This window comes from Stackebrandtia albiflava, from assembly GCF_007994225.1.
GTDB lineage: Bacteria > Actinomycetota > Actinomycetes > Mycobacteriales > Micromonosporaceae > Stackebrandtia > Stackebrandtia albiflava.
Window position 1 is genome coordinate 1,388,565 of sequence record NZ_VLLL01000005.1, and the last position, 115,343, is coordinate 1,503,907.

Annotated in this window: 113 protein-coding genes, 2 pseudogenes and 2 riboswitches (2 of these 117 cut by a window edge); of the genes and pseudogenes, 86 read left to right on the forward strand and 29 right to left on the reverse strand. The window is 70.2% G+C overall.

Annotated features, from left to right (window positions below):
- The 3 genes in view from efp to LX16_RS07215 are tightly spaced (at most 2 nt apart) and all read left to right on the forward strand, a layout consistent with a single transcriptional unit that may run on beyond the window.
- Positions 1-144, forward strand: the final stretch of a protein-coding gene (gene efp / locus LX16_RS07205) for an elongation factor P (protein ID WP_147134935.1). The gene continues 414 nt to the left of window position 1, outside the view; 144 of the gene's 558 nt are visible here — the last part of the coding sequence; its start codon lies beyond the left edge, outside the window; the stop codon is at positions 142-144.
- Between the two features lie 2 nt (positions 145-146).
- Positions 147-602: a transcription antitermination factor NusB gene (nusB, locus tag LX16_RS07210; RefSeq protein WP_147134939.1), complete on the forward strand. Its 456-nt coding sequence runs from the start codon at positions 147-149 to the stop codon at positions 600-602.
- Entirely contained in the window at positions 599-991 is a 393-nt protein-coding gene (locus LX16_RS07215) for a VOC family protein (RefSeq protein WP_147134942.1), read from the forward strand. Before nusB ends, LX16_RS07215 begins: the two co-directional genes overlap by 4 nt.
- Positions 992-1,177: 186 nt before the next feature.
- On the opposite strand, the gene LX16_RS07220 is transcribed toward LX16_RS07215, so the two are convergent.
- Positions 1,178-1,690 carry a transcriptional regulator gene (locus tag LX16_RS07220; RefSeq protein WP_147134945.1) on the reverse strand — a complete coding sequence of 171 codons (513 nt, stop codon included), beginning with the start codon at positions 1,688-1,690 and terminating at the stop codon, positions 1,178-1,180.
- Between the two features lie 267 nt (positions 1,691-1,957).
- Between LX16_RS07220 and pyrR the strand changes: the two genes are divergently transcribed.
- The 19 genes from pyrR (at position 1,958) to LX16_RS07315 (ending at position 20,091) form a co-directional block, all read left to right on the forward strand.
- Positions 1,958-2,533 (forward strand): bifunctional pyr operon transcriptional regulator/uracil phosphoribosyltransferase PyrR, encoded by a 576-nt coding sequence (pyrR, locus tag LX16_RS07225; RefSeq protein ID WP_147134948.1) that lies wholly within the window; start codon positions 1,958-1,960, stop codon positions 2,531-2,533.
- Complete coding sequence (locus LX16_RS07230) at positions 2,530-3,459, forward strand: aspartate carbamoyltransferase catalytic subunit (protein WP_147134951.1); 930 nt, start codon at positions 2,530-2,532, stop codon at positions 3,457-3,459. The genes pyrR and LX16_RS07230 overlap by 4 nt, the downstream gene beginning before the upstream one ends.
- Complete coding sequence (locus tag LX16_RS07235; RefSeq protein ID WP_147134954.1) at positions 3,456-4,754, forward strand: dihydroorotase; 1,299 nt, start codon at positions 3,456-3,458, stop codon at positions 4,752-4,754. The genes LX16_RS07230 and LX16_RS07235 overlap by 4 nt, the downstream gene beginning before the upstream one ends.
- Before the next feature lie 43 nt (positions 4,755-4,797).
- Positions 4,798-6,096: a glutamine-hydrolyzing carbamoyl-phosphate synthase small subunit gene (gene carA, locus LX16_RS07240; RefSeq protein WP_147134958.1), complete on the forward strand. Its 1,299-nt coding sequence runs from the start codon at positions 4,798-4,800 to the stop codon at positions 6,094-6,096.
- 74 nt (positions 6,097-6,170) lie between these two features.
- The gene (gene carB / locus LX16_RS07245; RefSeq protein ID WP_147134963.1) at positions 6,171-9,488 is read left to right on the forward strand and encodes a carbamoyl-phosphate synthase large subunit; all 3,318 of its coding nucleotides are present in this window, start codon (positions 6,171-6,173) and stop codon (positions 9,486-9,488) included.
- 2 nt (positions 9,489-9,490) lie between these two features.
- Entirely contained in the window at positions 9,491-10,588 is a 1,098-nt protein-coding gene (locus LX16_RS07250; protein ID WP_147134966.1) for a quinone-dependent dihydroorotate dehydrogenase, read from the forward strand.
- Complete coding sequence (gene pyrF / locus LX16_RS07255; RefSeq protein WP_147134969.1) at positions 10,581-11,495, forward strand: orotidine-5'-phosphate decarboxylase; 915 nt, start codon at positions 10,581-10,583, stop codon at positions 11,493-11,495. The genes LX16_RS07250 and pyrF overlap by 8 nt, the downstream gene beginning before the upstream one ends.
- 168 nt (positions 11,496-11,663) lie before the next feature.
- Positions 11,664-11,987 carry an integration host factor, actinobacterial type gene (mihF, locus tag LX16_RS07260; protein ID WP_147134972.1) on the forward strand — a complete coding sequence of 108 codons (324 nt, stop codon included), beginning with the start codon at positions 11,664-11,666 and terminating at the stop codon, positions 11,985-11,987.
- A 20-nt stretch (positions 11,988-12,007) separates the two neighbouring features.
- Positions 12,008-12,646 (forward strand): guanylate kinase, encoded by a 639-nt coding sequence (gene gmk, locus LX16_RS07265; protein WP_147134975.1) that lies wholly within the window; start codon positions 12,008-12,010, stop codon positions 12,644-12,646.
- Positions 12,647-12,652: 6 nt separating this feature from the next.
- Positions 12,653-12,928: a DNA-directed RNA polymerase subunit omega gene (gene rpoZ, locus LX16_RS07270; protein WP_147134979.1), complete on the forward strand. Its 276-nt coding sequence runs from the start codon at positions 12,653-12,655 to the stop codon at positions 12,926-12,928.
- A gap of 25 nt (positions 12,929-12,953) precedes the next feature.
- The gene (gene coaBC / locus LX16_RS07275) at positions 12,954-14,165 is read left to right on the forward strand and encodes a bifunctional phosphopantothenoylcysteine decarboxylase/phosphopantothenate--cysteine ligase CoaBC (RefSeq protein WP_147134982.1); all 1,212 of its coding nucleotides are present in this window, start codon (positions 12,954-12,956) and stop codon (positions 14,163-14,165) included.
- Positions 14,166-14,280: 115 nt separating this feature from the next.
- On the forward strand, positions 14,281-15,474 hold the full coding sequence (metK, locus tag LX16_RS07280; RefSeq protein WP_147134985.1) for a methionine adenosyltransferase: 1,194 nt from the start codon (positions 14,281-14,283) through the stop codon (positions 15,472-15,474).
- Between the two features lie 93 nt (positions 15,475-15,567).
- Positions 15,568-15,795: a hypothetical protein gene (locus LX16_RS07285; protein ID WP_147134988.1), complete on the forward strand. Its 228-nt coding sequence runs from the start codon at positions 15,568-15,570 to the stop codon at positions 15,793-15,795.
- Positions 15,796-15,862: 67 nt separating this feature from the next.
- Complete coding sequence (locus LX16_RS07290; RefSeq protein WP_147134991.1) at positions 15,863-16,675, forward strand: MerR family transcriptional regulator; 813 nt, start codon at positions 15,863-15,865, stop codon at positions 16,673-16,675.
- Positions 16,676-16,678: 3 nt separating this feature from the next.
- Positions 16,679-17,605, forward strand: coding sequence for a hypothetical protein (locus tag LX16_RS07295; RefSeq protein ID WP_147134994.1), 927 nt, complete (start codon positions 16,679-16,681; stop codon positions 17,603-17,605).
- Positions 17,606-17,746: 141 nt separating this feature from the next.
- Positions 17,747-18,130 (forward strand): YccF domain-containing protein, encoded by a 384-nt coding sequence (locus tag LX16_RS07300; RefSeq protein WP_147134998.1) that lies wholly within the window; start codon positions 17,747-17,749, stop codon positions 18,128-18,130.
- Between the two features lie 25 nt (positions 18,131-18,155).
- Positions 18,156-18,794 (forward strand): nucleoside/nucleotide kinase family protein, encoded by a 639-nt coding sequence (locus tag LX16_RS07305; RefSeq protein WP_147135001.1) that lies wholly within the window; start codon positions 18,156-18,158, stop codon positions 18,792-18,794.
- Between the two features lie 138 nt (positions 18,795-18,932).
- Entirely contained in the window at positions 18,933-19,418 is a 486-nt protein-coding gene (locus LX16_RS07310; protein WP_147135004.1) for a hypothetical protein, read from the forward strand.
- Positions 19,402-20,091, forward strand: coding sequence for a class F sortase (locus LX16_RS07315; RefSeq protein ID WP_244615705.1), 690 nt, complete (start codon positions 19,402-19,404; stop codon positions 20,089-20,091). The genes LX16_RS07310 and LX16_RS07315 overlap by 17 nt, the downstream gene beginning before the upstream one ends.
- Here LX16_RS07315 and LX16_RS07320 read toward each other — a convergent pair.
- Both LX16_RS07320 and LX16_RS07325 read right to left on the reverse strand, forming a co-directional pair.
- Entirely contained in the window at positions 20,083-20,628 is a 546-nt protein-coding gene (locus LX16_RS07320) for a P-loop nucleotide/nucleoside kinase family protein (RefSeq protein ID WP_158645513.1), read from the reverse strand. The two genes, LX16_RS07315 and LX16_RS07320, sit on opposite strands and share 9 nt — an antisense overlap.
- Positions 20,625-21,356, reverse strand: a complete 732-nt coding sequence (locus tag LX16_RS07325) for an HAD family hydrolase (RefSeq protein ID WP_147135010.1) — start codon at positions 21,354-21,356, stop codon at positions 20,625-20,627. Before LX16_RS07325 ends, LX16_RS07320 begins: the two co-directional genes overlap by 4 nt.
- Before the next feature lie 95 nt (positions 21,357-21,451).
- Between LX16_RS07325 and LX16_RS07330 the strand changes: the two genes are divergently transcribed.
- The 5 genes from LX16_RS07330 (at position 21,452) to LX16_RS07350 (ending at position 26,661) form a co-directional block, all read left to right on the forward strand.
- The gene (locus LX16_RS07330; protein WP_147135013.1) at positions 21,452-24,163 is read left to right on the forward strand and encodes a DEAD/DEAH box helicase; all 2,712 of its coding nucleotides are present in this window, start codon (positions 21,452-21,454) and stop codon (positions 24,161-24,163) included.
- Positions 24,164-24,195: 32 nt separating this feature from the next.
- Entirely contained in the window at positions 24,196-24,825 is a 630-nt protein-coding gene (locus LX16_RS07335) for an MBL fold metallo-hydrolase (protein WP_147135016.1), read from the forward strand.
- Positions 24,826-25,038: 213 nt separating this feature from the next.
- Complete coding sequence (locus LX16_RS07340) at positions 25,039-25,662, forward strand: hypothetical protein (protein WP_147135019.1); 624 nt, start codon at positions 25,039-25,041, stop codon at positions 25,660-25,662.
- 23 nt (positions 25,663-25,685) lie between these two features.
- Positions 25,686-26,012 (forward strand): hypothetical protein, encoded by a 327-nt coding sequence (locus LX16_RS07345; RefSeq protein ID WP_147135022.1) that lies wholly within the window; start codon positions 25,686-25,688, stop codon positions 26,010-26,012.
- A 4-nt stretch (positions 26,013-26,016) separates the two neighbouring features.
- Positions 26,017-26,661, forward strand: a complete 645-nt coding sequence (locus tag LX16_RS07350) for a hypothetical protein (RefSeq protein WP_147135026.1) — start codon at positions 26,017-26,019, stop codon at positions 26,659-26,661.
- A gap of 54 nt (positions 26,662-26,715) precedes the next feature.
- Here the strand turns inward: LX16_RS07350 and LX16_RS07355 are convergent, their stop codons facing one another.
- Entirely contained in the window at positions 26,716-28,143 is a 1,428-nt protein-coding gene (locus tag LX16_RS07355; RefSeq protein ID WP_147135029.1) for a KamA family radical SAM protein, read from the reverse strand.
- A 130-nt stretch (positions 28,144-28,273) separates the two neighbouring features.
- On the opposite strand from LX16_RS07355, the gene kdd reads away from it, so the two are divergent.
- From kdd to LX16_RS07400, 9 genes are all read left to right on the forward strand, one after another.
- A complete protein-coding gene (kdd, locus tag LX16_RS07360) occupies positions 28,274-29,332 on the forward strand; it encodes an L-erythro-3,5-diaminohexanoate dehydrogenase (protein ID WP_147135033.1) in 1,059 nt (352 codons plus the stop codon).
- 5 nt (positions 29,333-29,337) lie between these two features.
- Complete coding sequence (locus LX16_RS07365) at positions 29,338-30,882, forward strand: amidohydrolase (RefSeq protein ID WP_147135036.1); 1,545 nt, start codon at positions 29,338-29,340, stop codon at positions 30,880-30,882.
- Positions 30,879-32,456: a lysine 5,6-aminomutase subunit alpha gene (gene kamD, locus LX16_RS07370; RefSeq protein ID WP_147135039.1), complete on the forward strand. Its 1,578-nt coding sequence runs from the start codon at positions 30,879-30,881 to the stop codon at positions 32,454-32,456. The genes LX16_RS07365 and kamD overlap by 4 nt, the downstream gene beginning before the upstream one ends.
- 50 nt (positions 32,457-32,506) lie before the next feature.
- Complete coding sequence (gene kamE / locus LX16_RS07375; protein ID WP_147135042.1) at positions 32,507-33,253, forward strand: lysine 5,6-aminomutase subunit beta; 747 nt, start codon at positions 32,507-32,509, stop codon at positions 33,251-33,253.
- Positions 33,250-33,642 (forward strand): 3-aminobutyryl-CoA ammonia lyase, encoded by a 393-nt coding sequence (gene kal, locus LX16_RS07380; protein ID WP_147135045.1) that lies wholly within the window; start codon positions 33,250-33,252, stop codon positions 33,640-33,642. The genes kamE and kal overlap by 4 nt, the downstream gene beginning before the upstream one ends.
- Complete coding sequence (locus tag LX16_RS07385; protein ID WP_244615706.1) at positions 33,639-35,027, forward strand: glutamate mutase L; 1,389 nt, start codon at positions 33,639-33,641, stop codon at positions 35,025-35,027. The genes kal and LX16_RS07385 overlap by 4 nt, the downstream gene beginning before the upstream one ends.
- Positions 35,028-35,561: 534 nt before the next feature.
- A complete protein-coding gene (gene lnt / locus LX16_RS07390) occupies positions 35,562-37,499 on the forward strand; it encodes an apolipoprotein N-acyltransferase (protein ID WP_425304409.1) in 1,938 nt (645 codons plus the stop codon).
- Entirely contained in the window at positions 37,496-38,317 is an 822-nt protein-coding gene (locus LX16_RS07395) for a polyprenol monophosphomannose synthase (protein ID WP_244615707.1), read from the forward strand. The genes lnt and LX16_RS07395 overlap by 4 nt, the downstream gene beginning before the upstream one ends.
- Positions 38,314-38,865, forward strand: a complete 552-nt coding sequence (locus LX16_RS07400; protein ID WP_158645514.1) for an FxsA family protein — start codon at positions 38,314-38,316, stop codon at positions 38,863-38,865. The genes LX16_RS07395 and LX16_RS07400 overlap by 4 nt, the downstream gene beginning before the upstream one ends.
- A 69-nt stretch (positions 38,866-38,934) precedes the next feature.
- On the opposite strand, the gene LX16_RS07405 is transcribed toward LX16_RS07400, so the two are convergent.
- From LX16_RS07405 to LX16_RS07415, 3 genes are all read right to left on the reverse strand, one after another.
- On the reverse strand, positions 38,935-39,273 hold the full coding sequence (locus LX16_RS07405; protein WP_147135054.1) for an RNA polymerase-binding protein RbpA: 339 nt from the start codon (positions 39,271-39,273) through the stop codon (positions 38,935-38,937).
- 355 nt (positions 39,274-39,628) lie between these two features.
- Positions 39,629-39,892: a hypothetical protein gene (locus LX16_RS07410; protein ID WP_147135057.1), complete on the reverse strand. Its 264-nt coding sequence runs from the start codon at positions 39,890-39,892 to the stop codon at positions 39,629-39,631.
- Entirely contained in the window at positions 39,889-40,437 is a 549-nt protein-coding gene (locus tag LX16_RS07415; protein WP_147137183.1) for a thymidine kinase, read from the reverse strand. Before LX16_RS07415 ends, LX16_RS07410 begins: the two co-directional genes overlap by 4 nt.
- Before the next feature lie 229 nt (positions 40,438-40,666).
- Here LX16_RS07415 and LX16_RS07420 point away from each other — a divergent pair, with 229 nt between their 5' ends.
- Positions 40,667-42,220: a hypothetical protein gene (locus LX16_RS07420; RefSeq protein ID WP_147135060.1), complete on the forward strand. Its 1,554-nt coding sequence runs from the start codon at positions 40,667-40,669 to the stop codon at positions 42,218-42,220.
- A 40-nt stretch (positions 42,221-42,260) separates the two neighbouring features.
- Here the strand turns inward: LX16_RS07420 and LX16_RS07425 are convergent, their stop codons facing one another.
- Positions 42,261-43,544, reverse strand: coding sequence for an MFS transporter (locus LX16_RS07425; RefSeq protein ID WP_147137185.1), 1,284 nt, complete (start codon positions 43,542-43,544; stop codon positions 42,261-42,263).
- A gap of 83 nt (positions 43,545-43,627) precedes the next feature.
- On the reverse strand, positions 43,628-44,434 hold the full coding sequence (locus LX16_RS07430) for a glycerophosphodiester phosphodiesterase family protein (RefSeq protein WP_147137188.1): 807 nt from the start codon (positions 44,432-44,434) through the stop codon (positions 43,628-43,630).
- A 271-nt stretch (positions 44,435-44,705) separates the two neighbouring features.
- Here LX16_RS07430 and LX16_RS07435 point away from each other — a divergent pair, with 271 nt between their 5' ends.
- The 11 genes from LX16_RS07435 (at position 44,706) to LX16_RS07485 (ending at position 57,302) form a co-directional block, all read left to right on the forward strand.
- Positions 44,706-46,013, forward strand: coding sequence for an Hsp70 family protein (locus LX16_RS07435; RefSeq protein ID WP_158645515.1), 1,308 nt, complete (start codon positions 44,706-44,708; stop codon positions 46,011-46,013).
- Between the two features lie 127 nt (positions 46,014-46,140).
- Positions 46,141-48,024, forward strand: coding sequence for an excinuclease ABC subunit UvrC (uvrC, locus tag LX16_RS07440; RefSeq protein WP_211354326.1), 1,884 nt, complete (start codon positions 46,141-46,143; stop codon positions 48,022-48,024).
- A gap of 52 nt (positions 48,025-48,076) precedes the next feature.
- Positions 48,077-48,979, forward strand: coding sequence for an RNase adapter RapZ (gene rapZ, locus LX16_RS07445; RefSeq protein WP_147135066.1), 903 nt, complete (start codon positions 48,077-48,079; stop codon positions 48,977-48,979).
- Entirely contained in the window at positions 48,976-49,899 is a 924-nt protein-coding gene (locus LX16_RS07450) for a gluconeogenesis factor YvcK family protein (RefSeq protein ID WP_147135069.1), read from the forward strand. Before rapZ ends, LX16_RS07450 begins: the two co-directional genes overlap by 4 nt.
- 4 nt (positions 49,900-49,903) lie before the next feature.
- Entirely contained in the window at positions 49,904-50,884 is a 981-nt protein-coding gene (gene whiA, locus LX16_RS07455; RefSeq protein WP_147135072.1) for a DNA-binding protein WhiA, read from the forward strand.
- 227 nt (positions 50,885-51,111) lie between these two features.
- Complete coding sequence (gene gap / locus LX16_RS07460; RefSeq protein WP_147135076.1) at positions 51,112-52,113, forward strand: type I glyceraldehyde-3-phosphate dehydrogenase; 1,002 nt, start codon at positions 51,112-51,114, stop codon at positions 52,111-52,113.
- Positions 52,113-53,309, forward strand: coding sequence for a phosphoglycerate kinase (locus LX16_RS07465; RefSeq protein WP_147135082.1), 1,197 nt, complete (start codon positions 52,113-52,115; stop codon positions 53,307-53,309). The genes gap and LX16_RS07465 overlap by 1 nt, the downstream gene beginning before the upstream one ends.
- A 69-nt stretch (positions 53,310-53,378) precedes the next feature.
- Positions 53,379-54,170 (forward strand): triose-phosphate isomerase, encoded by a 792-nt coding sequence (gene tpiA / locus LX16_RS07470; RefSeq protein WP_147135086.1) that lies wholly within the window; start codon positions 53,379-53,381, stop codon positions 54,168-54,170.
- A gap of 412 nt (positions 54,171-54,582) precedes the next feature.
- Complete coding sequence (locus LX16_RS07475; RefSeq protein ID WP_147135089.1) at positions 54,583-56,319, forward strand: ABC transporter substrate-binding protein; 1,737 nt, start codon at positions 54,583-54,585, stop codon at positions 56,317-56,319.
- Positions 56,320-56,428: 109 nt separating this feature from the next.
- Positions 56,429-56,683 carry a preprotein translocase subunit SecG gene (gene secG / locus LX16_RS07480; RefSeq protein WP_147135092.1) on the forward strand — a complete coding sequence of 85 codons (255 nt, stop codon included), beginning with the start codon at positions 56,429-56,431 and terminating at the stop codon, positions 56,681-56,683.
- Positions 56,684-56,954: 271 nt separating this feature from the next.
- Complete coding sequence (locus tag LX16_RS07485; RefSeq protein ID WP_147135095.1) at positions 56,955-57,302, forward strand: RNA polymerase-binding protein RbpA; 348 nt, start codon at positions 56,955-56,957, stop codon at positions 57,300-57,302.
- A 52-nt stretch (positions 57,303-57,354) separates the two neighbouring features.
- On the opposite strand, the gene pgl is transcribed toward LX16_RS07485, so the two are convergent.
- From pgl to tkt, 6 genes are read right to left on the reverse strand one after another with little or no spacing between them, the layout of a single operon-like run.
- Positions 57,355-58,125 carry a 6-phosphogluconolactonase gene (gene pgl / locus LX16_RS07490; protein ID WP_147135098.1) on the reverse strand — a complete coding sequence of 257 codons (771 nt, stop codon included), beginning with the start codon at positions 58,123-58,125 and terminating at the stop codon, positions 57,355-57,357.
- Positions 58,122-59,084, reverse strand: coding sequence for a glucose-6-phosphate dehydrogenase assembly protein OpcA (locus LX16_RS07495; protein ID WP_147135101.1), 963 nt, complete (start codon positions 59,082-59,084; stop codon positions 58,122-58,124). The genes pgl and LX16_RS07495 overlap by 4 nt, the downstream gene beginning before the upstream one ends.
- Before the next feature lie 16 nt (positions 59,085-59,100).
- On the reverse strand, positions 59,101-60,624 hold the full coding sequence (gene zwf, locus LX16_RS07500; protein ID WP_147137194.1) for a glucose-6-phosphate dehydrogenase: 1,524 nt from the start codon (positions 60,622-60,624) through the stop codon (positions 59,101-59,103).
- An 8-nt stretch (positions 60,625-60,632) separates the two neighbouring features.
- Positions 60,633-62,249, reverse strand: coding sequence for a glucose-6-phosphate isomerase (locus LX16_RS07505; RefSeq protein ID WP_147135105.1), 1,617 nt, complete (start codon positions 62,247-62,249; stop codon positions 60,633-60,635).
- 1 nt (position 62,250) lies between these two features.
- On the reverse strand, positions 62,251-63,366 hold the full coding sequence (tal, locus tag LX16_RS07510; protein ID WP_147135108.1) for a transaldolase: 1,116 nt from the start codon (positions 63,364-63,366) through the stop codon (positions 62,251-62,253).
- Between the two features lie 30 nt (positions 63,367-63,396).
- Positions 63,397-65,481 carry a transketolase gene (gene tkt / locus LX16_RS07515; protein ID WP_147135111.1) on the reverse strand — a complete coding sequence of 695 codons (2,085 nt, stop codon included), beginning with the start codon at positions 65,479-65,481 and terminating at the stop codon, positions 63,397-63,399.
- A gap of 364 nt (positions 65,482-65,845) precedes the next feature.
- On the opposite strand from tkt, the gene LX16_RS07520 reads away from it, so the two are divergent.
- Entirely contained in the window at positions 65,846-66,850 is a 1,005-nt protein-coding gene (locus LX16_RS07520; protein WP_147135114.1) for a heme o synthase, read from the forward strand.
- An 84-nt stretch (positions 66,851-66,934) separates the two neighbouring features.
- Positions 66,935-67,801, forward strand: coding sequence for an ATP-grasp domain-containing protein (locus tag LX16_RS07525; protein WP_147135117.1), 867 nt, complete (start codon positions 66,935-66,937; stop codon positions 67,799-67,801).
- Here LX16_RS07525 and LX16_RS27890 read toward each other — a convergent pair whose 3' ends face one another.
- Both LX16_RS27890 and LX16_RS07535 read right to left on the reverse strand, forming a co-directional pair.
- Complete coding sequence (locus LX16_RS27890) at positions 67,802-68,512, reverse strand: CPBP family intramembrane glutamic endopeptidase (RefSeq protein WP_280176795.1); 711 nt, start codon at positions 68,510-68,512, stop codon at positions 67,802-67,804.
- A gap of 145 nt (positions 68,513-68,657) precedes the next feature.
- Positions 68,658-69,587 (reverse strand): COX15/CtaA family protein, encoded by a 930-nt coding sequence (locus LX16_RS07535; RefSeq protein WP_147137200.1) that lies wholly within the window; start codon positions 69,585-69,587, stop codon positions 68,658-68,660.
- A gap of 86 nt (positions 69,588-69,673) precedes the next feature.
- On the opposite strand from LX16_RS07535, the gene LX16_RS07540 reads away from it, so the two are divergent.
- The 9 genes from LX16_RS07540 (at position 69,674) to LX16_RS07580 (ending at position 77,166) form a co-directional block, all read left to right on the forward strand.
- On the forward strand, positions 69,674-70,408 hold the full coding sequence (locus LX16_RS07540; protein WP_147135120.1) for a helix-turn-helix transcriptional regulator: 735 nt from the start codon (positions 69,674-69,676) through the stop codon (positions 70,406-70,408).
- A complete protein-coding gene (gene sufB, locus LX16_RS07545; RefSeq protein WP_147135123.1) occupies positions 70,405-71,838 on the forward strand; it encodes a Fe-S cluster assembly protein SufB in 1,434 nt (477 codons plus the stop codon). Before LX16_RS07540 ends, sufB begins: the two co-directional genes overlap by 4 nt.
- Positions 71,839-71,910: 72 nt before the next feature.
- Positions 71,911-73,089 carry a Fe-S cluster assembly protein SufD gene (gene sufD, locus LX16_RS07550; protein WP_211354328.1) on the forward strand — a complete coding sequence of 393 codons (1,179 nt, stop codon included), beginning with the start codon at positions 71,911-71,913 and terminating at the stop codon, positions 73,087-73,089.
- Between the two features lie 2 nt (positions 73,090-73,091).
- Positions 73,092-73,424 carry a Rieske 2Fe-2S domain-containing protein gene (locus tag LX16_RS07555; protein WP_147137203.1) on the forward strand — a complete coding sequence of 111 codons (333 nt, stop codon included), beginning with the start codon at positions 73,092-73,094 and terminating at the stop codon, positions 73,422-73,424.
- A gap of 25 nt (positions 73,425-73,449) precedes the next feature.
- On the forward strand, positions 73,450-74,229 hold the full coding sequence (sufC, locus tag LX16_RS07560) for a Fe-S cluster assembly ATPase SufC (protein WP_147135126.1): 780 nt from the start codon (positions 73,450-73,452) through the stop codon (positions 74,227-74,229).
- 1 nt (position 74,230) lies between these two features.
- A complete protein-coding gene (locus tag LX16_RS07565) occupies positions 74,231-75,526 on the forward strand; it encodes a cysteine desulfurase (RefSeq protein ID WP_147135129.1) in 1,296 nt (431 codons plus the stop codon).
- Positions 75,526-75,981: a Fe-S cluster assembly sulfur transfer protein SufU gene (sufU, locus tag LX16_RS07570; protein WP_244615711.1), complete on the forward strand. Its 456-nt coding sequence runs from the start codon at positions 75,526-75,528 to the stop codon at positions 75,979-75,981. The genes LX16_RS07565 and sufU overlap by 1 nt, the downstream gene beginning before the upstream one ends.
- Entirely contained in the window at positions 75,978-76,355 is a 378-nt protein-coding gene (locus LX16_RS07575; RefSeq protein ID WP_147135132.1) for a metal-sulfur cluster assembly factor, read from the forward strand. The genes sufU and LX16_RS07575 overlap by 4 nt, the downstream gene beginning before the upstream one ends.
- Before the next feature lie 112 nt (positions 76,356-76,467).
- The gene (locus LX16_RS07580; RefSeq protein ID WP_147135135.1) at positions 76,468-77,166 is read left to right on the forward strand and encodes an acVLRF1 family peptidyl-tRNA hydrolase; all 699 of its coding nucleotides are present in this window, start codon (positions 76,468-76,470) and stop codon (positions 77,164-77,166) included.
- Positions 77,167-77,362: 196 nt separating this feature from the next.
- Here LX16_RS07580 and LX16_RS07585 read toward each other — a convergent pair whose 3' ends face one another.
- A complete protein-coding gene (locus LX16_RS07585; RefSeq protein WP_147135138.1) occupies positions 77,363-78,085 on the reverse strand; it encodes a M23 family metallopeptidase in 723 nt (240 codons plus the stop codon).
- A 360-nt stretch (positions 78,086-78,445) separates the two neighbouring features.
- Here LX16_RS07585 and LX16_RS07590 point away from each other — a divergent pair, with 360 nt between their 5' ends.
- Entirely contained in the window at positions 78,446-80,071 is a 1,626-nt protein-coding gene (locus LX16_RS07590) for an ABC-F family ATP-binding cassette domain-containing protein (RefSeq protein WP_147135141.1), read from the forward strand.
- Positions 80,072-80,077: 6 nt separating this feature from the next.
- On the opposite strand, the gene LX16_RS07595 is transcribed toward LX16_RS07590, so the two are convergent.
- On the reverse strand, positions 80,078-80,824 hold the full coding sequence (locus tag LX16_RS07595; RefSeq protein ID WP_147135144.1) for an endonuclease/exonuclease/phosphatase family protein: 747 nt from the start codon (positions 80,822-80,824) through the stop codon (positions 80,078-80,080).
- A gap of 128 nt (positions 80,825-80,952) precedes the next feature.
- A complete protein-coding gene (locus LX16_RS07600; protein ID WP_211354329.1) occupies positions 80,953-82,263 on the reverse strand; it encodes a hypothetical protein in 1,311 nt (436 codons plus the stop codon).
- A 171-nt stretch (positions 82,264-82,434) separates the two neighbouring features.
- Here LX16_RS07600 and LX16_RS07605 point away from each other — a divergent pair, with 171 nt between their 5' ends.
- From LX16_RS07605 to LX16_RS07615, 3 genes are all read left to right on the forward strand, one after another.
- Positions 82,435-82,662 (forward strand): helix-turn-helix domain-containing protein, encoded by a 228-nt coding sequence (locus tag LX16_RS07605; RefSeq protein ID WP_147135147.1) that lies wholly within the window; start codon positions 82,435-82,437, stop codon positions 82,660-82,662.
- Between the two features lie 184 nt (positions 82,663-82,846).
- Entirely contained in the window at positions 82,847-83,626 is a 780-nt protein-coding gene (locus tag LX16_RS07610; protein WP_147135150.1) for an enoyl-CoA hydratase/isomerase family protein, read from the forward strand.
- Positions 83,627-83,729: 103 nt separating this feature from the next.
- The gene (locus LX16_RS07615) at positions 83,730-85,577 is read left to right on the forward strand and encodes an ABC transporter ATP-binding protein (RefSeq protein ID WP_244615713.1); all 1,848 of its coding nucleotides are present in this window, start codon (positions 83,730-83,732) and stop codon (positions 85,575-85,577) included.
- 166 nt (positions 85,578-85,743) lie between these two features.
- Here LX16_RS07615 and LX16_RS07620 read toward each other — a convergent pair whose 3' ends face one another.
- The 7 genes and pseudogenes from LX16_RS07620 to LX16_RS07655 all read right to left on the reverse strand — a co-directional run bounded on the left by LX16_RS07620 (position 85,744) and on the right by LX16_RS07655 (position 94,177).
- A complete protein-coding gene (locus tag LX16_RS07620) occupies positions 85,744-86,745 on the reverse strand; it encodes an NADP-dependent oxidoreductase (protein ID WP_147135153.1) in 1,002 nt (333 codons plus the stop codon).
- A gap of 144 nt (positions 86,746-86,889) precedes the next feature.
- On the reverse strand, positions 86,890-87,750 hold the full coding sequence (locus tag LX16_RS07625) for a polysaccharide deacetylase family protein (RefSeq protein WP_147135156.1): 861 nt from the start codon (positions 87,748-87,750) through the stop codon (positions 86,890-86,892).
- Between the two features lie 307 nt (positions 87,751-88,057).
- Entirely contained in the window at positions 88,058-89,065 is a 1,008-nt protein-coding gene (locus LX16_RS07630; RefSeq protein WP_158645516.1) for an AraC family transcriptional regulator, read from the reverse strand.
- 218 nt (positions 89,066-89,283) lie between these two features.
- Positions 89,284-89,739: a DUF1801 domain-containing protein gene (locus LX16_RS07640; protein ID WP_147135161.1), complete on the reverse strand. Its 456-nt coding sequence runs from the start codon at positions 89,737-89,739 to the stop codon at positions 89,284-89,286.
- Between the two features lie 190 nt (positions 89,740-89,929).
- A complete protein-coding gene (locus tag LX16_RS28190; protein ID WP_345740637.1) occupies positions 89,930-92,251 on the reverse strand; it encodes an esterase-like activity of phytase family protein in 2,322 nt (773 codons plus the stop codon).
- 286 nt (positions 92,252-92,537) lie between these two features.
- A pseudogene (locus tag LX16_RS28195) lies at positions 92,538-93,485 on the reverse strand (S-adenosylmethionine:tRNA ribosyltransferase-isomerase); the annotation flags it as partial.
- On the reverse strand, positions 93,482-94,177 hold the full coding sequence (locus LX16_RS07655; protein ID WP_147135168.1) for an SDR family NAD(P)-dependent oxidoreductase: 696 nt from the start codon (positions 94,175-94,177) through the stop codon (positions 93,482-93,484). The pseudogene LX16_RS28195 and the gene LX16_RS07655, both read right to left, overlap by 4 nt.
- Positions 94,178-94,294: 117 nt before the next feature.
- Here LX16_RS07655 and LX16_RS27435 point away from each other — a divergent pair, with 117 nt between their 5' ends.
- On the forward strand, positions 94,295-94,663 hold the full coding sequence (locus LX16_RS27435; RefSeq protein WP_147135171.1) for an Imm51 family immunity protein: 369 nt from the start codon (positions 94,295-94,297) through the stop codon (positions 94,661-94,663).
- Between the two features lie 77 nt (positions 94,664-94,740).
- Here LX16_RS27435 and LX16_RS28100 read toward each other — a convergent pair.
- A pseudogene (locus tag LX16_RS28100) lies at positions 94,741-95,403 on the reverse strand (phosphatase PAP2 family protein); the annotation flags it as partial.
- 207 nt (positions 95,404-95,610) lie between these two features.
- Between LX16_RS28100 and LX16_RS07670 the strand changes: the two are divergent.
- Positions 95,611-96,510, forward strand: coding sequence for a PAC2 family protein (locus LX16_RS07670; protein ID WP_244615714.1), 900 nt, complete (start codon positions 95,611-95,613; stop codon positions 96,508-96,510).
- A gap of 161 nt (positions 96,511-96,671) precedes the next feature.
- Here the strand turns inward: LX16_RS07670 and LX16_RS07675 are convergent, their stop codons facing one another.
- Positions 96,672-97,589, reverse strand: a complete 918-nt coding sequence (locus LX16_RS07675) for a LysR family transcriptional regulator (RefSeq protein ID WP_147135177.1) — start codon at positions 97,587-97,589, stop codon at positions 96,672-96,674.
- Positions 97,590-97,672: 83 nt separating this feature from the next.
- Here LX16_RS07675 and LX16_RS07680 point away from each other — a divergent pair, with 83 nt between their 5' ends.
- The 21 genes from LX16_RS07680 to gcvP form a co-directional block, all read left to right on the forward strand.
- Positions 97,673-98,389, forward strand: coding sequence for a succinate dehydrogenase cytochrome b subunit (locus tag LX16_RS07680; protein WP_147135180.1), 717 nt, complete (start codon positions 97,673-97,675; stop codon positions 98,387-98,389).
- A 2-nt stretch (positions 98,390-98,391) separates the two neighbouring features.
- A complete protein-coding gene (locus tag LX16_RS07685; protein ID WP_147135182.1) occupies positions 98,392-100,332 on the forward strand; it encodes a fumarate reductase/succinate dehydrogenase flavoprotein subunit in 1,941 nt (646 codons plus the stop codon).
- Complete coding sequence (locus tag LX16_RS07690) at positions 100,329-101,075, forward strand: succinate dehydrogenase/fumarate reductase iron-sulfur subunit (RefSeq protein ID WP_147135186.1); 747 nt, start codon at positions 100,329-100,331, stop codon at positions 101,073-101,075. Before LX16_RS07685 ends, LX16_RS07690 begins: the two co-directional genes overlap by 4 nt.
- Positions 101,076-101,176: 101 nt before the next feature.
- Positions 101,177-102,301: a GAF domain-containing sensor histidine kinase gene (locus tag LX16_RS07695; RefSeq protein WP_147135190.1), complete on the forward strand. Its 1,125-nt coding sequence runs from the start codon at positions 101,177-101,179 to the stop codon at positions 102,299-102,301.
- The gene (locus LX16_RS07700; RefSeq protein ID WP_211354332.1) at positions 102,298-102,924 is read left to right on the forward strand and encodes a response regulator; all 627 of its coding nucleotides are present in this window, start codon (positions 102,298-102,300) and stop codon (positions 102,922-102,924) included. Before LX16_RS07695 ends, LX16_RS07700 begins: the two co-directional genes overlap by 4 nt.
- A 102-nt stretch (positions 102,925-103,026) precedes the next feature.
- Positions 103,027-103,500, forward strand: coding sequence for a hypothetical protein (locus tag LX16_RS07705; protein ID WP_211354333.1), 474 nt, complete (start codon positions 103,027-103,029; stop codon positions 103,498-103,500).
- A gap of 76 nt (positions 103,501-103,576) precedes the next feature.
- A complete protein-coding gene (locus LX16_RS07710; RefSeq protein WP_211354334.1) occupies positions 103,577-104,719 on the forward strand; it encodes an NAD(P)/FAD-dependent oxidoreductase in 1,143 nt (380 codons plus the stop codon).
- Complete coding sequence (locus tag LX16_RS07715; protein ID WP_244615715.1) at positions 104,716-104,979, forward strand: (2Fe-2S)-binding protein; 264 nt, start codon at positions 104,716-104,718, stop codon at positions 104,977-104,979. The genes LX16_RS07710 and LX16_RS07715 overlap by 4 nt, the downstream gene beginning before the upstream one ends.
- Entirely contained in the window at positions 104,972-106,288 is a 1,317-nt protein-coding gene (locus LX16_RS07720; RefSeq protein ID WP_147135193.1) for an FAD/NAD(P)-dependent oxidoreductase, read from the forward strand. The genes LX16_RS07715 and LX16_RS07720 overlap by 8 nt, the downstream gene beginning before the upstream one ends.
- Positions 106,288-107,175 (forward strand): dihydrodipicolinate synthase family protein, encoded by an 888-nt coding sequence (locus tag LX16_RS07725; RefSeq protein WP_211354335.1) that lies wholly within the window; start codon positions 106,288-106,290, stop codon positions 107,173-107,175. The genes LX16_RS07720 and LX16_RS07725 overlap by 1 nt, the downstream gene beginning before the upstream one ends.
- On the forward strand, positions 107,175-108,176 hold the full coding sequence (locus LX16_RS07730; protein WP_147135198.1) for a proline racemase family protein: 1,002 nt from the start codon (positions 107,175-107,177) through the stop codon (positions 108,174-108,176). The genes LX16_RS07725 and LX16_RS07730 overlap by 1 nt, the downstream gene beginning before the upstream one ends.
- Positions 108,177-108,206: 30 nt before the next feature.
- Positions 108,207-108,902: a GntR family transcriptional regulator gene (locus tag LX16_RS07735; RefSeq protein WP_244615716.1), complete on the forward strand. Its 696-nt coding sequence runs from the start codon at positions 108,207-108,209 to the stop codon at positions 108,900-108,902.
- 91 nt (positions 108,903-108,993) lie between these two features.
- A complete protein-coding gene (locus tag LX16_RS07740; protein ID WP_211354336.1) occupies positions 108,994-109,599 on the forward strand; it encodes a CDP-alcohol phosphatidyltransferase family protein in 606 nt (201 codons plus the stop codon).
- Complete coding sequence (locus LX16_RS07745; protein WP_147135201.1) at positions 109,596-110,402, forward strand: DUF881 domain-containing protein; 807 nt, start codon at positions 109,596-109,598, stop codon at positions 110,400-110,402. Before LX16_RS07740 ends, LX16_RS07745 begins: the two co-directional genes overlap by 4 nt.
- A complete protein-coding gene (locus tag LX16_RS07750; RefSeq protein ID WP_147137237.1) occupies positions 110,402-110,734 on the forward strand; it encodes a DUF1290 domain-containing protein in 333 nt (110 codons plus the stop codon). Before LX16_RS07745 ends, LX16_RS07750 begins: the two co-directional genes overlap by 1 nt.
- Positions 110,735-110,743: 9 nt before the next feature.
- On the forward strand, positions 110,744-111,574 hold the full coding sequence (locus LX16_RS07755; protein ID WP_147135204.1) for a DUF881 domain-containing protein: 831 nt from the start codon (positions 110,744-110,746) through the stop codon (positions 111,572-111,574).
- Positions 111,575-111,593: 19 nt separating this feature from the next.
- On the forward strand, positions 111,594-111,971 hold the full coding sequence (gene gcvH / locus LX16_RS07760) for a glycine cleavage system protein GcvH (protein WP_147135207.1): 378 nt from the start codon (positions 111,594-111,596) through the stop codon (positions 111,969-111,971).
- A gap of 55 nt (positions 111,972-112,026) precedes the next feature.
- On the forward strand, positions 112,027-112,464 hold the full coding sequence (gene odhI, locus LX16_RS07765; protein WP_147135210.1) for an oxoglutarate dehydrogenase inhibitor Odhl: 438 nt from the start codon (positions 112,027-112,029) through the stop codon (positions 112,462-112,464).
- Between the two features lie 97 nt (positions 112,465-112,561).
- Positions 112,562-113,026, forward strand: coding sequence for a bifunctional nuclease family protein (locus LX16_RS07770; protein WP_147135213.1), 465 nt, complete (start codon positions 112,562-112,564; stop codon positions 113,024-113,026).
- A 73-nt stretch (positions 113,027-113,099) separates the two neighbouring features.
- On the forward strand, positions 113,100-113,609 hold the full coding sequence (locus tag LX16_RS07775; RefSeq protein WP_147135216.1) for a MerR family transcriptional regulator: 510 nt from the start codon (positions 113,100-113,102) through the stop codon (positions 113,607-113,609).
- A gap of 59 nt (positions 113,610-113,668) precedes the next feature.
- A riboswitch (glycine riboswitch) is annotated at positions 113,669-113,760 on the forward strand.
- A riboswitch (glycine riboswitch) is annotated at positions 113,761-113,855 on the forward strand.
- 56 nt (positions 113,856-113,911) lie between these two features.
- Positions 113,912-115,343, forward strand: partial view of an aminomethyl-transferring glycine dehydrogenase gene (gene gcvP / locus LX16_RS07780; RefSeq protein WP_147135219.1) — the 5' portion only. It continues 1,400 nt past the right edge of the window; 1,432 of the gene's 2,832 nt are visible here — the first part of the coding sequence; the start codon lies at positions 113,912-113,914; its stop codon lies beyond the right edge, outside the window.

Genomic DNA, 115,343 nt, shown 5'->3' on the forward strand with positions numbered 1-115,343 from the left:
GGCCTCCAGGGCGACCGCTCCAGCGGCGGCACGAAGCCGGCCACCGTGGAGACCGGAGCCAACGTGCAGGTGCCCCTGTTCATCACCAACGGTGAGAAGATCAAGGTGGACACCCGCGACGGCAAGTACATGAGCCGCGCGTAACCGTGTCGGAGAAATCCCTGGCGGCGTTCCCCGCCCGCCGCAAGGCACGCAAGCGCGCGGTGGACGTCCTCTACGAGGCGGAGCAGCGTGACAGGCCGATCCGCGAGATCCTGGAGGCCAGGCGGCTGCTCGCCATGCGTGACCCGCAGATGCCCGGCATCCCCGAGTACACGATGACCCTGGTCGAGGGCGTCGCGGCCGACCTCGACGCGATCGACGACGCCGTGAGCGCCTGCCTGGAGGGCTGGGAACTCGACCGCATCGCCGCCGTAGACCGAAACATCCTGCGGGTCGCGACGTACGAACTCCGCCACGGCGACGAGGCGGTGGACGACGCGGTCGTGATCAGCGAGGCGGTGAAGATCGCCGACGTGCTGTGCGGCGACGACTCGCCCGGCTTCATCAACGCGGTCCTGCAGAGCGTGGCCCGGCTCGACGGACGCCGGCGGGCGTCGTGACCGCGGACGGTCTCGGGTTCCATCACGTGACGCTCACCGTCTCCGACCTCGACCGTTCGATCGACTGGTACGGGCGCGTGCTGGGCCTGGCACCGGTGCGACGCGGGAGGCAGGACGGCATGGAGAAGGCGGTGTTGCGCGGCGACGGCGAGCTCCTGCTCGTCCTGGTGACCCACGGTGACCGCGCCGAGGCCGGACCGTTCAGCGAGTTCCGCAGCGGACTCGACCACCTGTCGTTCGCCGTCTCCGACGGGGAGGCGTTGCGGCGCTGGGCGGGACGCCTCGACGACGCCGGCGTGGCGAGGTCGGAGGTCGTGGCCGGTTCCACCGGTGAGCTGATCGCCTTCCGGGATCCCGACGGGATCGCCCTGGAGTTCTACACGCGCTGAACACACGAACCGCCCCGCCGGGTATGCGCCCGGCGGGGCGGTGTCACGTCACGGGGGTGTGCTGGGCCGAGGGGCCGTCGCGTACGCCGCGTCACGGGGTGTGTCGGCGGCTACCCGGCTCCGGGCGGGGACGGAGGTCCGACCGGTGGGGTGACGGGTAGCCGGATCGATCCGCGCGAGCGCGCGTTACTCCGCGTTCTCCTTCAACTCGGCGAAGAACTTCGCCGGGTCGGAGATCAGGACGCCGAGTTCGCTGAGCTTCTCAAGCAGCTGGGACGGGGTGGTGTCGTAGATGATCGCCAGAGCGGCCAGGTCGTCCGCCCGGATCGAGAGGATCCGGCCGTTGTAGTCGCCCCGGCGCTGCTGGATACCACGCGCGTACCGTGCGACGTGGGTCAGCTCGGGAGAGCTGTGGTCGTACAGGGCGGCGAGATCAAGGGTGAGCTTGCTGCCCGGCTCCACCGGAAGCGGCGCGCCGTCGGGGAGCAGTTCCGCGACCGGGACGCGGTAGAACACCGCGAGCTCGGCCAGTCGAGCCACCGTGATGGCACGGTCGCCACGCTCGTAAGAACCGATGACGACGGCCTTCCACTTGCCGCCCGACTTGTCCTCCACACCCTGCAGGGAGAGACCCTGCTGGATACGGATGTCCCGCAGACGGTTACCGAGGAATTTCGCGTACTCGGGTGACGAAGCCATTCGATGTACTCCAGGTGATGGGGGATAGGACGTAACCGTTTTCTGGCTACGCAGCGTGACTCTAGGCGATGCCAAAACCCGGTGCAAGTGGGGGTGGGCACAATTCTCACTATGCGTGACGGGATTTCACCCCCAAAAAGGGCGATAGCGTGCGAAAACCCCCTTACTCTGGGTTGATCTGGCTCATTGGCGCCAACCGGTCCGGGGTAGCATTCTGCGCGACCATTCTTTAACGGACCGTCCAGTGAGGCGGAGAAGGAGGTCAAGGTGGCAGAGCCTGCCCATGACCAGGCCGGAGACACCCGGCCGGCCCGACAGATACTGTCCGATTCGGACATCTCCCGGGTGATCGACCGTATCGCCCACCAGATCCTCGAGAAGACGCGCGGCGCGGCCGAGACGGTGCTGCTGGGAATCCCCACGCGCGGCGTCCCCCTGGCGAGCCGGCTCGCCGAACGGATCGCCGCCTTCGAGGGCGCGACGATCCCACACGGCGCGCTCGACGTCACCCTCTACCGCGACGACCTGCGGATCCGGGGCGCGCGGGCACTCGGCCCCACCGACGTCCCCGCCGACGGCGTCGACGGACGCCGGGTCATCCTGGTCGACGACGTCCTCTACTCCGGCCGCACCGTCCGGGCTGCGTTGAACGCCCTCTACGACCTCGGCCGTCCCTCCCAGGTCCAACTGGCCGTCCTGGTCGACCGGGGGCACCGGCAGTTGCCGATCCGCGCCGACTACGTGGGCAAGAACATACCCACCGCCGCCAGCGAGAACGTCTCCGTTCACCTCAAGGAGCACGACGGGACCGACGAGGTGCTGTTGTCGGGAGGTGCGGCGTGAACCGTCACCTGCTGTCGGCGGCCGACCTCGACCGCGACACCGCCACACTGATCCTCGACACCGCCCGGGGAATGGCCGCAGCGATGACCGGCCGCGAGGTGCGCAAGCTGCCCACCCTGCGCGGCCGGACCGTCGTCAACCTCTTCTACGAGGACTCCACCCGTACCCGCGTCTCCTTCGAGGCCGCCGCCAAGCGGTTGTCCGCCGACGTGGTCACGTTCTCCGCCAAGGGTTCCAGTGTCAGCAAGGGCGAGAGCCTGAAGGACACCGCGCTCACCCTCCAGGCGATGGGGGCCGACGCCGTCGTGGTGCGCCACTCCGCCTCCGGCGCTCCGCACCGGTTGACCGAGTGGCTCGACGGAAGCGTCGTCAACGCCGGAGACGGCACGCACGAGCACCCCACCCAGGCACTCCTGGACGCCTACACCATCCGGGAACGCATGGGACGGCTGGAGGGACTGCGGGTGGCGATCGTCGGCGACGTCCTGCACAGCCGGGTCGCCCGCTCCAACGTCCACCTGCTCACGACCTTCGGCGCCGACGTCACCCTGGTGGCGCCGCCGACGCTGCTGCCGGTCGGAGTCACCGACTGGCCCGTCGACGTCTCCTACGACCTCGACGGCGTACTGCCCAAGGTGGACGTCGTCATGATGCTGCGGGTGCAGCGGGAGCGCATGAACGACTCCTTCTTCCCGTCGGCACGTGAGTACAGCCGCCGGTACGGTCTCGACACCGCGAGGATGGCGCGACTGCCCGGCGAGGCGATCGTGATGCACCCCGGTCCGATGATCCGGGGGATGGAGATCGCCGCCGAGGTCGCCGACTCCGCCCGTTCGGTGATCGTCGACCAGGTGGCCAACGGAGTGCTGGTGCGGATGGCCGTGCTCTATCTGCTGTTGTCGGGTGAGAAGGGAAGCATGGCATGACCGGTTGGCTGATCAAGGGTGCGTCGATCCTCGGACGGGAACGGGCCGACGTGCTCGTGGAGTCCGGACGCATCACCGGGATGGGTGCCGATCTGGCGGCCGGCGACGCCACCGTGGTGGACGCCGACGGACAGATCCTGTTGCCCGGCCTCGTGGACCTCCACACCCACCTGCGCGAACCCGGCAGGGAGGACGCCGAGACCGTCGCCTCCGGCAGCCGGGCCGCCGCGTTGGGCGGTTTCACCGCCGTGTGCGCCATGGCCAACACCGATCCGGTGGCCGACACCGCCGGAGTCGTGGAGCAGGTGTGGAGCCTCGGCCGGGACGCCGGCCTCGTGGACGTGCAGCCGATCGGCGCCGTGACCGTCGGCCTGGCGGGAAGTCAACTGGCGGAACTGGGCGCCATGGCGGCCTCGGCGGCGAAGGTCAGGATCTTCTCCGACGACGGTCACTGCGTGTCGGATCCCCGGCTGATGCGGCGCGCACTGGAATACGTCAAGGCGTTCGACGGGGTCATCGCCCAGCACGCCGAGGAGCCGAGCCTCACCGCGGGCGCCCAGATGCACGAGGGCGCGGTATCTGCGAGGCTGGGCCTGGCCGGGTGGCCTGCGGTGGCGGAGGAGGCGATCATCGCCCGTGACGCGCTGCTCGCCGGGCACGTCGGTTCCCGCCTGCACGTGTGTCACGTCTCCACCGCCGGAAGCGTGGAGATCCTGCGCTGGGCCAAGTCGAAGGGCTGGCGCGTCACCGCGGAGGTGTGCCCCCACCACCTGCTGCTCACCGACGAGCTCGCCGGATCCTACGACCCGGTGTACAAGGTGAATCCGCCGCTGCGCACCGCCGACGACGTCGCCGCGCTCCGGCAGGGCCTGGCCGAGGGCATCATCGACGTGGTCGCCACCGACCACGCCCCGCACACCCTGGAGGACAAGGAGTGCGAGTGGTCGGCGGCCAGGCCGGGCATGCTCGGCCTCCAGACCGCGCTGCCGATCGTCATCCACACCATGGTCGAACCGGGTGCCCTGGACTGGGACGGTGTCGCCGAGCGGATGAGCCGCACCCCGGCCCGGATCGCGGGGCTCACCGAGCACGGGCGTGATCCCGCCGTGGGCGGACCCGCGAACCTGACCCTGGTCGATCCGGCGGCGCGATGGACGGTCGTGCCCTCCGAGCTGGCCGGCCCGAGCCGCAACACCCCCTACTCCGGTATGACCCTGCCGGGCGTCGTCACCGCGACGTTCCTGCACGGCCGCCCCACGGTGCTGGGTGGCAAGTTGACGGAGTCCGCCTCATGACCCACGGACGTCCCCACTCCGCCGAAACCGACAAGGAGCCGACATGACAAGGCGAGCCGCCGCCATCCTCGTACTGGAGGACGGCCGGGTGTTCCACGGTGAGGCGTACGGCGCCGTGGGCGAGACCTTCGGTGAGGCCGTGTTCTCCACCGGCATGACCGGTTACCAGGAGACGCTGACCGACCCGTCGTACCACCGTCAGGTCGTCACCATGACCGCGCCGCACATCGGCAACACGGGTGTCAACGCCGAGGACGACGAGTCCGGCCGCATCTGGGTGGCGGGCTTCGTGATCCGCCAGGCGGCGAGGATCTCGTCGAACTGGCGGGCCACGGCGGACCTGGAGGACGAGTTGTCCACGCAGGGCGTCGTCGGCATCTGCGAGGTGGACACCCGCGCCCTGACCCGCCACCTGCGGGAGCGCGGTGCCATGCGGGTGGGCATCTCCAGTCGCGACACCGACCCCGACCGCCTGCTGGCCAAGGTCCTGGAGTCGCCCGGCATGACGGGCGCGGACCTGGTCGGCGAGGTGACCACGTCGCGGCCGTACACGGTGGCGGCGGAGGGCGAACGACGCTTCACCGTGGCGGCACTGGATCTGGGCATCAAACGCAACACCCCGCGCCGGATGGCGCGGCGGGGGGTCGAGACCCACGTCCTCCCGGCGCACTCGACGGTGGAGGAGATCCTGGCGTCCTCGCCTGACGCGGTGTTCCTGTCGAACGGACCCGGTGACCCCGCCACCGCCTCCCACCAGGTGGCGGTGACCCGCGAACTGCTGCGCCGCCGCGTCCCGGTGTTCGGCATCTGCTTCGGCAACCAGGTGCTCGGCCAGGCACTCGGCCTCGGCACGTACAAGCTCAAGTACGGGCACCGCGGCATCAACCAGCCGGTCGCAGACCTGTCCACCGGGAAGGTCGAGGTGACCGCGCACAATCACGGGTTCGCGCTCGGCTTGCCGAGTGCGAACGGAAAGCACGGTGCGTTGGGCCTGCCCGACGCGAACGGGAAGCGTGGTGCGCTCGGCTTGCCGGGCGCGAACGGAAAGCATGGCGCGTTGGGCCTGCCCGACGCGAACGCCGAGCAGGGCGCGGCCGCCGACGGGATGGAGCCGATGTCGCGGCCCGACCCCGTGTCCCTGGAGTTCGACACCGACTTCGGACGGGCGAGGGTCAGCCACATCTGCCTCAACGACAACGTGGTCGAGGGCGTGGAGTGCCTGGAGGTACCCGCGTTCTCCGTGCAGTACCACCCCGAGGCCGCGGCCGGTCCCCACGACGCGGACTACCTCTTCGACCGACTGGTGGACCTGATCGAGGGGAGCCGGCGTGTCTCGGTCTGACCGTTCCACAGTGACATCCCATCGGGTGGGGGCCGTCGGGGTCCCGTCGCATCAGAGCAGGAAAGCGGGAGCCAGTGCCTAAACGCGAAGACATCAAGCACGTCCTGGTGATCGGGTCCGGCCCGATCGTCATCGGCCAGGCGTGCGAGTTCGACTACTCCGGAACGCAGGCGTGCCGGGTGCTGAAGGCGGAGGGGCTCCGAGTCAGCCTCGTCAACTCCAATCCTGCGACCATCATGACCGACCCGGAGTACGCCGACGCGACCTATGTGGAGCCCATCACCCCCGAGTTCGTCGAGCAGGTGATCGCGGCCGAACGTCCCGACGCGATCCTTGCGACGCTGGGCGGCCAGACCGCACTGAACACGGCCATGGCGTTGCACGAGGCGGGAGTGCTGGAGAAGTACGGTGTCGAGCTGATCGGCGCCGACGTGGACGCCATCCAGCGCGGCGAGGACCGCCAGATGTTCAAGGAGGTCGTCAAGCGCGCCGGGGGTGACGTCCCCCGCAGCGCGGTGTGCCACTCGATGGCGGAGGTCCACGACACGGTCGCCGAACTCGGCCTGCCCGTGGTGGTGCGTCCGAGCTTCACGATGGGCGGCCTCGGATCCGGAATGGCCCACACCACCGAGGAACTGGAACGCATCGCCGGTAGCGGACTGGCGGAGAGCCCCACCACCGAGGTCCTCATCGAGGAGAGCGTCCTCGGGTGGAAGGAGTACGAGCTCGAACTGATGCGCGACCACCGTGACAACGTCGTGGTCGTGTGCACGATCGAGAACGTCGACCCGATGGGCGTGCACACCGGCGACTCGGTGACGGTCGCGCCCGCCATGACGTTGACCGACCGGGAGTTCCAACGGCTGCGGGACCTGGGCATCGCGGTGCTGCGGGAGGTCGGGGTCGACACCGGCGGCTGCAACATCCAGTTCGCCGTCGATCCGGAGACCGGCCGGATCGTCGTCATCGAGATGAACCCACGCGTGTCGCGGTCGAGTGCGCTGGCCTCCAAGGCCACCGGTTTCCCGATCGCCAAGATCGCGGCGCGGTTGGCCATCGGGTACACACTGGACGAGATCGCGAACGACATCACCCGGGCCACACCGGCGGCGTTCGAGCCGACCCTGGACTACGTGGTCGTCAAGATCCCACGGTTCGCGTTCGAGAAGTTCCCGGGTGCCGACGCGACCCTCACCACGACCATGAAGTCGGTCGGTGAGGCGATGGCGCTGGGACGCACCTTCGGTGAGGCGTTGCAGAAGGCGATGCGGTCCACCGAGACCGGTATGCCGGGCCTGTGGACCAAGCCCGATCCGGAGGGTGTCACGCTCGCCGCGACCCTGGAGTCGCTCGCGGAGGGGCACGACGGCCGGCTCTACACGGCCGAACGGGCGCTGCGGCTGGGCGCGACGGTGGCGGAGGTCGCCGAGGCGTCGAAGTTCGACCCCTGGTTCGTGGACCAGCTCGCCGCCCTGGTGCAGCTGCGTGACGAGGTGGAGTCGGCGGCGGTCCTGGACCTCCCGTTGCTGCGGCGCGCCAAGCGCGCCGGTTTCTCCGACCGGCAGCTCGCGGCGTTGCGTCCGGAGTTCGCCGGCGAGGACGGCGTCCGGCGGCTCCGGCACCGGTTGGGGCTGCGTCCGGTCTACAAGACCGTGGACACCTGCGCGGCCGAGTTCGAGGCGCACACGCCGTACCACTACTCCTCCTACGAGGAGGAGACGGAGGTGGCTCCCAGCGACCGGCCGAAGGTCATGATCCTCGGTTCGGGGCCCAACCGGATCGGCCAGGGCATCGAGTTCGACTACTCGTGCGTGCACGCGGTCAGCGCGCTCCGCGAGGCCGGATTCGAGACCATCATGGTCAACTGCAACCCCGAGACCGTCTCCACCGACTACGACACCGCCGACCGGTTGTACTTCGAGCCGTTGACGTTGGAAGACGTCCTGGAGGTGCACCACGCCGAGCACGACAGCGGGGTGGCCGCGGGCGGCCCGGGTGTGGTCGGCGTCGTGGTCCAGCTGGGCGGCCAGACCCCGCTGGGCCTGGCGCGCAAGCTGACCGAGGCCGGTCTGCCGGTCGTCGGGACTCCCGCGGACAGCATCCACCTGGCCGAGGACCGCGGCGCGTTCAGCAAGATCCTCGCCAAGGCGGGACTGCCGGCTCCCAAGCACGGCACGGCGAGCACCTACGCCGAGGCCAGGGCGATCGCCGCCGAGATCGGTTACCCGGTCCTGGTCCGGCCCTCGTACGTGCTGGGCGGCCGCGGGATGGAGATCGTCTACGACGACACCAACCTGCAGTCCTACATCACCCGGGCGACCGACATCAGCCCCGAGCATCCGGTCCTGGTCGACCGCTTCCTCGACGACGCCATCGAGATCGACGTCGACGCGCTGTGCGACGGCGGTGAGGTCTACATAGGCGGTGTGATGGAGCACATCGAGGAGGCAGGTATCCACAGTGGTGACTCCTCCTGCGCGCTGCCGCCGATCACGCTCGGTTCCGGCACCCTCGACCAGATCCGGCGGCACACCGAGGCGTTGGCGTTCGGCATCGGGGTGCGCGGCCTGTTGAACGTCCAGTACGCGCTCAAGGACGACGTGCTGTACGTGCTCGAGGCGAATCCGCGTGCCAGCCGTACCGTGCCGTTCGTGTCCAAGGCGACCGGTGTGTCGCTGGCGAAGGCCGCCACCCGCATCATGCTCGGGGCCACCATCGCCACCCTCCGTGAGGAGGGGCTGCTGCGCGCGACCGGTGACGGCGGTGTCATGCCCGCCGACGCGCCGGTGTCGGTCAAGGAGGCGGTCCTGCCGTTCAAGCGGTTCCGGACCGTGGAGGGCCGGGGCATCGACGCCCTCCTGGGGCCGGAGATGAAGTCGACGGGCGAGGTGATGGGCATCGACACCGCGTTCGGACACGCCTTCGCCAAGGCGCAGGCGGCGACGTACGGCGGGGTGCCGACCACCGGGAAGGTGTTCGTGTCGGTGGCCGACCGTGACAAGCGCGCCGTCGTGTTCCCGGTCAAGCGGCTCGTCGATCTGGGCTTCACCGTCTACGCCACCAGGGGCACCGGTGAGGTGCTGCGGCGGCACGGCATCGAGTTCACCGCGGTGCGTCGTCACACCGATCCCGACGGTGACTTGACATTGCGGGACACCGTGGAGCTGATCAGCTCGGGCGAGCTGGCGTTGGTGATCAACACCCCCGCCGGTTCGACCGGGGTCCGTACCGACGGATACGAGATCCGCAGCGCCGCCGTCGTGGTGGACACCCCGTGCATCACCACGATCCAGGGGGCCGCCGCCGCCGTCATGGGCATCGAGGCCATGATCCGAGGTGACTTGACGGTGCGCCCGCTACAGGCGCTGCACGCGGCTCTCAGCGAGGAATAGGAATGCTTTACAGACGGATGGTCCGCCCGGTCCTGTACCGGGTGGGACGAGGTGACCCCGAGGTGGCGCACGAGCGCACCCTGGGGTGGCTCGGTTCGATCAGCGGCAAACCGTGGCTGCTGGACGCGCTCAGCCGGTTGAACGTGGTCAGGGACCCGTGCCGGGTGTTCGGCATCGACTTTCCCAACGCCGTCGGCCTCGCCGCGGGTATGGACAAGAACGGTGTCGCGCTGCACGCGTGGCCGGCCCTGGGGTTCGGGTTCATGGAGATCGGCACCGTGACCTGGCGTGCCCAACCGGGTAATCCCCGGCCGCGCCTGTACCGGCTCCCCGACAGCAACGCCCTGATCAACCGGATGGGGTTCAACAACGACGGTGCCCAGGCGCTGGCCCGCCGGCTCGCCTCGGGGCCCCGTCCGAAGGTGCCCGTGGGCATCAGTCTGGGCAAGTCGAAGGCGACCCCGCTCGACCGCGCCGTCGACGACTACGTGGCGTCGTTCGTCGAGTTGTACCGGTTCGCCGACTACTTCGCGGTGAACGTCTCGTCGCCCAACACGCCGGGGCTGCGCAACCTCCAGGACGCCGACGAGCTGGCGACGATCCTGCGCGCCCTGTACGAGGAGGGCGTCCACCTGGCCGGTGGTGGCCGCCCCAAGCCGATCCTGGTCAAGATCGCCCCCGACCTGACCGAGACCGCGATCGGTCAGGCCCTGGAGGTCTGCCTGTCCCACGGGGTCTCGGGTGTCATCGCCGCCAACACGACCCTCGGGCGCGACGGTGTGGCGGCCTCCGACCTGGAACGCGCCGCCCAGCCGGGCGGCCTGTCCGGGGGGCCGCTGCGGGAGATCACCCGCTCCATCGTGTCCTTCGTGTACCGGGAGACGTCCGGTCGCCTTCCGGTGATCGGTGTCGGCGGCATCACCGCGCCCGACCACGCGGCCGCCCTCATCGACGCCGGGGCCAGTCTCGTCCAGCTCTACACCGGTCTGGTCTACTCTGGACCGAGGTTGGTGAAGGGGGCGGCCAGGGCCGCCCGACGCAGCTCCCACCAGACACGATCCCCCCGTCCCCGTCCGCAAGGAGGAGGCCACCATGGCTGACCTGACATTCGGCGCCCGCACCGCGCGGGCACTGGCCAAGCGTGGGCCGCTGTGCGTGGGCATCGACCCGCACGCGCAGCTCCTGCGCGCCTGGGGCCTGGACGACGACATCGCCGGCGCGGAACGCTTCTGTCTGACCATGGTGGAGGCGATCGCCGGCGAGGTCGCGTTCATCAAGCCGCAGTCGGCCTTCTTCGAGCGGTTCGGTTCGGCGGGGATCGCCCTGCTGGAACGGGTCGTGACCGAGTCGCGTCAGGCGGGCGCCCTGGTGCTGCTCGACGTCAAGCGCGGTGACATCGGTTCGACCATGCGCGCCTACGCGCAGGCGTATCTGGATCCGGCCTCGCCGCTGGCCGTCGACGCCGTCACCGCGAGCCCCTATCTGGGTGTCGGGTCGCTCGAACCGCTGTTCGACATGGCGCAGGCACACGACCGGGGCGTCTTCGTCCTGGCGTTGACGTCCAATGCGGAGGGTGCCCAGGTCCAGAAGGCCCGCCGCAAGGACGGCCGCACGGTGGGGCAGGCGGTGATCGACGAGATCGGTGGCTTGAACGCCGATGCGGAACCGATGGGTTCGCTCGGCGTCGTCATCGGCGCGACGATCACCGGCTGTCGTGAGGAGAGCGAGTTGGCGGGACGGCAGAAGACGTACGGAATCACCCATACCGCGCAGACCACCGGTGAGACCGCTCACGAGCTGTCCCGCCTCAACGGCCCCATCCTGGTGCCGGGCATGGGGGCGCAGGGTGGGCAGCCGAGCGATCTGCGGCGGGTGCTGGGCGCCGCGGCGGGAGCCGCGATCCCTTCGTACTCAAGGGAAATCGCTCGTCAAGGGCCTGCTTTGCCTGGTCTGAGGCAGGCTGCGGCGACCGCCATGGAGGCGTGCCGGAAGGCCATCGGGCGATAGCCTGGGAAGATACCTCACCACCAAGGTGGCGACCCCAAGTTGCGACGCCTTTGGACGTGTGGTTACGTTTCCCGCGCTGGGTTGTTAATCCAGCTTGTGGGAGGGACCGGTCCGGCCGGGCCCTCTACATAGTCCTTAATAGACAATCACCTCACCCTAGGAGACCCCGTGGCGCTCCCGCAACTCACGCCTGAGCAGCGCGCTGCCGCCTTGGAAAAGGCCGCCGCCGCCCGTAAGGCCCGCGCTGAGCTCAAAGAGAAGCTCAAGACCGGTGAGCTGTCGCTGGCCGACGTCCTCGCCTCCGCTTCGGAAGACGACATCTCCGGCAAGATGAAGGTCACCGCCGTGCTGAAGGCCCTCCCGGGCATCGGTGACAAGCGGACCGTGCAGATCATGGAGAAGCTGAAGATCGCCGAGACCCGCCGTCTGCGCGGACTGGGAGAGCACCAGCGGCAGGCTCTTCTTGCCGAGTTCGCCGACAACGACGCATAGTCGTCCGGTAGAACAAACACGTGAGCTTTGACGAACACCGCCCAACGGCGGCCCGCCTGACGGTTCTCTCCGGGCCGTCCGGTGTCGGCAAAGGCAGCGTGAAGGCGCTCATTCGGGAACGGTACCCGTGGGTATGGTTCTCGGTGAGCGCCACCACGCGTTCGCCACGGCCTGACGAGATCCCCGGTTTCCATTACTACTACTACGAGCGAGCCCACTTCGAGAAGCTCGCGGCCGACGGTCAGTTCCTGGAATGGGCGCAGTACGCCAACAACCTGTACGGCACCCCGCGAGGCCCCGTGGAGGAGCGGCTCGCGGCCGGTATGCCGGCGATCATGGAGGCCGATCTGCAAGGGGCCAGGCAGGTCCGCAAGGCCATGCCCGAGGCGCAACTGGTCTTCCTGGCGCCGCCGAGCTGGGACGAACTGGTCAGGCGGCTCAAGGGACGCGGCACCGAGGACGCCGAGACCATCAGGCGCCGTCTCGCGTTGGCGCGCGAGGAACTCGCCGCCGAGGCCGAGTTCGACCACACGATCGTCAACGTGTCCGTCGAGCAGGCCACCGAGGAGCTGGTAGGCTTGCTCGGTTCGCCGGCGGAGCCGTCCGCGGCCTGTCCGGCGTCGAACCGTTTAATCTCCGAATCTGTGTTAGAGGGCTGAAAGCGCGTGTCTGGAACCGTCGCCGACCCCATCGGCATCACGAAGCCGCCGATCGACGATCTGCTGGAGAAGTCCCAATCGAAGTACCAGCTCGTCATCTACGGCGCCAAGCGTGCCCGTCAGATCAACGCCTACTACAGCCAGCTCGGTGAGGGCCTGCTGGAGTACGTCGGGCCCCTGGTCGAGACGACCCCCCAGGAGAAGGCACTGTCGATCGCGCTGCGCGAGATCGACCAGGGTCTCCTGGTGACCGAGCCACTGGAGCCCGGTTCGGAAGACTGAACCGCGAACCGGCCGGAACCCGACGATGAACACCGTCACGTCTCGTCCCGAGATCGTCCTGGGCGTGTCCGGGGGTATCGCCGCCTACAAGGCGTGCGAACTGCTGCGGCTGTTCACCGAGTCGGGGCACGGCGTCACCGTGGTCCCCACCGCGGCGGCGCTCCGGTTCGTGGGCGAGGCCACCTGGGCGGCGTTGTCGGGCCGTCCGGTCGCGACCGAGGTCTTCGACGCCGTCCACGAGGTGCCCCACGTCCGGCTCGGGCGTCAGGCCGACCTCGTGGTCGTCGCCCCGGCGACGGCCGACCTGTTGGCCCGCGCGGCGACCGGCCGCGCCGACGACCTGCTCACCAACATCCTGCTGACCACGCGCGGGCCGGTGCTGTTCGCACCCGCGATGCACACCGAGATGTGGGAGAACCCGGCGACCGCCGACAACGTCGCCGTGCTGCGCCGCAGGGGCCACATCGTGCTCGAACCGGCGGTGGGCCGGCTCACCGGAGCCGACACCGGCAAGGGCAGGCTGCCCGACCCGGCCCGGATATTCGAGGTCGCCGTGCGCCTGCTGCGTCGCGGGCCGCGCGCGCCCGACCTCACCGGACGTCACGTCGTGGTGACCGCCGGAGGTACCCGTGAGCCGCTGGATCCGGTCCGTTTCATCGGAAACCGTTCCTCCGGTAAACAGGGGCACGCCCTGGCACGTGCGGCCTCGGCACGGGGCGCCCGGGTGACCCTGGTCTCCGCCAACGTCGCGTTGCCCCCACCGGCCGGCGTCGACCTGGTGACGGTCGGCACCACCGCGCAGCTCCACGAGGCCGTCCTCGCCGCGTCCGAGACCGCCGACGTGGTGGTCATGGCGGCGGCCCCGGCCGACTTCCGTCCCGCGAGCTACCGCACCGAGAAGATCAAGAAGACCACCGACACCACCGGTATGACCCTGGAACTGGTGCCGAACGCCGACATCGCCGCCGATCTGGGTTCCCGCAAGAAGCCGGGCCGACTGCTGGTGGCCTTCGCGGCCGAGACCGGGAACGGGCTCGCCAACGCGCGCCGCAAACTCACCGCCAAGAACGCCGACCTCGTCGTCCTGAACGAGGTGGGGGAGGACAAGGCGTTCGGCACCGACGACAACGCCGTCACCCTCGTCCGCGCCGACGGCACTACCGAGGCCGTCCCGTTGGCGGACAAGGACCAGATCGCCGACCGCATCCTCGACGAGGTGGTGTCGCTGCTCACCTGAGCAGTGTCTCGGTCGGTGCGCGGAACCCGACCGGCCCGGGCGCCACGACGAGCCCCCGCGCGGTGGTGGCTAGACTCGACTCGTTGTCCGTCGTATTCGTCAATCTAGGAGCACCGTGGCACGTCGCCTTTTCACCTCGGAGTCTGTGACTGAGGGACACCCAGACAAGATCGCCGACCAGATCAGTGACGGCGTGCTCGATGCGCTGCTCGACCAGGACCCGGCGAGCCGGGTCGCGGTGGAGACCTTGATCACCACCGGCCAGGTCCACGTCGCCGGTGAGGTGACGACCTCCGCCTACGCCGACATCCCCTCGATCGTGCGCGAGACGATCCTCGGCATCGGCTACGACTCCTCCAAGAAGGGGTTCGACGGCGCCTCCTGCGGTGTGAGCGTGTCGATCGGCGCCCAGTCGCCCGACATCGCCCAGGGCGTCGACAAGGCGTTGGAGATGCGCACCGACGCCGGCGACCGTGACGAACTGGACCTGCAGGGCGCCGGTGACCAGGGCATGATGTTCGGTTTCGCCTGCCGCGAGACCCCCGAACTCATGCCGCTTCCCATCGCGCTGGCCCACCGCATGGCGAGGCGGCTGTCGCAGGTCCGCAAGGACGGCACCGTCCCCTACCTGCGTCCGGACGGCAAGACCCAGGTGACCGTCGAGTACGACGGCCTCACACCGGTCAAGCTGCACACCGTCGTGGTCTCCAGCCAGCACGCCCCCGACATCTCGCTGGAGTCCCTGATGACCCCCGACGTCGCCGAGCACGTCGTGGCGGCCGAGCTCGCGGGCCTGGACATCGACACGAGTGACTACCGGCTCCTGGTCAACCCGACCGGCCGTTTCGAGATCGGCGGCCCCATGGGCGACGCCGGCCTCACCGGCCGCAAGATCATCGTCGACACCTACGGCGGGTACGCCCGTCACGGCGGCGGCGCCTTCTCCGGCAAGGACCCGTCCAAGGTGGACCGTTCCGCGGCCTACGCCATGCGTTGGGTGGCCAAGAACGTGGTCGCCGCCGGGCTGGCCGAGCGCTGCGAGACCCAGGTCGCCTACGCCATCGGCAAGGCGCACCCGGTGAGCGTCCGCGTGGAGACCTTCGGCACCGAGACCGTCGCCGTCGAGAAGATCGAGGAGGCGATCGGGAAGGTGTTCGACCTGCGCCCCGCCGCGATCATCCGCGATCTGCGGCTGCTGCGCCCGATCTACCGCCAGACCGCCGCCTACGGGCACTTCGGCCGGGAACTGCCGGACCTGACGTGGGAGCAGACCGACCGCGTCGACGCGCTCAAGTCCGTCGTCGTCTGAACCGATCCGTCCGCGAACGCCGCACCGTACGCCGGTGCGGCGTTCGCGCGTTTTCCGGTTGCGGCGGCCGAAGGGCTCGGGCACACTCACCAGATGCCAGCCCCCGACGGTTTCGAATACATGCATCGCAAGAACGGCACGGTGATCATCACCCACCACGGCCGGGTCGCCGGAACCCTGCGCGGCGGCCGGGCCGCCGAGTTCCTGGCCGAGGTCGAGGACTCCGATCCCCAGGAGGTCATGGCGCGGTGGACGGGGAACTACAAGCGGGGAAACGAACGGATGGCCCGCAACCACCCCCGGCACCGAGACCGCGGTTGACGACTGCGGACGGGATCACATCCGTGGGGCTTGACCTCGCCCCAGGGGCACGCCGCACCCTTGAGGGGTGACCGACGACGACCTCCTGCTTCCGGGCGAGTTCGGGCGGCTGACCTGGCTGTCTCCTAAGGCGCTGCGGCTGTACGCCGCACGCGGGCTGCTGCCTCCGCGCCGGATCGACCCGGCCACCGGCTACCGCCGTTACGGGCGGGACCAGATCCCACGTGCCCGGCGTATCGCGATGCTGCGCCGGATGGAGGTACCCCTGGACCGGCTGGAGCCGCTGCTCGACCTGCCCCCGGAGCGGCTGCCGGGCCGGCTGCGGGAACTGCTCCACGACCGGGCCGCCAGGCTCAGGAGACACGCCGAGGTGGTGGAGGACCTCGCCCGGGGCGTCGAGTCGCTGGAGGACCTGACCGCCCGGGTCGCCCTGCGCGACGTCCCCGGCCGAAAACTGCTCGCCCGTGAGATCCGGGTGCGGGTGTCCGCGCTCGACGAGGCCGTCACCACGACGGAACGGGCGCTCCGGCGACACCTCGAACAGGTCGGAGCCGGTGACGACGCACCGCTCCTGGTGTTCTTCCACGGCCTGGTCACCGAGGACGGTGACGGTCCGGTCGAGATCGCGATCCCCTTCACCGGCGTCCTCGAACCCGTGGACGACCTGCGGATCCGCTGGGCGGCACCGCATCGGGAGGCATTCATCGCCGTGACCGGCGAGGAGCGGGCCTACCCGCACGTCATGAGCGCCTACGACGCGGTCGCCTGCTGGGTCACCGGCCGGCCGGGCCTGGCGCTCACCGGAAGTCCATTGGAGACCTACACCGACGGGGGCGCGTCGATGGACGTCGCGTTCCCCGTCGTCGAAACCGAAGGGTGAAGAATGTCCACTCCGGCGTACATCGGATCGGGGCCGTACTGCTATGCGAACTCCGCCGCGATGATGCTCGACGATCCGGCCGTGCCGCCGGGACTGATCGAGGTGCTCACCGGCTCCCCGTTCGGTGCCCAGGCCATCGGCCCCGACCTGTTCTTCTTCGACCCGCCCGGTTGGGATCCCGGCATCGGCCTGGCGGCGGCGACCGCCTCACTGGGTTGGGAGTGCGACACGGCGGCGGCTCCCGACGCCGGGGCGGCCGAGGCGGTCCTGCGGCGGGCCACCCACGAAGACCCGCTGTTGGTCGGACCGGTGGAGATGGGCCTGCTCGGATACCACCCGGACATGACCGGTCCCATCGGGGCGGACCACTTCCTCGTCGCGTACGCAGTGGAGGGTGACACGGTGAGGTTGCACGACCCGCACGGCTTCCCCCACGCGGCAATCCCGCTGGAACGGTTGCTGGCGGCCTGGCGGGCCGAGCACGTCGGATACGGCGAGCCCTACACCTGGCGCGGCGGGTTCCGCAGGGTCGCCCGGGTCGATCCGGTCTCGGCGGTGCGCCGGTCGCTTCCGGCGGCCCGCGCCTGGTCGACCGGACAGAACGGAGCCGACGCACCGACGAGCCGCGCCGCCGTGGAACGGCTGGCGGAGCGCTGCGAGACGGGCCTTCCACCGGCCCTGACGGGAACGCTCGGACACTTCGCCGTCCGGGTCGGGGCGCGGCGACTCACCGACGCCGCATACTGGCTGGGCGAGATCGGTCTCGCCGAGGTCGCCGCCGTGCTGTCGGGTCAGGCGGCCCTGCTCGGTGCCTTCCAATGGGACGTGGTCGCCGGCGACCACGCCGCCGGCGCGGCCAGGCTCCGCCGCCTGGCACCCGGATACGATCGGCTCGCCGAACTGCTCTCCACGTTCTCCGACCCCACCTGATCGCGGCTTGGTGGGTCACACGACGGTCAAAATCGGACATTCGGGCTTATTCGAGGCATGTCGATGGTCGTCCGGCCGATCAAGCCGAAACGGGGGCATGGCGGATGGCGCGTTCGGGCGGCGACCGGGCAGTATCGACACATGCGGACCTTGCTGAACCTCATCTGGCTCGTCCTGTCCGGATTCTGGCTCGCGCTGGGTTACGTCGTGGCGGGGGTGATCTGCTGTGTCCTGATAGTCACCATCCCGTTCGGCATCGCCTCGTTCCGGATCGCCGGCTATGCACTGTGGCCGTTCGGGCGGACCGTCGTCCACGATCCCCGAAGCGGCGTGATGTCGGTGATCGGCAACGTGATCTGGCTGGTGGTGGCCGGTTGGTGGCTGGCTCTCGGTCACCTCGGCAGCGGGATCCTGCTGTGCCTCACGGTCATCGGGATCCCGCTGGGAGTCGCCAACTTCAAGATGATCCGGGTGTCGCTGGTCCCGTTGGGCGCGCGGATCGTCGAATCGGATCGGTCGATCTGACCGCGTCGCACGCTAACGTGGGCCGATGGACGAGGCCCTGTTGACCGACGCGATCGCGCTCACCCCGGCACACGGCCGGGCGATCCTGGCCGTCGCGGGCCCGCCCGGCGCGGGGAAGTCCACACTGGCGGTCCGGCTCGTCGACGCGGTGAACGCGCGCCTGGGCGACGCCGTCGCCGCCTACGTGCCGCTCGACGGCTTCCACCTGTCGAACCGCCAACTCGACCGCGCCGGGACCGCCGACCGCAAGGGCGCCCGGTTCACATTCGACGTGTGGGGTTACCTCGCGTTGCTGCGAAGACTGCTCTCCGACACGACCCACCCGGTCTACGTCCCCGACTACGACCGCCGCCTGCACGAACCGATCGCGGCCCGGCACGTCGTGGAGCCGCGGGTCCGGCTGGTGGTGACCGAGGGGAACTACCTGGCGAGCACCGAGCAGGGCTGGCGGGAGGTCGCGGACCTGGCGGCCGAACTGTGGTACGTGGAGACCCCGCGGCCACTGCGTGAGGCGCGGCTGCTGCGTCGACAGCGTGACGGCGGCCGGGACGCCGCCGCGGCCCGCGCCTGGGTCGACTCCAACGACCTCGTGAACGCCGAAGAGGTGGAGGCGCAGGCGAGTCGTTGTGATCGCGTGGTGACCATCGTGCCCGGCGACGCCTGACGGGTGGGGCGCCCGGTACGGCCGTGCCGGAAGGGGTCGTGGTGCGCGGGAAACGCCGCACTGAGCAGCGGTTTCATGGTAATTTGCCACTGCGAGGATCGGCGTGGGCTGACGGACACGGGGGTCTGCGACATGCGGGTGAAGCGGATTCTGGCCACGGCGGCGGTGACCGCCGCGATCGGGGCCACGGTGGCGGCGCCCTCCGCCGCGACACCGGCCACCGAGGTCTCGGTGTCGCCGCAGACGGTCGAAGCCGGGCACAACATCACGGTCTCGGGTGGTTGCGGCAACGGGGCGACCACGGCCGACATCTGGTACGGCACGCCCGGTGGCGGCCCCCTGGTGGTGCTGAACGACGTGGCGGGGACCGCCGAACGCATCACCGGCACCCTGCTGGTCACCGGCGACACGCCGCCCGGGGTGTACCTGGCGGCCGTCCAGTGCGCCGGCGGTGCCCCGGAGACCACACACTTCAACGTCGCCTCCGGCGGCACCAAGGCCGGTGACGGTTCACTGGCCGAGGGCAGCGACACGATCCTGTTCATCGGTGGCGGCATGTTGCTGGCCGCCGCGATCGCCGCCACGTTCTACTACCGGCGAAACGACAGTGCCGGGACGGCGTGACCCGGGAAGACGCGCCCGCCCGGCCGGTCCGGCGCGGGTGGTGGTGTACGCGCTGTTGACGGCGCTCGCCGCCGGTGGTGTCGGCCTGTTCCTGGGCGGCATCTCGCCGTGGACGTTGTCCGCGTCGCAACCGGCGCCGGCCGCCGCACCGGAGGAACCTCCACCGGTGCCGTCGCTGCCGCCCGGCGCCGAGCCGCCGCATGTCCTTCCCCGTGCCGAGCCGGTGCGGATCGAGATCGACTCGGCCGGGGTGTCCGCGCCGGTGGCGGAGGTGGGCCTGGCCGAGGACGGCACGATCGAGGTGCCGGCGCTGTCGGTGGCCGACACGGCGGGGTGGTTCTCGCTGGGGCCGAGCCCCGGGGAGGTGGGGCCGGCCGCGATCGTCGGTCACGTCGACAGCCGGTTCACCGGAGCGGCGGTGTTCTATCGCATCGGTGAACTGGTGGCCGGTGACGAGATCCGGGTGGAGCGGGCGGACGGCACCGTGGCCGTGTTCCAGGTCGACCTGGTGCGTTCCTATCCGAAGGCGGACTTCCCCTACGGCGCGGTGTTCACGGGCACCGGTTACCCGGCGTTGCGGTTGATCACCTGTGGTGGACGATTCGACGAGGCCGATCGTTCCTACACGCACAACGTGGTGGTGTACGCGACCCTGGTGTCGGTCTCAGGCTGAGGCGGCCGGGGCGTGTCCGGTGAACCGGACGATCTCGGCCCAGCCCGGCCGGTATCCGTGGCGGCAGTCGATCCGCAGGGACGGGATGCCGAGCGCGGGCGGTTCCCACCGGGCGTCGGTGACGTCGACGTGGCGGGCCGCGTCGTGGTGGACGGGATGCCGCCGTCCGTGCCGGGCCCGGTGGCGTCGACCGGCGGTCTCGGTGTCCACCTCGCAGTGCAGGGATACCGCGTGGACGCCGGTAGTCAGGGGGCGGAGGTCGTTCTCGGACACTCCGGCGTGGAATGCGCTTTCCAGAATGAGTGGTACCCCGGCGGCCGACAGCCGGGCCGCCATACCGTACAGCACGGTGACGGCGGCTCTGCCGAGTTCGCGGCTCCGCTCCAGGCCGTCGGCCGGCAGGACCGCCGCGAGGTCCTCCTTGACGTCGTCCTTCGACAGCAACGGCAGGCCGAGCTCACCGGCCAGTCGCCGCGCGAGTGTGGTCTTTCCCGCGCCGGGCGCTCCGGAGACCAGGATCAGCGACGCGGCCGTCACACCACGATCCGGCGTACCGCGTCCAGTCCGACGATCTCGCCCGGCCCGGTGTGCGGCAGCAGGTACGTCCGGCATCCGAGTTCCTTGGCCCCCGCGTCGGCCAGCGTGTCGCCGACCATCAGGCAGTCCTCGGGGTCGACCTTCAGCCGCACGCACGCCTCCCGGAAGATCGCGGGCTCGGGCTTGCACCATCCCACCTCATAGGACAGTACCCAGTGGTCCACCAGGTGGTCGAAGCCGAGGTGCTTGGCGACCGGGCGGATGTCGAAGCCGATGTTGCTGACCACCGCCACCGGAACACCGGCGTCGCGCAGCGACTCCAGCAAGGGCAGGGTGTCGGCGTAGACGACCCAGCCGTCGGGTGCGCACAACCGGTCGTACACGGCCTCCGCGAAACCCTCGAACGCCCCCGACGTCTGCGACGCCAGGCCGATGAACGCCTCACGGTGATCGATCTCGGTGAGGTCGCGATCGGCCCACGCGGTGGCGAAGAACGGCAACACCTTCGGCGGTAGCCCGGAACCGGGCCACCCCAACGCGCCGAGGGCGTCGGCGATGAGGGTGCCGTGGTATGGCGGGAGTTCGACCTCGCAACGGGCGGCGGCCAACTCCACCGACCGCGTGAGCGGCTCCAGCTGGGCGAGTGTGCCGTGGAAGTCGAGCATGACCGCCCGTATCGGCCGAACGGGTGAAGGACTGCTGGTGTCATCACTGTCGTCGGGTCGCACGGAAGGGACAATACGTCTGCGGAATGTGGGCCGGTACACCGGCCCCGCCGCGCGGCGCCTGCTTACCGGTGTGATGCGCCGATTAGGCTTTGAGGATGACCACTCCCGCCGACCGGTATGCCGCCGCCAAGCGGCGGGCCGCCTACCCCCGGATCGCCGAGTTCGTCGGCACCTACCCCTTCGGGCTCGACGACTTCCAACAGCGGGCGTGCGAGGCGCTGGAGGACGGTTCCGGAGTCCTCGTGTGCGCCCCGACCGGCGCGGGCAAGACCGTCGTCGGGGAGTTCGCGGTGCACCTGGCGCTCTCCGGCGGCCGCAAGTGCTTCTACACCACCCCGATCAAGGCGCTGTCGAACCAGAAGTACAACGACCTGCGCCGCATCCACGGCGACGAGAACGTCGGCCTGCTGACCGGCGACACGGTTGTCAACGGCGAGGCACCCGTGGTGGTCATGACCACCGAGGTGCTGCGCAACATGCTCTACGCCGGTTCGAGCACGTTGAAGGGCCTGGGCTACGTCGTCATGGACGAGGTCCACTACCTGGCCGACCGGTTCCGCGGAGCGGTGTGGGAGGAGGTCATCATCCACCTTCCCGCCTCGGTGAGCCTGGTGTCGTTGTCGGCGACGGTCTCCAACGCCGAGGAGTTCGCCGACTGGCTGGTGTCGCTGCGGGGGCACACCGAGGTCGTGGTGTCGGAACACCGCCCGGTGCCGCTGTGGCAGCACATGCTGGTGGGACGCCGCATGTTCGACCTGTTCGCCGACAGCCGCGCCGCGGCGGGCCACGAGGCCCACCCACAACTGCTGCGCTACATCCGTGAACAGGAGCGCCGCCTGGGCTACGACCGCCGCGGCCGCCCACGTCGTGCCCGGCCGACGCATCGCAGCGACGTGGTCGCCAAACTCGACGACGAGGGCCTGCTCCCGGCGATCGTGTTCATCTTCAGCCGCGCCGGTTGCGACGCGGCGGTCGGCCAGTGCCTCGCCGAGGGCATCCGGTTGACCGACCCCGGAGAGTCCGCCGAGATCACGGCGCTCGTGGAGGAGCGGATCGGGCACATCACCGCCGCGGACCTCAACGCGCTGGGCTACTACCCGTGGCTGGAGGGGCTGCAACGCGGCATCGCCGCACACCACGCCGGCCTGTTGCCGGTGTTCAAGGAGATCGTGGAGGAGCTGTTCCTGCGGGGGCTCGTCAAGGTCGTGTTCGCGACCGAGACGCTGGCGCTGGGTATCAACATGCCCGCCCGGTCGGTGGTCCTGGAACGGCTCGTCAAGTACAACGGCGAGGAACACGTCGATCTGACCCCGGGGGAGTACACACAACTCACAGGCCGGGCGGGCCGGCGGGGCATCGACGTCGAGGGACACGCCGTCACCGTCTGGACCCCGGACGTGGACCCGCGTCACGTCGCGGGCCTGGCGTCCACCCGCACGTATCCCCTCAACTCCAGCTTCACGCCGTCCTACAACATGGCCGTGAACCTGATCGGCAGCGTCGGCAGCAGCCGGTCCCGGGAGCTGCTGGCGTCCAGCTTCGCCCAGTTCCAGACCGACCGCAAGGTCGTCGGGCTCGCCGAACAGGCCCGGGCCGCCAAACGCGCCGTCGAGGAGTTCGACTCCGCCATCCGGTGCGAACGCGGCGACTTCGAGGAGTACTTCGCGCTGCGGATGGCGGTCACCGACCGCGAGAAGCGCGCCTCCCGGCAGCGCAAGGCCGAAGCCCGCACCGAGGCGCAGACCGCGTTGACGCGGCTGCGGGTCGGAGACGTCATCAGGATCCCGGCGGGTAGGCGGGCCGGCCTGGCGGTCGTCCTGGACCCGGGCGTCGATCGTGGTGGCCGGGCCGGTGAGGTGCGTCCGCTGGTGTTGACCGAGGCCAGGTGGGCGGGCCGCCTGTCGGGCTCGGCGTTCCCGACCGAGGTCGAGGCGTTGACCCGCATCAAGGTCCCCAAACACTTCAACCACCGCAATCCCGCCGCCCGGCGGGACCTGGCCGCCCAGTTGCGCGCCTCGACGATCATGCTCGACGGTGACGGAGGGCGCCGCCGCCGGTCGGCGGCCCGGGTCGATCCCGAACTGGAGCGCCTGCGGGAGCAGATGCGGGCGCACCCGTGCCACGACTGCCCGGACGCCTCGGAGCACGCGCGGGAGGCCGCGCGCAAGCACCGGCTCCTGGTCGACTACCGCCGCCTGCAGGAGAAGGTGAACAAGCGGTCGGGTTCGCTGGCACGCACCTTCGACCGGGTGTGCGACATGCTGTCGCACTACGGGTACATCGAGGGCGACAGGGTGTCCCCCTCGGGCGGAGTGCTGTCGCGCATCTGGTCGGAGGCCGATCTGCTGGTCGCCGAATGCGTGCGGTCCGGCGACTGGGACGAGCTCACCGCCGTCGAGCTCGCGGCGGTGGTCAGCACCGTCCTGTACGAGTCGCGCCGGGACGGCGACATGTCACCCACCCTCCCGCAGGGCGGCGTCACCACCGCCGTGGCGGCCACCTTGCGCCGGTACGACGCCATCGCCCGGGAGGAACGCACCCGGGGGCTGGCGTTGACGCGGGAGCCCGACCTGGGTTTCGTCTGGCCGGTGTTCCGTTGGGCCCGTGGCGAACCGCTCGCCAAGGTGCTGGCCGCCGGTGACGGACCGGACGGATTCATGCCCGCGGGCGACTTCGTGAGATGGACCCGGCAGACCATCGACCTGCTGGGACAGATCGCCGAGGCCGCGGGTGCCGAATCACCGCTGTCCGGTACCGCACGCGAGGCGGCGGACGCCCTCAAGCGGGGCGTGGTGGCGGCGAGCTGACCGGCGCCGGGCCCGCCGGTATGGTTCGGGTGATGAAGATTACGAAGTTCACCCACGCGTGCGTCCGCTTCGAGTGGCGGGACCGGGCGCTGGTGGTGGATCCGGGCATCTGGTCCGAACCCGCCGCCCTGGTCGGCGCAGATGCGGTCCTGGTCACCCACGAGCACGCCGATCACATCGACGTTATGCGACTGGCCGGGACCGGCGTCCCGGTGTTCGCCCCCGAGGGCGCCAGGATCGGCCCGCCGGAACTCCTCGAACGGTTGAACCTGGTCCGGGTGTCCAGCGGTGAGACCTTCGAGGCCGCCGGTTTCGAGGTCACCGCCACCGGAGGCAAGCACGCGCTCATCTACGGCGGGCTCCCCGAGTGCGCCAACCTCGGTTACATCGTCGACGGACGGGTCTACCACCCCGGCGACTCGGTGCACCGGCCGGAGACGCCGGTGGAGGTGCTGTGCGTCCCGATGCAGGGCTCGTGGCTCAAGACCGACGAGGCGATCGACTTCGTCAAGGCGGTGCGCCCGGCCCAGGCGTTCGGGATCCACGACGGCCAGTTGAACGCGTACGGGCTGGCGGCCGTCAACGGCTGGCTGGCCGAGGAGACCGACAGCGGTTACCGCTACCTGGGCCCACGCGAGTCGATGGTCGTCGACCACCTGTGACCCCGCCGGAGCGGCACGGCGGCGCCGCCGCCCGGACTTCGCTTGCTTCGATGTGGACGAAGCGCTAGATTCCTTTGCGGCGAATGGTTATCGCGCACGGTGGTGAGATCCGCGGTTCCTCCGGCGATGTATCCGCCTGCCGCCCACCCGATCGGGCGGCAGGCGCGTCAGTGACCGTCCACACCCTACTGGTCCCTTCATGCGATGATGGTGATGATCGAGATGCAACCGAAGTCGCACATGTGGTCGGCCTTGTCCGTTCTGACGGTGTTCGCGCTCGCCGGTTGTGGCGGTGTCGCGGAGAAACCCGTGTCCGCATCGGCGGAAGACCCTGCGGCGGTGCTCCGCGAATCCGGCTATACCGAGCAGGCCGAGATGCTGGCGGACGGCGAGGTGACGGTCGCGGAGATCGAGAAGGCCGGTGCACTGATGCAGCAGTGCTTTGTGGACGCCGGCCACGAGTTGACGCTCGAGGGCTGGAACCCCGTCGACGGGGTGACCTATCTGTACCTGGCCGAACCGGCCGGAGGCGAGGCCACCGACGACTTCCACGCCGCCTATGACGACTGCACCCGGCGGTACCTCCAGACGCTGGCCGACCACTACCGTGCCACCGTGGACGCCGTGATCGTGCCGGAGCTGATGGCCGAGGTCCGGCAGTGCCTGGAGTCCGAGGGCTTCACCTACACCGGTGAACCGGTGAACCAGTACGACCTGGTCGACTCGACCCTGGTGGAGGGCGGCGAGGCGCCGAGCCGGAAGCAGGTCGACGACTGCGTCATCTCGGAGGCGACCGCCATGTACCCCGACATCGTGACGATATCGATCTCATGGTGAACTCCCGAATCGGGTGGGCCGTGGTGCCGTTGCTCGCGCTGTCGGCCGGGTGCGGCACCACGGAACCCGTCGGCGCCGAAGAGCTGCGATCGGAGTGGAACGCCGCCTTCGACACCAACCTGGCGCTGCAGGACGACCTGATCAGGCTCTACCGGGACTGCATGGAAGGCAAGGGCTTCACCGAGCACCCCGATCTCGGCATGGGGACCTTCAACGAGACGGTGAACCCGTTCGAGGCGATGGACCGCCATCTCACCGTGAGTATGCCGAGCCGGGAGTACGCCGAGGAACACGGAGATGAGCGCGTCTCAAACCGAGTTTCGCGAACATTCCCATGCATTGAACGGTGAACCCGTGACCGTCGCCGAAGACGGATCGGTGGCGGGCCTCAGTCATAAGGAGTACGGCGAGTACCACGAAGCCCTTCACGGCTACAACCCTCACCTGGTCGTCGACGAGAGCGACATCCCGAACCAGCAGGCGGTGACCGTGGGCGACCGCACTGTCCTCTACTCCACGGCGGGCTGTCGGTTCGAAGTCCAAGACCGGGTGTTCGACGGCGAGGTGGAGTCCTACCACGAGCACACTTACCTGTCGGTGCGCGGTATCCAGCAGGGCGTGATGACCGCCCTGGAGGTCCAGTCGGAGGTCATCGCCGCCTATGACGACTGGGCGGTCTGCATGTCCGAGGCCAGTTATCCGGGATTGCTGGACGTGGGCCGGTTCCGGCAGGTGATCGTCGACGAGGTGTGGAACCCGATCGCCGACCGGGATCCGCAGCCGGGTACCCCGCTGTTCGAGGAGGCCAAGGCCGAGGAGGTCGCCATGGCGATGGTCCACATAGGCTGCGACGAGCAGGTCGGCCTGCGGCAGACCCACCTCGACACGGTCGACCGTTTGACGGCCGAATACCTGGTGTCGCACGAGACCGAGCTGTTCGCCTGGTACGAGATGCTGTCCACGGCGCGAGAGCGTGCCGGAGAACTGTTGGGCCGGTAGACCGGACCGGTGTGGAGCGAACGCCCACACCGGTCCGTGTCCGCATGACGCGGGTCAGGTGCTGGCGGCGCGGGAGAGTGCCGCCGCCGCGTTCGCCTCGGCGAGGACCTCCTCGGGGGAGTGCTGCTGGCGCCACCACGCCTTCCCGGCCTCGGGAAGCGTGTCGATCGGGTCGTAGTACGGGTATTCGCGGATCAGGGCGTCCGGGTCGTCCCGCTCGATCGAGGTGCGGTAGTTCTTCGTCCAGTAGGAGATGCCGCGTTCGGCGTCGTACCGGGCGAGCTGGTGGACCCAGCGCTTCCCCACGAACGGCACGTCGCAGATGATGCGCGGCGTGGCGTAGCCGGGCAGGTAACCCATGATCGCGGTCTGCAGCGCCTGGGCCTCGGCGACCGAGGTCCGCCAGTGTTCGGAGTTGGGGATCATGTCGCACATGTAGAAGTAGTACGGCAGGATCCCGGCCTCGCCCTGGAGACCGAAACACAGGTCCAGCAGGTCCTCCGGGGTGGCGTTGACGCCACGCATCAGCACGCCCTGGTTGCGGACGTCGCGCACCCCGGCGTCGAGCATCGCGCGGGCGGCGGCGGCCACGGCCGGCGTCAGCGACTGCACGTGGTTGACGTGGGTGTGGATGGCCAGGTTGACGCCGCGTTCCCGTGCCGTGGCGGCGATGCGGCCCATGCCCTCGACCACGTCGGTCTGCAGCCAGTGCTGTGGAAGGCCCATCAACGCCTTGGTGGCGAGCCGGATGTCGCGGATGCTCTCGATGTCGAGCAGCCGCGACAGGAAGTTCTCCAGGTTCTTCCACGGCACGTTGGCCACGTCGCCACCGGAGACCACCACGTCACGCACACCGGGGTGGCTCTGCAGGTAGTCGATCATGTTGTCGTAGCGGGCGGTGGGCTTCAGCTTGAGCTTCAGCTTGTCGATGGTGGGCGTGGAGTTGCCGACCAGGTCCATCCGGGTGCAGTGCCCGCAGTACTGCGGGCAGGTCGACAGCAGCTCGGCGAGCACCTTGGTGGGGTAGCGGTGGGTGAGGCCCTCGGCGACCCACATGTCGTGTTCGTGCAGCGAGTCGCGGGTGGCGAACGGGTGGGACGGCCAGTCGGTGCGACGGTCGGACAGCACCGGGAGCATGTAGCGGCGGATCGGGTCGGCGTAGTACGCGTCGGTCCAGGAGCCGGGCGCGGTGTCGGTGACCGTCGGGGCCATCGTGTTGATCATCTGCGGCGGCACCAGCATCGACATGGTGGCGCGCTGTTCGCCGTCGGCCTCCAGGTCGGCGTAGAACCGGTCGTCGAGCCGGTCGCCCATCACCTTGCGCAGCTGGCCGATGTTCTTCACGCAGTTCACCCGTTGCCACTGCGCGCTGGCCCAGTCGGCCTCGCTGACGTCGGCCCACCCGGGGAACCGGCGCCAGTCCGGTTCGACGAGCTCGGTACGCGAGTACTCGTACGGTTGCCCGGTCTGCGGAGAAGCCATCACGTCACCTTCGCTAGATTTCACTGCCTGAGCCGAACAATAGCGGAAGACTTCCATATGTCAAGCTACCTTGCAGGAAGATTTTCGGCTATTGTGACGCCAACCGTAGTCAACCCAACTGGAGGCGACCATGCCGCGTCCGACCCGTTCACCCATCGGCCTGCACCGGGTCCTGGCCCCGGAGGGGGCGTTGCCGCAGGCAGCCCACCGCCTGGACGCCACACCGTCGGTACAGGAGGGCGAGGTGCTGATCCGGGTCGAACGGCTCAACCTCGACGCAGCCTCCTACCGACAGCTACATACCGCCCATAACGGTGACGGAGACACGATCCGGACCGCGGTGGCGGAGATCATCGCCGAACGCGGCAAGATGCACAATCCGGTCACCGGATCCGGCGGCATGCTCATCGGCACCGTCGAGGCCGTCGACGCCGCCTCTCCACTGGGCCTGTCGGCCGGCGACCGGATCGCGACCCTGGTGTCACTCACCCTCACACCGCTTCGGATCGACGACGGGCTCGCCCGCTGGGACGGACTCTCCGAACAGATCCCGTGCGACGGCCACGCCGTCCTGTTCTCCCGCTCCATAGCCGCCAGACTGCCCGAGGATCTGCCCGACGAACTGGCTTTGGCGGTATTCGACGTGTGCGGCGCCCCGGCGCTGACCTCCCGGATCGTCAACCGCCACCGTGAACTCACCGGCACCGCGCCCACCGTCGCGGTCCTGGGGGCGGCGGGCAAGAGCGGCAGCCTGTCGCTGGCGGCGTCCCGCGACGGCGGCGCGCTCACCACGCTCGCCGTGGTACGCGACGCCGGAGAGGCCGCGCTGCTCGACAAGGCGGCGCTCGCCGACGAGATCACCGTCGCCGACGCCACCGACCCCGTCGCCGTGTCCGACGCGGTCCACCGGGCGCTCGGTACCGGAGCCGACATCACGGTCGTCTGCGTCGACGTCCCCGGATGCGAACACGGCGCCATCCTGGCCACCGCGCCCGGCGGCACCGTCGTGTTCTTCTCCATGGCGACCTCGTTCCCGGCCGCCGCCCTCGGCGCCGAGGGCCTGGCCGCCGACGTCGAGATGATCGTCGGCAACGGCTACACACCCGGCCACGCCGACTACGCGCTCAACCTGCTGCGCACCGACCCGGCGATCCGGACGATGTTCGAAGCCAGGTTGGCGGCAGACTGACAGTCATGACGACGAAGACCACCCTCTACCGCAACGGGCACGTCCTCAGCCCCGCATACCCGACCGCCACGGCGATCGCGATCGCCGGCGACACCGTCAGCTGGCTCGGCGACACCGCCGACGCCCCCGCCGCCGACGAGGTCGTGGACCTGGAAGGCAGCCTGGTTACCCCCGCGTTCGTCGACTCGCACGCGCACGTCACCAGCACCGGCAGCTCACTGTCCGGCCTCCACCTCGGGCGCGTACGGTCCGCCACCGAACTGCTCGACACCGTCGCCGCGGCCGCCGCCGGGCTCCCCGACACCGCGATCGTGCTCGGCCAGGGCTGGGACGAGACCGAATGGGAGGACCCGACCCTGCCGACCGCCGCGCAGCTCGACCGCGCCGTGGGAGGCCGCCGCGCCTACCTCAACCGCACCTGCGGCCACACCGGGATCGCCTCCCCGGCGATGCTGGCCGAACTGCCCGACCTGGCGGGCCTCGCCGGATACGACGCCGGCGGCGTACTGACCCTCCACGCGCACCGCACCGCCCGCACCGCCGCCTCCGCCGCGATCCCCGACGTGCAGCGGCGGCAGTGGCAACACGCCGCCCTGAAACACGCCGCCTCGCTGGGTCTCGCCGCGATCGTCGAATGCGGTATGCCCTCGCCCGGTTCCTCCGCCGGCGAGGCCGACTTCACGAGCCTGTTGGCGCTCGCGGCGTCGGAGGAACTGCCGCAGGTGTACGGCCTGTGGGGTGAACTCAGCGCCGCGGCCAAGGCCCGCGACCTCGGTGCCCACGGCTGCGCCGGCGACCTCTCCGTGGACGGCTCGATCGGTGCGCACACCGCCGCCCTCCGCGACCCCTACTCCGACGCCGACACCGGCGGCCACGCCTACCTGTCGGCCGAGGACGTCGAACAGCACATCATCAACTGCGCCGGGCACGGCATGCAGGGCGGCTTCCACGCCATCGGCGACCAGGCGATCCAGAACGTGATCACCGGCGTCGCCGCAGCGGCCCAGACCGTCGGCATCGACACCGTCCGGGCCGGCCGCCACCGCGTCGAGCACGCCGAGATGCTCGACAAGTCGCTCATCGCGGGATTCGTGGCGTTCGGGCTGTACGCCAGCGTGCAACCCTCCTTCGACGCACGATGGGGCGGTGCCGACGCCATGTACGCCACCCGGCTGGGTGCCGAACGCGCGTTGGCGTCGAATCCGTTCGGGTCGCTGGCCGGGGTCGGTGTGCCCCTGGCCCTGGGCTCCGACGCCCCCGTCACGCCGCTCGACCCGTGGGGCGGCGTCGCCGCCGCCGTCAACCACCACAACCCGGTCCAGCGGCTCTCACCGACCGCCGCGTTCGCGGCACACACCCGGGGAGGATGGCGCGCGCTCGGCATCGACGACACCGGCGTGCTCGCCCCCGGCTGCCCGGCCACCCTGGCCGTCTGGGACCGGCGTGAGCCCGGACTGCCCGACCTGACACCGCACGCCGAACTGCCACGCTGCCGCCGCACCCTGTCGGCGGGCGTCGTCATCTTCAACGAGGAGGAGGACCGGTCATGACCGCCCCGGCACTGTTGCCGCTCGACACCGACCTGATCGCCAAGGCCAGGCGGCTGGCCCGCCGGGCCGGACAGCCGGTGGTGGACATCGCCCGCAGCCACACGACGGTGGCCGTGGAGCGGGCCATGCTGCGACTGGCCGGCCTGTCGGGCGCCGACCCCGACGGCATCCCGTGGGTCAACCGGTTGCTGGACGCCGTGCGCGCCGACGTCGGCATCGGACACGGCGCCGCCCTGCCGGTGTTCCACGCGATGCTGTCGGAGGGCCATCCCGATCTGACGCTGCTGGCGCACAAGGCCGCCGCGGGTGCCGTGAAGTTCACCGTCCCCACCGGTGACGCGGCGGTCGCCGCGCGCCGGGCGGCCCGCGCCGCGGTCGCCGGGGGCGTCGAACTGATCGACCGCCGCCGCACCGAACGCGACGCACTGGTGGCCGAGATCGGCGACCCGCCGCAGCGGCCCTGGATCTACCTCATCGTGGCCACCGGCGACATCTACGAGGACATCCCGCAGGCGCAGGCGGCCGCCCGCGCCGGTGCCGACGTCATCGCGGTCATCCGCTCCACGGGACAGTCCCTACTGGACTACGTGCCCGAGGGCGCCACCCGGGAGGGCTTCGCCGGCACCTATGCCACCGGTGAGAACTTCCGGCTCATGCGGGCGGCACTGGACGAGACGTCCCGGGAGCTGGGCCGCTACATCCGGCTGACCAACTACGCGTCCGGGCTGTGCATGCCCGAGATCGCCGCGCTCGCCGGGATGCGCCGTCTCGACATGATGCTCAACGACAGCATGTACGGCATCCTGTTCCGCGACATCAACCCGATCCGCACCTTCGTCGACCAGCGGTTGTCCCGGCAGATCCACGCCCGCGCCGGAATCATCATCAACACCGGCGAGGACAACTACCTCACCACCGCGGACGCCGTCGAGGCCGCCCACACCGTGACGGTCTCGCAGCTCCTCAACGAGTTCTTCGCCCACGAGGCGGGACTCACCGACGACCTGCTGGGACTGGGGCACGCGTTCGAGATCAACCCCGACCTGAAGGACTCCTTCCGGATGGAGTTGGCCCACGCGCTGCTGGCCAGGCAGTTGTTCCCCGACGCGCCGCTGAAGTGGATGCCGCCGACCCGGCACATGACCGGTGACGTCTTCAAGGGCAACCTGCTGGACGGGTTCTTCAACCTGGCGGGCGCGATGACCGGCCAGGGCATCCTGCTCGTCGGGATGATGACCGAGGCGGTCGTGACGCCCTGGCTGTCCGACCGCGACATCGCGTTGCAGAACGTGCGCTACGTCCTCAACGCGTGCGGCGGCCTGGTCGAGGACTTCCACCCGCCGGCGGACGGCTTCATCGCCAACCGCGCCCGGCAGGTTCTCGGGGAGGCGGTCGACCTGCTGGAGAAGATCGTCGACGACGGACTGTTGAACGCCATCGCCGACGGCACCTTCGGCATCATGAAGCGGCCCGCCGACGCCGGCCGTGGCCTCGACGGGGTGGAACCGCACGCCGAGGACTACTACAACCCGGCGACCGACCTGCTGGAGTCCGGACCGGAGACCACCGGCTGACCCGGGCGGGCCGTTCCACGGTCCGCCCGACGTGACCAGAGAGAAGCGACATGAGCAACGTCATCCGACCGTACGGGGACACCACCGGCGACGGCATGGTCCAGTTGTCGTTCACGCTGCCGGTACCGCACGACAAGCGGGCCGAGGGCGCGGCGGCACAACTCGCCGGGAAGATGGGACTCGACCCGGCGATGGTGGTACACGCCGCCCAGATCGGCACCTCCCACACCTTCTTCGTGGTGTACGGGAAGGCCAACCACCTGGTCAACCTCGACGACGTCAACGTGGTGGAACGCGACTACCCGCTGCTGACCGCCAAGGAGGTCAACGGCATCGTCAAGGAACGGCTCGGCCGCAAACTCGTCGTCGTGGGCGCCTGCATCGGCACGGACGCCCACACCGTCGGCATCGACGCGATCCTCAACATCAAGGGGTTCGCGGGTGAGAAGGGCCTGGAGTACTACCGGGAGCTGCGGGTGCTCAACCTGGGCGCGCAGGTGGCCGTGCCCGACCTCGTCAACCGCGCCATCGCCGAACAGGCCGACGCGGTCCTGGTCAGCCAGGTCGTCACCCAGCGCGACGCCCACCTCCACAACACCAGGGAGATGTCGGCGGCGTTCCGGGAGGCGTTGCCGCCGCAGCGGCGGCCGCTGCTCATCATCGGCGGGCCACGCTTCGACGAGACCATGGCCGGCGAACTCGGCGTGGACCGGATCTTCAGCCGCGGCACGACCCCCGCCGACGTCGCCTCCTACATCACCCACGCATTGATCACGAGCAAGGAGATGGTGGCATGACCGCCGCACACGAGGGACTGACGGTCACGCACCGCCGGTACGTCTCCTACGACCACGCCCACTACGCGGGCAACCTGGTCGACGGCGCGTACTCGCTGGGCCTGTTCGGAGACGTCGCCACCGAACTGTGCATCGTGGCCGACGGCGACGAGGGCCTGTTCGCCTCCTACTCCGACGTCCAGTTCAGGGCGCCGGTGCGTGCCGGGGACGTCGTCGAGGCGACCGCGGTGATCACCCGGGTCGGCTCCCGCAGCCGCACCGTCGACTTCACGCTGTCGGTGGTGTGCCGTGGCCGCCCGGACAAGGGCGAGTCGGCCGCCGAGGCGCTGACCGAACCGATCGTGGCCACCACCGCCACCGGCACCGTCGTGGTACCGGCGGCGACGTGACGACCGCCCTGTTGTGCGCCGACGTCGGCTCGACGTACACCAAGGCCGCCGCCGTCGATCCGGCCGACGGCCGGCTGCTGGCGACGGCGACACACCGGACCACGATCGAGTCCGACGTGCTGGCCGGGTTGCACGCCGTGGTGGCGGCGGTGCGCGAGCGTCTGCCGCGTGGCGTGGCCGCCGGTGAGTTGCGGGTGTGCTCGTCGGCCGGCGGCGGCCTCCGGCTGGCCGTGATCGGCAACGAACCACTGGTCACCGCCACCGCCGCGCACCGCGCCGGACTGTCGGCGGGGGCGAAGGTGGTGCACGTGGCCGCCGGGCGGCTGGGGCCGGCCGAGTACACCCGGCTGGCCGACTCCCGTCCCGACATCCTGCTGCTGGCGGGCGGGACCGACGGTGGAGACGAGTCGGTACTGCGCGACCACACGGTCGGCCTGGCCGCCGCGGTGGCGCGTGACACCCGCCTGCGGGTCCCGGTGGTCTTCGCGGGTAACGCCGTGGTCGCCGAGGAGGTGACGGCGCTCCTGACCGGCGCCGGCGTCCCGGTCACCGTGGTGGACAACGTCCTGCCGGTCATCGGGACGCTCCGTCCCGCACCGGCACGCCTGGCGCTGCGGGAGGCGTTCCTGCGGCACGTCATCGCGGGCAAACGGTTGTCCGCCTCGGGCGACTTCCCCGCGATGGTCCGCGCCGCCACTCCCGACGCCGTGTTGGCGGGTGTGGAACTGCTCGCCGACGGCGCGGGGGACGGCCCCGGGATGGGTGACCTGGTCGTGGTGGACGTCGGCGGCGCCACCACCGACGTGTACTCGGTCCTGACCCCGGACGCCGAACTCACCGGACCGCGCCGCGAGGTGGCCGGTACCGCGTGGCGGTCCCGGACCGTCGAGGGCGACCTGGGGATGCGCCACACCGCCGAAGGCGTCGTGGAGGCCGCCACCGAGGAGGGCCTCCTGGAACTCGACGAGGCGGCGGGCCTGGCGGAGGCGGCGCGGCGGCGTGCCGCCGCGCCGGGCTGGCTGCCCGACGGCCCCGAGGAGGCCGCCCGCGACCTGCGGCTCACCGAACTGGCGATGATCGTCGCGTTGCGCCGTCATGCGCGTGGCGAACGTCTCGGCGGCCCCGACGCCCCGCTGCGGGGTGGTAAGGATCTCAGGGAGGTCCGTGTCGTCATCGGATCGGGAGGTGTGCTACGTCACCATCCCGACGCGATGCGCGCACTCCGGGCCGCGACGGCCTCCGACACCGCCGGAGGCTATCCACTTCCGACAAACCCAAAGACGGTCATCGATGTCCCTTATGTCCTGGCGGCGGCCGGTCTGCTGGCCGGTGACCACCCTCGAATCGGCCTGGAGCTGCTTCGCGGCAGCCTCCTGAACACCTGATCGGACCCCCGCCCAGAAATGGCACGGCCAATTTCGCGGACCCGGTTGACAACCATAGGGGGGCAGGGCTTACCGTTTCTACGTCCGAGACGACGGGTCTTTACCGGGTTCGTCGTCTTATGTCGGGGGCGACTCGACTCGCTTTGCTCCTTCGCTGACTGGACCAATCGATCATGACGCGGCCGCATCGTGATCGGCGGCCAGGTCCAGCGCGCGGGGGTCGGCGGAGCGGTGCGAGACGGTCGCCGTGTGGCATCGCCGCGAAGGACGCGCTCCACCAGTAGACAACAGCCTGTTGCCGGCATCCGGCCGGTACCGGGTTGGTCCGAAGGCGGAACGGGGATCTCATGGCGTTGCCGGCCGTACAGGGACTGGGAGAAACCGAGCGAGGGGCGTGGCGATTGCTACGCCCCTTTGCCGTGCCGGAACCCGGCCGCCACCTCGCGGAACCGCCACTCGCCGCCGTTGACGCCGGACCGGTCGCCGTCGCCCGTGACGCGGCAGGGAAGATGGTCGTGCCACCGGACATGCGTCATGATCGGTGAGAGCCCCCGCCGTCCCCGTGTGAGGGGCGACCAGGCACCCCGCAGACCCGGACCCCTGCCGAGGAGCAACGAAGTGGCCACCGCCGTCGACACGCCGCCCCAGCCGTCTCCTCCGGCGCGACCACGCCCCCGGCGGCTCCCCGCACCCTCGGACGGTCCACGCCTGCCGCTGCCGTTGGCGATCGTGGCCGCCGCACTGGCCGGGCCGGTGCTCCTGCTGGCGTTCCCGCCCTACGACCTGTGGTGGCTCGCCCCGATCGGTGTCGCCATGGCCGGAGTCGCCTGGCACCGCCGCCGCATCCGCGCCGGCCTCGGACTGGGCATGCTGACTGGGCTCACCTTCTTCTTCCCGCTGCTGAGCTGGACGTCCACCCAGGTCGGCGAGGTGCCGTGGATCGCGCTGTCGATCCTGGAGGCGCTCTACCTGGCACTGCTGGGCGGCGCCGCGGCCTTCACCAGCCGGCTGGCCGACCGGTACCGCCTCTGGTGGCCGGTGCTCGTGGGCCTGCTGTGGGTGGGTCAGGAGGCGCTACGGAGCCGCACCCCGTTCGGAGGCTTCCCCTGGGGCCGCCTGGCCTTCAGCCAGGCCGACTCGCCGCTGGCGCAGTTCGCGTGGCTGGGCGGGGCGCCGATGGTGACCTTCCTGACCGCCGTCGCCGGCGGCTGCCTCATGCTGCTGCTGTGGCACCGCCCCCGCCGGGGAGTGTCCGTTCGGGCGACGGCGATACTCGCGGCCGTCGTCGTCGCGGTGGCCGTGATCGTGGCCGGCCTGCTATGGGCGGCCGAGTTCGCCGAGTCGCGAGGCGTGGCCATCCCGTTCCCGGAGTGGCGCCTGGCACCGTTGCCGACCCTCATGGCGATCCTCGCCGCCGGCGGTCTCGCGGTGGCGCTCCGGCGGGCCGCCTCACGCCGGGCGGGTGCGGCGCTGGCCGCGGCCGGCGTCATCGTCGTGGCGGGCCTGGCGCTTCCGGTGGGCATGACCGCCCCCGCCGGCGACACGATCACCGTCGCCGTCGTGCAGGGCAGCGTCCCCCGCCTCGGGCTCGACTTCAACGCGCAGCGCAGGGCGGTGCTGGACCGGCACGTGCAGGCGACGGTCGATCTCGCCGCGGCCGTGGCCGACGGCCGGGAGAAGCAGCCCGACATCGTGGTGTGGCCGGAGAACTCCTCCGACATCGACCCCATGGCCAACGAGGACGCCGCCGCCCAGATCCAGCGGGCCGCCGACGCGATCGGGGTGCCGATCGTCCTGGGGACGCTGCAACGCGACGCCGACGGCAACCGCAACATCTCCGTCGTGTGGAGCCCCGAGACCGGCCCCGGATTCGTCTACGTCAAACAGCACCCCGTGCCGTTCGCCGAGTACATCCCGATGAAACCGGTGGTGCGCACCGTCGCGGGCTGGATCGACGAACGGATGGTCGACGGCATCGACCGCGTCAACGGATTCGAATCGGGCACCGAACCGGGTGTCATCCCGGTGGGGGACTGGACGTTGTCGGGCATCATCTGCTTCGAGGTCGCCTACGACGACCTGGTGCGGGAATCGGTGACCGAGGGCGCCCAGATCCTGGCGGTGCAGACGAACAACGCCACGTTCGACAACGCCGAGGCCAACCAGCAGATGGCGATGGTGCGGCTCCGTTCCATCGAACACGGCCGGGCGGGCCTGATGGCGTCCACCGTGGGCGTGTCCGGGTTCACCGACGCCCACGGCGGGGTGTACGACCTCACGACCTTCGACACTCAGGCCGTTATAGTGACGGACCTTAGACTGGGGGAGGGCACCACTCCGGCGACGACGCTGGGACCGCTGCCGGAACTGCTGGCCTGTGCCGCGGCCCTCGCGGCCGTCGTGGCCGCGGGAGTGGTGAGGCGTCGCGACCGTGTCGCCTCACGCGACGACTCCGCACCGACGACCGGTTGACCGCAGCGAAAGCGAGAGACGTGATCGACGACCCGACCACCGCGACCACCGACGGATACCCCGGGGTCGGCCGCGTACTGGTGATCATTCCCACCTACAACGAGGCCGACAACGTCGAGGCCATCGTCAAACGGGTCCGAGACTCGGTGCCGCAGGTACACGTGCTGATCGTCGACGACGCCAGCCCGGACGGCACCGGTGAACTCGCCGACCGCCTCGCCGCCGCCGACGACCGCGTCCACGTCCTCCACCGCGAGGGCAAGGGCGGTCTCGCCGGAGCCTACCTCGCCGGGTTCGGATGGGCACGCGACCACGGCTACGACGCCGCCTGCGAGATGGACGCGGACGGGTCCCACGCCCCCGAGCAACTGAGCCGGCTACTGGACGCCCTGGGTGATGCCGACATGGTCATCGGTTCCCGGTACGTCCCGGGCGGCCTCGTGGTCAACTGGCCCGTGCACCGGCTGTTCCTGTCCCGCGGCGCCAACCTGTACACCAGGCTCGCGCTGGGCATCCCCGTGAAGGACTCCACCGCCGGATACCGGGCCTACCGCATGGCGGTGCTCGACGAGATCACGCCGAACTGGCGTCCCCCGCAGGGGTACTGTTTCCAGATCGACCTCGCCTGGCGCGCGGTGGCCGCCGGACTGGACGTCCGGGAGGTCCCCATCACCTTCGCGCAGCGGGAGCGCGGCGAGTCGAAGATGAACGGCGCCATCGTTCAGGAGGCGCTGTTGAGGGTCACCGCCTGGGGGGTGCGCGACCGTCTCCGGCGGACCGCCTCCTGGCTGACCGGAAGGAGCGACCGGACATCGTGACCGTTCCACAGCCGCAGGTGGGTTACCGCACCCGGGTGACCCTCGCGGTATACCTGGCGGCCGAACTCGCCGCCTTCGTCGGCGTCGCCCTGTGGATCGGCTTCGGATGGTCGGTGTTCGCGATGATCGTGACGGGGCTGCTCGGCGGCGTGCTGCTGCGCTTCACCGGTGTGAAGGCGATGCGGGAGTACCGGCAGGCGATCCTCGACGGCGACCCGCCCGGACCGGCCGTGGTCTCCGGCGCCCTCAGCGTCGCCGGCTCCGTGATGCTCATGCTGCCCGGGTTCGTGTCCGACCTCGCCGGGCTGCTGTGCGTGCTGCCGGGGACCCGTTCGCTGCTGCGGCCGGTGGTGGCACGGTTCCTGGAACGCCGGATGGACTCCCCCTCCATGAACCGTTTCTTCGGGCCGAGGGTCGTCCGACCGCAGTGGGGCGGGGGAGACACCGTCGCCGACGACGGTGAGGTCATCGAGGGCGAGGTGGTGGACGCCCCGCCTCCCCGCCGCGACGACCCGGAGGACCCGGACCACCGGAGGATCCTCCCCTGACCCGGACACGCGAGAGCCCGCCCGGTGGAACCGGACGGGCTCTCGATCGTTCAGGCGGACGTCGAGGGATCACTCCCCTCGACGGGCACGCATCTCGGTCAACCGCTCGTTGAGGATCTCCTCCAGCTCGTCCATGCTGCGCCGCTCCAGCAGCATGTCCCAGTGGGTACGCGGCGGCTTGACCTTCTTGGTGGACGGCTCGCCGCCGTCGACCAGCTTCGCGACCGTGCCGTCCAGGCGGCACTCCCACGTCGACGGGACCTCGGCGTCCACCGCGAAGGGCACCTCGAAACGGTGTCCACGGGCACAGACGAAATCCCGAGTCTGACGTGGAGCCAGCTCGGTGTTGCGGTCGGATTCGTAGCTGATCGCGCCAAGTCGGCTGCCACGCAGCATCCGTTCGCTCATCTTCGGTGGCCTTCCCCTCTAAAACGCCTGGTCTTCGGTCTTGCGGTGGCTGCCGTCAGCCTTCCCGGTCGTGTGCGGACACCGGGTGACGCAACGGTCGGACAGTGTAACGACCCAGGCAGCCGAATTGTTTCCGGTACGGCGGTCTGTAAGCCACGTCCCGCCGCCGCTGCCGGGATCACCAGGCCGGGTACCCCGATGTGTCTCGCACCACAACGGCACCGGAGGTGCCGCCGGCCTCACCACGCACGGAGGCCGACACCCGCCACGTGACTCAATTGTCGAGCACTTCCGCGCTCGCTGCCAGTCGATTGCGAGAACGATTCAGCTTCAATCGGTGATCCGGACGTGTCGGTCACCACACCTGGCGGCTCAACCGGAGCCGCCTGCGCGGATACCGTCGCTGGACCCGCTTGAGGTGACCGGTCAACTCCCGCTCCGTCCAGTAGCGAAGCGGTGTCACCGTGGGGCCACGCCGGGCGGGTGCGGCCGGTGGAGCCGGTTCGGGGTCCGGGACCTTCGTGGGAAGGAGCCCACCGGCCGGTTCCGCCGACGCCGTCACGTCGCCCCCGGTGGGGCCGCCCGTCTCCCACGCCGGGTCTCGGGGAATGTCCGTCACGCCAGTTCTCCAGAGCGGTAGTGCTTGCGGCACAACACCTGATAATGCAGTTCCGCGTCGTCGGTGTCACCCACCAGGATGCGTTCACCCTCCCTGACGAGCTGTCCTCCCGCGACCCGGCCGTTGAGTACCCCCGCGGCCCCGCACCAGCACAGCACCTCCACCTGAAGCCGCAACACCTCGTCGGCCAGCTCGAAGAGCCGCGCGCTGGCGGGGAACATGCTCGACGTGAAGTCGGTGGCGAGACCGAACGCGTACACGTCGACGCCGTGCTCGTCGACCAGATCGGCCATCTGCTCGACGTGCGCCACGGTGAAGAACTGCGCCTCGTCGCAGATGACGTAGTCGATCCGGGTGCCGTCGTCCACCAGATCCACCAGGCCCTGGTGGTCGCCGACCTCCACCGCCTGCTTGGTGAGCCCGATGCGGGTCGTGACCGACGAACGCCCCGACCGGTCGTTGCGGGTCAGGAGCAGCCCGTTCCGGCCCTGGCGGGCGTGATTGTAGTGAATCTGCAGAGCCAAGGTGGATTTGCCGCAATCCATGGGACCGTAGTAGAACTTCAATCGGGCGCCGGAACGGACGGGAGTGGGGGTCACGACGTGCCAGCTTAGAACGCGCCCGGTGCGGTGCGACCGCCAGGGAGGCGATAGACGGGCACAGAACGTGAATCCGAACCGGACGACCGGGTCGATTCAGGTCGTTCCCTGATGCCACAACGACTTTGACGCCTTTCCGGTCCCCCGGCGACCTCGCGTCGGGCAGAATGAGCCGATGAGAGCGATCGCGTGGACACAGTGGGTGAGGATCGCCGGCGCGGTGTTCCTGGGGGCCGCCGTGCTACCCGGAGTCGCCCGGGACGCCGCGGCTCACGAGGATTCCGACCCGAAGGACTTCCTGGGCGGTGAGGACTTCGCGGTGCAGGCGGGTACCGCGTTCTACGCGTGGACCGGTGAGGGCGAGACACTCGACGCGACCTTCACCCCCGCCGACATGACCGAACGACCGAAGCAGGGCGCCGTCGTCGCCGTCACCGACCCCGCCGGGAAGGTACGGGGCGAGTGCGTCCTCAAGCCCGGACAGGACGACAAGGTCTGCCGTATCGCCAACCAGTCGGCGAAGAAACCCGGCGTGTGGCGCGTCGACTACCGGCCGCTGGGCGAGGGCACCGCCGTGGCCGCCAACTGGGACGTGCGGGTCACCGCCGGTGGGGACGTCCGCAAGGGCCGGGTGTGGACCGAGGCGTACCACGTGTACCAGCAGTCCGGGAAGGACGGCGACATATCGCTGTACTACCTGTCGCAGACCGGGTTCCAGTACAAGGCCACCTTCCGCGGCTACAACGGGCTGTGGTCGGGCTTCCAGGCCAGCGCCGCCGGCCTCACCGAGCTCGACAGTTGCGTGCCGATCGACCACAGCCCCGGCGGGATGAAGGGCGACTTCGACTCCGATCTGAGCCGGTGCGGACCCTACAAGGTGTTCTTCCAGCGGCCCGCCGACGAGCTGCCGGAGTCCGCCGCGGTCGCCGGCGGGGACGAGACCTGGTTGCTGACCCCGGTGCGAGAACCCTCGCTGGGCGAGGTGTCGTTCACCCCCGCCGGACCCCACGAGGTGCCCGGCGACTTCGTCGTGCGGGTCACCGACCACATCGGGACCGTGCGGCTGGACCTCGACCTCAACGCCGACGGCGACGTCGAGGACGAGGTGGACCGCCGCATTCTGTGGGGCATCACGTCGGTCGGTGAGAACGACGTAGCCATCCCCTGGGACGGACTCGACGGCAACGGCAAAGCCGTCCGAAACGGCCGGGACCTCCGGGTGACCGCCGTCATCGACCGCATCGCACCCATCTACTTCGTCAACTCCGACGTGGAGGGGCGCTCCGGCGGCATCGAGGTCTGGTACCTGAACGGTCCGGGCGAGGGCGGCCAGAGGGTCTACTGGAACGACTCGCCCGAACCCGGTGCCGAGAACCAGGCCGACCAGTCGGGCGACGTCGAGTCACTGGGCGGCGCCCGGAACTGGACGTTCGACTCCGACTGGGGCGACGGTCGCCCCATCCAGGACTGGTCCTACGTCGAGGCCGACGTCCGCACCGAGCCGGCGACGGTGGTGCTGCCGCCGCGACCGCCGACCCAGGCGGAACTGGACGCACGGGCCGCCGCCGCGATCTCCTTCTGGCAGACACCGTTCGGGACGGTCACCTGGATCGCGGTGGTGACCTCGGTGGTCGGCCTCGGACTGCTCCTGCTGATTTCCAGGCGGGACCGGCGACGCGACATCGACGGTGAGCAGCAGCCGGGCCGTAAACTCGCCGGACTGTCGTGACGTCGTGGGGCGGGCCGGGACGGCCCACCCCACGACCGCGTCACACCCGGGCCGGCGGCCGGTTCCCCACGGCGATGATGGCGCGTCGCATCGGCACCATGAGCAGCAGGACGAAACCGGCGGCGAAGAAGACGATCAGCGAGATGATCGCGATCCGGTAGCTCTCGGTCAGGTCGTAGGCGAGCCCGAACAGCAGCGGTCCCAGCCAGCTGGTGCCCTTGTCGGAGATCTCGTACAGGCCGAAGTACTCGCCCTCCTTGCCGCGGGGTATCAACTGGCTGAACAGCGACCGGCTGAGCGCCTGGGAGCCGCCCAGCACCAGACCGATACCGGCGCCCAGGGCCAGGAACAGCGGGAAGTTGTTGGCGGGCATGAGATAGGCGACCACCAGGATCGCCACCCACGCGACCAGGCTGCCCAGTACGGTGCGCTTGGCGCCGTACCGCTTGGCGAGCCACCCCAGCAGCAACGCGCCGCCGAACGCCAGGATCTGCACCATCAGGATCACCGGCATGAGTTCGGTCAGTTCGAAGCCCAGTTCCTCGGCCCCGTACAGGCCCGCCAGTGAGATGACGGTCTGGATGCCGTCGTTGTAGATCAGGAACGCCACCAGGAACAGCAGTGTCAACGGGAACGCCCGGAGACCCTTCAGGGTGCGCCAGAACTGCCGGAAGCCGTCGGTGAGCGCCGAGCCCTCCGCGACACCTTCCAGGGGGCTGCGGTTCTTCAACCACAACATCGTGAACGTGGTGAACGCCGCCCACCACACGCCGGCCGACACCAGTGACCAACGGGCGATCTCGGCCTGGTTCTCGGTACCGCCCATCAGCAGGGCGATCAGGTTGAACAGGAACAGGAGTCCGCCGCCGAGGTAACCCATCGCCCAACCCCGGCTCGACACCTTGTCGCGTTCCTTCTCGGTGGCGATCTGGGGGAGGAAGGAGTTGTACACCACGACGCTGGCGCCGAGACTGACGTTGGCGACCAGGAACAGCCAGGCCCCGAGTTCGTACCGGTCCCCGGTGACGAACATCAGGCCGCAGGTGGCCGCGGCACCGACGTATGCGAAACCGGCGAGCAGTTCCTTCTTGGACCGGGTGCGGTCGGCGATGGCGCCCGCGATGGGCAGGACGAGCACCTGGAGGATGACCGACAGGGCGGTCGCGTAGGGCCACAACGAGCCGGCCTTGACGAGGAGGAGACCTCCGAGCAGTGACACACGGCCGTCGGCGTCGGCGCCGGCCTCGGCTATCCCGGTGAGGTAGGGGCCGAGGAAGGCGGTGACCACGGTGGTGGAGAACGCCGAGTTGGCCCAGTCGTACATGTACCAGCCGGCGCGTTCGCGTTTGCTGCTGACCGGAGTCGGGGGTGGGGGCGTGGTGACCAAGTGATCGCAGCCTTCATGTCTCAGGCGGGCCAGATGCCGCGGGAGCGATAGACGTCAGCAAGTATGTCGATTCTGTCGGTCATGATGCCGTCGACTCCCAGATCCAACAACGCCCTCATCATGCCCGGGTCGTCCACCGTCCAGACGTGCACCTGCAGACCCAGCCGGTGGGCGTGATCGACGAGACGCCGGTCCACCACCGTCAAACCCCTGTACCGCAACGGCACCTGTACCGCCGCCGCCCGGTGCACGTACCCCGCCAGGCCGGTGCCCGGCAGCCGGGACGCCAGCCACAACCGCGCCACCTCCCGGCGTCCCATCCCGGTCGCCAGCCGGGGACTGGAGTCCGCGCGGACCCGTGCCAACCTCGCGTCGTCGAAGGACGACACCAGCACACGGTCCACGGCCGCCGCCCGCTCCACCACCCGCAACGTGGGCGCCACCGACGCGCCGGACTTGACGTCGAGGTTGAACCGCACCCCCGGCCACGCCGCCACCACCTCGTCCAGCCGGGGGATGAGCGGCTCCCCCCGGTGCCGGATCGCACCGAGCTCCCGCCAGGTCAGCGACTCCACCGTGCGGGGGTCGCCGGTCAGGCGGGACAGGTCGGCGTCGTGGAACAGGACCGCCACACCGTCGGCGCTGGCGTGCACGTCGGTCTCCAGATACCGGAACCCCGCCGCGACCGCCCGGCCGAACGCCGCCGCGGTGTTCTCGTCACCCTCGGCGGCGCCGCCCCGGTGCGCGAAACCTATCGGCCCGTCGTTGCGCAGGAACCGATATGGACTGCTCGGCCGATTGCACGACACCGTGCCGGAGGGGAACATGTCCACGAGTATCCATCGTGGCAGCCGTAGCACCGCGCCAGACCACGCGCCGGAACGGGACCGCAGGCACCGCAGTGGATCCCGACGCAGCCCGGAGAGCGCACCCGACGCGGTACCGGCGGGGTGGAACCCGGCCACTAAGGTGAGGACCCGGAGAAGGAGACTGGCATTCATGCGTGTGCTTGGCATTGACTTTGGAACCTCAAACACGGTGGCGATCCTGCGGATGGCCGATGGCCGGGTCAAGCCGTTGCTTTTCGACGGTTCCCCGATGCTGCCATCGGCCGTGTACCTGTCCGCCGACGGACGGATGCTGATCGGCCGCGACGCCGAACGCAACGCCCGGATGGACCCGGCGCGCTTCGAACCCAACCCCAAACGCCGGATCGACGACGGGACGATCTTCCTCGGCGACCAGGAGATCCCGGTCCCGCGGGTGTTCGCCTACGTCCTGGAGCAGGTGGTCGGTGAGGCGCGGCGACAGTTGGGCGGACCGCCGGAGGCGGTGCGGATGACCCACCCGGCGCGCTGGGGTGAACGCCGCCGGAACCTCCTCATCGAGGCGGCCCGGCTCGCCGGCCTGCCGAAGCCGCAGCTCATCCCGGAACCGGTCGGCGCGGCCTCCTACTTCACGAGCGTCCTGGGCACCGCCGTTCCCGTCGGCCGGGCCCTGGCGATCTACGACCTCGGCGGCGGCACCTTCGACGCCACCGTCGTCCGCCGCACCCAGGCGGGATTCGAGGTGCTCAGTGAGGAGGGCCTGCCCGACGTCGGTGGTCTCGACTTCGACCACGGCATCGTGGAGCACCTGGGCAAGACCTACGGCGTCTCGCACGCCGCCACCTGGTCCCGCCTGATGAACCCCACCGACGACAAGGACCGCCGCTACCGGCGGATGCTCTACGAGGACGTCCGCGGCGCCAAGGAGATGCTGTCGCGTACCGCTTCCGCGGACATCCACCTCCCGGCGCTGGACGTCGACGCCCACCTGACCCGCGAGGAGTTCGAGGAGGTCGCCCGCCCGCACCTCGAACGCACCATCGAGTGCATGGAACGGGCGATCCGAGGGGCACGCCAGTCGCCCAAGGACCTGGTTGGCATCTTCCTGGTCGGCGGTTCGAGCCGGATCCCGATGGCGGCGAACCTGATCCACAAGGGCCTGGGCGTCGCACCCCGCACCTTCGAACAGCCCGAGACGGTCGTCGTCGAGGGCGCCCTGTCGATCGGCGGGCCGCCGGGCTCCGCCCCCGGACGGCCGGTCTCCGGGATGCCGCAGCGTCCCCCGGTGCGGCCACCGATGGCACAACCCCACCGCCCGCCGGTCTCCGGAGGCCCCGCGCCGCGTCCGCCGGCGATGCAGCAACCCCAGATCAACCCCCGCCCACCGGTCGCCCCCCAGATGCAGCCGCCGCGCCCGCCCATCCAGGCGGCCCCCCGGCCGATGGTGTCGGCACCACGCCCGGCGCCGGTGGTCCAGCAGAAGAAGTGGACCCAGGAACCGGCCGTCGTGCTGACGATGGTCGTCGCCGGCGTCCTGGTCGTCGGCTTCATCATCCTGCTCATCGCGGCCCTGATGTGAGCGTCGGGGGCGGCCGGTGACCACCGGCCGCCCCCGACGACGCCGCGCGACCGGCGGCGTCCGGTTCGACCCGCGTCGTGCTCCCTTGTGCCTGTTCGATGACATACCGGCCGGTTAGGCTTCCGGTGTGGCATCTAAACCCGGCTCCCTGCCCTACCGTCCCGCCCCCGGAACCATCCCGGAGCAACCCGGCGTCTACCGGTTCCGTGACGCCGATCGCAGGGTCATCTACGTCGGCAAGGCCAAGAACCTGCGTGCCCGGCTCAACTCCTACTTCGCCGACCCGCAGGGCCTGCATCCCCGCACCCACAAGATGGTGCACACCGCCACGTCCGTGGACTGGGTCGTGGTGGACACCGAGGTCGCCGCGCTACAGCTGGAGTACTCCTGGATCAAGGAGTTCGACCCGCGCTTCAACGTCATGTACCGCGACGACAAGAGTTACCCGTACCTGGCGGTCACGGTCGGGGAGGAGTACCCCAGGCTCCAGGTCATGCGCGGCGACAAACGCAAGGGGGTCCGCTACTTCGGCCCGTTCTCGCACGCCTGGGCCATCCGCGAGACCCTCGACCTCCTGCTGCGGGTCTTCCCGGCCCGCACCTGCGGGAAGGCCGAGTTCAACCGCGCCGCCCGGATCGGGCGCCCGTGCCTGCTCGGCGACATCGGCAAGTGCACGGCGCCCTGCGTGGGCCGGGTCGACGCCGACGAACACCGCCGCATCGTCGACGAGTTCTGCGACTTCATGGCGGGCCGCACCGACCGGTTCGTGAAGCGGCTGGAGTCGGAGATGACGCAGGCCGCCGAGGTCCAGGACTTCGAACGCGCCGCGCGTCGGCGTGACGACCTGGCCGCACTGCGCCGGGCACTGGAGAAGCAGGTGGTGGTGCTGTCCGACGACACCGACGCCGACGTGGTGGCGTTCGCCGACGACGGCCTCCAGGCCGCCGTGGCGGTGTTCCACGTCCGGGGCGGCCGGATACGCGGTGAGCGCGGCTGGATCGTCGACCGTCCCGAGGGCGTCTCCGACGGCGACCTGATCCACGACCTGTGCACCCAGTTCTACGGCGGCCAGGCGGGACAGGACGTGCCCCGTGAGGTGTTGGTGCCCGCGCTGCCCGACGACGCCGAGGCGCTGTCGGACTGGCTCACCCAGCGCCGGGGCGGCACGGTCCGGTTGCGGATTCCCAAACGCGGCGACAAGCGCGCCCTCGCCGAGACCGTCCGGCGCAACGCCGAGCAGGCACTCGCCCGGCACAAGCTCCGCCGGGCCGGTGACCTGACCGCGCGGGGCAAGGCGCTGGAGGAGCTCGCCGACGCGCTGGAACTGCCGACGCCCCCGCTGCGCATCGAGTGCTTCGACGTGTCCCAGATGCAGGGCAGTGACGTGGTCGCCAGCATGGTCGTGTTCGAGGACGGCCTGCCGCGCAAGTCCGAGTACCGCCGGTTCGTGGTGAGGGGCGAACGCACCGACGACCTCTCGGCGATGCGGGAGGTCCTGACCCGCAGGCTCAGCCGGCTGAAGGACGACCCCGACCCCCTCGACGAGGAGGGGAAGGCGAAACGGTTCGCCTACCCGCCGCAGTTGATCGTCGTCGACGGCGGCGCCCCGCAGGTGGCGGTGGCCGACGCGGTACTGGCCGAGCAGGGCGTCGACACGGTCAACCTGTGCGGCCTGGCCAAGCGGCTGGAGGAGGTGTGGCTACCCGGTGAGGAGTATCCGGTGATCCTCCCCCGCACCTCGGAGGCGCTCTACCTGTTGCAGCGGGTGCGTGACGAGGCGCACCGGTTCGCGATATCCCTGCACCGCAGTCGCCGGGGGAAGAAGGTCACCGCGTCGGCGTTGGACGACATCCCCGGACTCGGCCCCACCCGGCGCAGGGCGCTGCTGAAGCACTTCGGGTCGGTCAAGCGCCTCCGCGAGGCCGACGTGGCCGAGATCACCGCCGTCCCCGGTATCGGAGCCCAACTGGCCGGGGTCATCGCGGCCAGTCTGGCCGAACGGTCCGGCTGACGCCCACCGGGTGCTGAGGCGGTCCGCCTTCCCGGCCGTGCATACTCGACGGATGCCTGAGCGTACCGTCCAATCCAGTCCGCCTCGAAGCCGTGCCGACCTGGACCTGGTCATCGTCACCGGGGCCTCCGGCGGGGGCCGCAGCACCGTGGCGAAGGCCCTGGAGAACGTCGGGTACTACGTGGTGGACAACCTGCCGGAGGCCCTCATGGTCACGATGGCGGAGTTGGTGTTCGAGTCCGGTGACGCCACCCGGCGGACCGCGATGGTGCTGGACGTGCGGTCCCACGCCTTCACCGTCGACCTGGTCGGCGCGGTCGACGACCTCAGGGAACGGGGTTTCAAACCACGTGTCGTGTTCGTCGACGCGGAGGACGACATCCTGGTCCGTCGTTTCGAGAAGGTGCGGCGCGCGCATCCCCTCCAGGGTTCGGGCAGGATCCTGGACGGCATCGCCGCCGAACGGGAGCTCCTGGCGGCCGCCCGGGAGACCGCCGACGCCCTGATCGACACCAGTCACCTCAACGAGAACCAGCTCCGGGCCCGCGTCGAGGAGCTGTTCTCGCCCGCCGACGCGCGCAGGCTGCGGATCACGACCCTGTCGTTCGGCTTCAAGTACGGCATCCCGCTCGACGCCGACTTCGTGGTAGACGTGCGGTTCCTGCCCAACCCGTACTGGATCCCAGAACTGCGCGACCACACCGGCACCGAGGGCGCCGTGAGTGACTACGTGCTGCGGCAGCCGGGAGCCGAGGACTTCATCGCCGGATACGCCGACCTGATCGCCGCCACCGCCGCGGGCTTCGAACGCGAGGGCAAGCGATACGTCACGGTCGCGGTCGGCTGCACCGGCGGCAAGCACCGCAGTGTCGCCATCGCGGAGGCCCTGTCGGTTGTGCTGCGCGAGAAGGGGCTGTCGGCGTACCCGCACCACCGCGACATGGGGCTTGAGTGACCAGGCGGGTCGTGGCGTTCGGTGGCGGCAAGGGCCTGGCCGCCTCCCTGCGCGCACTCCGGACCCTCGACGCGGAGGTCACCGCGGTCGTCACGGTCGCCGACGACGGCGGTTCGTCGGGGAGGCTGCGCGCGACACGCCCCCTCGTGCCGCCCGGTGACCTGCGCAAGGCGCTGATCGCCCTGTCCGACGGCGACCGGGAGCTGCGGGCGGTGTTCGGGCACCGCTTCGCCGGTGAGGACGAGATCGCCGGACACGCGGTCGGCAACCTCATGCTCGTGGCGCTCATGGAACGGTTCGCCGACCCGGTCGCCGCGCTCGACGCCGCCGCGGCGATGCTCGGCGCCCACGGACGGGTACTGCCGATGGCGACCGAACCGCTCGACATCGAGGCCGACGTGGAACTGGGCGGCGAGACCGTGGTGGTGCGGGGCCAGCACCACGTCGCGGTCAGCACCGGAACGGTGCGCCACGTGCGGTTGGCGCCGGCCGAGCCGAGGGCGTGCGCCGAGGCGGTGGAGGCGGTGTCACGCGCCGACTGGCTGGTGTTCGGACCCGGGTCCTGGTACACCAGTGTCATCCCGCACCTGCTGGTGCCGGAGTTGAGGCGCGCGATCGAGGCCAGCCCGGCCCGCCGCATCGTGGTGCTCAACCTCTCCAAGGAGAACGAGACCGCGGGACTGTCGCTGGCGGGTCACCTCGGGGCGCTCGCCGAGTACGCGCCCGGGCTCACGATCGACGTCGTATTGGCCGACACTCAGGCCACCGGTGAGCCGGATCCGGTGCTCCGTGCGGCACAATCATTGGGGGCACGGTTGCTGCTTGCGGGGGTGGCGGAACCGGATCTTCCGGACCGGCACGACCCTGCCGCACTGGCCGCCGCCCTGACAACGGTGATCGAGCAGGACGAGGTGGGGTAGACGTATGGCGATGACGGCCGCGGTCAAGGACGAGCTGAGCCGTATCGAGGTGACCAGACCCTGTTGCCGCCGCGCCGAGATGAGCGCGTTGTTCCGGTTCGCGGGTGGACTGCACCTGGTGGGCGGAGTCCTCGTCGTCGAGGCGGAACTCGACGCCGGCAGTGTCGCGCGCAGGCTCCGTACCGCCATCAACGAGGCGTACGGCTACGGCAGTGAGATGCAGGTGCTGACCGCAGGGGGGCTGCGGCGACACACGCACTACGTGCTGCGCGTGATCAGCGACGGTGAGGCATTGGCCCGCCAGACCGGGTTGCTCGACGCCCGGGGCCGGCCGGTGCGCGGTCTGCCCACCCACGTGGTGGCGGGGAACCTGTGCTGCGCCGAGGCGGCCTGGCGGGGCGCGTTCCTGGCGCACGGCTCGCTCACCGAACCCGGTAGGTCCAGTTCCCTGGAGATCACCTGCCCGGGGCCGGAGTCGGCGTTGGCGCTGGTGGGGGCGGCGCGGCGACTCGGCATCACCGCCAAGGCCCGCGACGCGCGCGGCGTGGACCGGGTCGTCATCCGCGACGGTGACGCAATCGGGGAGATGCTCACCAGGCTGGGCGCGCACGCCGGGGTGCTGGCCTGGGAGGAACGCCGGGTCCGCCGCGAGGTGCGGGCGACGGCCAACCGCCTGGCCAACTTCGACGACGCGAACCTGCGGCGTTCTGCCCGCGCGGCGGTGGCCGCGGCCGCGAAGGTGACCCGGGCCTTGGAGCTGTTGGGCGACGAGGTGCCCGGCCACCTGGCCGAGGCGGGCAGGTTGCGGCTCGCCAACCGCCAGGCGTCCCTGGAGGAGCTGGGCGCCATGGCGGATCCGCCGCTGACCAAGGACGCCATCGCCGGCCGGATCCGGCGGCTCATCAATCTCGCCAACAAGCAGGCGGCGGCCATGGGGGTGGCGCCGGTGGAGGCCGCCGTGACGGAGGACATGCTGGTCAGCTGACCGTCCACCGGGCGGTCGCGTCATCGCCGCAGGTCACCGCCATCGGTTCCGGCATTCCGGTCGGCGGGCGCTCAGGCACGGGGTATAGGGTCTGGGGTGCTCGGCGACGAAGCCGGCAGCGGCGTCTGGGCCGCTTCCGCGGATGTCGAGCATCGGGCATCCTCTCGGAACGCGCGGTCGCCGGGAAAACTGAGAAATCTTCATTCTCGAACAAGGAGATGGATCGCGTGACCATCCGAGTAGGAATCAACGGCTTCGGCCGGATCGGCCGGAACTTCTTCCGCGCCGTGCTGGCGTCGGGCGCCGATGTGGAACTGGTGGCTTTCAACGACCTGGGGGACACCGCCACCACCGCCCACCTGCTGAAGTACGACAGCATCCTGGGCCGGCTGCCTTACGAGGTCAAGGCGTCCGACGGTGAGATCACCGTCGGCGGCAAGTCCATCAAGGCGTTCGCCGAGCGTGACCCGGGCAAGCTCCCGTGGGGCGACGTCGGTGCCGACATCGTCGTGGAGTCCACCGGCTTCTTCACCGACGCCAATAAGGCCAAGGCGCACATCGACGGTGGCGCCAAGAAGGTCGTCATCTCGGCCCCGGCCAAGAACGAGGACGTGACGATCGTCATGGGTGTCAACCACGACGCCTACGACGCCTCCGCGCACACCGTCATCTCCAACGCGTCGTGCACCACCAACTGTCTGGCCCCGATGGCGAAGGTGCTTCACGAGTCGGTGGGCATCGAGCGTGGCCTCATGACGACGATCCACGCCTACACGCAGGACCAGAACCTCCAGGACGGACCGCACTCCGACCTGCGCCGGGCGCGTGCCGCCGCGGTCAACGTCGTCCCGACCTCGACCGGTGCGGCCAAGGCCATCGGCCTGGTGATGCCGGAACTCAAGGGCAAGCTCGACGGCTTCGCCATGCGGGTGCCGATCCCCACCGGCTCGGCCACCGACCTCACCTTCACCGCCTCCCGCGAGACCACCGTGGAGGAGGTCAACGCGGCCATCAAGGCGGCCGCCGAGGGCGCCCTCAGCGGCATCCTGACCTACACCGAGGACCCGATCGTGTCGGCGGACATCGTCACCGACCCCGCGTCGTGCATCTTCGACGCCGGTCTCACCAAGGTCATCGGCGACCAGGTCAAGGTGGTCGGCTGGTACGACAACGAGTGGGGTTACTCCAACCGCCTCATCGACGTCGTCAAGCTGGTGGGCAGCGAGTAGTGAAGACGCTTGACGCACTCCTGTCGGAGGGTGTCGCGGGTCGGCGCGTCCTGGTGCGCGCCGACCTCAACGTCCCGCTGGACGGCACCCGCATCACTGACGACGGCCGTATCCGCGCGGTGCTGCCTACGCTGACGGCGCTTCGCGGTGCGGGCGCCGCGCTGGTCGTGTGCGCGCACCTGGGGCGACCCGGCGGCCGACCCGCCGCCGAGTACTCCCTCGCGCCGGTCGCCGCCCGCCTGTCCGAACTGCTGGAACACCCGGTGAGGTTCGCCGGGGACACCGTGGGACCCGAGGCCGAGGCGGCGGTGGCAGCCCTGACCGACGGTGAGGTCCTCCTCCTGGAGAACCTGCGGTTCAACCCCGGTGAGACCAGCAAGGACGACGACGAGCGCGGCCGGTTCGCCGACTCGCTCGCCGCCTTCGCCGACGTGTACGTCGACGACGCGTTCGGTGCCGTGCACCGCAGGCACGCCAGCGTCTACGACGTGGCGGCCCGGTTGCCGCACTACGCGGGACTGCTGGTCGCCGCCGAGGTGGACGTGCTGCGGCGCCTCACCGAGGAACCGGAACGGCCCTACACCGTGGTGCTGGGCGGCGCGAAGGTCTCCGACAAGCTCGCGGTCATCGCCAACCTGCTCGACAAGGTGGACCGGCTGCTCATCGGCGGCGGCATGATGTTCACCTTCCTGGCGGCGCAGGGCCACCGGACCGGTACGTCGCTGTTGGAGGCCGACCAGGTCGAACAGTGCCGCCGGTTCCTCGCCGAGGCGGCCGAGCGGGGCGTGAAGCTCGTCCTGCCGGTCGACACCGTGGTCGCCGACCGCTTCGCGGCGGACGCCGAACCGCAGGTCGTCGACGTCTCCGCCATCCCGGACGACCGCATGGGCCTGGACATCGGGCCGAAGTCGGCGCAGGCGTTCGCCGACGAGCTCGCCGACGCGCGCACCGTCTTCTGGAACGGCCCGATGGGCGTGTTCGAGTTCCCGTCGTTCGCCGAGGGCACGAGGATCGTCGGGCGGGCACTCGTGGAGTCCTCCGCGTTCAGCGTCGTCGGAGGCGGCGACTCCGCGGCCGCCGTACGCGCGCTGCGCATACCCGAGGACGGCTTCAGCCACATCTCGACCGGTGGCGGCGCGAGCCTGGAGTACCTGGAGGGCAAGACCCTGCCCGGTCTGGCGGCGCTGGCCGACTGACCGCCGGGGCGCGGCATCCGAGGCGCGCCCCCGATCGACCACGTAGGACCATAGGAGAGTTGGCAAGTCATGAGCGCCCCCACGCGCCGCCCGCTGATCGCGGGCAACTGGAAGATGAACCTCAACCACCTGGAGGCCATCGCCCTGGTGCAGAAGTTGGCCTTCAGCCTCGACGAGAAGCAGTTGTCGGACGTGGAGGTGGTCGTACTACCGCCTTATGTGGACATCCGCAGTGTGCAGACGCTCATCACCGGCGACAACCTGCTGCTGGGTTACGGCGCGCAGGACCTGTCGACACACCCGTCCGGCGCCTACACCGGCGAGGTCTCCGGTGCCATGCTGGCGAAGCTCGGATGCGGGTACGTCGTCGTCGGCCACTCGGAGCGGCGGCAGTACCACGCCGAGGACGACGAGCTGGTCGCCGGAAAGGTCCGCGCGGCGCTGGCCAACGGCATCACGCCGATCCTGTGCGTCGGTGAGGGACTGGACGTGCGGGAGGCCGGCGGGCAGGTGGCCCACACCGTCGCCCAGATGCTCGCGGGCCTGGATCGCCTGGACGCCAAGCAGGTCGGCGAGGTCGTCATCGCCTACGAACCGGTGTGGGCGATCGGCACCGGAAGGACCGCCACGCCCGCCGACGCCCAGGAGGTAATCGGGGCGCTGCGCGCCGAACTGGCCTCCCGCTTCGGGGAGGTGGCCCAGACGGTGCGGCTGCTCTACGGCGGTTCGGTGAAGGCGTCCAACGTCGCCGCGATCATGGCCGAGGCCGACATCGACGGAGCCCTGGTCGGTGGCGCGAGCATCGACGCCGAGGAGTTCGCCCGGCTGTGCCGGTTCCCGGAGCACACCACCGGCGGCTGACCACGCGAGGCCGCCGGACGATCCGTACGGGTCGGCCCGGCGGCTTCGATCGGGGTCGCCCGTTCGGTTCCCGGAATCCGGACGCCCGGCCGGAATCGGCGGCGGATCCGACTCCGGAGAGTGTGTCGCGCCACACCGGCCGGACGCGGAGACCCGTGACCGTTCCGGTTCGCGGGATGCTCCGGGGCGTCACGGGACCGGCCGGGAGCGCCGGATACCTCCCCGGAACTGCGGTTTCACACCGTACCGGTGCCCGGAGCCGAATCGGATACGAATGGTGATGCCGTGTACGCCGTTCCGTTATCTTCACCGGGGTGCCGCCCCCGTGCCTTCAGAAGCACTTAGAGTGTGTCATCACCAGTGGTGGGCGCTTTGCTGACCGTCCTGATTGACCCCCTTCAGGAGTGTTTCGATGCGAGGTATCTCGACGCGCCGCCGTCGCGGCCGTACGACGCGGGCGGCGGCCGCCGCCCTGCTGGTGGTGACGCTCTCCACCGCCTGCACGTCCGAGGAACCCGCGCCGTCCGGCGTCGGGGACGAACCCGGTGTCGGCGGTACGGTGAAGATCCTGACCCAGGTGGGTGGGTTCGAGTCACTCGACCCGCAACGCATCTACGTCACCGACGTGATGAACGTGTCCAAACTGATCACCCGGACGTTGACGAGTTTCAAGGCGGCCCCCGGGGCGGAGGGCGCGGAACTCGTCGGTGATCTCGCCACCGACACCGGCCGCCCCAACCGGGACAACTCGGTGTGGGAGTTCACCCTGCGTGAGGGCGTGAAGTGGGAGACCGGAGAGACGGTCACCTGTCAGGACGTCCGTTACGGCGTACTGCGGAACTTCGACGTCCGCAACGAGGACGCCCAGATCACCGGTGGTCCACCGTGGCCGGTCGCCTGGCTCGACGCGCCGGAGGACTACGCGGGTCCCCGCACCGACGGTGACGTGGACATCCCCGGCGTCACCTGCGTCGACGAGCGCACCATCCGGTTCAAACTGAAGCAACCCACCGCCAACTTCCCCTCCGCGGTGGCGATGACGGCGTTCTCCCCGGTGCCCGCCTCGGCCGACACCTGGGGCGACTACCGGCCGGTGGCGACCGGGCCCTACAAGCTGACCGAGTACCGGGAGGCCGTCGAGGGCGAGCCGGGGATCGCGGTCTTCGAACGCAACGACCAGTGGGACGCCGAGACCGACCCGGTGCGCGAGGCGAAACCGGACCGGGTCGAGTTCGCGCTCGGTATCGACCGTGAGTACGCGGCGCAGCAGATAATCGCGGAGAACCCCGACTACGCCAACGCGGTCATGTACGAGAACGTCCCGGCCAACTACGTGCAACAGGTCGTCAACGACGCGCAACTCATGTCGCAGACGGTGAACGGGCAGACCAGCGCCATCAGCTATCTGGCGCTCAACACCGAGACGATCACGCAGCCGGAATGCCGCCAGGCGTTGGTGTACGGCTTCAACAAGCGCAAGTACCAGGACGTCCACGGCGGTGAGATCTTCGGCGACTACGCCTACACGATGATCCCGCCGGACGATCCCGGCCACAAGGACTTCGACGTGTACGGCTTGAAGAACTCGCCCGAGGGGGATCTGACCAAGGCGCAGGAGCTGCTGGACGGCGCCGACTGCCCCACCACGCTGACCCTGGACGCCGCCGACACCCCCACCGGCAACCGTACCGCCCAGACCATAGTGGACACGTACAGTCGCCTCGGGATCACCGTGCGGCTCAACATGATCTCGCCGAACAACTTCTTCGACGAGCTGAACTTCGCGGAGAACCAGCACGACATGGTGCTGGCCGGCTGGGTACCCGACTGGCCCGGCGGCTCCGGGACGCTGCCCGCCCTGTTCCACGGCGACCTCCTCATCGAGGGCGCCAACTCCAACTACGCGCGGCTGGACGACCCCGACATCAACGCCATGATCGACGCCGCCTCGGCGGAGGCCGACCTCACCGAGTCGTACCGGATGTGGGGCGAGGTCGACCAGGCGATCCAGGAACTCGCCGTCAACATCCCCATCGCCTACATCAAGGTCATCTCCCTGTGCGGCGCGAACGTCAGAGGCGGATTCCTGAACGCGCAGTGGGGTTCGGTCGACATCTCCTCCCTGGGAGTGGCGGCGGACACGGAGTGACCGGCCGTGGCGCGCGTTGCGGTATGCTCGCCACCGAATCGACAACCGTTAGCAGGCGAAACCGTGGCGACGTCAACGGTTAGCCATTGAGAGGACCTCGGAAACCGTTATGTTGCAGGTGATCACCTATGTACTGGTCGGGGCCCTGGTTCTGACCAGCGCCGCGCTGATTCTGTTGGTTCTGTTGCACCGCGGCAAGGGTGGCGGCCTGTCCAGCATGTTCGGCGGCGGCGTGACGTCGAACCTGTCGGGATCGTCGGTGGCCGAGAAGAACCTCGACCGGATCACCGTCGTCGTCGGCGTGATCTGGCTGGCCTCGATCATCGGCTTCGGCGTCGTGCTGCGGACCCTCACCGCCGTGTGACGGCACACTGCTTGACCGGAACCCCGGCACCGTCCCGACGGCGCCGGGGTTCCGGCCGTTCCACCCCCCCTGAAGCCTCCGGCCGTTCCCGGCCCCAACTGCGCCGACACCCACCCGGCCGAAATAAACCCGGCATCGGCACTGGCGGATGCGTGTTCCACGTCATAGACTCAACGTCGGTCGGACATCCGACGATCGGTCAATGGTGGATCCCCCGTCCATCGGATCGACAGCCCCACACAGCGCCCCCCTGTGAAGGAGCAACTCAGTAATGGTCAGTGGAAACGCCATACGAGGCACCCGGGTCGGCGGCAGGCCGGCGAGCATGCCGGAACGCGGCGAACCCGCCCCCCGCCAGTTCGTGGACTATTGGTGCGCCAACGGCCATCAGACCCGTCCCTCGTTCGCCATCCGCGCCGAGATCCCCACCACGTGGGAATGCCGGCGCTGTGGTCTGCCCGCCGGAACGGACCCGGAGTCCCCACCGGAACGTCCCACCTCGCGGCCCTACAAGACCCACCTGGCCTATGTGATGGAGCGCCGCTCGGCCGCCGAAGGCGAGGCCCTGCTCGCCGAGGCCCTGGCCAACCTGCGGGCCTCCCGAGAGGCCGCCGCCTGAACCGAACGGGGCGGGACACCATCCGGTGTCCCGCCCCGTCTCAATCCGTGGGTCACCGGCGCAGACTGCGGAACCGGCTCGGAAGCGCCGCCGCGGCCGCCCGGTCGAGCAGCCAACGGGTGTGGCCCGTACCGGCCACACCGGCCGCCGGCGCCTGCCTGGGGCCGGCACCGGACAACGCGAGCGCGACCGCGTCGGCCTTGGCGCCACCCGAGGCGACGAGCCACACCTCCTCGGCGTTGTTGATCGCGTCGAACGTGAGGGTGACCCGCACCGGCGGCGGTTTCGGGGCGCCGCGCACCGCCACCACGCTGCGCTCCTCGTACACGGCGGGTTGCCCGGGGAAGACCGACGCCACGTGCGCGTCCTCACCCACGCCGAGCATCACCACGTCGAACCGCGGGACCGGGTCACCGGAATGCCCGGCGGAGTCGGCCAGGGCCGCGGCGTAGCGCGCCGCACCGGCCTCGGGATCGTCACCGTCCTCACCGTCGGACGCGGGCATCGGATGCACGCGGGCCGGATCGACCGGAAGGTGGTCGAGCAACGCCTCCCGCGCCTGCGTCTCGTTGCGGTCCGGGTCACCCGAGGGCAGGAACCGCTCGTCCCCCCACCAGAACTCCACCGCCGACCAGTCGATGGCGTGCCGCATCGGGCTGTCCCGCAGCGCCCGGTGGATACGGGCCGCGACGCGGCCCCCGGTGAGGGCGACACACGCCAGTCCACGGGCCGCCTGGGCGTCGGCGATCCGGATCGCCAGGCGCGCCGCCACCGACTCCACCAGCACGTCGGGGTCCGGATGCACCACCACGCTGGAGGTCACGACGCGGCCTCCTTCTCCGACCCGCCGCACAGCGCGGGATCGGCCGTGCAGCTCGCCAACGCCGCCGCGTACGGCTGGTCCGGGTCCAGATGCCGCAGCTCCTCGGCCAGCAACTCACCGAGTGTGCGGCCGTTGAGGATCTGGGAACGATCCGGGAAGCCGGTCCGCCGCAACTGGGTGTGCCCCTCGTCGCTACGGCTGATGGCGATGTCGTCGCCGTTGGCGAGGGTGATCGCCACCGCCTTGATCGCGGGCAGGTGCTCGCTGTTGCGGTGGACCGGGGTGTCGTCGATGACCGGGGTGACCCCCAGCCGCACCGTCAACCAGCCCGCCAGCAGTACCGCGCTCGGGTCCGAGGCGTCGGCGGTGATCCGCACCGACGCGGCGGGGGCCGACGCGGTGTCGAACGCGCTGGCGATCAGGGACCGCCAGTACGTGATCCTGGTCCAGCACAGGTCGGTGTCGCCCGGGGAGTAGTCGTCCGCCCGCGAACGCAGCGCCTCCAGGGCGTCCTGCGAACGGGCGCTGTAACTGATGCGGCGCTCCGCGAACGCGCCGAGCGGGTCCTCGGCCGTGCGCTGCGGCGGCGGCACGAACCAGCAGGTCACCACGGGCACGTCCGGGGCCAACAGCGGCATGACCACCGACTCGGCGTGGTGCGCCAACGGCCCGTAGACCCGCATCACGACGGCCTCGCACGGACCCAGCCGGCCGCCCACCACGATCTCGGCGTCCAGTCGCGGCTGACCCTGATGGTCGTCACGCCGCACCACGATGAGCAGTCGGCACGGATGCTGTTGTGCCGCCAGGGTCAGGGCGGCCTCGGCCTCCCGTTCCCCCTTCTCGTCGACGATGACGACCAGGTTCAGGGCGAGGCCACTCGTCCCACCGGACGAATGGCGTTCCGACGCCAACGCCGACACGACCTCGGTGGCGGTGGTGTCCCACAGGGCGATCACAGTCGTCTCCTCGTCGTCATGCCCGCCGCCAGGCGCGGCCGTCGGCGGACAGCATCTCGTCGGCGGCCTGCGGACCCCAGGACCCGGCCGCGTACGGCTCCGGCTTGCGGTCCGCCCAGAAACGTTCGAGCGGGTCCACGACCGCCCAACTGGCCTCGACCTCCGCCGCGTCGGGGAACAGGGTCTTGTCGCCCAGCAGCACGTCACGGATCAGGCGTTCGTACGCCTCCGGCGAGGACTCGGTGAACGCCTCGCCGTAGTGGAAGTCCATCGAGATGTCACGCAGTTCCATGCCGGTGCCCGGGACCTTCGAACCGAACTTGACGGTCACGCCCTCGTCCGGCTGGACACGGATCACCAACTGGTTCTGCCCCAGGGTCTCGATGTCGTAGTCGTGGAACGGAAGATGCGGCGCCCGTTTGAACACCACCGCGATCTCCGTCACCCGCCGCGGCAGCCGTTTACCGGTGCGCAGGTAGAACGGGACACCCGCCCACCGGCGGTTCTGCACGCCCAGGCGCACCGCCACGTACGTCTCGGTGGTGGAGTCGGCGGGGATGTTCTCCTCCGCCAGATAGCCGCGCACCTCGCTGCCGGCCACCCACCCGGCGGTGTACTGGCCGCGCACCGCACCGGTCGTCAGGTCCTCCGGAAGCGTGATCGCCCGCAGCACCTTCAGTTTCTCGGTGCGGATCTCCTCGGCGCCGAAACTCACCGGCTCCTCCATCGCCGTCAACGCCAGCAGTTGCAGCAGGTGGTTCTGCAGGACGTCACGCGCGGCACCGGCGGTGTCGTAGAAACCGGCACGCGAGCCGATGCCCACGTCCTCGGCCATCGTTATCTGGACCGAGTCCACGTAGTGCGAGTTCCAGACCGGCTCGAACAGCGCGTTGGCGAAGCGCAGCGCGAGGATGTTCTGCACCGTCTCCTTGCCGAGGTAGTGGTCGATGCGGAACACGTCCTCGGCGGTGAACACGTCGTCGACGAGGTCGTCCAGCTCGCGGGCGGACTGGAGGTCGTTGCCGAACGGTTTCTCCACCACGACGCGCCGCCACCCGCCCGACACGCTGTTGTCGGCGGCGCCGGTACGGCCGAGCTGCCGCAGGACCACCGGGAAGGCCGCGGGCGGGATCGAGAAGTAGAACGCGGCGTTGCCGTTGATGGCGTGCGACGCCCGCAACTCGTCCAGGGTGTGGGTCAGGGTGTCGAAGGCCTCGTCGTCGTCGAAGGAGCCCGGCACGAACTTGAAACTGCCCGCGAGACGCTGCCAGACGTCCTCCCGCCACGGGGTACGACAGTGCGCCTTGGCGGCGTCGCGGGCGAGCTGCTCGAACTCACCGTGCTCCCAGTCCCGCCGGGCGAAGCCCAGGATGACGAAGGCCGCGGGAAGCATCCCCCGGTTCGCCAGGTCGTACACCGCCGGGACGAGCTTCTTACGCGCCAGGTCACCGGTCACACCGAATATGACCAGGGCACAGGGTTCCGGAATACGGGGCAGCCTGCGGTCCTGCGGGTCACGCAGCGGGTTGCCGCCCACCATCGAATCGGTCACGATCGGCTGATCTCCTCGGCGGCGGCCGCCAGTCGTCGGATTCCGTCGCCGCGGTCGCTCAACCGCAGCCACAGCAGTGGGCGCCCGCGATCCCGAAGCGCCTGCCGGTCTCCCGCGGCCTGCGCCTCCTGAAGCCGCGCGAAGTCGTAGGGACGCCCGGGAACCTCCAGCGGAGACCCCGGGTCGGCGGTGATCTGGAGGAAGACGCCCGTCGGGCGGCCCCCCTTGTGGAACTGACCGGTGGAGTGCAGGAACCTCGGTCCCCACCCGAACGTCACGGGGGCGTCGACGACCCGCGCGAGGAGCCGCCGCAGGCCGGCGGCCTCGGCGTCGCCCTCGCGGTCCAGGTACGCCATGACGGCCAGGTACCCCTCCGGGCCGACCTGCCCGGCCAGGTCCCGTAGCGCGGCCGTCAGGTCGCCGGCGTCGGTGCCGAAGCCCTCCACCGTGCCGTCACGGAACGCCGGTTCCTCCGCCGGGACACCCGATTCGAGGATGCGCTTGGTGTTGTCCTTGCTCTCGGCGACGTTGGGCTGGTCGAACGGGTCGATTCCCAACAGCCGCCCGGCGAACGCGGTGGCCGCCTCCCAGCACAGGAACTGCGCGCCCAGTGGCCCGTTGACCGCCACGTCCGGTGCCTCGGGGCGGGAACCACCGGGGAACCCCGGCGGCTTGGCACCGCCCACCAGCACCGAGAGCACGCCGTCGGCGCGCGCACCGGGCGCGTCGGGCGACTCGACGACCACCGGGAGGACTCCCGTGCCGCCCTTGCCGGTGGACTCGGCCAGCAGTTGCTCCACCCAGTCGCCCAGGCCGACGATGCCACTGCCGTCGTCGGCGATGCTGAACGTGGGACGCGACGCCAGCAGCGCCCCCAACAGCAGGGCCGGGTTCTCGGGCGGATCGGCGGCCAGAGTGGCGGCGAACGTCTCCGCGTCGTCGAGCAGTTCGGCGACGTCGACACCCGCCAACGCGGCCGGTACCAGTCCGAACGCGGTGAGGGCGGAATAGCGGCCACCCACGTCCGGGTCGGCCAGGAACACGTGTGCGCCCATCGCGGTGGCCAGCTGCTCCAGAGGCGAGGCGGGATCGGTCACCACGACGAAGTGCCCGCCCACGTCGGCGATACCCGCGTCGGTGAACGCCTGCACCCACACCCGGCGCAGCGACTCGGTCTCCACGGTGCCGCCCGACTTACTGGACACCACCACGACGGTACGTTCCAGCGGCGCGGCGGCCAGGGCGTCGCGGATCTGACCCGGATCGGTGGTGTCGAGGACCGTCAACGGCCGGTCGAGGGTCCGGCAGATCACCTCCGGCGCCAGCGACGATCCGCCCATGCCCGCCAGCACCACCCGGTCGACGCCCGAACCGGCCAGGGCGTCGCGCACCCGGGCGAGTTCGGGGAGCAGCCGGCGGCTGCGGGTGAACGTGTCCACCCATCCCAGCCGGATCGCCGCCTCGGCCTCCGCCTCCGGGCCCCACAGGGTGGCGTCGGCGGCGGCGAGCCGGCGCGGCACGTCGTCGCCGACGAGTCGCCGCACCGCGTCGTCCACATCGACGCCGGTGGTGACGGAGAGTCCGCCCGCGGCGTCCATTCGAGTCTCGGCCATGTCAGCTCCGTGCCTGCTCGGCCAGGGCCTCGCTGACGCCGTCGAGGAGCTCGTCCCAGCTCTTGGCGAACTTCTCGACCCCCTCGCGTTCCAGGGTCTCGATGACGTCCCGGTAGTCGACGCCCAGCGCCGCGAGCGAGTCCATCACGGCGGCGGCCTCGGTGTAGTTGCCCGAGACGGTGTCGCCGGAGACCTCACCGTGGTCGGCGAACGCGTCCAGTGTCGCCTGCGGCATCGTGTTCACCGATCCGGGGACGACCAGGTCCTCCACGTACATGGTGTCCTTGTAGTCCGGGTTCTTCGACGACGTCGAGGCCCACAGCGGACGCTGCGGCAGCGCCCCGGCGCCCGCCAGGGCGTGCCAGCGGGGCGAGTCGAACGCCTCGGTGTACGCCTTGTGCGCCAGCCGGGCGTTGGCCACCGCGGCCTTGCCCTTGGCGGCGGTGGCGGCCTCGCCACCGATGGCGTCGAGCCGCTTGTCGATCTCGGTGTCCACCCGGGACACGAAGAACGACGCCACCGACGCCATCGTCGACAGGTCGTGGCCCGCCTTGTGCGCGCGTTCCATGCCCTCGAAGAAGGCGTCCATCACCTGCTTGTAGCGGTCGAGCCCGAAGATGAGCGTGACGTTGACGCTGATGCCCTCCGCCAGGACCGCGCTGATGGCGGGAAGCCCTGCGGTGGTCGCCGGGATCTTGATGAACAGGTTCGGGCGGTCGACCGCCCACCACAGTGCCTTGGCCTCGGCGACGGTGCGTTCGGTGTCGTGCGCCAGACGGGGGTCCACCTCGATCGACACCCGGCCGTCGACGCCCCCGGAGGAGTCGTAGACGGTGCGCAGGACGTCGCAGGCCCACCGCACGTCGTACGTGGTGACGGCCCTGGCGGCCTCGTCCACCGACACGCCCCGCAGCCGCAGTTCCTGCAACTGGGTCTGGTAGTCGTCGCCCGCGAAGATCGCGTTGGCGAAGATTGTCGGGTTGCTCGTGACGCCCACGACGTGCCGGTCGTCCCGCAGTTCCGCGAGGTTCCCCGACGACAGTCGTTGACGGGAGATGTCGTCCAGCCACACGGCCACACCGGCGGCCGACAGGTCTCCCAGACGATCCTTCGACATTGAAAGCTCCTTAGTGTTGACGTCCCGGGCTCACGCCACGTTGGCCAGCGACTGCCGTGCCGCCGTCACCACGTGGTCGACGGTGAACCCGAACTCGGCGAACAGCCTCTCGTAGGGCGCGCTGGCCCCGAAGTGCTCCAGGCTCACCGCGACACCGGCGTCACCGATGAGGTCGCGCCACGGCATCGCGATGCCGGCCTCCACGCTGACCCGTGCCTTCACCGTCGGCAGCAGCACGCTGTCACGGTAGGCGGCGTCCTGCGCGTCGAACCACTCCCGACACGGCATCGACACGACCCGGGTGGCGACGCCCTCGGACTCCAGGCGTTCCCGCGCCTCCAGCGCCAGCGCGACCTCGCTGCCGGTGGCGATCAGGATGACCTGCGGTTCGGCGGCGTCGGCGTCGGCCAGGATGTAGCCGCCCTTGAGGACACCCTCGGCCGAACCCAGCTTCGAACGGTCCAGCGTGGGAACGTTCTGCCTGGTCAACGCCAGCCCGGTGGGACGGTCGTTGTGCTCCAGCGCCGCCCGCCACGCCCACACCGTCTCGTTGGCGTCGGCGGGACGCACCACGTCGAGGCCTGGGATGGCCCGCAGGGCCGCCAGGTGCTCCACCGGTTGGTGGGTGGGGCCGTCCTCGCCCAGACCGATCGAGTCGTGCGTCCACACGAACACCACGGGGGCGTGCATGAGCGCCGCCAGCCGGACGGCGGGCCGCATGTAGTCGCTGAACACCAGGAAGGTGCCGCCGTACGGGCGGGTGCCGCCGTGAAGGGCGATCCCGTTGCAGATCGCCGCCATGGCGTGTTCCCTGATTCCGAAGTGGAGAGTCCTGCCGTAGGGGTTGCCGGGGAACTTCTTGCTGGCGCGTTCGGTGGGGAGGAAGGACGGCTCGCCCTCCATGGTGGTGTTGTTGCTGCCGGCGAGGTCGGCGGAACCGCCCCACAGCTCCGGCAGCGTCCCGGCCAGGGCCGTCAACACCTTCCCCGACGCCGCGCGGGTCGCCACGCCCTTCTCGTCGGCCTCGAAGTGGGGCAGGGCGTCGGTCCACCCGGCCGGGAGTTCCCGGCGGGAGATCCGGTGGTGCAGTTCCCTGCGCTCCGGGTTCGCCTCGGCCCAGGCGTCGAACTCCGACTGCCACGCCTGCCGGGCGGCCTTGCCGCGTGCCCGCACCTCACGGGCGTGGGCCAGCACCTCGGCGGGCACGTCGAACGCGCCGTCGGCGTCGTAGCCGAGGATCTGCCGGGTCGCGGCGGCCTCGTCGGCGCCCAGCTTGGAACCGTGGATGCCGCCGGTGTTCTGCTTGGTGGGCGCGGGCCAGCCGATGATCGTCCGCAACGCGATGAACGACGGCTTGTCGGTGACCGCCTTGGCCGCCTCCAACGCCTCGAACAGTTCCGCGACGTTCTCGTGGTAGTCGCCGTCACCGCGCCAGTCCACCGTCTGGGTGTGCCACCCGTACGCGTCGTACCGGGCGGCGACGTCCTCGGCCAGCGCCACCCGGGTGTCGTCCTCGATCGAGATCTCGTTCTGGTCGTAGATCATCACGAGGTTGCCCAGCTCCTGGACACCGGCGAGCGCACTGGCCTCGTGGCTGATGCCCTCCTGGATGTCCCCGTCGGAGCAGATCACGTAGACGTGGTGGTCGAACGGCGACTTGCCCGGAGCGGCGTCCGGGTCGAACAGGCCGCGTTCCCGGCGGGCGGCCATGGCCATGCCGACGGCGTTGGCGATGCCCTGGCCCAGCGGACCCGTCGTGGTCTCCACGCCCACCGTGTGGCCGTGCTCGGGGTGGCCGGGGGTCTTGGACCCCCACTGGCGGAGGGACTTCAGATCGTCCAGCTCCAGGCCGTACCCCGACAGGTAGAGCTGAATGTACAACGTCAGGCTGGAGTGGCCGGCCGACAGTACGAACCGGTCGCGGCCCGCCCAGTCCGGATCGGACGGGTCGTGACGCATCACGCGCTGGAACAGCAGGTACGCGGCCGGCGCGAGACTCATGGCGGTCCCCGGGTGCCCGTTGCCCGCCTTCTCCACCGCGTCGATCGCGAGGACCCGCACGGCGTCCACCGCCCGCTGATCTAGTTCGGACCAATCAAATGCCGCAGTAGACACCGGTACGCCTCCTCAAGGCAACGACAACAGACACGCAAGACGATACCCACCGGGATCGCCCGACCGGCGCACCGTGACCGGAAGTTCGCGATCGGCGGACGCCCCACCACCGGACACACCCGTCCCGACCAGCCCCGTACGGCGCCGCCCGGTCGGACACGTGATGCAGCCCATGAGGACCTCCTACCCCGAAAGGGTGATGCGGTCACGGTGAGCCGGGCCACCCGCCCGGCCCCGGGCACCCGCCGCGCCGGCGCCCGGCCACCCCGGCCGCAGGCCAGGCGGTGTACCGGTGATGCGACGCGGCCGACGATCCCCAACCCCGCCAGCACACCTGAACCAGGTGCTAATACGCTCTTCCACGATGCGTAGAAATTTGATGTCCGCGAGCGACGTCGCCCCCCGGGCGGCCGACACCGCGCCGCGAACGCTGATCATCACCACCGGGTCGGGCGGACAGCCGCCGACGCCACCGGGGCGGCCCCCCGTGGGCGCGGTCGTCAAGGCGTACATCGCGTTGACCAAGCCCCGGATCGTGGAGCTGCTGCTCATCACCGCGGTCCCGGCGATGTTCCTGGCCGCCCGGCTGCACCGCGACGGACTGCCCGACCTGCTGACCGTCCTGATCGTGGTGGTCGGCGGTGCCATGGCGGCCGGTGCCGCGAACGCGCTCAACTGCTACATCGACCGCGACATCGACCAGCTCATGCGGCGGACGTCGCGACGCCCGATCCCGCAGCACGCGATCCCGCCGGTCAACGCGCTGGTGTTCGGGCTGATCCTGGGCGTCGTGTCGGTCGCCCTCATCTGGGCGACCACCAACATGTTGGCCGCGTTGCTGACGCTCGGCGCGATCGCCTACTACGACGTCGTCTACACGATGTGGCTCAAGCGCACCACCGCGGCCAACACCGTGTGGGGCGGGGTGTGCGGTGCCGCGCCGGTGCTGATCGGGTGGGCGGCCGTCACCGGCGGTCTGTCCTGGGAGGCGTGGCTGCTCTTCGCGGTCGTCTTCTTCTGGCAGCCGCCGCACTTCTACGCACTGGCGATCAAGTACAAGGACGACTACGCGGCGGCCGGGATCCCGATGCTGCCGGTGGTGGCGTCACTGCGGCGGGTCGGCCTGGAGTCGGTGGTGTACGCCTGGCTGACCCTCGCCACCTCGCTGGCGTTGTGGCCGTTGGCGACGACCCCGCTCTACGGCGCCGTCGCCCTGGTCACCGGCGGGATGTTCTGCGTGGAGGCCCACCGCATGCACGGCCGGGCCCGCCGGGGCGAACCCGTCAAGCCGATGCGGTTGTTCCACTGGTCGACCTCCTACCTCACCCTGCTGTTCGTCGCCGTCGCCGTGGACTCGTTCCTGCTGTGACGGTGGCCGACCGCCGTATCCCCCACGGCCGAGGTCTCGAAGACCACCCTTTGAAGGCCACCCCCTTGAAGGACGTGTGTGTGAATGCCGACCGTCGCGATCGTCACCTGTGACGCCCTGCCCGAGCTCGACCCCGACGAGGCGCGCCTGTTGCCGGCCCTGCGGGAGTCGGGAGTGGAGGCGGTTCCGGCGGTGTGGAGCGACCCGCGGGTGGACTGGTCGGAGTTCGACCTGTCGGTGATCCGTTGCCCCTGGGACTACCCCGAACGCCGCGACGAGTTCCTCGCCTGGTCGAGACGCGTACCCCGGCTCGCCAACCCGGCGCCGGTCCTGGAGTGGAACACCGACAAGCGGTACCTCGTCGACCTCGCGGCGGCGGGCGTGCCGGTGGTGCCGACGACCCGGCTGCCACCCGGGGGCGGGATCGCACTGCCGTCGGTCGGCGAGTGGGTACTCAAACCCGCCGTCGGTGCGGGCAGCCGTAACGCCGGCCGCTACGTGATGGACGACCCCGAGCAGAACCGCCAGGCACACGAACACGTCCACCGACTGCACCGCGGTGGCGCGACGGTGCTCGCGCAGCCGTACCAACCGGACGTCGACGTCAACGGCGAGAAGGCCCTGATGTTCCTGGGCGGGACCTACTCGCACGCCATCCGCAAGGGCGCGATGCTGGACGGCCCCTACCGTGGCATGGAGTCGCTGTACAAGTCGGAACGGATCACCGCCACCACGGCCACCGACGCCGAGCGGGACCTCGCCGCACGCGCGCTGGCCGCCGTCCCCACCGACGGCGTACCGCTGCTTTACGGCCGGGTCGACCTGGTGGAGTCGGCCGTGGGAACCGTCGTGCTGGAGGTCGAGGTGGCGGAGCCGTCGCTGTTCCTCGGCTGGGATCCGCCCGCCGCCCACCGCGTGGCGGCGGCGATCACGGCACGGCTGGCCGGCTGATCACACCACCCTGGCCGACCACAGCAGACTGGTCACCAGGACGCCCAGCCCGTTCGTGGCCCAGTGGAGGCCCGCCGCCGCGATCACGCTCCCGGAGCGGCGGCGCAGTTCACACAGCAGCCATCCGGCCAGCCCGGTGAAGGCGACCACTCCGGCGATCAACACGATCCGTGCCCCCGGCCCCGAACCCAGGACCACGGTCACCAGTCGGTTCGCGCCCAGTGCCGCGGCCGGGAGGATGTGCCACAGGCCGAACAGCACCGACGAGATCGACACGGCGAGCCAGCCGTTGCGGTGGCGACCGAGTAGTCCCAACAGGACACCCCGGAAGACGACCTCCTCCAACAGGATGGTGCCCAACGGTATGAACACCAGTGCCGTCAGCAGGGCCGCGCCCGCCGGAAGCTGGTAACGCCCGTCCAGGAACGCCTGGCGGGTCACCGGCACGGCCACCGCGACCAGGTAGACCACGGCCACGGCCGCCACCGCCACCAGGGCGTACTTCAGGCCGCGCCACCAGGTGCGGCGTGATAGGCCCAGATCGTGCCAGGTGAGACCGCTGCGCCGCGCCAGCAGGATCAGTCCGAGCGCGACCACCGGTTCGACGACCGTGCCGGTGTGACCCGGGCCGAGCCGGTTGGCGACGCTGACGGCGGCCAACGCGGCCACCACCACGGCCAGGACCGTCAGGACGCGACGGTTGTGGGTCACGCGCCGCCACACCGACACCGCCGAGCGCCATGAGAGCGACCACGGGCCGTGTGACGTGCGGGAACCGGTCGAAAAGGTGTCGGGGGAGAGCGCCACGCCGCCGAAGGGTACGCGATGAACCTGGCGATAACCTGCAGGGTCGTCGTCAGGGCGTGGCGGCGGCCTCGGGCTCGGCCTCGGTCGCCACCCGGCGCTCCTGCGCGGGCACCTCCGGGGCACCCGTCCGCTCCCGGCAGGTGAGGAGCACGTGCAGCGCGGCGAGCCACAGCAGTGCCGCCCCCAGCATGTGCGCGCCGACCAGGATCACCGGCAATCCGGTGAAGAACTGCACGAAACCGATGACGCTCTGACCGATCTCGACGGCGGTCAGCACCCACAGCGCGGTCCGGACCCGTCGAGGTGCCCGGAGCGCCGCGGCGGCCAGGACCGCGCCCACCGTCAGGCCGATCAGCAGGAACACCGAGTCGGCGTGCAACTGGGCGAGCAGCGCCGAGTCCAGGGGGATGCGGGGCGACGCGGGATCACCGGCGTGGGGGCCGCTGCCGGTCACCAGCACACCCACGACGATCGTCACCAGGGCGGCGGCGACCACGAACGCCGCCAGCAGCCGGAACGGGCCGGGGACCACCGGGCGGGCCTCGCCGTCGGGTTCACCGGCGCGCACATACCCGGTGTAGGCGGCCGCGAGCACGGCGATGGTCACGAGGAAGTGGCAGCTCACGACCCACGGATTCAGGCCGGTCTCCACGGTGATCATGCCGATGAGGGCCTGGGCGGGCACGCCGACGGCCACCAGCAGGGCGGGCCGGATCAGTGAGGCCCGGCGCGGTCGCCGCAGAATGGTCGCCAGCAAGGTCGCGGCGGCGACGACGCCGACCACGACCCCGAACAGCCGGTTGCCCCACTCGATGTAGCCGTGAATGCCCATCGCGGGCGTGACGTGGAAGGCCCCCGGCTGGCAGTTCGGCCAGCTCGGGCAACCCAGGCCCGAACCGGTGAGGCGGACGGCCCCTCCGGTTACCACGATCATGACGTTGACGACGACGTTGAGCAGACTCAGCCGCCGCACCCACATTGGTGACACGTGTTCACGATACGGGCGTGTCCTGGCTCACTGACCCCCGGTTGGCGGCCCGAAGCGAAATAAGCAACACTTGGGTTGTGGAAAACGAGGCGACCCGGCAGCCCTCCGGCTGCGGAACCCCTGACGGGCAGACCCGTCAGCGGGTCGCCGAACTGCTGCTCGAAAACGGCCGGGCCACCGCCCGGCAGCTCGCCGCCGCACTGGGGATCAGCCAGGTCGCGGTGCGCAGGCACCTCGACGCCATGGCCGCCGACGGACTCGTGGAACACCGCGAGCCGCAGGCCGCCGCGGGCAGGGGGAGGGGCCGCCCGGCCCGCACGTACCGGCTCACCGAGGCCGCCCGTGAGACCTTCGGGCACCACTACGACGACATGGCCACCCAGGCGCTGCGGTGGATACACCGCCACGGCGGACCCGCCGCGGTGAGCGCGTTCGCCGCCGAGCAGGTGGCGCCGCTCGAGGAGCGGTGCCGCACCGCGATGGACGGCGCCGACGACCACCCGGTCGCCCGCGCCTCCGCGCTCGCGCGCGCACTGTCGGCCGAAGGATACGTGGCCACCGCCAAGGCGCTCGCCAACGGCGGGCAGTTGTGCCAGCACCACTGCCCGGTGGCGCACGTCGCCGCCGAGTTCCCGCAGCTGTGCGAGGCCGAGACCCAGGTGATCGGCCGGCTGGTCGGTCACCACGTGCAACGACTGGCCACGATCGCCAACGGGGACGGCGTCTGCACCACCTACATCCCGGGTGCCTCCGCAGCCGGGCTACAGTCCACAACCGCACACATCGAATCGCCGCAGGTGAGGAACCCATGACTGACACCACCAACGACGCCCGCCTGAGCCAGGAGGAGACGCTGGCCTCGCTGGCGAAGTACGAGTACGGCTGGGCCGACACGGACGTGGCCGGCGCCTCGGCGCAGCGTGGCCTCTCCGAGGCGGTGGTACGGGACATCTCCGCCAAGAAGGACGAGCCGCAGTGGATGCTCGACCTGCGGCTGAAGGGGCTCAAGCTGTTCGGCCGCAAGCCCATGCCGACGTGGGGCGCGGACCTGTCGGGCATCGACTTCGACAACATCAAGTACTTCGTGCGTTCCACCGAGAAGCAGGCCGCCTCGTGGGAGGACCTCCCCGAGGACATCAAGAACACCTACGACAGGCTGGGCATCCCCGAGGCGGAGAAGCAGCGGCTGGTCGCGGGGGTGGCCGCGCAGTACGAGTCCGAGGTCGTCTACCACAAGATCCGGGAGGACCTGGAGGAGAAGGGCGTCCTGTTCCTCGACACCGACACCGCCCTCAAGGAGCACCCGGAGATCTTCAAGGAGTACTTCGGCACCGTCATCCCGGTGGGCGACAACAAGTTCGCCGCGCTCAACACCGCGGTGTGGAGCGGCGGGTCGTTCATCTACGTCCCCAAGGGCGTCCACGTGGACATCCCGCTGCAGGCGTACTTCCGGATCAACACCGAGAACATGGGCCAGTTCGAACGCACCCTCATCATCGTCGACGAGGGCGCCTACGTCCACTACGTGGAGGGCTGCACCGCCCCGATCTACTCCTCCGACAGCCTGCACTCGGCCGTGGTGGAGATCATCGTCAAGAAGGGCGGCCGGTGCCGTTACACGACGATCCAGAACTGGTCGAACAACGTCTACAACCTGGTCACCAAGCGGGCCGTCGCGGAGGCCGGCGCCACCATGGAGTGGGTCGACGGCAACCTGGGGTCCAAGGTCACCATGAAGTACCCGGCCGTCGTGATGACCGGGGAGCACGCCAAGGGCGAGGTGCTGAGCGTCGCCATGGCCGGTGAGGGCCAGCACCAGGACGCCGGCGCCAAGATGACCCACGCCGCGCCACACACCTCGTCGTCGATCATCTCCAAGTCGATCGCCCGGGGCGGCGGCCGCACCTCGTACCGGGGGCTCGTGCAGGTCAACGACGGCTCGCACCACTCCAAGAGCACCGTCAAGTGCGACGCGCTCCTGGTGGACAACATCTCCCGCTCCGACACCTACCCGTACGTGGACGTCCGCGAGGACGACGTGCAGATGGGCCACGAGGCCACCGTGTCGAAGGTCAGCGACGACCAGTTGTTCTACCTGATGAGCCGCGGCCTCACCGAGGACGAGGCCATGGCGATGATCGTGCGGGGCTTCATCGAGCCCATCGCCAAGGAGCTTCCGATGGAGTACGCACTGGAGCTCAACCGCCTGATCGAACTGCAGATGGAAGGGGCGGTCGGCTGACCCGGCGGGTCACCGCCACCCAGCAGACCGCGTTGTCCGACCGTTACGACGAAAGAGTGAAGTCAGTTGTCCGTGACCGAGCAAGTCGCACCTGAAGCGCAGCGCCCGAACGTGGCCGGTGCGGTGGAGACCACCGACGAGGTGGCCAGCCATCTGCACCCGGCCGGGTCGTTCGACGTAGACGACCATCCGATGCCGAACGGCCGGGAGGAGATCTGGCGGTTCACGCCACTGCGCCGACTGGCGGGTGCTCTGGACCGGCAGCCCACCGGCGCCGGCGCCGTCGACTACCGGGTGGAGGCGCCCGGCGAGGTCGCCGTCGCCTCGCTCGCGCCGGGACAGGCCCCCCGAGGCACCGTCCTGGTGCCCAGTGACCGCGCCGCGGCGATCGCCTCGGCCGAGACCGCCGACGCGCTGCACGTGAAGGTGCCCGCCGAGGTGGTCGTGGCCGACCCCGTGGCGGTGACGGTGCAGGCCGGGGGCGGTCGCTCCAACGGGCACGTGGTCCTGGACGTCGGTCCCTTCGCCAAGGTGACCCTCCTGCTGGACCACCGGGGGACCGGTGTCCACACCGCCAACCTCGAAGTCGTGGTCGGCGACGGCGCGGAGGTCACCGTGGTCAGCGTGCAGGACTGGGACCGCGACGCGGTGCACCTGGGCCAGCACGAGGCCCTGGTCGGGCGTGACGCGTCGTACCGGCACATCGTGGTGTCGCTGGGCGGCGACGTGGTCCGGTTGAACTCCAACGTCCGCTACGCGGGCACCGGCGGCGGCGCCGACCTGTACGGCCTGTACTTCGCCGACGCGGGGCAGCACCTCGAACACCGGTTGTTCGTCGACCACAACGCGCCGCACACCCGTTCACACGTGGACTACAAGGGGGCGCTGCAGGGCCGTGACGCCCGCACGGTCTGGGTCGGCGACGTGCTGATCCGCAAGATCGCCGAGCAGATCGAGACCTACGAGATCAACCGGAACCTGGTGCTCACCGACGGCGCGCAGGCGGACTCGGTCCCCAACCTGGAGATCGAGACCGGCGAGATCGTCAGCGCCGGACACGCCAGCGCCACCGGACGCTTCGACGACGAGCAGCTGTTCTACCTGCAGTCACGGGGCATCACGGAGGAGGACGCCCGCCGCCTGGTGGTGCGGGGCTTCTTCGCGGGTCTGCTGGAACGCATCGGCATCGAGACGGTGCGGGACCGGCTGACCGAGGCCATCGAGCGGCGGCTCGCCGAGGTCGGGGTGTGACCGTGGAGACCGCCAACGACACCTTCCACCGGATCTGCCCGGTCGCCGACCTCCCCGAGGAGGCCGCCGTCCGCGCCGAGGTCGACGGGATCCCCATCGCCCTCGTGCGTACCGGTGACGAGGTGTTCGCCGTCTACGACGAGTGCTCCCACGCGGCGGTGGCGCTGTCGGAGGGGGACGTCGAGGGCTGCACGCTGGAGTGCTGGCTGCACGGTTCCCGGTTCGACCTTCGCACCGGGCGGCCGACCGGCCTGCCGGCGACGGTCCCGGTGAAGGTGTACCCCGTCGAGATCCGCGACGGCGACGTCTATCTGAGCCTCACCCCCAAGAACTAACGAGATATCGGGAGAATTTTTCACAATGAGCACGCTTTCCATTCGCGACCTTCAGGTGTCGGTGAACGTCGGCGAGGGTGAGGACAAGCAGATCCTGCACGGGGTCGACCTGACCATCAACTCCGGCGAGACCCACGCCATCATGGGCCCCAACGGCTCCGGCAAGTCGACGCTGGCGTACTCGATCGCCGGTCACCCGAAGTACACCATCACCGGCGGCTCGGTCACCCTCGACGGTGAGGACGTCCTGGAGATGAGCGTCGACGAGCGCGCCCGGGCGGGCCTGTTCCTGGCGATGCAGTACCCGGTGGAGGTGCCGGGCGTGTCGGTGTCGAACTTCCTGCGCACCGCCAAGACCGCCATCGACGGCGAGGCGCCCAAGCTCCGCACCTGGATGAAGGACCTCAAGACCGCGATGTCCGACCTCCAGATGGACCCGGAGTTCGCGCAGCGCAACGTCAACGAGGGTTTCTCCGGTGGTGAGAAGAAGCGCCACGAGATCATGCAGCTCGAACTGCTCAAGCCCAAGATGGCGATCCTCGACGAGACCGACTCCGGTCTCGACATCGACGCGCTGCGCGTCGTCAGCGAGGGCGTCAACCGGGCGAAGACCGAGACCGGCGCCGGGGTCCTGCTCATCACCCACTACACCCGGATCCTGCGCTACATCAAGCCCGACTTCGTCCACGTCTTCGTCGCCGGCCGGATCGTCGAGGAGGGCGGACCGGAACTGTCCGAGCGGCTGGAGGTCGAGGGCTACGAGCGTTACGCCGCCGGAGCCGGTGCCGCCAAGATCGGAGACTGACATGACCGTGACCCCGGCGTCGGGCCGCCCGGCGGACGTGCCGGAGTTGGACTCCGCCGCGATCCGGGCGGACTTCCCGATCCTGTCGCGGCGGGTCAACGGTCGGCCGCTGGTGTACCTCGACTCGGGCAACACCTCGCAGAAGCCCCGTCAGGTCATCGACGCGATGGCGGAGTTCGCCGCCACCCACAACGCCAACATCGCCCGTGCCGTGCACACGCTCGGCACCGAGGCCACGGAGGCGTTCGAGGGCGCGCGCGGCAAGGTCGCGGCGTTCGTCAACGCCCCCTCGGTGGACGAGGTGGTGTTCACCAAGAACTCCACCGAGGCGATCAACCTGGTGTCGTACGCGATGCTGGCGGCGTCGCTGGGGCGCGGCGGTGACCCGAGGTTCGCGCTCGGTCCCGGTGACGAGGTCGTCATCACCGAGATGGAGCACCACTCCAACATCGTGCCGTGGCAACTGTTGTGCGAACGTACCGGCGCGACCCTGAAGTGGTTCGGCATCACCGACACCGGGCGGCTCGATCTGGACGCCACCGAGGAGTTGATCACCGAACGCACCAAGATCGTGTCGTTCGTGCACATGTCGAACATCCTCGGCACGATCAACCCGACCGCGCGGATAGTCCGGCGTGCCCGCGAGGTGGGCGCCCTGGTACTGCTCGACGCCTCCCAGTCGGTGCCGCACCTGCCGGTGGACGTGTCGGCCCTCGACGTCGACTTCATGGCGTTCACCGGACACAAGATGTGCGGACCCACCGGCATCGGGGTCCTGTGGGGGCGCGGCGAACTGCTTTCGGTCATGCCGCCGTTCCTCTCGGGCGGATCCATGATCGGGACCGTGACCATGGAGGGGTCCACCTACGCGGCGCCTCCGGCCCGGTTCGAGGCGGGGACCCCGCCGATCACCGAGGCCGTCGGACTCGGTGTGGCCGTGGACTACCTCTCCGCCCTGGACATGCGCGCCGTCCAGTGGCACGAGAAGGAACTGGCCGGGTACGCGCTCGCGGCACTCGAGACGGTCCCCGGCCTGACGATCCTGGGGCCCCGGGTCCCGATCGGGCGGGGCGGCACCATCTCCTTCGACATGGAGGGCATCCACCCGCACGACGTCGGGCAGGTCCTCGACTCGGAGGGCGTGCAGGTGCGGGTCGGGCACCACTGCGCCAAACCGGTGTGCGCCCGTTTCGGGGTCCCGGCGGCCACCCGCGCCTCCTTCTACGTCTACACCACCACCGACGAGATCGACGCGCTGGTCGCAGGGCTGGAGAAGACACGGAAGGTGTTCGGCTGATGCTCGACGAGTTGTATCAGGAAGTGATCCTCGACCACTACCGCGACCCGCACGGGCGGGGACTGCGTGAGCCCTTCGAGGCGGAGGCGCATCACGTCAACCCCACCTGCGGCGACGAGATCACGTTGCGGGTCCACATGGACGGCGACCGGGTCGCCGACGTGTCCTACGACAACGTGGGCTGTTCCATCTCGCAGGCGTCCGCCAGCGTGATGTACGACCTGGTCCACGACAAACCGCTGGCTGACGCGATGTCGACGCTGGAGAGCTTCTCCGAGTTGATGACCAGCCGCGGCGGAATCGAACCGGACGAGGACGTGTTGGAGGACGCGGTGGCATTCGCCGGCGTGTCCAAGTTCCCCGCCCGGGTGAAGTGCGCACTGCTGTCGTGGATGGCGTTCAAGGACGCCGCGGTCCGTGCCAGCGGATCCCAGCAGATCGGAGAGGGCAGATGACCGAAGGCGATACCGACACCGTGGCCGAGACCCCGGCCGAACCGGTGAAGAAGGCCGCCGTGGACGACGTCACCGAGGCGATGAAGGACGTCGTCGACCCGGAACTGGGTATCAACGTCGTCGATCTCGGCCTGGTGTACGGCGTCCACGTCGACGACGACAACGTCGCCACGCTCGACATGACGCTCACCTCGGCGGCGTGCCCGCTGACCGACGTCATCGAGGACCAGACCCGGTCGGCCCTGACGACCGGCCCCGGCGGCGGCCTGTGCAGCGACATCCGGATCAACTGGGTGTGGATCCCGCCGTGGGGACCCGACAAGATCACCGAGGAGGGCCGCGAACAACTGCGCGCCCTCGGCTTCAACGTATAGCGCTGGACCACTGACGGCCGGCACCGCGTATCGCGGTGCCGGCCGCGCCGTGTCCGGGGTGGGATATCGTCGGCGACCCGGACCACCACGGTGGCGGCCCCAGGAGGAGATCATGTCGGTGAACCGTCCGGCGGCCGGTGGCGGCCGCGAGATCCTGGTGGCGCCGGAACGGATCGGTAGGTGGATCGACGGTTTCGATCGCCGCCACGGTGTGACGTCCCTCGCCCCGACGGAACGGGGCGTGGTCGCCACCGCCGCCGACGGGGCGGTCGCCGACTGCGAGTTGCCGTTGGCCGCGCGGCTGCCGGTCAGGCCGCCGGAGCCCGGGCGGGACGGCTGGGGCGGCCTGTTGGAGTTCTTCGCGGATGCCGCCTGCCGGGACCGCCGGGTCGGCGGTGTCGTCGCGCGGCGTGGCGGTTTCGCGATCGGGGTGTTCGACGGGGCGCGTCTGGTGTCGTCGAAGGTCGATTCGACCTATGTGCAGGGCCGTACGGCGGCCGGCGGCTGGTCCCAGCAACGGTACGCCCGCCGCCGCGCCAACCAGGCGGACAAGGCGGTCTCGGCGGCGGCGGGTGTGGCCGCCCGCATCCTCACCCCGGTGTTGGACGAGTTGTACGCGGTCGTCACCGCCGGGGACCGTGAACTGGTGACCGCGATCCTGGCGGACCCACGCCTGTCGGGCGTGCGCGAGCGGGTGATCCCGCCGCACTTCGGAGACGTCGCCGAGCCCCGGCTGGCCACCCTGAAGGAGTTGCCGGGGTGGTTCCGGATGGTGCGGGTCCACCTGACGGAGCCGACGCCGCAGTCGTGACGGCCCCACACTCGTGGCACCGCCGGCGTGTCGGGCGCCTCCGGGGTGACCCGCGTCGCGCCCCGGGGCCGGTGGACACGTCACAGGCGGCCCCGCCGATTCTCATCTGCGGGGCCGCCTGATCCGGGGAGGGATGGAATTGTGGTTCGTGCCCGACGGCGGTGTCCCGTGTGGGGACCGCGGTGCCGGGGATCCGTCAGAGCTTGACGCCCTGGTCCTTCAGGAACTCGATGGGGTCCACCGCGTCGCCGTTGGCCATGTGCACCTCGAAGTGCAGGTGCGGCCCGGTGACGTCACCGGTGGAACCGGCCAGTCCGATGGGGTCGCCGGCCTTCACCTCGTCGCCGGCCGACACCAGCAGTTGCGAGTGGTGGCCGTAGACGGTGGTGATGCCGTCCTCGTGTTCGATGATCACGCTGATGCCGTATCCACCGTTGGATCCGGCTTGCACCACCACACCGTCGGCGGCGGCGAAGTTCTTCTCACCGGGTGCGGCGGCGAAGTCCGCTCCGTAGTGCATCTCGCCGGCCCGCCACGCGCGCGGTCCGAAGACGTCGCTGATCGGCGCCTTGGACGGGGTGACCCAGTCCGGTGCCGGTGCGGCCGGTTCGGCCTCCTTGGTGGCGGTGGTCTCTTCCTCGGTGGTCTCGGTGGTCGCGTCGTCGGACGCCTCGGCCTCCGTGCGGTCGTCGCTGCGGCCGGCCTGGGTCTGCTCCTCACGTGCTTCGGCCGTGGCGACGGCCACCGTGTCGGTGGCGTTGCCGCCGGTCGCGTCGGCCGCGGCCAGACCGGTGCCGATGAGGGTCGCCGCGGCGATGGCCGCGAAGACCGTCCGCGACACCGTCGACTGGCGGAGCCTGGCGAAGTGGCTTGTGGCGGTGGTCGATTGCTGCGGGGTCTTCTCGGAGGGTGTTCGCATAACGCAGCGAACCTACAAGGAGGTGAACCGGACATCAGGGCACTGACCAGCAGTAACACGCATTCCGCGGTCGTCTGGTAACGCGAATGTGTCTCCATTGACGAGCGTGGAATCCTCCCTGCGCCCGCCGCGATCCTCCGCAGGTATGAGGCCGTGTGACTGGTGTGACTGCCGATATCCGGTGGTCGGCTTCGGCGCGCGGGGGATAGACTGGGCGTATGCATCGCTGCGAAGACTGAGCGAATCGGCCGCTGACCTTCACCACGTGGCACCGGGATGACCGGTCATCACCCCACGTCCGGGTCGGCGGCTCGCTGCTGTCCGCGAGTCTTCATTCCCATCGAAAGCGAGCCATCTTCCATGATCTCCGTGACCGGCCTCGAACTGCGCGCCGGCGCTCGAATCCTGCTGTCGGACATCGACCTGCGGGTGCAGCCCGGTGACCGTATCGGCCTGGTGGGCCGTAACGGCGCGGGCAAGACGACCACGCTGAAGAGCATGGCGGGGGAGAACCTGCCGTATGCCGGAAAGATCGAGCGCCGCGGCCCGTTCGGGTACCTGCCGCAGGACCCGCGCACCGGCGACCTCGACACGACCGCCCGGGACCGGGTGCTGTCGGCGCGTGGCCTGGACACCCTGCTGGCCGACATGACCAAGTTGCAGACCCGGCTGGCCGAGACCGCCGACGACGCCGACCGCGACCGGCTCGTCGACAGGTACGGCCGCCTGGAGGACCGGTTCGCCGCCATGGGCGGCTACGCCGCCGAGTCGGAGGCCGCCCGCATCTGCGCCAACCTCGGCCTGGCCGACCGGATCCTCTCCCAGACGCTCGGCACCCTGTCGGGTGGGCAGCGCCGCCGGGTGGAGCTGGCGCGGATCCTGTTCTCCGACACCGCCGAGGGCAACAGCACCCTGCTGCTCGACGAGCCCACCAACCACCTCGACGCCGACTCGATCACCTGGCTGCGCAACTACCTGTCGGCGCACAAGGGCGGTCTCATCGTCATCAGCCACGACGCCGACCTGCTCGACGCCGTGGTCAACAAGGTGTGGTACCTCGACGCCAACCGCGGCACCGTCGACCAGTACAACCTCGGTTGGAGTGCCTACCTCAAGCAGCGGGAGGCCGACGAGCACCGTCGCCGCCGGGAACGGGCCAACGCCGAGCGCAAGGCCGCGCAGTTGTCCACGCAGGCGGAGAAGATGCGCGCCAAGGCCACCAAGGCCGTGGCGGCGCAGAACATGCTGCGGCGGGCCGAACGCCTGGTCGCCGACCTGGAGGACGTGCGGGCCGCCGACCGTGTCGCGAAGGTGCGGCTCCCGCAGCCGGCGCCCTGCGGGAAGACGCCGTTGACCGCCAAGGGCCTGTCGAAGTCGTACGGCTCGCTGGAGATCTTCGTCGACGTCGACGTCGCCGTGGACAAGGGCTCCCGGGTGGTGATCCTGGGTCTCAACGGCGCGGGCAAGACGACCCTGTTGCGTATGCTCGCCGGCCTCATCACCCCCGACACCGGCGACGTCGTCGCCGGGCACGGCCTGCGCATCGGGTATTACGCCCAGGAACACGAGACGCTGGACGTGGACCGGACGGTGCTGGAGCTGATGCGCACCGCCGCCTCGCAGGCCGGCGGAGACCACAACGACACCGAACTGCGCAAGATCCTCGGCGCGTTCCTGTTCAGCGGTGACGACGTCGACAAGCCCGCCGGGGTGCTGTCGGGTGGCGAGAAGACCCGCCTGGCGCTGGCCACCCTGGTGTGTTCGGGCGCGAACGTCCTCCTCCTGGACGAACCGACCAACAACCTGGATCCGGCGAGCCGGGAGCAGGTCCTCGACGCGATCTCGCGGTTCCCCGGGGCGATCGTGCTGGTGACGCACGACCCGGGCGCCGTGCAGGCGCTCCGCCCGGAGCGGGCGATCCTGCTGCCCGACGGCGACGAGGACATCTGGAGCGACGAACTGCTGGAACTGGTCGAGCTGGCCTGAGCCGGTTCAGTGCCGCCGCAGTTCCGCCAGGAGCGCGCGATGGTCCGAGCCTCGGCCCGGCAGCACCCGGGTCGAGGCCACCCGCAACGGACCTGAGACGTAGATCCGGTCGATGCGGCGCAGCGGCCACCTCGCCGGGAACGTCGCCCCGGACGGACGACCCCACAGCAGGCTCCACCGGGCGGGGGAGAACCGGCGCGACCGCCGCACGTCGTGCATGGCCTTCTCCAACACCGACAGTTCTCCCCGGCGGGAGCCGGTGTTGAAGTCACCGGTGACCACCGCCGGGCCGGACGTCTCCGCCACCAGGCCGGCGATCAGCTCCAGCTGTTGGCGGCGGACGTCCGCCAACGCCGGTTCCACCGTCAGATGGGTGGTGAAGACCGCCACCTCGCCCAGCGGGGTCGCGGCCACCGCCGACACCGCGCAGCGCGGCTCCACGCCCTCGGGAGTCGGCAGGGCGTGGACCCGGGTGTCGGTCAGCGCGCCGCGGGACAGGATCGCGTTGCCGTACCGTCCGCCGCGGCGCGTTATCGAGGCCCCGAAGTGCGCATGCATCGCCAACCCGTCGGCCAGCCACGCCACCTGGTCGCGATGCGCCGAGCGGGGCCCGAAGTTGCGGTCGACCTCCTGCAGGCACACCACGTCCGCGTCGCTGTCGGCGATGAGGCGCCCGATGCGGTCCAGGCTGGGACGCTCGGCGGCGTCGGCGCCGTGGTGGATGTTGTAGGTCAGGACACGCAGTCGGGCCATCGCCCGAGGCTAACGGGGTTCGGCCGGTCGTGTGGCGGGGTCGCGGCGCGCGGCCGGCCACCGGCGGCCGATGAGGCGCCACCCCGGGGCCGCGGCGCCGTACCGGAACCTGCCGCGAACGTCGCGCCTCACCACGGGGGCACCAGGACCGCCTGGATCACCAGGCCGGTCGCCGCGGTGGCCGCCGCGGGCATCCACGGGAACGGCAGCGGCGGCCCGCCGGGCCTGGCGGGTGCCGTGGCGGCGATCATCAGCCACGGGAACAGCGGCAGCCACGTCTGCTCGACACCGCCCCGCGCGGTCCCCATCACCACGGAGAACACCACTGCCGCCGCGCTGCCCACCAGGAACGGCCAGGCGGGCGTGTTGCGCATCTTGCGGGCACTGGAGACGATTGGCGGACCACAGACCAGGATCAGCACCAGCAGGCTCAACGGGATCCACCACAGCACCGACCGGTTGAACTCGATGCGTTCCAGGAAGCCGTGGTAGGCGACCGTGAGGCCGGTCGCCCAGTCGAATCCCGCGAGCTGCACGAGCCCGAGCGGGATGAGCGCCCCGAGCCCGGTGGCGAGGTTGTGCCAGGGACGGCGCCTGGCGAAGTACAGGCACACGATGGACAGGCCGAACCAGGCCGCCAGGTAGGCGAACATGGTCGCCGACGCCAGCAGCAGTCCACTCGCCACCGCCCAGATGGTGGCGCTCCAGCCGTGCCGCCTCCGGTGGCTGGCGTGCGCGGCGGCGGCCAGGGCCGCGGCGGCCAGGACGGCGGTGACGGCGTCGGGGCCGACGGTCAGCCAGATCGCCCACGGCGCCAGGATCAGCAACGGGGCCAGCCGCCGGGCGGCGACCGGGCCGCACGTACTGCGTGCCGCCAGGAGGGTCAGCGGTACGACCGTGGCGGCCATCGCCGCCCACAGTGCGCCCAGTGCCGCGTCCGGTAGCGGAAGCGACGTCACCGCCCACAGTGACAGCACCGAGCCCGGCGGCCTGCCGGTCATGCCCGTCGACAGCGGATTCGCCGGGTCGCTGACGGCGGCCAGTAGGTCGGCGGGTGAGCCGATTCCCGTCAACTGAGGACGGTAGCCGTCCTGGTCGGTGAGATACCTGGTCAGGCCCTCGGTGCCGGGCATGACGGCGAGGGCGAGTTGCCACGCCAGCGAGGCCAGGTAGGACAGCCACAGGACGCGACGCCACGACAGTCGGGCGGCGAAGCGCCGACGTGCCACCGCGAGCACCGCGACGGCCACGGCGGGCGCCGCCAGCGCGGTCGGGTTGGCCTCCACCAGGTGGTAGACACCGAGGAACGGCGCGGCGTCGGTGCCCAGGGCCGCGCCGCCGGCGACACCGGTCGCCGCCATCGCCAGGCCCACGGCCACGATGGCCAACCAGACGGCCAGGTCCCGTCGTTCCATGCCGCGCGGGTCCTGCGTGGTCACCGGAGTTCCGCTATCGTTTGCCGCCACGGGAAACCACGCTATCGGGTTTCCGACAGATCCTTGCCGTCGGCTTACCGAACGGCTAAGACTTGGGCCTGGCGCAAGATCATTCGTCACCCTATCGAACGATTCGGCACACCACCCATACGCCCTGAGTGTAGAGGGAAACAAATGGCATACAACGAGTTGAGCGACCCCGATGCGAAGGGTCGCCGGATCACCGGCGAAGAACGCCTGGCGTTGGTCACACAGCTGGTAACCGGGTACGGCGAGGGGCAGAGCATCCGGGCCCTCGCCGCGTCGGTGGACCGCTCCTACGGATTCGTGCACCGGGTGCTGTGCGAATCCGGCGTGAAGCTGCGGAAGCGAGGGGGTCGCCGCACCAGGGCAGCCGCCTGATCCGCGCCGCTCACACACCGCCGTGCCCCCGGCAGACGCCGAGGTCACACCGCGTCCGGCCGTGCCACACACCAGGGGCATGGCCGGCGGTGTCTTCACCGCCCGGCACGGCTTCGCGGCATGGTGGACTGCCGATACGATGCGCATCGATGACGGCGGGCCCGGACCCCGGGCGGACAGGACGATGGTGACGGACGTGACCGATTCCCGTGACGACTCCGGCGACGTGCGATTGGACGTGGAGGGTCCGGTCGCGAGGGTGACCTTGTGCCGCCCCGACCAGCGGAACGCCCAGACTCCCGCGATGTGGCGGCGACTGCGGGACATCGGGCGGGAACTCACCGGCGACATCCGCTGTGTGATCGTGGCGGGCGCCGGCGCGGCGTTCTCCGCCGGACTCGACCTGTCGGTGCTGTCGGGGGGACTGCCCGCCGAACTGGCGGCCATGACCGACGAGGACGCCGAGGCGCGGCTGTGGTCCTTCCAGGAGGCGTTCGACTGGCTGCGGCGACCCGACCTGGTGTCGATCGCGGCGGTACAGGGTTACGCGATCGGGGCGGGCCTGCAACTGGCGCTCGCCTGCGACCTGCGGGTACTGGCGACCGACGCCAGGCTGCGGGTCGGCGAACCCGGCCTGGGGCTGGTCCCCGACCTCGGCGGCACCAAGCGCCTGGTCGCGCAGATCGGGTACGCCCGCGCGATGGAACTGTGCCTGACCAGCCGGACCGTCACCGCGCAGGAGGCCGTCCCGATGGGCCTGGCGACCGTCGCCGTCGCCCCCGATGAACTCGATCACACCGTGGAGGATCTGGTCCTGGCGGTACTGTCGGTGCCCAGGGACGCGGCGGTGGAGACGAAGTCGCTACTCCTGCAGGCGAGCGTCAACGACGACTCCGAACAGCTCGCCGCCGAGCGGGCGGCGCAGCTGCGGCTGTTGCGGGCGAGAGCGGGCGCGGGGGAATAATCCGGCGACCGTGCCGCTTGACGGACTCTGCCATCGGGAGATCTCAGTGAGGTGATGCGGCGTGGTGCACATGGGCGGTCCCGGTTTCCGCGCGATGCGGTCCATGACACGTGACCGCACCCTGGCGCAGACCAAGCTCACCAAGGGGATGTTCCGGCGGATCGTGCGGTTCGCCGCGCCGTACCGCCGCGACATATCGGTCTTCCTGGTCACCGTGGTGCTGTCGGCGGCGATCGGGGTGGCCACGCCGGTACTGGCCGGCGACGTCGTCAACGAGATCACCGGCGACGGCGACCGTGGCGTCGTGGTCCGCATAGCCGTACTCATCGGCGGGCTCGCCGTCGTGGAGGCGTTGTTGTCACTGGCGAACCGGTGGTACTCCGCCAAGGTCGGCGAGGGCATGATCTACCGGTTGCGCCGCGAGGTGTTCGGGCACGTCCAGTCCATGCCGTTGGCGTTCTTCAGCCGCACCCAGACCGGGGCGCTGGTGTCCCGGTTGAACAACGACGTCCTGGGCGCGCAGCGGGCCTTCACCTCGACGTTGTCGGGGCTGGTGTCGAACGCGATCGCCGTGGTGCTGACCCTGGCGGTGATGCTCTCCCAGTCCTGGCAGATCACCCTGTTGTCGCTGGTCCTGGTGCCGGTGTTCCTGATTCCGGCCCGGATGGTCGGTCGCCGCCTCGCCACCCTCACCAACGAGAGCTTCGAGCTCAACGCCAGCATGAACGCCCAGATGACGGAACGCTTCGGCGTCGGCGGCGCCCTGCTGGTCAAGCTCTTCGGGCGGCCGCAACTGGAGGTCGACGAGTTCGCCCGCCGCGCCGACCGGGTACGGTCCATCGGCGTCACCACCGCCATGTACGCCAGGACCTTCATCGTCGCGTTGACGATGGTGGCGGGACTGGCGCAGGCGGTCACGTACGGGCTCGGCGGATGGTTCGCCCTGTCGGGGACGTTGACGGCGGGCACCGTCGTCACGCTCGCCCTGTTGTTGACGAGGCTCTACGGGCCGTTGACGGCGTTGTCGAACGTGCGCGTGGACGTGATGAGCGCCCTGGTCAGTTTCCAGCGGGTGTTCGAGGTGCTCGACCTGGAACCGCTCATCACCGACGCGCCGGACGCGCGTCCCGTCCCACCGGGGCCCGTCGAGGTCGAGTTCGACGACGTGGTGTTCCGTTACCCGACGGCCTCCCAGGTCTCGCTCGCCTCCCTGGAGGACGTGGCACGACTGGAGTCCGCGGAGGCGGGGACCGTCCTGGACGGCGTGTCGTTCACCGTGAGGCCGGGCACCGTGGTGGCCCTGGTCGGTCACTCCGGCGCCGGCAAGACCACCACGTCGATGCTGGTGCCGCGCGTCTACGACGTGGCCTCCGGTGCCGTCCGGATCAACGGACAGGACGTGCGCGACACCACCGCCCAGTCCCTCAAGGACACCGTGGGCGTGGTGACCCAGGACTCCCACATGTTCCACGACACGATCCGCGCGAACCTCGCGTACGGGCGGCTCGACGCCGACGACGAGGCGATGTGGGACGCCCTGGAACGCGCCCAGATCGCGCCGGTCATCAGGCGGCTCCCCGACGGCCTGGACACCGTCGTGGGGGAGCGCGGCTACCGGTTCTCCGGCGGCGAGAAGCAACGCCTCGCCATCGCGCGCCTGTTGCTGAAGTCGCCGGGAATGGTCATCCTGGACGAGGCGACCGCCCACCTGGACTCCGAATCGGAGGCGGCCCTGCAGGTGGCCCTGTCCGAGGCGCTCGCCGGGCGGACCGCACTGGTCATCGCCCACCGGTTGTCGACCGTGCGGGACGCCGACGAGATCGTGGTCCTACACGAGGGGCGCGTCGCCGAACGGGGAAGCCACGAGGAACTGGTGGCACGCGGCGGCATCTACTCGGAGCTGTACCGCACCCAGTTCACCCGCGACACCGCCACTCCCGGCGATCGGTGACGACGATGCGGCCGCCTCGTCACGTGGTCCCACGGTGACCGGTTCCGCGAGGTCGGCGGCCACCGGTTCGCGCGAACCGGTGGCCGCCGAACGAGAGCGAGCCGATGTGGCGCGAACCTCGACACCCGGCGCCTTCGACGACGTGCGGCGCAGGGGCCGGTGTGGATCAGAGCCGCACCAGCATCTTCCCGACGTTCTCACCGCGCATCATGCCGAGGAAGGCGGCCGGGGCGTTGTCCAGGCCCTCGACCACCGTGCGAGACGTGCGCAGTGTGCCCTCGGCGAGCATGGACGCGGCCTTCTCGATCCATTCGTCGAACAGGTGGAAGTACGAGGGCACCAGCATGCCCCGCAACGTGGCGTTCTTGGCCGCCAGGGAGAACAGGTTCGTCGGCCCCGGCACCGGCTCGGTGGCGTTGTATCCGCTGATCGCGCCCACCATCCCGATGCGTCCCCACGGGCGCAGTGCGTCGATGGCGGCCGTCAGGTGATCGCCGCCGACGTTGTCCACATAGACGTCTATTCCGTCGGGAGCCGCGGTCCTCAACTGTTCGGCGAGCGAACCGGCGCGGTAGTCGAGTGCCGCGTCGAAGCCGAAGTCCGCGGTGAGCGCCGCGGTCTTGACCGGGCCGCCGGCGGAGCCGATCACCTTCGAGGCACCCAGAACGCGGGCGAGCTGCCCCGCCACGCTGCCGACCGCTCCCGCCGCGGCGGAGACGAACACGACGTCGTCCTCCTTGACCGGGGCCACTTCGGTCAGCGTGGCGTACGCGGTGAGGCCGGTGGTGCCCAGGGCACCCAGATAGTCCTCCTGTGCCGCCAGGTCGGTGTCGATGACCGTGGCGGCCGACACGTCGAGCACCGCGTGTTCACGCCAGCCCAGACCGTGCGTCACCACCGTCCCCTCCGGCACGGATCCGGCTCGGGAGGCGACCACCTCGCCGACGGCGGCGCCGTCCAGGGCCGCGCCGAGTACGAACGCGGGCATGTAGTCGTCGCCCTCGTCCATGCGCCTGCGCATGTAGGGGTCTACGGACATCCAGGTGTTGCGGACGAGTATCTGGCCGTCAGCCGGTTCGGGCATCGCGGATTCGACGAGTGAGAAGTCGGCGAGTGTGGGTTCGCCGTCGGGTCGGGATTTCAGGTGGATCTCACGGTTGGCCGTCATGGGGGTTTCCTCTCGGTCGGACCGGTAGTGGGTCTCGCCTGTTCGGGTGGGTGTGATGTCGAAGTCGGACAAGCGTCGCCGCCGGCGGCAGGCGCGACACCGTCTCGGTGGCGCGCGACAGGGCGGAAGGTGTGGCGTCGCCGTTCACGCCGCCGTCCTGTCGTAGTGCGCGGCGATCTCGTCGCTGGTGGTGACCCACACCCCTTCGTGTCCGGTGATGTAGGCCAACGCCTCGTCCAGATGGCGGTTTCGGAACGCCTGTCCGATGACGAACGGGTGGAGGGCAAGGGCCATGACACGACCACCGTCGGCGGCGTCGGTGTACAACTGGTCGAACTGGTCCTTGAGCATCCGAGTGAACTGCGGACCGGTGTGGCTCTTCATGGTGAACACGCCGATGTCGTTCAACTCCACCGAGTACGGAACGCTCAGCAGACCGGGGACGTTCAACCGGAACGGCTGGTCGTCGGCGGTCCAGTCGAGCAGGTAGGACACACCCAGATCGGCCAGCAGTGACGGTGTCTGGAAGGTGTGGTTCAGTGCCGGACCCATCCATCCCCTGGGCCGGTGGCCGGTGGCCGTCTCGATGGTCTCGACGATTTCTGTCAGGTATTCCCGCTCGGCTTCGGCCGGTACCTCCGCCGGGAGCTGGGAGTTGGTCTTCCCGTGTGCCAGCCAGGCCCAGTCGCGGGCCTTGCCGGCTTCGATGATCTGCGGATACTCCTCGCACACCTCGGAGTTGAGCAGCACGCTGGCACGGACACCGTGCCGGTCGAGGGTCTCCATGACCCGCCAGAATCCGACTCTGGCGCCGTAGTCGCGCCAGCCGTGGTTGAGCGGGTCGGGTACCAGGGAGGAGGTGCCCTCGTTGATGCTCGTGGACGGTTTGCCGATGTGGAAGTGCTCGACGTTCAGTCCGACGTAGAACGCGACCCTCGCGCCGCCGGGCCATTCGATGGGCTCACGGCCGACGATGGGGCTGTAGTCGTACAACTCGTTCCTCATTATCAGGGCTCCGTTCTCTGCGGGGTGATGCCGAGGGCCGCCACGACATGAGCGACCATGCCGGTGATGCCGACGGCTCTGGTGGTGACGATGCCTGGGCACGAGTTCCGTGTGACGGTGATGACGGATCGCCGGATCCGGAGCCGGGCCTGGCGGCGGTCCGGACGGGGACGTGTGCCACCACCGGTGGTGATCTCGCCCGGCGCCGCATGCGTTCACGTTCTGAAAGGTATTGGCCTGTCAGCGCCGTGAGGAGGGCCGCAGACGACACTCACCGGACCGGACGCGCCGATTCCGTTCGGGCGAGTCAGTGGCCGGCTCGAACGGCGACGGGCGACTGCCCGTGCCAGCGATGGACGGCCCGGCGCAGCGCTCGGGTGTCGCTGTATCCCACCTGGGCGGCGATCGCGTCGACCGGCAGCGACGTCGTGGTGAGCAGCCGTTCGACCCGCTCGGCACGGATGCGTTCGAGTTCGGCGCTCCAACTGGTGTTCTCGTCGCTCAGCCGCCGCTGCAGCGTGCGCGTGCTGAGGTTGAGGCGCCGTGCCACCCGCGTGAGCATCGGCGCGCCGACGGCGAACTCCCTGTCGATCTCCGCGTGCAGCCGGTCCAGCCAGCCTCGCACGGGCTTGGCGCCGGCCAACTTCAGTCGCATGTGGTCTCGCATTATCGCCGCCAGCGCCGGATCCGCGTGCGGCAGTGGGCGGTCGGCGTCGGCGGTCGACAACGTCATGGAAGGCCGCGGCGCGTCGAACTCGATGTCACGGGTACCGAACGCGGCCGCCAGATATCGGTGCCGGGAACCCGCCGCCCCGGGCAGTGCCACCCCGGCAGGACGCAGTGCACGGTGCGCGACAGAGCGGGCCTGGGTCAGCAGCAGACTGATCGCGAACTCACCCACGACGGGCAGCGCCTCGTGCGGGCCGTGGAAACTGACGGTCAGTCCGTCCGGGGAGCGCCGCGACTCGATCGAGTCGCGCGGGTCCGACACGGAGATGAAGTATCGGTCCGTTTCGATGAACGCCTGGGCCAACGTGTCCGCGGAGTCCATCAGGTAGTCCCAGGCACCGAGCCGTCCCGGCTGCCACAGTTCCATGGGACGGGTGCCGTTGCCGACATCCCGCAGCGCCACCGACAGTTCCTCCCACACCCGCACCATCGACCGGGTGGGGATCCGGACCGCATCGTCGCCCAACAGCGAGATGCCGTCGATGCCCACGAGCCTTCGTCTCGCGAGCCCGCACAGTTCCCCTGCCTCGACGAGCAGCCGCGTCAGATGCGGGGGCACGGTGTCTCTGAGATGGTCGGAATGCATGTGTCCATGGTGTCGTGTCGTCCGTGTACCCGCCATCGACCACCCGATCGAGTGGGGCGCGTCGCCGAACGGGGAAGCCACGAGGAACTGGTGGTACGCGGCGGCATCTACTCGGAGCTGTACCGCACCCAGTTCACCCGCGACACCAGCACCCCCGGCTGACTCCACGGGGAACCGGACGCCCCGAAACGCGGCGCGTCCCGGGGCGGGTCGCGCGTTCAGCCCACGGCCCTTCTCACGAGTTCGCCGATCGCGGTCCGGGTGGCCTCGCTCATGTCCGTGACCGCGAAGGAGGTCGGCCACAGGCCGCCGTCGTCGAGCCGGGCCTCGGTGGTGAAGCCCAACGTCGCGTACCGCTCCTTGTCGACGTCACCGCCGCGGAAGAAACACAGGACCTTGCCGTCGCGCGCGTACGCGGGCTGGCCGTACCAGGTCTTGGGCGCCAGCTCAGGGGCCTCGGTCGTGACGATCTCGTGGACCCGGGACGCCAACGCGGCGTCGGCCGGTGTCATCGCGGCGATCTCCGACAGCACGGCCGCCTCGTCCGCTGCGGCCTTCTTGGCGCCCCGGCCGCCGCCGGCCTCGGCCTTCAACTCCTTCGCGCGCGCCTTCATCGCGGCGCGTTCCTGTTCGGAGAAACCGGCCGCCGCCGCGTTCGGGTTCCGCTGTGCCATGTCATACCGCCCTTCGCACTCGGCCGTCCCGTCCACCCGGGACGACCCCTGCCGTCACGGCCGCGGGGCTTCTCGATTCCTGATCGGATGCCGCCGTGACGGGACGAACGCGACGCCCCACCGCGACGGCCCGGGGGCTCACGCGCCGGCGTGAGCCCCCGGGAGAGGGGTTGTGGGACGCGGCCCGGATTCACCACCGTGACAACGCGCGCCGGCGCAGGATCAACAACGCGACCGAACCCACCGCCACCAGCAGCACGGCCGAGACGACGAGCGTGGTCAGGGAGTTCCCGGTCACGGGAAGGTCGCCGTCGCCGCCGGTACCGAACAGTGCGGTCGCGTCGCCGAGGTCGGCGAACACCGTCTCGCCGGTGGCGTCGTCCACGAAGTCGTTGTCGGTGACCACGTAGACCCGGCCGTTCCCGGCGACCGCGAGCCCTTCGAGCTTGTCGGGCGTCCAACCGGCGCCGCGCCGCAGCACCGGCAGGACGTCCACGGCCTCCTGCGCGTCAACCCGTGGTGCCTGGTCGGCGGTGCCGGTACGGACCTCCGACAGGTCGATCACGTGGATGCGCTTGACCGTCGCGTCGGGGCCGCCGGCGCCGTCGCGTTCGATCACGGCGACGGTGTCGGGTCCGGTCGCGGTGATCTCGCTGAGTCCGGTCGCGGCGTCACCGGTGGCGGACTCCAGCGCGTAGCCCGCCCACGACCAGGCGCCGGTCGACACCTCGTAGCGGCCCAGCAGGGCGTCCTCTCCACCGGACAACGGTGACTGGAGGGCCACCCACACGACCTCGTCGTCACCGGAGCCGAAGGCGGTGACGCCCTCCAGGCCACGCCCGGTGACGTCGGCGGCCACGTCCTCGGGCAGTGGGATCTCCTCGACCACCTCCGCCTCGGCGTTCAACCTGACCAGCAGGTTCGGGACCCCGTCCTCCGGCGACCCCTCGGAGGCCAACCAGAAACCGCCATCGGGGCGGGCGAACACGCCCTCGGCGTCGTATCCGACCGGTGAACCGTCCCTGGTCACCTCGGTGGCGCCGGTGATCCGGGCGGGGGAGGTGCTGACGTCCACGTCGAGCAGCCGGGTGTGCGCGAAGGCGGAGTCGGTGACCGCGTACAGCGCATCGGGGTCGGTGGGGGAGGCGCTGAGCCCCGACAGGGCGCCCCAGCCGAGCGGTACCCCGTCCACGGTGTCGGACACGATCGACGGGAACACCGGGGTGCCGGTGTCCATCCGGTAGATCTGGACCGTCGATCGGATACCGGACTCCGCCTCGTCGAGTTCGTTGGCGACGACCAGTAGGTCCCGTTCGGGAACCGTCACCAGGCCCTCGGGTTCGTTCCCGGTGGGCAGCAGTTGCCGGAACCGGGGCGAGGCCGGGTCGGTCACGTCGTAGACGGCGATGAAGTTGCCGCGCTCGGAGGCGACGAACAGGTGCGGGACGCCGTGGAAGGTGCCGACGGTCAGTCCCTCCGGTTCGGTCCCGGCGGAGTCGGATCGCTTGTCGGGGTACAGGCCGTGGCTGATCCCCAGGTACTCGAATCCGTTCCCGGAGTCGTGGACGACCTCGCCCCGGGTGTCGAACACCGTCCAGCCGCGGGTTCCGCCGCGCCAGTCGCCCTCGTTGGCGGTGGCGATGAACTCGGTGCCGATCCACGCCACCGAATCGGGTTCCCGGACTGCGTCGACGGTTCCGGTGAGCTCGATCCGCCCGTCGTCGGCGACGTCCACTCCGGACACCCGCGTGGAGCCGGCGGAGAAGTCGCCGACGACGGTGGCGGTCGCCAGGTCGACCAGCGCGATGTGGTTGTTCTCCTGGAGTGTGACCACGGCCACGCCGTCCGCGTTGACGGACACGTACTCCGGTTCGGGGTCGTCGGGGGCGACCTCCGCCAGGCCGGTCAGGTCCACGTCGGTGACGGTCAGGTCGTGGAGGTCCACCACCGCCAGTCGGCCGGCGGGCGCCTGGGGGAGGGCCCCGTCGGCGACGTCCTCGTCGCGTTCGTTCTCGATCGCGATCGCCGCCCAACGGTGTGACGGGTCCACGGCTATGGAGTCGGGCTGGCCGCCCAGGGCGACCGTGGCTACCGGTTCGCGGGTCGCGGCGTCGAACACCGCGAGTTCACCGTCGGGGTGCGCGTGGGCGGTCCCGGTGTTGACGGCGGCGAGGATCCGCCCGCCCGCCACCGCCACCGAGGTCGGTTCACCGTCCAGGGTGAATCGACCGGCGGGCTGTGGGGCGGCCGGGTCGGTGATGTCCACGAAACCGAGCGCGCCGGCGGGACTGTCGGTGTAGACCACGGTCTCGCCGTCCTCGGTCACCGCCGCGATCTCGGCGGCGGTGACCTCGTCGGGTGAACCGTTGAGGTACACCGGGAAGGTGGCGAGCCGGTGGAAGCCGGCGTCGTCCGGGGTCTCGGCGTGGGCGGGTGCGGCGAGGGGTGTCATGAGGCTGAGCGCGGCCAGCCCGGTCAGACCGGCGGACACGCTGCGGGGGAATCGGTGCACAGCAGGATGTGTAGTGCCCGCGGGTGTCGGGTGGGTGAACGGTGGCCGATGGCGGCGGGTACGTCCGGCGACCGGCGGAGCGGGCCGTTTCACCGCGGGTGCGGGCCGCGTGGCCGGAACGTCGGGGCTGCAACGGTTCCGCCGCCCGCCGGAGGATGCGGCCCCCTCCGCGCCGTGACCGGTGCCACCCGGAGGGCGGCCCCGGCCGGGACGTGACGGATAAGGCGATCAGGTGCAGGTCTCCGAACTCGTGCCACAGCAGGCCGTGCGCTATCGCCTCGCGGTAGGCGTGGCGCAGGTGCACCGCGTCGGCGACGGCCGACAACATCGCCAGGTGTGTCGAGCGCGGCTCGTGCAGCCCGGTCACGATGCCGTCCACCACGTGGACGCCGCGTTCCGGGGTGACCACCAGTGAGGTGGTCCCCTCGGCGGCGCCGAACGTGCCGGAGGCGGCGGCCGATTCGAGGGCGCGGACCACGGTGGTGCCCACCGCGATGACCCTGCCGCCGGCGGACTTGGCGGCCCGGACCGCGGCGGCGGTGTGCGGGGTCACCTGGAACCACTCGGGGTAGGGCGGTTCGTCGGCCTCCGGGGAGGCCACTCCGGTGTGGAGTGTCACCGGTGCGATGCCGATCCCCCTGCTGACCAGTGCGGTGACCATGTCGGCGGTGAACGGGCGGGCGGCCGAGGGCATCTCGGCGCTGCCGTCCACTGTGCCGAACACGGTCTGGTACGCGCTCAACGGCCAGTCGCGTCCGACGTAGTCGTAACGGATCGGCTTACCGTGTTTCATTAGGTATATCGGCACCGAGGTGTCGAGCTCCGCGAACCACAACCGCCGCGAGTACCGCTCCGCCAGGCGTAGGGTCACCCCGCCCGGCAACGGCAGGTGCTCCCCGGCGCGCACGTCCGCATGCGGGACGTGACCGCGCCCCACCCGCCGGCGCGGCTCCACCAGCCAACGGCCGTCCTCCTGCCGGGTGGAGAAGTGCACCACCATCCGGTCGAGCCAGACGGCGGCGGGCAGTGTCGTGGAGTTGTTGACCACCAACAGGTCGCCGGGCCGAAGTGCCTCCGGCAGGTCCCGGAAGTGGCGGGTGTCGGTGTCGCCGGTCCGCCGGTCGGTGACCAGGAGCCTCACGTCGTCGCGCCCGGTACCTCGCACCTCGGGTGGTTCGGCCGCGTGGCGCGCGGCGTCCAACGCGAACTCGAACGCCGCCGGAAGGGTGGTCACGACGCGTCCTCGAAGAGCCGGGACGCCGGGAAGCGGGCACCGGCGGGGCGGGCGTCGACGAGCCGCACGATGGCCTCGGCGGCCCGCTGCGGCGGCGGGGCGGCCTCGGCCTCGGCCCCGACGGCCTCCGCCAGCATCCGGGTGCGCATCTCACCCGGGTCCACCCACCACACCGCCACGTCGGGTTCCTCGGCGGAGAGGACGTGCGACAACTGGTCCAGGGCGGCCTTGCTCGCGCCGTAGCCGCCCCATCCCGGGTACCCGCCAGTCGCGGCGTCGGACGAGATGTTGACGACCGCGCCGCCTCGGCGCCGCAGCGCGGGCAGTAGGAGCTGCGTCAACGCCAGTGGTGCCGTCACGTTGGTCTCGAACAGGCGTGACAGTCGGTCGAGTGGATAGTCGGCGAGAGCCGGTAGCGGTGTCGCCCCCAGATCGCTGGCGTTGTTGACCAGCAGGTCGACCCCGCCGAGCCCTTCGAGGTGCGCGGCGAGCCGGGCGCGGTGGGACGGGTCGGTGACGTCGCCGGCGAGCGCGTCGGCGCCGACCCGCGCGGCGACCTCCTTCAGCGCGTCCTCACCGCGCGCGGTGAGGACGGTGTGCCAGCCACGGCCGGCCAGTGCGACCGCCAGGGCCTCACCGAGTCCCCGGGAGGCACCGGTGACGAGGGCGATTCGGGATTCGTTGTGAGTCATGGCATCGACGGTAGGTTCCGCGTGGGCCGCCGCCATCGGGCCGACGTCCGGGACCAGCCGGGGATCCTCGTCCTAGGACCTCGGTCGCATGTCGGTGGTGGACGCTAAGGTCCCGGCATGACCGACACCTCCCAAAACAAGGGTTTCACGCACGTCAAGATGGTGACGGGCGGGCACGGCAGCTCGATCATCCTCAGCGCCGGTGGCCCCGCGGACGCCCACCTGGCCGGCGTGTTCGCCGAGTTCGGCCTGGAGGGCAGCGGCTACGACTGGCAGAGCGCCGTGGCCGGCAGGCTCGCCCTGGACGGCACCGGTGTGCCCGACGGCGTCGCCTTCGACTCCGAGGCCGGCATGTTCTGCGCCTACGGCTCCGACACCTCGGGCCTGTTGCGGATCGGTGCCGTGGTGGAGGGGAGGCTCGCCGACGCGGAGAGCCTCCGGGCGGCACTGACCGAGGTGCGGGAGAAGGACCTGTGGGCTGACTGACCCCTCCGTCCGGGGCCGCCGGGGATGTGCCGTTCCAGCAAGTCGAGCGGCCCCAACGGCACGGTGTCCCACGGGAACCGCCTGACCGTCCGGGACAGCAACACGCCGAGCAGGATGCCGCCGACGCTGTCGGTGGCCCAGTGGTAGCCCAGATACGTCTGTCCCGCCGTCAGCAGGACGCTCGGCGTGACCGCGAGCGCCCATCGCCACGCCACGCCGAGCCGCGGCAACAGCCACACCGCGAGACCGAACCAGGTGGCGGTGGCGATGGAGTGCCCGGACGGGAAGGCGTCGAATCCCTGCCCGGCGAAGAACGCCGCGCCCTCCGGCCCGGTGTCGGTGTCGGGACAGCGCGGCGGGCAGTCCGGCCAGTGCGGGAACACCCGGTCGGAGAGTCGTTGCAGCTCCTTGGTCCCGGCCATCAGCAACCAGGTCGCTCCCACCGGCAGCAGTGGCCGGATGCTGCGATGGTGACGGGCACAGCACAGCGCGAGATAGGTGCAGACGATCGCCTGCAACGTGGGCAGGCCCAGGAACTTGAAGACCGCGGCGATCTCCAACGCCCACCCGGGCTGGTCGGCCTCCACGTGGTCGCGGATCACGACGTCGAGCACGACCAGCGGTGAGGGCCACCACAGTAGGGCGGTGATCGCGAGCAGGGCCGTGACCATGACGACGTCCGGCCACCAGCGGCGTGGCCCGTCGGCGAACAGGGGATTCCGGGGACGGTGTGGTGACATACGTCCTTCCGCGGTTCGAAGGGCTCGTCTCTCAAACGCCGCGTCGGGGCGCGGGGGTTGCCCGCGCCGGGGAGGGTCGGTGTGCGACGGCCGGTAGATTCGGGGTCGCGCGGCTTACACGTGCTCCGGCCGGGAATGCGCGGGTGGCCGCGGATGTTGCTTCAGGACGCTGTTGTTGTTTTCGTGTGATGTCGGAAGGCGATTGACGTGTCGGAACCCCGAGAGTTGTATGAGATCGTGTCGGACGTCCCCTCGGGTGCGGTGCTGCTGACGGACTTCCGCGGCTTCATGGACGCCGGTTCGGCGGCCGAGGGGGTCAGCGCCTACCTGTTGGAGACCTTCGAGCACGAACTGGTCGCCAGGTTCGACGTGGACGGGTTGGTCGACTACCGGTCACGCCGGCCGTCGATGACGTTCGCGGCCGACCACTGGGAGGACTACGACGCGCCCCGGCTGGAGATCCACCTGTTGCACGACGAGCTGGGCACACCGTTCCTGTTGCTGTCCGGCAGCGAACCCGACGTGCAGTGGGAGCGGTTCGTCGCGGCCGTGCGCGGGCTGATCGAGCGGTGGGGCGTGCGCCTGACCGTCGGCATGCACGGCATCCCGATGGGGGCACCGCACACCCGGCCGCTGGGTGTCACGCCTCACGCGACCCGTGCGGAACTGTTGGGGAACCGGCAGTCGGTGTTCAACCGGTTGCGTGTGCCGGGCAACGTCGCGGCGCTGCTGGAGCTGCGCCTGGGGGAGGCCGGTCACGACGCGATGGGGTTCGCCGTCCACGTGCCGCACTACCTGGCGCAGTCGAACTACCCGGCCGCGTCGGTGACCCTGTTGGAGGCCGTCGCCGACGCCACCGGCCTGTCGGTGCCGTTGGACGAGCTGCGGGACTCCGCGCGCGAGGTCGACGCCGAGGTCGACGCGCAGGTTCGGGCCTCCTCCGAGGTCAAGGACGTCGTGGAGGCGCTTGAGCGGCAGTACGACATGTTCGTGGACTCGGTGGAGCGTGACAGCCTGCTCGCCGACGAGTCGCAGTTGCCGACCGCCGACGAGTTGGGCGCGGAGCTGGAGAGGTTCCTCGCCGACCAGCGGCGCGGCGACGCCTGAGGGACCGGCTCCGGCCCTGCTGCGCGCCGCCCGGTCGGCGCCGCTGAGGAGCGGTGCGTTCCACACCGGTACGCAGGGAGCTTCCAGAGCATCGCCTTCGCCGCCCTGCGAACGCAGTTGATCGGAACACCGGTCGCCACGAACGAGGACGGCCTCCCGGTTCAACCGGAGACCGTCACGGCGGGTCCGGCGCCGGTGGACCGCAGGTGCGCCACCAGGATGCGCCGCAGTTCGGTCGCCGCCCGGGTGGGTGCGACGTCCTTGCGGTGGGCCACGGCGATGGTGCGATGTAGTCCCGGCCGGTCGAACCGTGTGACGCGCAGACCGGAGCGGGCCGCGACCATCTGGGGGACGACCGCCAACCCGAGCCCGGCGCGGACGAACCCCAGCACGGCGTCCATCTCGCCGCCCTCGACGGTGAAGGAGGGCTCGAACCCGGCGACCCGGCAGGCCGCGGTGGTGAACTCGCGCAGGTCGTAGCCGCGCCGGAACATGACCATTGGCCGGTCGCGCAGGTCGTCCACCCGGATGCGGCGGCGGGCCACCGGCGCGGCCTGTTCCGGTGGCGACACCACCACCAGTTCCTCACGGAGCAGTTCGGTGGCCGACAGGGCGGGCACGACCCCGCGTTGCGGGGTGATGATCAGCGCCAGGTCGAGTTCGCCGCCGGCGAGGGTGCGGACCAGGTTCTGCGACCCGCTCTCCTCTATGTGGAGTTCGACGTTGGGGTAGGCGTCGTGGAATCTGCGAAGCACGTCCGGGACCAGGCTCGCGCACAGGCTCGGGGTGGCGCCCAGCCGGACCCGGCCCCGGTTGAGCCGTACCGCGTCGGCGACCTCCCGCCTGGCGGTCTCGGTGTCGGCGAGGATCCGGCGGGCGAGGGGTAGCAGCGCCTCACCGCCGTCGGTGAGGGTGATGTTGCCGCGCGCCCGGTGCAGCAGTTCGGTGCCCAACTCGCGTTCCAGGCCCCGGATGTGCTGGGACAGTGAGGGCTGAGTGATGCCCAACACCTCCGCGGCCCTGGTGAAGTGCCTTGTGTCACAGACGGTGACGAAGGAGCGGAGCTGAGTCAGTTGCACGCTCACATGATAGGCACGGGCTATCGAATCGACAATGATCATCACTTGGACGAACCGAGCCCGATTTCCTAGTCTTTGGATTCATGGCCCTAGACACCCGGACTAAACGCCCGGCCAAGACCTCACGAGCGGTGCCCGCCGCCCTGTGGCGATCCACGATCGGCAAGAAGGTGATCATGTCGATCACCGGCCTGATCATGATCGGCTACCTGGTCGCACACATGGCGGGCAACATCAAGGTCTTCTCCGGCGAGGAGAAGTTCAACTCCTACGCGCACTGGCTCCGTACCTTCGGCGAGCCGGTGTTGCCGTACGAGGGCTTCCTGTGGTTGATGCGGGTGCTCCTGCTGGTCGCGGTCGTGGCGCACATCGTGTCGGCCGTCCAGCTCACCCGCCGCGCCGTGAAGGACCGGCCCAGGTCGCGCACCGGGAAGCCGCGAGGCGGCGGCTACGTCACCTTCACCATGCGGTCCGGCGGCGTGATCCTGTTCCTGTTCATCATCTGGCACATCCTCGACCTGACGACCCTGACGGTCAACGAGCGCGCCGAGGTGGGCAACCCGTACGGGAACCTGGTGGCCACCTTCGACACCTGGTACGGCAACGTCATCTACATCGCGGCGCTGCTGGCACTGGGCTACCACCTCAAGCACGGGATCTGGGCGGCGGCACAGACCCTGGGAGTGGGAACGACGACGCGTAACCGGGTGTTCCGCCCGGCGGCGGTACTGGTGGCCCTGGTCATCACCGTCGGCTTCGTCGCGGTCCCGATCGGCGTCATGACTGGAGTAGTGAGCTGAAGATGACCGACATCGGTGAGTACGTCCTGGGGGAACCCGTCGTCGATCAGAAGGCGCCGGACGGCCCGATCGCCGAACGGTGGAGCCGTCGGCGCTTCGAGGCCAAGCTGGTCAACCCCGCCAACAAGCGCAAGCTGTCGGTGATCGTCGTGGGCACCGGCCTGGCGGGCGGATCGGCGGCGGCGACGCTGGGGGAGTTGGGGTACCGGGTCAAGAGCTTCTGCTACCAGGATTCGCCGCGCCGCGCCCACTCGATCGCCGCGCAGGGCGGCATCAACGCGGCCAAGAACTACCGCAACGACGGCGACAGCGTCCACCGGTTGTTCTACGACACCGTCAAGGGCGGTGACTTCCGGGCGCGCGAGTCCAACGTGCACCGCCTGGCGGAGGTGTCGGTGGAGATCATCGACCAGTGTGTGGCGCAGGGCGTCCCCTTCGCGCGGGAGTACGGCGGGCTGCTCGACACGCGTTCCTTCGGTGGTGCGCAGGTGTCACGGACCTTCTACGCGCGCGGCCAGACGGGTCAGCAGTTGCTGCTGGGTGCCTACCAGGCGCTCGAACGCCAGATCGCGGCCGGGACCATCGAGATGCACGACCGGCACGAGATGCTGGAACTGATCGTGGTGGACGGACGGGCGCGCGGCATCGTCGCCCGCGACCTGGTCAGCGGTGAGATCTTCACCGAGTACGCCGACGCGGTGGTGCTGGCGTCGGGCGGGTACGGGAACGTGTTCTTCCTGTCCACCAACGCCAAGGGCTGCAACGTCACCGCGACCTGGCGCGCGCACCGCAAGGGTGCCCTGTTCGCCAACCCCTGCTACACACAGATCCACCCCACCTGCATCCCCGTCTCCGGTGACCACCAGTCCAAGCTGACGTTGATGTCGGAGTCGCTTCGCAACGACGGCCGCGTGTGGGTGCCCAAGGAGGCCGGTGACTCCCGCGCCCCCGGCGACATCCCCGAAGCCGAACGCGACTACTACCTGGAACGGATATACCCGGCGTTCGGCAACCTCGTCCCGCGTGACATCGCCTCCCGCGCCGCCAAGAACGTCTGCGACGAGGGCCGCGGTGTCGGCCCGGGCGGACTGGGCGTCTACCTGGACTTCTCCGACGCCATCGACCGGCTCGGCCGCGCGGCGGTGGAGGCCAAGTACGGCAACCTCTTCGAGATGTACGAACGCATCACCGGCGAGAACCCGTACGAGACGCCGATGCGCATCTACCCGGCCGTGCACTACACGATGGGCGGCCTGTGGGTCGACTACGACCTGCAGTCGAACCTGCCGGGCCTGTTCGTCATCGGTGAGGCCAACTTCTCCGACCACGGCGCGAACCGGCTGGGTGCCTCGGCGCTCATGCAGGGCCTGGCCGACGGCTACTTCGTCCTACCCAACACCATCGGCGACTACCTCGCGGCCGGGCCGTTCGAGACGCTGACCGACGCACACCCCGAGGTGCGGAAGGCGCGCGAATCGGTCACCGACCGGATCGAACGACTGCTGGCGGTGAACGGCGACCGGACCGTCGACTCCTTCCACCGCGAACTCGGCCACATCATGTGGGAGTACTGCGGTATGGAACGCTCCGACGAGGGCCTTCGCAAGGCGATCGGCCTGATCCGGGACCTGCGTGAGGAGTTCTGGCGGCGGGTGAAGGTCCCCGGCACCGGGGCGCAGTTCAACCAGTCGCTGGAGCGCGCCGGCCGGGTCGCCGACTTCTTCGAGCTGGCGGAACTCATGTGCGTCGACGCGCTGCACCGCACCGAGTCCTGCGGCGGCCACTTCCGGGCCGAGAGCCAGACCGACGACGGGGAGGCCAAGCGCGACGACGAGGCGTTCTCCTACGTCGCGGCGTGGGAGTACGGCGGCGAACTGCCCGTGCTGCACCGCGAGGAGCTCAACTTCGAATACGTCAAGCCGACCCAGCGGAGCTACAAATGAGACTGAATCTGCGCATCTGGCGTCAGGCCGGGATCGCCCACAAAGGTGAGATGGTCGAGTACCGGGTGGACGACGTCTCGCCCGACATGTCGTTCCTGGAGATGCTCGACGTGCTCAACGAGCGTCTGACGCTGGCGGGGGAGGACCCGATCGCGTTCGACCACGACTGCCGTGAGGGCATCTGCGGCATGTGTTCCCTCACCATCGACGGTGAACCGCACGGCCCGCAACGCAGCACCACGACCTGCCAGCTCCACATGCGGCATTACCGCGACGGTGACACCATCACCGTCGAGCCGTGGCGCGCCAAGGCGTTCCCGGTGGTGAAGGACCTCGTCGTGGACCGCTCGGCCTTCGACGACATCATCGCCTCGGGTGGCTACATCTCCGCGCCCACCGGTTCGGCGCCCGACGCCCACGCCACACCGGTCGCCAAAGCCGACGCCGACGCCGCGTTCGAGAACGCCGCCTGCATCGGCTGCGGCGCGTGCGTGGCCGCCTGCCCCAACGGTTCGGCGATGCTGTTCACCGCCGCCAAGGTCGTCCACCTCAACGCGCTGCCGCAGGGGCAGCCCGAGCGGCGTGACCGGGTGCTGAACATGGTCGACACCATGGACGACGCCGGTTTCGGCGGCTGCACCCTCACCGGTGAGTGCGCCACGGCGTGCCCGAAGGGCATCCCGCTGGAGAGCATCAGCACCCTGAACCGGGAGTACCTGAAGGCGTCGCTCAAGCGTGCCTGATCCCCGGTGCGGCCGGTCGTGCCGCACGACCGGCCGCACCGGGCGGGGCGCCCCGGTGGTGGTCCACGCCCGGTCCCACCGCCCGGCATAGGCTTGCCCGCGTGACGGAACCCGACGACACCGACGACCTCCTCGACGCCGTCAGTGCCGCGGTGCTGGCCGTGACCAGGCACCTGTCGGTGGCCGAGGTCCTGGAGGTGATCGTCCGGTCGGCGCGCCGACTGTTGGGCGCGCGTTACGGGGCGCTCGGCATCCCCGACGACGAGGGCGGCTTCGCGGAGTTCATCGCCGACGGGGTACCCGAACGGCAACGTGCCGCCATCGGGCCGTTGCCGCGGCAGCACGGCATGCTCGCGGCGCTGCTGCGGGGCGGCGAGACGATCCGGGTCTCCGACATCCGCGAGGATCCCCGGTTCGGGTGGTGGCCGAAGGCGCATCCGGTGTTGACGGCGTTCCTGGGGGTCCCCATCCGTGACGGTGGTGACGTCATCGGCATCGTCTTCCTCGCCGACCGGGTCGACGGTGCCGACTTCAGCGACCGTGACGAACGGGTGCTGACGCTGTTCGCCGCGCACGCGGCGATCGCCCTGACCAACGCGCGCCTGTACGAGCGCAACCTCGAGTTGTCGGTGGTGGAGGAACGCAACCGTCTGGCCCGCGACCTGCACGACGTCGTCGCGCAACAGTTGTTCTCGCTGCGATTGACGGCGCGCAGCGCGGCGGCGACGTTGCCGGTCGACCCGGAGGCGGCCGCCGGGCACCTGGCGGAGGTGGAGAGGATGGCCGCCGAGGCCGGGGCGGCGCTGCGGTCGGTGATCGTGGAGTTGCGGCCCGCCGATCTGGAGGCGCACGGCCTGGCCGAGACGTTGCGCCGGTTCACGGTGACGGTGGGGCGGGTCCACCGACTCGCCACGGAGTTCCACTGGGAGGGGGAGATTCCGCTCGACAAGGCGGGGGAACTGGAGATGCTCCGGATGACTCAGGAGGCGGTGTACAACGCGGTGAGGCACGCCCGGCCCCGCACGGTGGCCGTGGTGGTGCGCGGTGGCGAGACCGTCGTGGTGGAGGTGTCCGACGACGGTGACGGTTTCGACCCGTCGGCGGGGAGTCCGCGGGGGCTGGGCATGGCGTCGATGCGGGAGCGGGCGCACCGGCTGGGTGGGACGGTGGAGTTCCTCGCCAACGACGACGGCGGCACGACGGTGCGTATGGAGGTCCCGGCGTGACGGCCCCGATCCGGATCATGCTGGTCGACGACCATCCGGTGGTCAGGCGTGGCCTGCGTACCTTCCTGGAGCTGCAACCGGACATGACGGTGGTGGCCGAGGCGGCGGACGGGGCGGCGGCGTTGCGTTCGGCGGCGGAGGCGGCGCCCGACGTGATGCTGCTGGACCTGCGGATGCCGGGGTTGTCCGGCCGCGAGGTGCTGGCGGAGCTGGGGCGCCGGGGCGACCCGGTGCGGGTGATCGTGTTGACCTCGGTGACCGAGGCGGGGGAGGTGGCGCCGGCCATGGAGGCGGGCGCGGCGGGTTTCCTCTACAAGGACGTGGATCCCGATGTGCTGGCCCGGGCGGTCCGGTCCGTCCACGACGGCCAGACGTTGTTGGCGCCCGCGGCGATGGCCGCGATCTCGGCGGTGCCGCCGCAGGACGCGACCGGCCTCACCGGGCGTGAGCGAGAGGTGCTTCGGCTGGTGGCGGCCGGACTGTCGAACCGGCAGATCGCGCGCCGGTTGACGGTGGCGGAGAAGACCGTCAAGACGCACCTGACGAGTGTGTTCCGCAAGATCGGTGTGGTCGACCGTACCCAGGCGGCGTTGTGGGCGGTGCGGCACGGCCTGGCGGAGTGACGGCCGGCAGCCCGTCGGCACGCCGGGTGTTCCCCCGGACGGGGGAGGCCGTTCCCCTGATCGGGGCGGGTGTGGTGTGCCGGTCGGGCCGAGAATCGAGTCGTGAACAGACTCGTCGTCTTCGTGTCGATCGCCGCGGCCGGTGCGCTCGTCTATGCCGGTTCCAAGGTGGAGCTGGCGTTGCGGGGGGAGCTGGGTATGCCGGGTTTTCCGGCGCCCGCTCAGTCCTACGCGTCCTATGACCCGGTCGGCGGCCAGCTCGGCAATGCCGTGGTGGGGGTGCTGCTGGCCGGGTTGATCCTGTTGCTGCCGTGGCTTCCACGGTCGGGATGGTGGCGGCGTTCGGTGCTGCTGGGCAACGGTCTCGCGTTGGCCGTGGTCGCGGTGGGCGTGGCCACCTTCGCGGCGCGGGCGTCGGGTGTGGCTCCGGTGCTGGGTGATCCGCCGGTGTCGGCGGCGGGTTGGTGGGCGGTGTCCGTGGGAGTGGTGTGGGTGGCCGGTTGGGCCGTGGCGCTTCGTCTGGCGCGCCGCCATCCCGGCCGTAGTGTACGTGATATATCGCCTGCGAGGCATTGACGAGACGGAAGCGATCCCGCCACAATCCGCAACGACACCCCTGGTGTGGCGCGGTGAGGTGTGACATACTACTGCTGTGGCTGAGGAGCGGTACGGCATCGACCTGCTGGTCGTCGGCGCGGGCGTCGTCGGAGCCGCCGTGGCGCACTACGCCGCGCGGGCCGGCCTACGGGTCACCGTCGTCGAGCAGGCCGGCGTCGCCTCCGGGAGCACCGGCGCCGGCGAGGGGAACCTCCTCGTCTCCGACAAGACACCCGGGCCGGAACTGGACCTGGCACTGTTGTCGATGAGACTGTGGACCGAACTGGCCCAGACCGTTCCCGGTTTCGAATACGAGGCCAAGGGCGGCCTCGTCGTCACCGGCGACGACACAGGGCTGGCGGCGCTGCGGCGACTGGCGGGCGCCCAACGCGCCGCGGGCGTCACCGTCACCGAGGTCGCCGACCCCACCGACTGCGAACCCCACATCCGTACCGGCCTGGCGGGCGGCGTCCTCTACCCCCAGGACGCGCAACTGATGCCCGCCCTCGCGGCCGCCCGGCTGCTGGACCACCCGTTCATCCGGCTGCACACCGGTGTCACCGTCACCGGCCCCATCACCTCCCGGCGCGGCCGGGTCGTGGGGGTCACCACCACCGAGGGGCACTACTCCTGCGGCAACGTCGCCATCTGCGCGGGAGCGGCGTCGGGGCGACTCGCCGCCGCGTTCGGCACCCGGCTGCCGATAACACCGCGTCGCGGCGTCGTGCTCGTGACCGCCCCGGTCCCCCCGATGATCCGGCACAAGGTCTACACCGCCGACTACGTCGGCGACGTCGCCGGGGACACCGCCGCCCTGGCCTCCTCCCCCGTCGTGGAGGGCACGCCCTCGGGGCCGGTCCTCATCGGCGCCACCCGGGAGTCGGTGGGCTGGGACCGCGCGATACCGGTGACGGCGTTGCGCACCCTGGCGTCGGGCGCCGTCGCGCTGTTCCCGGCGCTGGCCGCGGTGCCGGTGATCCGGGCGTACGCCGGGTTCCGTCCGTTCAGTCCCGATCACCTGCCCGTCATCGGCCCCGACCCGGAACTGGTGGGGCTGTGGCACGCCACCGGCCACGAGGGCGCGGGTGTGGGACTGGCGGCGGCGACCGGGAGTCTGCTCGCGCAGGCCGTCACCGGCCGTACGCCGTCGCTGGACCTGACACCGTTTCGGCCACACCGATTCCAGGAGGCGACGTGAACGAGCCGATCAGATTCCTGTGTGACGGGGAGCCGGTCGACGCCGAACCGGGGCAGACCATCGCGGCGGCGTTGACGGCCGCCGACGTGTGGACGCTGCGCCGCACCCGGGGCACCGGCCGCCCGCGTGGTGTGTTCTGCGGTATGGGCGTGTGCTTCGACTGCCTGGTGACGCTCAACGGCCGCCCGGACGTGCGGTCCTGTGTGGAGCGGGTGGTGGCCGGCGACGAGGTCGTCACGACGGGGGTCCGGGATGTATGACCTCGTGGTGATCGGGGCCGGGCCGGCGGGTATGGCCGCCGCCGAGGTGGTGGCCGATCACGGCGGCACGGTGGCGGTGGTCGACGCGGGGGACCAACCGGGCGGCCAGTTCCACCGGCATCGTCCCGGTGAGGTCCACGGTAGGCGGCTCGAGGCGTTGTACGCGGTGGCGGCGCGGGTGGACATGCGTTACGGGCACCGGGTGTGGACGGTGGAGCGGGCGGGGGACCGGTTCGCGGTGCGCTGCGTGGTGGGGCAGCGGGAGCCCGCGTCGGCGGTGGTGTCGGGCCGGGCGGTGCTGTTGGCGACCGGCGCTCACGACCGTGTCGTGCCGTTTCCGGGCGCGGACCTTCCGGGGGTGATGACCGCCGGTGGGGCGCAGGCGTTGCTCAAGGGCGGGGGAGTGGTCCCGTCGGGGCGGATCGTGGTGGCGGGGACGGGCGTGTTCCTGCTGCCGGTGGCGGCGGGACTGGCCGCCGCGGGTGGCCGGGTGCGTGGGGTGTACGAGGCGAACCGGCCGGGGCGGCGGTTGTCGTCGATGGCCGGTGAGTGGGGCAGGATCGCCGAGGCGGGTGGTTACGCGTCCCGTCTGGTGCGGCACCGGGTCGGTTTCCACCGCGGGCAGGCGGTGGTGGCGGCGCACGGCCGTGACCGGTTGACGGCGGTGACGGTGGCGAGGCTGACGGCGAACTGGCGGGTGGTGCCGGGCAGTCGTCGCCGGATCGAGTGCGACGTGTTGGCCGTGGGGTACGGGTTCACTCCGCAGCTGGAGCTGGCGGAGGCGTTGGGGTGCCGGTTGGAGCCGGGGGCGTCGGGGGATCCGGTGGTGGCGGTGTCGGCGACGCAGCGGACGTCGGTGCCGGGGGTGTACGCCGCCGGTGAGGTGACCGGTGTCGGGGGCGCGTCGTCGGCGGAGCTGGAGGGCCGCCTGGCGGGCCACGCGGTGATGGGGGTGCGTCCCCCGGGGCGGTTGTTGACGGGGAGGGCGCAGGCGCGGCGGTTCGCGTACCGGTTGGAGACTGCGTTCCCGGTGCGGGACGGGTGGCGGAGTTGGTTGACCGACGACACGGTGGTGTGCCGGTGCGAGTCGGTGACGTGGTCGGGGGTCCGGGGCGCGGCGTCGGCGGGGGCGGTGGACGCGCGCACGGTCAAGTTGTTGTCCCGGGCGGGAATGGGTTACTGCCAGGGGCGGGTGTGCGGATACGCGGTGAACCGGCTCGTGGGCGGGGATCCGATGTCGGTGCCGGTGCGGCGTCCGATCGCTCAACCACTACCGCTCGGTCTGTTGGCCGAGGAAGGAGAACCGTGATGGAGACCGCCCCCTGGCGAGGTGTCATGGTCGCGACGGCGTTGCCGTTCACCGAGGCCGGTGACGTCGACGTGGACGGTTACGCGGCCCATGTGCGGTGGCTGCTGGACAACGGGTGCGACGGTGTGGTGCCCAACGGTTCGTTGGGGGAGTACCAGGTGCTCACCGAGGCGGAGCGGCGTGTGGTGGTGGAGACGGCGGTGGCGGTCGCCGGCGGGGACCGGGTGATGCCGGGGGTCGCCGCGTACGGGTCGCGGGAGGCGTGCCGGTGGGCCGAGCAGGCGGCGGAGTCGGGTTGTGGTTCGGTGATGTTGTTGCCGCCCAACGCGTTCCGTGCGGACGAGGCGTCGGTGGTGGCGCATTACCGCGAGGTGGCGGGGGTGGGGCTTCCGGTGGTGGCGTACAACAACCCGATCGACACCAAGGTGGATCTGACCCCGGAGTCGTTGTCGCGGCTGCACGGTGAGGGGCTCATCGTGGCGGTCAAGGAGTTCAGTGGCGATGTGCGCCGCGGGTACCGGATCGCGGAGTCGGCTCCGGGGCTGGACCTGCTGGTGGGTTCCGACGACGTGTTGGTGGAGCTGGTCCTGGCGGGGGCGGTCGGTTGGGTGGCGGGTTATCCGAACGCGTTGCCGGTGGAGTGTGTGAGGTTGTACCGGGCGGCGATGGAGGGTGACACGGCGACGGCGTTGCCGTTGTACCGGTTGCTGCATCCGTTGTTGCGGTGGGATTCGCGTACCGAGTTCGTGCAGGCGATCAAGTTGTCGATGGACGTGGTGGGGCGTCGTGGTGGCGGCTGCCGGCCGCCGCGTGAGCCGTTGCCGCCGCAGGTGGCGGCCTCGATCGAGGCCGCGACGCGCCGGGTGTCGTCGCCGGAGGTGGCGTGATGCGGTTCAGCCGGATGTTCCAGGCGGTGGACTCGCACACCGAGGGTATGCCGACGCGGGTGGTGACCGGTGGTGTGGGGGTGATTCCGGGGGAGACGATGGCGCGGCGCCGGGAGTACTTCATGGCGCACATGGACGACATCCGGTCGTTGTTGATGAACGAGCCGCGCGGGCACGCGGCGATGAGTGGCGCGATCCTGCAGCCGCCGTGCCGGGCGGACGCCGACTGGGGTGTGGTGTACATCGAGGTGTCGGGGTGTCTGCCGATGTGTGGGCACGGCACGATCGGTGTGGCGACGGTCCTGGTGGAGACCGGGATGGTGCCGGTGGTGGAGCCGGTGACGCGGGTCCGGTTGGACACGCCGGCGGGTCTGGTGGTGGCGGAGGTGTCGGTGGTGGACGGTGCGGCGCGGTCGGTGACGATTCGCAACGTCCCGTCGTACTGCGACGTGCTGGACGCCACTGTGGATGTTCCGGGTGTGGGTGAGGTCCGCTATGATCTCGCCTACGGTGGGAACTTCTACGCGATCACCGAGCTGGCCGGTGTGGGTCTGGCGTTCGCCCGGGACGCCGCGGACGACATCACGGCGGCCGGCTTGGCGATCATGGCGGCCATCAACGAGGCTGCGCCGCCGGTACACCGTGAGACCGCCCGGATTCGAGGTGTCCGTCATGTGTTGTTCCTGTCGCCGTCGGCCGACGCGCGTGTGTCGCCGCACGCGATGGTGATCCATCCCGGTTGGTTCGACCGGTCGCCGTGTGGCACCGGGACGTCGGCGCGGATGGCGCAGTTGCACCGGCGTGGGTTGTTGGGCTTGCACACCGACATGGTCAGTGAGTCGTTCATCGGTAGCCGGTTCACCGGGCGTCTGGTCGAGGAGACGACGGTGGCGGGTGAGCCGACGGTCGTCCCGGAGGTGACGGGGCGGGCGTGGATCACCGGTACCGCGCAGTACACCCTCGACCCGTCCGATCCGTTCCCGACCGGGTTCCAGTTGTGACCGGTCCCGTCCCAGCCTGAGAGGCCAGCCGTGTCCAGATCAGCTCAGCTTCCCGAACTGCCGGTGTTCGCGCCTCGGGAGAGTCTGCGGGAGAAGGTGACCCGGGAACTACGGGCGGCCTTGATGACGGGGCGGCTGCAACCGGGGACGGTGTATTCGGCTCCGGCGTTGGCCGAGCAGTTCGGTGTGTCGGCGACGCCGGTGCGGGAGGCGATGCTGGACCTGGTGAAGGAGGGCCTGGTGCAGCCGGTCCGGAACAAGGGGTTCCGGGTCACCCGGTTGGACGAGAAGGCGTTGGACGACTGTGTGCGGCTTCGGCAGTTGATCGAGCCGGCGACGGTGGAGCGGATCACGCGCGAGTGCCCGGTGGAGGCGATCGAGCGGTGGCGGCCGGTGGCCGAGGAGATCGTGGCGGCGGCGGAGGCCGGTGACATCACCGGCTACATCGACGCCGACATGCGGTTCCATCTGGGTCTGTTGGGGGAGGGCGGTAACCGTCTCCTGGTGGACATGGTGCGGGATCTGCGTTACCGGTCGCGGCTGCTGGGGATTCCGCGGCTGGCGGAGGAGGGGATGTTGGTGCCTTCGGCGCGGGAGCATCTGACGTTGTTGGACGTCATGGTCGCCGGGGACGCCGAGGGTGCCGCCCGGTTGACGTCGCACCATCTCGATCACGTGCGTGGGCTGTGGGCCGGTGCCTCCGGCGTGGAGGAGTCGGGGCGGTGACCGGTCGTCGCCGTGGTCGGGCACGGTTAGAATTCGTCGGCCGCGCGGCCCGTCGCGGTCGGGGACGGTTCGGTGACGTTGGGAGGTCGGTGTGTCCGAGGTGCGGGATTCGGTGGTGCCGTGGCGGGTGTGGACGTGGCCGAACCTGATCACGTTGGTGCGGTTGTGCGGCATCCCGGTGTTCTGTCATCTGCTGCTGGTGGCGGAGGACTACGTGGCGGCGGTCGTGGTGTTGGCCGTCGGTGGCGGCACCGACTGGGTGGACGGGTTCCTGGCGCGCCGGTTGGGTCAGGAGAGCCGGTTCGGGCAGTTGTTGGATCCGGCGGTGGACCGGTTGTACATCCTGGTGACGGTGGCGGTGATGACCTTGACGGGTCTGCTGCCGTGGCAGTTCACGGCCGTGTTGGTGGCGCGGGAGCTGGTGATGGCGGCGACGCTGTTGTTCCTGCGGTATCAGGGTTTCGACTCCTTCCAGGTGCATTACACCGGGAAGACGGCCACGTTCATCGTGTTCATGTCGTTTCCGGTGTTGGTGTTGGCGGGTCTGTACGAGCCCGCCGTGGACTGGGCGCGTCCGCTCGGTTGGGCGTTGGCGTGGTGGGGGATCGTCTTGTACTGGTTGTCGGCGGCGATATACGTGGGCCAGGCGGTGTGGTTGGCGCGCCGGTCACGTGACGACGTGCCGGTCGCGTCATGACGGGCCGGGGTCGTTTCGGGCTTCCGAGCGTCGACCTGCTGGCGCAGTTCTGGAACGAGCCGTTGGATTACGAGGTCGCCCCGGAGGGGCGGCGGCCGGGCAGGACCGTGACCGGTCGTACACTGTCAGTGGCCGTTCTGGTCGTCATCGGCCTGTTGTTGGCGGTGGCGTACCGGGAGACCGTGTCGTCGCAACCGGCCGACGCCGAGGCCCGGCAGGAGCTGCGCGACGACATCGCGGCGCAACGCGACGACAACGACCGGCTGTTGGGGCAGGTCGAGGCCCTGCAGGAGGAGGTGAACGGGTTGCGGGACGATCTGATCGGTGGTCGCGGCGAGGTGGAGCAGTTGCACCGACGCGAGGCGATGGCGGGTCTGCGCGCGGTCACCGGTGACGGGGCACGGCTGGTCGTGGCGGACGGTCCCGCCCCGGAGGACCCCGACGCGGCTGATCTGGGCGAGGTGTTCGACCGGGACCTCCACCTGATCGTCAACACCCTGTGGGCGTTCGGCGCCGAGGCCGTCGCCGTGGACGGGAGGCGGTTGACGGCGACGTCGGCGATCCGGGCCGCCGGTGACGCGATCCTGGTGGACTTCGCGCCGGTGTCGAGCCCGTACGAGATCACCGCGATCGGCCCCGACGACCTCGCCGACGACTTCAACGCCTCGGCGACCGCCGAGGCGTTCGCGCAGTACGCCGCCGACTACGGCATATCGTTGTCGGTGGAGCCGGCCGAGGGGCTGTCACTGCCCGCCGCGCCGGTGCCGCCGTTGGACAACGCCACACCGAAGGAACCGAATTGATCGTCGCCGTCGTCGCGTTGGCCGCCGGGATCGTGCTGGGTGTCCTGGTGGACGTGCAGGTGCCGTTGCTGTTGCAGCCGTATCTGCCGATCGCGGTCGTCGCGGCCTTGGACGCGTTGTTCGGCGGGGTGCGCGCGCACCTGGACGACGCCTTCGACGACAAGCAGTTCACGATCTCGTTCGTGTCGAACGTGCTGGTCGCGGCGTTGATCGTGTACCTGGGTGACCAGTTGGGGGTGGGTGCGCAGTTGTCGACGGGAGTGGTCGTGGTCCTGGGTATCCGGATCTTCTCCAACGCCGCCGCCATCCGGCGGCGGTTGTTCAGGGCGTGAGGGGCGGCAGTGGCCGAAGACGAGGAGGTCCCCCGCGACGCCGAGGCCGACGGCGACGCGACGACCTCGGGCGAGGACACCGCCCCGGACGACGCCCCGAAGACCGCCCCGGACGACGTCCCGGAGCCCCCGCCGGAGCCGGTTGCGCGCCGGGGCCGCGGCTTCAACGGCGTGCTGGCGGCACTGCTGGTGGGACTGCTGGGTTTCACGATCGCGGTGCAGATCCGCAGCCACGGTGAGGAGGCGCTGGACGGTGCCCGCACCGAGGACCTGGTGCGGATCCTGGCCGATCTGGACGCGCAACGCAGCCGGCTCAGCGACGACATCGCCGAGCTGCGGCAGACCCGCGACGAGCTGGCGTCGGGCAGCGAGGGCAACAAGGCGGCGTTGGAGCGGGCCGAGGAGTTGGCCGACAGCGTCGGCATCCTGGCGGGCACGCTCGCGGCGACGGGCCCGGGCATCGTGTTGACGTTCGTCCCCGGAGACGACCCGATCCGGGCGGCGGTCATGCTGGACGCGGTGCAGGAGCTCCGCGGCGCGGGCGCGGAGGCCATGCAACTGGTGGGCGCCAACGGTTCGAAGGTGCGCATCATCGCATCCAGCTACTTCGCCGAGTCCGGTGAGAACCTGGTAGTGGACGCGGTCACGCTCGCTCCGGCGTACACCCTGACCGCCATCGGGGACCCCGAGACCATGGCCACGGCGCTGCGGATTCCGGGAGGGGTGGAGGACACGGTGAAAAAGGACGGCGGTACGGTCATTGTGCGACAGCCGGGCACCGTCGAGGTCACCGCGTTGGCCCAGGTCGCCGATCCAGAGTATGCCGAACCGGTCGATTGAGCAGAAGGGGACCTGGCACGTGATTCCTGAGAACCTGCGGTACACCGCCGAGCACGAGTGGATCTCCGAGCCCCGCGACGGGGTCGTCCGGGTCGGCATCACCGACTACGCGCAGGCGGCGCTGGGGGACATCGTCTTCGTGCAGCTGCCCGAGCCCGGGAAGGTCGTCACCGCGGGCGAGGTGATCGGCGAGGTCGAGTCGACCAAGAGTGTGTCCGACATCTTCGCGCCCCTGTCGGGTACGGTCGCGGCCCGCAACGAGACGCTCGACGACACGCCCGACACCATCAACACCAGTCCCTACGAGGAAGGCTGGATGCTCGACATCGAGTGCGAGGACCTGGCGGACGTGAGCGGATTGCTCGACGCCGAAGCCTACGCCAAACTGACCGAGTAATCTTGCCAGTTCGGCAACTGAAGATTCGTTTGCATCTACTGATAGAGGTGGTCCAATGACGCGCCCCGGCGACGAGTTTCCTCCGCTCGACGTGACGTCGACGATGAACCTGGGTGCTTTGGATGAGGTCCTGGAGAACTCCGGACCGTCCGAGGACAACACCGCCAGGCTCGCCGACTCACTTCCTCCCGGCACCGCGCTGCTGCTGGTGCGTCGCGGCCCCAACGCGGGGGCCCGGTTCCTGCTGGACCTGGACGTGACCACCTCCGGCCGGCACCCCGACAGCGACATCTTCCTCGACGACGTCACGGTGTCCCGGCGGCACGCCGAGTTCCACCGTGAGGGCACCACGTTCACCGTCCGTGACGTCGGCAGCCTCAACGGCACCTACGTCAACCGTGAACGCGTGGAGACCGCGACCCTGGGCAACGGCGACGAGGTGCAGGTCGGGAAGTTCCGCCTGGTGTTCATCTCGGGGCCGCAGACCCGCTGACGTAGTGACAACCCGCGCCGGTCGTCGGCCGGTGCGGGTACGGTCGAGGTGACACGTTCGACCGAACGACCACGACGGTGGGGAAAAGGGCGAGACGGTGCACGAGCTGAGGGTGGTAGGAGTCCGGGTCGAGTTGCCCACCAATCAGCCGATCGTGCTGCTCAAAGAGGTCGACGGCGATCGTTTCCTGCCGATCTGGATCGGCGCGGTCGAGGCCACCGCCATCGCCTACGAGCAGCAGGGCATCACCCCTCCCCGGCCGTTGACCCACGACCTCATCCGGGACATCCTGGCCGCGGTGGGCGCCGAACTGGTCGCCGTGGAGATAAACGACATCCAGGACACCGTCTACTTCGCCGAACTGGTGTTCAAGGGTGACGTGCGGGTCTCGTCGCGCCCCTCGGACGCCATCGCGGTGGCGCTGCGCACCGGCACCCCCGTCAGGTGCACCCCCGAGGTCCTGGACGAGTCCGGCATCACGATGTCGGAGGCCGCCGACGACGAGGTGGAGAAGTTCAGGGAGTTCCTGGACAACGTCACGCCGGAGGACTTCGCGGAGTGACGCCCGCCGGCGGCGAGGCGCCGCCCGCGACGACAGGTGTGCTCACTGTGGCCAGAGGTGAGGAGGGCGGCCGATGGTGCGGGACACGCCCGACGCCGACGTGGTCGGCTACCGAGGGCCCACGGCGTGCGCCGCTGCCGGAATCAGTTACCGGCAGCTCGACTACTGGGCGCGCACCGGCCTGGTCACGCCCGGGATACGCGCCGCCGAGGGCTCCGGTACGCAACGCCTGTACTCGTTCCGCGACATCGTGGTGCTGAAGGTGGTCAAGCGTCTCCTGGACGCGGGTGTGTCGCTGCAGAACATCCGCAAGGCGATCGGTGTGCTGCGGGAGCGCGGCACCGAGGACCTCGCCGAGATCACCCTGATATCGGACGGCACGACGGTGTACGAGTGCCGGTCGCCCGAGGAGGTCGTCGACCTGTTGCGGGGCGGCCAGGGCGTCTTCGGCATCGCCCTGGCCGGCGCGGTGCGTGAGATCGAGGGCTCGGTGACGGTGTTGCCGGGTGTGCCGGTGGAGCCGCCGGAGCCGGCCGCGGTGGACGAGCTGGCGCGGCGGCGGGCCCGCCGCGCGGCGGGCTGACCCGCCCCTGGCCGCCGACGGCGTGATCTTGTCCGGGTAGGCTTTGACCCGACACGCCGTAATCCCGCGCGGGAGAGTTCACACCAGGTGTGACGCCGAAGGAGCAACTCCTCCCCGGAACCTCTCAGGCAGCAAGGACCGCGCGGGTTGGCGACTCTGGAAAGCAGACGGCATGTCCGTCTCACCGACGGGGCAAACCCGGATCGTTCGGGTGAAACTCTCAGGGCAGTAGACAGAGGGGGAGGGAGAAGCGTCGGCGGCGCGGAGCCTCCGGCGACCCCTGAAGGACCCTTGGAGTGCCAATGAGTTCGCGGTCAGACGCCGTCGTCCCGTTCACGCGTCGCCACATCGGCCCCTCGCCCGAGCAGCAGCGGACGATGCTCGCCCAGGTCGGGTACGACAGCGCCCAGGCGTTGCTGGAGGCGGCGATCCCGGATTCGATCCGGTTGCACACGCCGCTGGACCTGCCGTCGGCGGTCACCGAGGAGGCCGCGCAGGCGGAGCTTCGCGCGATGGCGGCCGGCAACCGGGTCATGCGTCAGATGATCGGGTTGGGCTACTACGGCACCCACACGCCCGCGGTCATCCGCCGCAACGTCCTGGAGAACCCGGCCTGGTACACCGCGTACACGCCGTACCAGCCCGAGATCAGCCAGGGACGCCTGGAGGCGTTGCTGAACTTCCAGACGATGGTGTCGGACCTGACGGGGCTGCCGGTGGCGGGCGCGTCCCTGCTGGACGAGGCGACCGCGGCGGCGGAGGCGATGACGTTGGCGCGCCGGGCCGGCAAGTCGAAGTCCCCGGTGTTCGTGGTCGACTCCGACACGCTGCCCCAGACGTTGGCGGTGCTGCGGACCCGTGCCGAACCGTTGGGCATCTCGCTGGTCACCGTCGACGTGACCGCACCGGACCTGCCGGAGGAGTTCTTCGGGGCGTTGTTGTCCAACCCGTCGGCCGGTGGCGCGGTCCGCGACCACACGGCCCTGATCGAGGAGGCCCACCGCAGGGGCGCGCTGGTGGCCGTGGCGGTGGACCTGTTGTCGCTGCTGCTGGTGCGTTCGCCCGGCGACATGGGCGCCGACATCGCCGTGGGTTCGGCGCAGCGGTTCGGGGTGCCGATGGGCTTCGGCGGTCCGCACGCCGGTTTCATGTCGGTGCGGTCGGGTCTGGAGCGGTCGCTGCCGGGCCGGCTGGTGGGGGTGTCGAAGGACGCGCAGGGCCGCCGGGCGTACCGGCTGGCACTTCAGACGCGCGAACAGCACATCCGGCGGGAACGCGCCACCAGCAACATCTGCACCGCCCAGGTGCTGTTGGCGGTGATGGCGTCGTGTTACGCGGTGTACCACGGCCCCGACGGGCTGCGGGGCATCGCCTCGCGGGTACACGCCCAGGCGGCGCGGCTGGCGCGTGGTCTGCGCGCCGGTGGTGTGGAGCCCCTGCACGGCGACTTCTTCGACACCGTCACGGTGCGGGTGCCGGGCCGGGCGGAGTCGGTGGTGTCGGCGGCGGTGGCGTTGGGCGTGAACCTGCGGCTGGTCGACGCCGACCACGTCGCGGTGGCCTGTGACGAGACCACGACGGAGTCGGACCTGTCGGCGGTGTGGCGGGCCTTCGGCGTGGAGTCGGTCCCGGTGCGGTCGGAGACCGGCTTCTCCGCCGGCCTGGCCCGCGCCGACGAGTACCTGACGCACCCGGTGTTCCACGAGCACCGCTCCGAGACCTCGATGCTGCGTT

Excerpts from the sequence above, each read along its gene's own strand:
- LX16_RS07220 (WP_147134945.1), bottom strand. The coding sequence starts at position 1,690 with ATGGCTTCGTCACCCGAGTACGCGAAATTCCTCGGTAACCGTCTGCGG.
- LX16_RS07235 (WP_147134954.1), top strand. The coding sequence starts at position 3,456 with ATGACCGGTTGGCTGATCAAGGGTGCGTCGATCCTCGGACGGGAACGG.
- carA (WP_147134958.1), top strand. The coding sequence starts at position 4,798 with ATGACAAGGCGAGCCGCCGCCATCCTCGTACTGGAGGACGGCCGGGTG.
- LX16_RS07250 (WP_147134966.1), top strand. The coding sequence starts at position 9,491 with ATGCTTTACAGACGGATGGTCCGCCCGGTCCTGTACCGGGTGGGACGA.
- pyrF (WP_147134969.1), top strand. The coding sequence starts at position 10,581 with ATGGCTGACCTGACATTCGGCGCCCGCACCGCGCGGGCACTGGCCAAG.
- coaBC (WP_147134982.1), top strand. The coding sequence starts at position 12,954 with ATGAACACCGTCACGTCTCGTCCCGAGATCGTCCTGGGCGTGTCCGGG.
- LX16_RS07285 (WP_147134988.1), top strand. The coding sequence starts at position 15,568 with ATGCCAGCCCCCGACGGTTTCGAATACATGCATCGCAAGAACGGCACG.
- LX16_RS07295 (WP_147134994.1), top strand. The coding sequence starts at position 16,679 with ATGTCCACTCCGGCGTACATCGGATCGGGGCCGTACTGCTATGCGAAC.
- LX16_RS07300 (WP_147134998.1), top strand. The coding sequence starts at position 17,747 with ATGCGGACCTTGCTGAACCTCATCTGGCTCGTCCTGTCCGGATTCTGG.
- LX16_RS07305 (WP_147135001.1), top strand. The coding sequence starts at position 18,156 with ATGGACGAGGCCCTGTTGACCGACGCGATCGCGCTCACCCCGGCACAC.
- LX16_RS07330 (WP_147135013.1), top strand. The coding sequence starts at position 21,452 with ATGACCACTCCCGCCGACCGGTATGCCGCCGCCAAGCGGCGGGCCGCC.
- LX16_RS07335 (WP_147135016.1), top strand. The coding sequence starts at position 24,196 with ATGAAGATTACGAAGTTCACCCACGCGTGCGTCCGCTTCGAGTGGCGG.
- LX16_RS07340 (WP_147135019.1), top strand. The coding sequence starts at position 25,039 with ATGATCGAGATGCAACCGAAGTCGCACATGTGGTCGGCCTTGTCCGTT.
- LX16_RS07355 (WP_147135029.1), bottom strand. The coding sequence starts at position 28,143 with ATGGCTTCTCCGCAGACCGGGCAACCGTACGAGTACTCGCGTACCGAG.
- kdd (WP_147135033.1), top strand. The coding sequence starts at position 28,274 with ATGCCGCGTCCGACCCGTTCACCCATCGGCCTGCACCGGGTCCTGGCC.
- LX16_RS07365 (WP_147135036.1), top strand. The coding sequence starts at position 29,338 with ATGACGACGAAGACCACCCTCTACCGCAACGGGCACGTCCTCAGCCCC.
- kamD (WP_147135039.1), top strand. The coding sequence starts at position 30,879 with ATGACCGCCCCGGCACTGTTGCCGCTCGACACCGACCTGATCGCCAAG.
- kamE (WP_147135042.1), top strand. The coding sequence starts at position 32,507 with ATGAGCAACGTCATCCGACCGTACGGGGACACCACCGGCGACGGCATG.
- kal (WP_147135045.1), top strand. The coding sequence starts at position 33,250 with ATGACCGCCGCACACGAGGGACTGACGGTCACGCACCGCCGGTACGTC.
- lnt (WP_425304409.1), top strand. The coding sequence starts at position 35,562 with ATGATCGGTGAGAGCCCCCGCCGTCCCCGTGTGAGGGGCGACCAGGCA.
- LX16_RS07405 (WP_147135054.1), bottom strand. The coding sequence starts at position 39,273 with ATGAGCGAACGGATGCTGCGTGGCAGCCGACTTGGCGCGATCAGCTAC.
- LX16_RS07415 (WP_147137183.1), bottom strand. The coding sequence starts at position 40,437 with ATGGATTGCGGCAAATCCACCTTGGCTCTGCAGATTCACTACAATCAC.
- LX16_RS07420 (WP_147135060.1), top strand. The coding sequence starts at position 40,667 with ATGAGAGCGATCGCGTGGACACAGTGGGTGAGGATCGCCGGCGCGGTG.
- LX16_RS07425 (WP_147137185.1), bottom strand. The coding sequence starts at position 43,544 with ATGTACGACTGGGCCAACTCGGCGTTCTCCACCACCGTGGTCACCGCC.
- LX16_RS07430 (WP_147137188.1), bottom strand. The coding sequence starts at position 44,434 with ATGTTCCCCTCCGGCACGGTGTCGTGCAATCGGCCGAGCAGTCCATAT.
- LX16_RS07435 (WP_158645515.1), top strand. The coding sequence starts at position 44,706 with ATGCTGCCATCGGCCGTGTACCTGTCCGCCGACGGACGGATGCTGATC.
- rapZ (WP_147135066.1), top strand. The coding sequence starts at position 48,077 with ATGCCTGAGCGTACCGTCCAATCCAGTCCGCCTCGAAGCCGTGCCGAC.
- whiA (WP_147135072.1), top strand. The coding sequence starts at position 49,904 with ATGGCGATGACGGCCGCGGTCAAGGACGAGCTGAGCCGTATCGAGGTG.
- tpiA (WP_147135086.1), top strand. The coding sequence starts at position 53,379 with ATGAGCGCCCCCACGCGCCGCCCGCTGATCGCGGGCAACTGGAAGATG.
- LX16_RS07475 (WP_147135089.1), top strand. The coding sequence starts at position 54,583 with ATGCGAGGTATCTCGACGCGCCGCCGTCGCGGCCGTACGACGCGGGCG.
- secG (WP_147135092.1), top strand. The coding sequence starts at position 56,429 with ATGTTGCAGGTGATCACCTATGTACTGGTCGGGGCCCTGGTTCTGACC.
- LX16_RS07485 (WP_147135095.1), top strand. The coding sequence starts at position 56,955 with ATGGTCAGTGGAAACGCCATACGAGGCACCCGGGTCGGCGGCAGGCCG.
- zwf (WP_147137194.1), bottom strand. The coding sequence starts at position 60,624 with ATGGTGGGCGGCAACCCGCTGCGTGACCCGCAGGACCGCAGGCTGCCC.
- LX16_RS07505 (WP_147135105.1), bottom strand. The coding sequence starts at position 62,249 with ATGGCCGAGACTCGAATGGACGCCGCGGGCGGACTCTCCGTCACCACC.
- tal (WP_147135108.1), bottom strand. The coding sequence starts at position 63,366 with ATGTCGAAGGATCGTCTGGGAGACCTGTCGGCCGCCGGTGTGGCCGTG.
- LX16_RS07520 (WP_147135114.1), top strand. The coding sequence starts at position 65,846 with ATGCGTAGAAATTTGATGTCCGCGAGCGACGTCGCCCCCCGGGCGGCC.
- LX16_RS07525 (WP_147135117.1), top strand. The coding sequence starts at position 66,935 with ATGCCGACCGTCGCGATCGTCACCTGTGACGCCCTGCCCGAGCTCGAC.
- LX16_RS07535 (WP_147137200.1), bottom strand. The coding sequence starts at position 69,587 with ATGTGGGTGCGGCGGCTGAGTCTGCTCAACGTCGTCGTCAACGTCATG.
- sufB (WP_147135123.1), top strand. The coding sequence starts at position 70,405 with ATGACTGACACCACCAACGACGCCCGCCTGAGCCAGGAGGAGACGCTG.
- sufC (WP_147135126.1), top strand. The coding sequence starts at position 73,450 with ATGAGCACGCTTTCCATTCGCGACCTTCAGGTGTCGGTGAACGTCGGC.
- LX16_RS07565 (WP_147135129.1), top strand. The coding sequence starts at position 74,231 with ATGACCGTGACCCCGGCGTCGGGCCGCCCGGCGGACGTGCCGGAGTTG.
- sufU (WP_244615711.1), top strand. The coding sequence starts at position 75,526 with ATGCTCGACGAGTTGTATCAGGAAGTGATCCTCGACCACTACCGCGAC.
- LX16_RS07575 (WP_147135132.1), top strand. The coding sequence starts at position 75,978 with ATGACCGAAGGCGATACCGACACCGTGGCCGAGACCCCGGCCGAACCG.
- LX16_RS07580 (WP_147135135.1), top strand. The coding sequence starts at position 76,468 with ATGTCGGTGAACCGTCCGGCGGCCGGTGGCGGCCGCGAGATCCTGGTG.
- LX16_RS07585 (WP_147135138.1), bottom strand. The coding sequence starts at position 78,085 with ATGCGAACACCCTCCGAGAAGACCCCGCAGCAATCGACCACCGCCACA.
- LX16_RS07590 (WP_147135141.1), top strand. The coding sequence starts at position 78,446 with ATGATCTCCGTGACCGGCCTCGAACTGCGCGCCGGCGCTCGAATCCTG.
- LX16_RS07595 (WP_147135144.1), bottom strand. The coding sequence starts at position 80,824 with ATGGCCCGACTGCGTGTCCTGACCTACAACATCCACCACGGCGCCGAC.
- LX16_RS07605 (WP_147135147.1), top strand. The coding sequence starts at position 82,435 with ATGGCATACAACGAGTTGAGCGACCCCGATGCGAAGGGTCGCCGGATC.
- LX16_RS07610 (WP_147135150.1), top strand. The coding sequence starts at position 82,847 with ATGGTGACGGACGTGACCGATTCCCGTGACGACTCCGGCGACGTGCGA.
- LX16_RS07615 (WP_244615713.1), top strand. The coding sequence starts at position 83,730 with ATGACACGTGACCGCACCCTGGCGCAGACCAAGCTCACCAAGGGGATG.
- LX16_RS07620 (WP_147135153.1), bottom strand. The coding sequence starts at position 86,745 with ATGACGGCCAACCGTGAGATCCACCTGAAATCCCGACCCGACGGCGAA.
- LX16_RS07625 (WP_147135156.1), bottom strand. The coding sequence starts at position 87,750 with ATGAGGAACGAGTTGTACGACTACAGCCCCATCGTCGGCCGTGAGCCC.
- LX16_RS07630 (WP_158645516.1), bottom strand. The coding sequence starts at position 89,065 with ATGCATTCCGACCATCTCAGAGACACCGTGCCCCCGCATCTGACGCGG.
- LX16_RS07640 (WP_147135161.1), bottom strand. The coding sequence starts at position 89,739 with ATGGCACAGCGGAACCCGAACGCGGCGGCGGCCGGTTTCTCCGAACAG.
- LX16_RS07655 (WP_147135168.1), bottom strand. The coding sequence starts at position 94,177 with ATGACTCACAACGAATCCCGAATCGCCCTCGTCACCGGTGCCTCCCGG.
- LX16_RS27435 (WP_147135171.1), top strand. The coding sequence starts at position 94,295 with ATGACCGACACCTCCCAAAACAAGGGTTTCACGCACGTCAAGATGGTG.
- LX16_RS07680 (WP_147135180.1), top strand. The coding sequence starts at position 97,673 with ATGGCCCTAGACACCCGGACTAAACGCCCGGCCAAGACCTCACGAGCG.
- LX16_RS07685 (WP_147135182.1), top strand. The coding sequence starts at position 98,392 with ATGACCGACATCGGTGAGTACGTCCTGGGGGAACCCGTCGTCGATCAG.
- LX16_RS07690 (WP_147135186.1), top strand. The coding sequence starts at position 100,329 with ATGAGACTGAATCTGCGCATCTGGCGTCAGGCCGGGATCGCCCACAAA.
- LX16_RS07720 (WP_147135193.1), top strand. The coding sequence starts at position 104,972 with ATGTATGACCTCGTGGTGATCGGGGCCGGGCCGGCGGGTATGGCCGCC.
- LX16_RS07725 (WP_211354335.1), top strand. The coding sequence starts at position 106,288 with ATGGAGACCGCCCCCTGGCGAGGTGTCATGGTCGCGACGGCGTTGCCG.
- LX16_RS07730 (WP_147135198.1), top strand. The coding sequence starts at position 107,175 with ATGCGGTTCAGCCGGATGTTCCAGGCGGTGGACTCGCACACCGAGGGT.
- LX16_RS07745 (WP_147135201.1), top strand. The coding sequence starts at position 109,596 with ATGACGGGCCGGGGTCGTTTCGGGCTTCCGAGCGTCGACCTGCTGGCG.
- odhI (WP_147135210.1), top strand. The coding sequence starts at position 112,027 with ATGACGCGCCCCGGCGACGAGTTTCCTCCGCTCGACGTGACGTCGACG.
- LX16_RS07775 (WP_147135216.1), top strand. The coding sequence starts at position 113,100 with ATGGTGCGGGACACGCCCGACGCCGACGTGGTCGGCTACCGAGGGCCC.